The sequence below is a fragment of the Promicromonospora iranensis genome (genome assembly GCF_028994805.1).
Taxonomy (GTDB): Bacteria; Actinomycetota; Actinomycetes; order Actinomycetales; family Cellulomonadaceae; genus Promicromonospora; species Promicromonospora iranensis.
In genome coordinates, this window is record NZ_JAJQQP010000015.1 from 1 (window position 1) to 110369 (window position 110369).

A 110369-nucleotide genomic window follows, 5' to 3' on the forward strand; every position below is an offset into this window, starting at 1 on the left:
CGGTCCAGGACCGCTACCGCCTCGACGTGGTGCGTGTGCGGGAACGAGTATCCAGAGCCGCGATGCAGGTCAGAGCGCTGCATCGCCAGCGCCCTCGCCATCGTGCGTCGCTCGTGCGTCACCAGGCTCACCAAGCCGGGCCCACGCGTCGGTCACGGCGTCGTGCCGGTCGGGCGCGAGGTGCGCGTATACCTCGGTCGTCTGGATGCTCGCGTGCCCGAGCTGCCTTTTGACCTCGTACAGCGGCACGCCGTCCTGGACGAGCCAGGACGCGCACGTGTGCCTGCACGTGTGCGGGGTGCCGTGGTCGATGCCGGCGGCCTCCAGGGCGACGTCCCAGGTGTGGTTGCGCCAGTTCGAGCCGGACAGGTTCCTACCCCCGCGGCGGGTGACGACGATGCGTGCGTCGCGTTCACGGTCGGCCAGGAGCGCGGACATGTGGTTGAGGAGCCACTGCGGGGCGGGCAGCTCGCGGAGCGACGCGGACGTCTTCGGATAGGGCTTGTCCTTGCCGGCCTGGGTGAGAACGTGCGTCACCGAGACTCGGCGGCGCAGCCAGTCGACGTCGGCACCCGTGAGCGCGGCAGCCTCGCCCCAGCGCAGGCCGAGCCAGCACATGAGCTCGGTCATGACGGCCGCGGACTCCCACTTCCGTCGGCGCATCTCAGCCAGGATCTTGTCGACCTCTTCGCGTGTGAACCAGTCGACCAGATCCTCCGGGTCGGCGGGCGGCTCGACCTTTCGCGCGACGTTGGCGTCGATCAGGTTGTTGTCGGCGGCGGCCTCGAGGCAGGCCTTGAGGTAGTTGAGCGCACGGCGGATTGCCGCCCGACCCCGGGCCTTCGTCACGGCCTCGTCCTTGGCCTCCGCCGCCTTGGCCTGCGCCTCTGCGACTTTGGCGCGTTTGGCGACCCACAGCTCGACGTCCAGCTTCGTAATGTCGGCCAGTAGTTTGTCACCCAGGTGGTCACGCAGGTGCAGCCGCCAGGAACCCTCGTCGGCGCGGGCGGTCTCAGCCTCGACAACGCGCGACTCTTTCCACCGCTCCTGCCACTGGGCGAGAGTGAGTGACTCGCGCTTGCGTGGGTCCTTCCAGATACCGGCCGCGATCTCGGCCTCGGTCCGGACCGCCCACTCCTTGACCACTGTCTTGAGTGGGTTCGTGCGGGGTATCCGGCCGCTTGGGGTTCGGACGGTTGCCTGCCAGTTGCCCGACGGCAACTTGCGGTAGTACGCCATGCCCTACCTCCTTGTTACTGCCTTGCGGCCCGGTATGCCGTCGCTGCGGCCTCGAGCACCCGGGCCGCGCTGTCCGCCGGCAGTAGCTCCCTTAGCTCGCGCCAGAGCTCCATGCCGGGGTAGCCGGCCAGGCACTGCGCCAGCGCCACGCGCGGCGTGCGGGTCGGTAGCGGCGGACGCGTCACGGTCCCCAGCGGGATCGTCCAGGAGTCCGGCTGTTCAACGTCAGCAAGCGCTTTCACTGAGTGGCCCCCCTTGGCCTAGCTGTTCGGGCCGCAACTGTAAGCACTCAAGATGCATACCAAGGCATCCATTTCGGGTGATTACCGGGTGATCCGCACTCACATTTCACAATGCGAAGCAGGCCGACCGATTGCGTCCCATATGTCAAGAACCGGCACTTTGCTCCGGGGTTGAATTCCCACGCCTCTCCCGCATCTCCGCCCCCCGAGTGAGCTCCGTGACGTCCAGACCGAGTGCATCGGCAATGTCCACCAGGGTCCCGAACGGGATCTCCTTCGCGCCCTTCTCGTAGTTGTGCACCGTATTCCGGTGAATGCCCACGGCCGCGCCGAGCGCGTCGAGGGACAGGCCGGCGGCGTTGCGCTCGGCCTTGATGGTCTTCCCCAGCGCCTCTACTGCGGCCTGACGACGGCCCTTGGTGTTCTCCACGTTCGCGGACGGTACCTCGATCGAGTGCATTTGTCACTCGTTCGAGTACTACTGACCCCACCGACACGCCACGCTGCGCGCACCTTGCACTCGCATGAGTGAAAATCGCTGCCTATCGGTTGACGTCGTCTCGCCAGACGACTACCTTCGCGGCATGACCTTCACTCATATGAGTGCATCCCGCACAAGAACGAGTGCAACACGCGGGCTGTCGAGTGCACTGCGAGACCTCCGCCAGGCGCGGGGACTCACGGTGTACGCCGTCTGCAAGCAGACCGGGATCTCACGGTCGGTGCTGGAGGCGGCCGAGGTCGACGCCGACGGCACGAAGTACGGGGTCCTCGTAGTCCTGGCCGAGTTCTACGGCCTGCCTGAGACCACGGACCTCATCGCACTCGGCAACAGTCGCGGCTCCGCTGCCGCCGCCTGACCCCACGCATACGAACGGCCCCACCTCGCCAGACCGGAATGCACCCGGTGTGGAGCGACGAGGTAGGGCCGCCGACACCAGAAGGGTACCGAATGTCCTCCAAGAACTGGCTCACCAGCTCCCTCGTTGAGGGTGGCCACACCGAGCCCGACAGCCTGCTCGACGCCGCCGACCGTGCGAACGACCCTCTGTACAAGCAGGCCGAGACCAACGACCTGCCCAACCTCCCCCAGCGCATCAAGGGCGCGACCCTGCTCAAGCCCGGCGAGCAGTACCTCCTCGACGGCACGCTGCTCGTCGAGGTCACCGTCGTCAGCGCCACCGAGGTCGAGTACCGCGCCGTCAACGACGCGGACGCCATCGCCCTCGGTTGGGGCAAGACCAGCGGCGGCTACGAGGCGATCAGCGACATCGACGACTTCCTGCCTCGTGCCGAAGCGGTCGACGCCCCGGTGCCCTACCTGCCGCCGGTCTCGCTGGACGACTCGCACGCAGCGCCGTCGGACGACGCCGCCCCGACAGCCCTCGGCGACACCCTTCGCAGGCTCGCTGACATGGCCGACGCCGGAACCATCCGGGGTCGCGACCACCAGCTCGACATTCACTTCGACGACGAGGGCGAGGTGCGCGCCCTCGCTGCGCTGCTCGGCGCCGACGTGGACGAGTACCAGTCGCACACAGACACCGTGCAGGTTTCGTTCCGCTCCCGACTCGACGGCGTCCGCGTCGTCGCCATGACCCGCACCGACCGGCCCTGGGTCGAGGTGACCCGGTGATCGCCCGCCACGCCCGCCCCAAGGGCCAGCCGCGCCGCTCCTGGGCGCCGCTCGACCCCGACTTCCCCCGCACGCTCCCCGAGTTCGTGCGGGATCCCCTGCCGCTGTCCGAGGCGGAGGTGCAGGCGCTCCGCGATCAGTTCGGTGACGAAGCAGCTCGCGCCGCGGCTCGGCCGCCTCGGTCGCCTGGCGGTGTCCCGATGAAGACCGCCGCCATTGCGATCCTCGCCGCCGCCGTGGCCCTCGTCGTCGGCGCCGCATCCGGCTCGCTCTCCGCGAGCGAGCCCGTCGCACGCACGCCGCACGTCTGCCTGACCGCGCTGACCCGGGCAGCCGACATGGACGAGCTGCAGGGCGAGCTGCTGCACCAGGTCCGCCTGCGCGGAGACGCGCTCGGCAAGGACGACTACCAGGAGCTCGACGCCGAGGTCGTCCGGGTCCTGGACGAGATGGAGCCCGCCGAGGCCTCCTACGCCAGCGCCGAGGCCCAGTGCCGGGGGCTCGCGTGATCGCCGCCTGGGGCCCGGCCGCCCTCGCGCTGGTCGTCGTCGCCCTGCTCGTCGCCGTCCTGCGCCGTCTCACCGCGGACGACCGCCACTACGCCCGCACCACGAAGGGACGCAGCTCATGACCAAGCCCGCCACCGCCGCTGTGCTCGAGCGCTACGTGACCGTCGCCGACGTCGCCGAGGCCCTCGGCTGCTCCGACGACCACGTCCGCGGCCTGCTCGCCGACGGCGCCCTGCCGTACATCGACATCTCGCGCCGGGGTGCGAAGACGCGCCGCCCGAAGATCCGCGTGCCCATCGCGGCCGTCGAGCGGTACGCCGAGAAGCAGCTCCGGCAGGGCGCCGCGTGAGCACCGCCCACATCCCCTCGGCCGTCGCCACCCCGACCGACCTGCACCCCGTCGCGGACCGCCCGGGAACGACGGTCCGCTACGCCATCGACGAGCACCGGACGCCGTGCCTGCGCGCCGTGCTCAACCACCCCGCCGAGACCGTCGTCCGGCGACCCCGATTCGTGAAGGAAGTCAGCGCATGAGCAACGAGAACGTCCCCGTCCTCCTGACGGGACCCATGTGCATGGCAATGCCCGTCGGCACCGCAGTCGAACTTGCGGAACCCCGGCACGGCGTGTGGCACGCCAAGACGAGCGAACTCACGTGGGCCTTCTTCTGGCGCGAACGCCCGACCCCGGAGCAGATCTGGCAGGCGGTGGATGAGCGGACGAACAACCTCTCCCCGTACCCGTCCGGCATGGCGTACGTCTATGAGCCGCCCGCGAAGCCCGACGCCACCCCCGCCCCGCTCGACCCGTCGAAGGTCAAGGCGGGCGACACGGTGACGGTCGAGGTGATCCGCCTGCACGGTCCCCGGTACAGCCTGAGCGGCGAGGTCTACCGCGTGGACACGAGCGGCCCGCTGTGGGTCGGCCCGGTCTGCATCACGGCTCCCGACGAGGACATCGTGCGCGTCCGCCTCACCGACCACCAGCCCGCACCCGAGCCGGAGCCGGAGTGGGCTCTGGACACGCTCGCGGACATCACCAACGGCAGCACCTCGGTTCGGGCCATCCGCGTGGAGACGCCCGACGGGAACGTGTGGCAGACCATCCCGCACAGCTCGTGGTGGTCCGACGCCAACGTCACCGACGTCCGCCCGCTCGTCGTGATCGACCCAGCGGACGAGAAGTTCGACCAGGACTCCCTGGCCGAGGTCGCCCGCACGGCCTACAGCAGCGCGCACGACGTCGTCGAGTGGGAGACCGTCGCCAACGCGATCCGCGCCCACCTCGGGATCGAGGTGTCCCGATGAACACCCAGATCGGGTACGCGCCGCCGAACGCCGAGGTCGAGCACCCCACCCTGGGTGACCTGATCCGCGCCGTCGAGAAGCTGAGCCGCGAGGCCTTCAACGGCACCGAGGCCACGTTCCGCAAGTCCGCTCTGGCTGCTGCCAGCATCGGCGAGCACCTGGAGCACATGACCGGGTACGTCGACGCCGGCGAGGTCTACGAGACCGCGCCGGCCACCGCCTACGACCGCGCCCTGGGCGACCTGTTCGAGATCGCCCAGCACGACATCCGGCAGGGCAACGCCTCGACCGCGCTGACCGTCGCCGTGCGCAACGTGAGCGAGGCGAGCCGGTGAGCACCAAGACCAAGGCCGCGCCCAAGATGAAGCGGACCCGCACCGACTACACGGTCTGCGTGTGCAAGGACGACCAGCACGCCGTCGTCCACCACCGCACGCCCGCCCGGCCGGTCAAGCCGACGGCCGCCGTCGTCGACCGGTACTTCGGGCACGTCATCGAGCACACCATCGCGTGGACGCCGTGGAAGGCCTCGTCATGAGCGCGCCGAAGAGGATCCAGCTCCGCCGCACCGCTGGGTGGCGCAAGCCTGAGGGTGCCGTGTCCGTCGCGCGGCCGACGAAGTGGGGAAACCCGTTCCGCGTCGCGCCCGTGCACGCCGGCGGGCCGTTCGACGTCGTACTCGGCGAGGACGGGTTCGTCGCGCAGTCCACCGGGCTCGCTGTCGCCCGCGAGATCGCCGTCGAGCACTTCCGCCGAGGCATCCACCCGGCCGCACCCAAGGACAGCCTGCCGGACTACCCGCTGTACGCGGACATCGAGCGCGAGCTCCGTGGCCGAGACCTCGCGTGCTGGTGCCCGCTCGACCAGCAGTGCCACGCGGACGTGCTGCTGGAGATCGCGAACGGGGCCGCGTCATGAGCGCCTGGTGGGAGGGCCCTCTCGCGGCCTTCGACACGGAGACCACGGGGGTCGACGTCGAGCAGGACCGCATCGTCACGGCCGCGCTCGACGTGTACGACGCCGCCGGCACGCAGCTGGAGAACCTCGGCCTGCTGATCGACCCCGGCGTCGAGATCCCGGCCGAGGCTGAGGCTAAGCACGGCATCAGCACTGAGCGGGCGCGCGCCGACGGCATCGACCCCGTCACCGGGCTGTCCATGCTGCTCGCGGCGATCGAGGACGTCTGGGAGCGGGGCATCCCGATCGTCGCCTACAACGCCGCCTTCGACCTCACGATCGCGGACCGCGAGTTCCGGCGCCACCTCGGCACGCCCCTGGTCCTGGCCGGCCCCGTCATCGACCCCATGGTCATCGACAAGCAGGTCGACCGGTTCGTGAAGGGCTCCGGGCAGCGCCAGCTCGGGCCGACGTGCGCGCGGTACGGCGTCGAGCTGGAGAACTGGCACACGGCCGACGCCGATGCGTACGCCGCGCAGGCCGTGGCCCGCGCGATGGGTCAGAAGCACGACGCCCAGATGCCGAGCACGCTCCAGGACCTCTGGCGCTGGCAGCGCGGTCTCCGTCGCGACCAGGCGGCCGACCTGCAGGGCTACTTCGCCCGAGTGGGGAAGGCGAACGACGACGGCTCGCCGATCGTCATCGACGGCCAGTGGCCGATGCAGGCGTGGACGGGCGGTGCGGCGGCATGAGCACCGACGACCACCGCGCCGCGGGCTGGACGGACGAGGCCCTGGACCGGCTGCGTGACGCCCTCAAGGCCATGCCCGCAGAGAAGAACGAGCAGGCCAACCCGAGCAAGGAGGAGCCCCGTGGCTGACGAACCGTCACGTGACGACGTGCTCACCGACCAGGAGCAGATCCGTCGCACCACCGTCTTCGCGCGCAACGCAGCCGACCCCGGCTTCTGGTGCGCGGTCTGCGAGACGGAGCTCACCGCCGACCAGCTCGGCCGGGGTGCGCGCTACTGCTCCACCGCGTGCCGCAAGCGCGCGTCACGTGACCGACAGGGAGAGACGGCATGAGCACCGAGACAATCACCGCCCCGCGCCTCGCACTCGACGTCCCGGAGAACGAGTACCACTCCGGCCCCGAACTGAGCCACAGCGGCGCCAAGACCCTCCTGCGGTCGCCGGCGAAGTACGACTACGACCGCACACACCCGGTGCACAAGGACGTGTTCGACGTCGGCACCGCGGCGCACGCGCTCGTGCTCGGCACTCCGCTGGAGATCGTCATCGTGGACGCCAATGACTGGCGGACGGCGGACGCCAAGAAGGCGAAGGCCGCGGCGCACGCCGCCGGGCAGACGCCGCTGCTCCGCGACACGTGGGCCGAGATCCAGGAGATGCGTGAGGCGCTGCTCAAGCACCGCACCGCACGCTCGCTCCTGGAGCGGGAGGGCCACTCGGAGGCGTCCGTCTACTGGACCGACCTGGATACGGACGTCCCGTGCCGGTGCCGGTTCGATCGACTCACCACGAACGGCGGCCGTGCGCTCGGCATCGACTACAAGTCGACCACCGACGCCAGCCCGCGCGGGTTCGCCAAGTCGGTCGCCTCGTTCGAGTACGTCCAGCAGGACCCCTGGTACCTCGACGGCCTGATCGCCCTGGGCTACGAGGATCCGTCGTTCCTGTTCATCGCCCAGGAGAAGTCGGCCCCGTACCTGCCTGCCGTGTACGAGCTCCGGCCGGGTGACCGCGAGATCGGCCGGCAGAAGAACGCCCTCGCCCGCCAGATGTGGCGCGACTGCACCGAGGCCGACGTCTGGCCCGCCTACTCCGAGGACGTCCAGTTCCTCGACCTGCCCCGCTGGTACGGCTTCCAGCACGAGATGGAGACAGCATGAGCAACACCGTCATCGCCCTGCCCGGCGCCCGCCAGGTCGCCCCGACCGGGATGGCCACCTCGCAGGCCACCGTCGTCGAGCAGTCCCGCGCCGTCGCCGAGGTCCAGGCCGCCGTCGTCGTCGCGCAGTCCAACCCCCGCGACGTCGACCGCGCCATCGCCGACATGAGGGACACGTGCGGGCGGCTCCCCGTCGCGAACCGCGCCTTCTACGCGGTCCCGAACCGCGGGTCGGGCCTCAGCGTCCACTTGATGCGGGAGCTCGCCAGGATCTGGGGCAACACCGACCACGGCGTGCGCGAACTGCGCCGCGACGACGACGCCGGCGTGTCCGAGGTCCAGGCATGGGCCTGGGACCAGCAGACCAACACCCGCTCGACCCGCTCGTTCATCCAGCCGCACCAGCGGATGAAGGGCAAGGAGCGGCAGAACCTCGTCGACCTCAACGACATCTACCTCACGAACCAGAACACCGGCGCGCGGGCCGTGCGCGAGTGCATCTCCAGCGTGCTGCCGGACTGGTTCATCGCCGAGGCCCAGGCGGTCTGCGAGGCCACCCTGCAGAACGGCGAGGGCAAGAGCGTCGAGGAGCGGTCCCGCGAGGCGGCCACCGCGTTCGCGAACCACGGCGTGACCCGCGCCCAGCTCGAGGACTACGTCAAGGCGAAGTACGGGAAGTGGACGCCGGCCATGCTGGCGGACCTCCAGCGCGTGTACGTGTCGATCACGCAGGACGGCATCGCGGCAACGGAGTTCTTCACCGCGGCGCCCGTTCGCGTCGAGCCCGAGAAGCACGGCGCTCCACAGACTCCGCAGGGCGCGGCTCCCTCCGGCACCACCCAGGGCGTGGCAGCGCCCGGTGCCACCGAGGTCGAGGGCCAGGACGCTCAGACGTCCGACGCACCGCGCCCTGCGGACACCACCCCGCCGGAGCCCCACGCCGCCCCCGACGCCGCCACGGCGCGGCAGGTGGCCGCCATCAACATCGCGCTCAACGCCCGCGGCGTCGGGAACAAGGGCACGGGCGACCAGCGGCGTGACGCCAAGCTCGCGTGGCTGACCGAGGCCACCGGACGGCGGATCGAGTCGTCGAAGTACCTGACGAAGGCCGAGGCGGGCACCCTGCTCGACCACTTCGCCGCCGAGGATGCGGCCAAGCCGAACGCGCTCCCCGCCGAGCCCGAGCCCTTCCCGAACGACTGACCCACCCCGCCGGGCGCTCCACCACGGGGCGCCCGGCACCACCCCAGAAGGAGGACGCCTTGAGCAACCTCACCATGACCGACCTGTTCTGCGGCGCCGGTGGCAGCTCGACGGGTGCCGTCTCCGTCCCCGGTGTCTCGGTCCGCCTCGCCGCGAACCACTGGGACCGTGCGATCGAGACGCACAACCAGAACCACCCCGACGTCGACCACCTCCAGGCCGACATCAGCAACACCGACCCCCGGTTCGTGCCCCGCACCGACCTGCTGTGGGCGTCCCCGGAGTGCACGAACCACTCCCGCGCCAAGGGCCGCAAGCTGCCCGCCCAGCCCGACCTGTTCGGCGACGTCCTGCCCGACGCCGCGGCCGACCGGTCACGGGCCACGATGTGGGACGTCGTGCGCTTCACCGAGGCACACGACTACCGCGCGGTCCTCGTGGAGAACGTCGTCGAGGTCGTCGACTGGGCGTCGCCCACCGGGATCCGCGGCGGCCTGTTCCAGGCGTGGCTCGCCGCCATGCAGTCCATGGGCTACCGCCACCGCATCATCAGCCTGAACAGCATGCACGCCCAGGCGAACGGGCTGCCCGCCCCGCAGTCACGTGACCGTGTCTACATCGCGTTCACGAAGGTCGGCGAGCGGGCGCCCGACTTCGAGCGGATGCAGCGCCCCCGGGCGTACTGCCCCGGCTGCGACACCGTCGTGGACGCCATGCAGTGGTGGAAGAAGGGCGACGGCCAGTCCCGGCCAGGCCGCTACCGGTCCCAGTACCTCTACCGGTGCCCGAACGTGAAGTGCCGCAACCAGGTCGTCGAACCCGCGTGGCTCCCGGCCAGCTCCATCATCGACTGGTCCAACCCCGGCACCCGCCTGGGCGACCGCGACAAGCCGCTGGCCGAGAAGACCATGCGGCGGATCCAGGTCGGCATCGAGCGGTACTGGACCCCGGTGCATGTCGAGCACGGTGGCAACCAGTACGACGCCGCCGACCCCAAGCACCCCGGGTTCGGCGACCCCGCCTCCTACTACCGGGCGTGGCCCGCCGACGAGCCGCTGAGGACCATGCACACCCGCGAGTCGAAGGCCCTGGCCTGGCACCCGCTGGCTGTGCCCGTCGAAGGTCGGGAGGGCAAGGTGGCGACGCTGACCGACCGGGCGATGCGGGCGCAGACGACGCGCAACGAGACGGGCCTGGCGTTCCCGCCGTTCCTCACGCAGTTCCGTGAGCGGGTGCGTGACCTCGACCCGACCCGTGGCCCGCTGCCCACGGTCGTCGCGGACGGTGCCAACCATGGCCTCGTCCACCCGCCGTTCATCGCGGAGCTGCGCGGCGGGGGCTCCACCGCGCGCTCGGCGTCGGATCCGATCAGCACCGTCACGGCGTCGGGCAACCACCACGCCCTGATCCACCGGAACAACCGCGGCGGCGCGGAGATGACCACGCCCGACCACGAGCCCGTGCGCACCATCACCACCGCGGGCCACCAGAGCGTGCTCCAGGCCGACCAGCCGACGCTCAACCTCGACGACGTCCGGTTCCGCATGCTCGAGCCCGACGAGATCAAGCAGGCCATGGCGTTCCCCGCCGACTACGCCATGGCGGGCAACCGTCGCGAGCAGGTCAAGCTCGCCGGCAACGCGGTCACCCCGCCCGCTGCGCGCGACCTCGTGGCCGCCGTCGTCCAGGCGATCACCGGAGAAGGGATCGCGGCATGAACGCCCCGCCGCCGAAGGACATGGACGACAAGGACGCCCGGTCCAACGCCGCCATCGCACGAGACATCGCGCAGAAGGCCGAGCTCGCCCGCCGTAGCGTCGCCCGCGCCCACCCCGACGACCCGAAGACCGGCAAGGGCATCTGGGACACGCTCGGGATCGGGAAGAAGAAGTGACGGGCAGCATGGACTACGAGCTCCACTACGCGTGGCCGATCACCGAGGCCGGTCTCGACATGACGCTCGATGCGCTGATCGTCGAAGCCATGGAGCCGGGTGGCGCGCTCGACGAGGCACTGTTCGACCAGCACGTCGACCTCGCGGGCTCGACGCGCTGGCGGATCGACTCCGAGCGGCCGGACGGGCCCGCCCTCGTGCTCGAGGTGGCCGTCCAGCTGTGGAGCACCCTGCGCGACCCGGCGCCGCTCGGGCACCCGATGGTGCAGGCCGATGCCGCATGACGACGCTCCACCTCGTGCACTCGCGCGAGCACGACCTCCCGCCGCTCTGGGACGGCCGCCGCGTCGACTGGTCTGCGTGGGAGACGGTCGGCCACACCTCGCTCGTCTTCCACGCACCCGCCGACGAGTTCGCCTGCACCGGCTGCGGGTGGATCGCGGACAGCGAGCTGCGCGCCGTCGGGCGCGTGCACCCCGAGCCTGGGGCCACGTTCGTCGTGCACCGAGACGTGCCCAGCAAGCGCGTCCCGGGCAGCACGTGGGGCCGCAAGGCCGAGGTGCCTGCCTGGCCCATCGCCCGCCTGAGCGTCCTGCGATGCACCGGCTGCGGGCTCGACGAGGTCACCGACATGGAGACGGGCGAGGTATGGGACCTCGACCCGTCCGACTACACCGACGCCGGCTCGTGGCCGGAGCCGGAGCAAGGGGCGTTGTTCTGATGGGCGCACGCAATGTGTCCGCCGCCTTCGCGATGTGGGCCCACCTCGACCACGCCCCGTTCCGCGTGCTGGTCGGGATGGCGCTCCAGTCGCTCGACCAGCCGTCGGCGGAGGGTCGACCGGCGCGCGTCTACTTCGGCGGCGAGGACGCGCTCGTGGAGCTGCTGGGCCGGTCGCGCTCAGCGGCGTACAAGGCGCTCGGCGCGCTCCGGAAGGCCGGTGCCATCGAGGTGATGGACGTCGGCCGGAAGGGTCACCGGGCTGTGTACAAGCTCGCGCTCGACCCCCTGAACGCCGCTCACAGTGTCGCGGTAACCGAGACGTCAAAGGGTCGCGGTAACCGAGACGGAAAGGGTCGCGGTAACCGAGACCGAAGGGTCGCGGTTAACGAGACCCCTAGGAGTACTGAGGAGGGGACGGACGAATCACGACCAGGAGAAACATCCCCTCCTGCTGTCACCTCACCAGGCCCCGACGGGCCTGTGGATAACTCCGGCGACGAGCAGATCGACACCGAGACCGCCAACCGCCGCCTCGTCCACCGCCACGGCCTCGAGCACGCCATGCGCCTCCTCGACGAGCACGCCGCCACCCACCCCGACTGCGACGCCCCGGCCGCCCACCTGCTCCAGGCCCGCACGCTGACCGTGATTCCAGGAGGCAAGACCGCATGAGCACCACCACCGCGGCCCCCGAGACCCTGCCCGACGTCGACCTCGACGCCGTCGTTCCGTGCCAGTTCCAGGAGACGTGGGACGACTGCACACGCGAGGCGACCCTCCGTGGGCGCAAGGACTGCTGCCCGACGCCGTACCTGGCCTGCCGGTCGTGCGCCGCCATGATGACCGCCCTCCTGACGCAGTGGTGGCAGGAGACCTACGGCACCGCCGCCCCATGCGCATGCGGGGGACGGACGACGGCGATCACCTGGAGCTCGCTGTGACCTTCACCGCCCGCTACCCCGGCCGCTGCGCCTCCTGCCACTGCCAGATCGTCCCCGGCGACGAGGTCGGCTACACGCAGGACGACGAGCTCGTCCACGCCGACTGCTACGAGCCCGACACCGAGCCCGAGCCCGGCCCGCCGCCCACCTGCCCGACCTGCTGGCTCACCCCGCCCTGCGAGCACACGGAGGAACCGTGACCGACTCCCCTGCCGAGCCACCGCCGTGGGTCATGGGCCCACCGCCCGGGTACGACCCGCCCCCGCTCGACCAGCTGCGCGACCCGTCCATCCAGGAGCGCATCAACGCCGAGGGCGCCGCCCTGGTCCGCGACGTCATCGCCACCATCCCCCGACGGTCGACTGAGCCCGCCGACCACTGCCCGACCCACCCCGACCAGCCCGGCGGCAAGACCGGCGCCGGCGACCCGTTCTGCGGCGACTGCCGCAGGGCCCAGCGAGAGGAACACCGATGAGCACCAAGCCCGAGCCGCTCCGCCTCGGAGAAGAGCGCGTCCAGGACGGCGAGGCCACATGCCAGTTCGGCCTGACCGTGCCCGAGTGCGACAAGCCCGCCACGCGGCACTTCATGTGGCTCAACGACAAGAGCACCAGCGCAGCGTGCGACGAGCACGCCGCCCTCATCCACTCGCGCGACACGAGCGAGACGCCGTACGACGAGCACACGCACGGTCCCGACTGCGGGATGCCCGGAGCGCTGTGGCACCACCCATACGAGGACGAGGCCGAGGGCTACTGCTTCTTCCCCGCGGTCGACGACGCGTCGCTGCTCGTCGAGGAGCCCATCGCCGCCGGAGCCACATCGTGAACGCCCCCGTGCCCGACCCGGCCCTGATCGCCTGCCACATCGACGAGTCCGCCGGCATGGACCCGGCGGTGCCCGGGAACGCCACCCGCTGCCCCCGCTGCGAGCACCCGCACGGCACCTGCTGCCACACCGCGCCCCCGATCGTCGTCGGCGACGTGATCGACGAGGCCACGATGAACACGGGCCGCGCGGTCCGCATGGGCGAGCTGCGCTCGAACAGCCGCCTCCGGGACCCCGACGGCGACACGTGGGTCAAGACCCGGCGCCGTGACGGGGCCTGGGAGTGCCTGCGCGGCGGCGACATCGCGCTGCTGCACCAGATCGCCTGGCCGGTCGTCGTCGAGCACGTCGCGGGGCGGAAGTGAGCGCCCCCTACTACGAGGACGACAGCGTCACCCTGCACCATGGCGACTGCCTCGACGTCCTCCGCGAGCTCCCCGACGCGTCCGTCGACGCCGTCGTCACAGACCCGCCGTACGCGCTCGAGTTCATGGGCAAGACCTGGGACGGCTGGTCCACCCCGGCCGCGTTTCAGGAGTGGTGCGGCCTCTGGGCGGCCGAGTGCCTGCGGGTGCTCAAGCCGGGCGGCCACATGCTCGCGTTCGGCGGATCCCGTACCTGGCACCGGCTCGCGTCGGCCGTCGAGGACGCCGGGTTCGAGATCCGCGACAGCATCGCGTGGCTGTACGGGTCCGGGTTCCCGAAGTCGCTCGACGTCTCCAAGGCGATCGACAAGGCGGCCGGGGCTGAACGGGAGGTAATCGGGATCAACGAGGACTATCTGCGCCGGAAGCCGAACGGCATGAAAACGCCGGGTGCTAGCGCCTACAGCTACAGCGTCAATGACCTCCCGACCAATGCGGACATCACTGCGCCCGCCACCGACGCCGCCCATCAATGGCAGGGCTGGGGTACCACACTCAAGCCCGCGTTCGAGCCGATCGTCCTCGGCCGCAAGCCGCTCGACGGCACCGTCGCGGCAAACGTTCTCGCGCACGGCACCGGGGCGCTGAACATCGACGGATGTCGGGTGGGGACCGAGTTAATTACCCAGCACGGGCGGGGGGAAAGCAGTAACGCCAGCATGTCCGGCCGCAACTATGCGGAGCCCGCTGGTAGGTCGTGGGAGGGCCGCTGGCCGGCCAACGTCGTGCTCGACGACACCCAGGCGGCCGAGCTCGACCGGCAGGCGCCCGACGCGGGTGCGCAGCGGCCCGTCCGCGGCGTCGAACCGTCTGCGCCGACTGACTCCATCTACGGCTCGCGCAACCGGGTGCAGGGCCCGTTCCACGGCGACAAGGGCGGCGCGTCGCGGTTCTTCCCCACGTTCCGCTACGAGGCCAAGGCGCCGACGTCCGAGCGGCCCCGCGTCGGGGAGGTGGCGCACCCGACGGTCAAGCCGCTCGACCTGATGCGGTGGCTCGTGCGCCTCGTCACCCCACCGGGCGGCGTCGTGCTGGAACCGTTCGCGGGCTCGGGCACCACCGCGGAGGCGTGCGTGCTCGAGGGGTTCCGGTGCATCGCGATCGAGCGCGAGGCCGACTACCTGCCCCTGATCGTGTCGCGGCTGAGCAAGCCGTTGCAGCTCGGGCTGGAGCTGGGCGCATGACCACCTGCAGCCCCGAGCCCGTCTGGACCGCCGCCCACCTCTGGGCATGCGCCTGCGGGCACGTCTACGACCACTCCGGCCGCCGAACCATCGACGTCCAGCACGCCGAGCACCTCGAGCGCACCGAGCACGACCGGGTGCACATGTTCGGGTCGCATGAGACCACCTGTCACCGGTGCGCCATCCCAGGCCTCGCCACCCCCACGGAAGGACCGACGACGTGAGCACCGACATCACCTGGGCCTCGACCTGGAAGTGCCCCGACTGCGGCACCACCAAGCCCATCGCGCCCGGTGAGAACACGAAGCCCATCAGCGACGCCCACGAGTGCGACAGCACGACGCTCGCCATCCACCAGGCGGGGCTCGCGGGATGGGTCGACGGGTACCGGTTCGCGCTGGAGCACCTGGACGAGCCGATGGTGGTCGCTGACCGGGCCGAGTTCGGGACCGGGTGGGCCGGGATGGTCGGGGCTGGGGCCGTTGTGATCGAGAGCGAGGAGCCGTCATGAGCCGACGCCGTAGCCGAGCGGTCGCCCCGCTGCTCGCCCGCGCGCACGAGGACGCCGCACAGCACCTCGCCGACCACACCCTGCGAGACGACCTCCTCGCCGTCGCCGACCTCTGGCCCGACGTCGCCGCACGCCGCGTCAACGGCTCCGGCGGCGCGCTGACGGGCATGCCGTCCTCCGGGAGCGACGTTCACCGCATGCCGGTCAACCTCGGCGCCGCGGACGTGTGCACCGACATCGACCGCGAGTTCACGCACCTCGTGCTCGTGCTCGCCATGGAGCACCACGTCCACCTCGGCGCCCGCACACCCGCCGGCCGCCTTCGCCAGGCCGCCTACGAGGTGTGGCGCCTCGACCCCCACGAGCGCCTCGACCTGCGCGACACGGCCGCGACCCTCCGGGACCGCTGCGAGGGCGTCCTGGGCACCACCGTGCGATCCGACTGGCTCGGCCCGTGCCCCACACCGGGCTGCGTCGAGGACGTCCGGCTCGCCCAAGGCCGCGGAACCCGCACCTGCCCCGGCTGCGGTGCCGAGCACACCCGCGGCGAGCAGGAGCTGTACATCCGGGAGTGCCTGGAGGGCCGGCTGATGACCCTGTCCGAGCTCACGAGCGCGCTCGTCGTGTCCGGCATGCCCACGCCGTACGACACCATCCGCTCCTGGGCACGCTGGGGCCGGCTTGTCGAGCACACCGAGCTGGACTGGACCATCTGGCCCGGCATCCCGTTCATCCCCCCGCCCGGCAATCCCACCGGGCTGTACCCGTACGTCGGTGGCCTCGACCTCGCGCTCAAGCGCTGGCACCGGGCCGCACGAGTGGAAGGATCGGCAGCATGAGCCCACACGAGTACCTGACGGCGCGGTACGACGAGGAGGAGACCGCGGCGCGGGCGGCCGACATCGTGGAGGGCGACCCGACGTGGACGGTTCACGGCCCGGTCGCCCTGTCCAGCCCGCGTGCGTTCCGTGTCCGTTCGAGCCGGGATATGGTGCCGGTCGCGCTCGTGCAGGACGTCGACGACGAGAGCGGCCCGACCGCGATCCTTGACGCCGAGGCCGCCGCCACGCATATCGCGCTCCACGACCCAGCCCGCGTCCTCGCCGACGTCGCGGCCAAGCGGGCGATCCTGGAGCATCACCGGCCGGCCACGGCGGAGGACACCCACGAGATCGGCGCCCACCCCATCAACGATGGTCGGTGCTCGTCGTGCGTCGCGCTTCACGACGAGCGAGGCTACTGCGAGCAGCTGGAGTACCCGTGCCCGACGATTCTCGCCATGCTGCAGCCGTACGCCGACCGCGACGACTTCGACCCGGACTGGAAGATCTCCAGCCCGCAAGGTGCGCACCCGCATTTGTAGAGCGGGTGCGTAGACGCTCACAAGCCGCCCGGTTGCTGGACTGACGGCCCGAGAGTGTGACGCAGAGCGCACCTGGTGAGCGCGTGGGTGATTGCGCGGCCCACGCTCTACCGGTTAGGTTGTGCTCTGCTGGATTATTTCCCGCGCAAGGCCCGGAGGACGTAACCGTTCCCGGGCCTTTCGCATGCCCGGATGGAGGCGAGGTGGTCCCCCATGGCCGCCGGCCCATACACCCCCGACGAGGACGCGACGCTCCGGCGCCTCATCCCCCAGGGCATCTCCCAGTCGGAGATCGGCAGGCAGATCGGCCGCACCCGCGGCTCCGTCGCCAACCGCGCGGCGAAACTCGGACTCCGGTCCGACCGCACCGACACCGTGCGGGCCACCGAGGCGAAGGTCATCGACGCGAAAGCCCGGCGGGCCAAGCTGGAACTCGCGCTCCTCGAGGACGCCGAGGAGATGCGACGGCGCATGTTCGCGCCGACCACGGTGTACAACTTCGGCGGCAAGGACAACACGTACAACGAGCGCGAGGTCGACGAGCCGCCGCACGCCGACAAGCTCAAGCTCATGCAGGCCGCCGGCATCGCCATCGACCGCTCGCTCAAGATCGCTGAGCACGACTCCGACACCGGCGTCGTCGAGGCCGTCGGCGCGCTCGACCAGATCGCCGACGCAATGGCCGAGGTCGCCAAGACCCTGCCCGACATGGGGCCCGACCAGTGACCGCCACCGCGGCGATCTCCACCGCTCTCGTGGCCGCCATCCTCGCCGGGTTCTCCCCGCGCCAGGTCTGGTCCATCGTGCGGGCCACAGCGCGCGTGAACGTGTGGGTCGGTGCCATCCGGTCGGGCAAGACCATCGCGTCGCTCCTGGCCTGGCTGCTGTTCGTCCGCTCGGCACCCACGACCGGCGCGCTCGTCGTCGTCGGACGGACCAGGGAGAGTGTGGCGCGAAACGTCTTCGTGCCGCTCCAGGACCGCGCCATCTTCGGCAGGTTCGCCCAGTTCGTCAGCTACACGCCCGGCGCACCCACCGGCACCATCCTCGGCCGCACCGTCCACGTGCTCGGCGCCTCCGACGCCCGCGCCGAGATGGTCCTGCGAGGCCTCACCGTCGCCGGCGCGTACGTCGACGAGTCCACGCTGGTCGCCGAGGCGTTCTGGACGCAGCTGCTCGGCCGCATGTCGGTCCCCGGCGCGAAGCTGTTCGCCACCACGAACCCCGACGGCCCCAGCCACTGGTTCAAGCGGCAGGTCATCGACCGCGCCGCCGACCTCGGCTACAAGGTCTTCCGCTTCACGCTCGTCGACAACATCCACCTCGCCGCCGAGTACGTCGCCCAGATCTCCCGCGAGTACGTCGGACTCTGGTACCGCCGCTTCATCCTCGGCGAGTGGGTCCAGGCCGCCGGCGCCGTCTACGAGTCCTGGGACGAGGCGCGGCACATCATGCCGGCCGACGACATCCCGACCATGGACCGCGTGCTGTCGTTCGGTGCCGACTACGGCACCGTGCACGCCACCCGCGGCTACCTCCTCGGCATCGGGCCCGACACCCGCCCGGGGCACGACGGCGAGCACCGCCTGTACGTCCTGGACGAGTGGGCACCCGGCTCCATGACCATCGGCGAGCACTCCGCCGACCTGCAGCGCTGGCTCGCCGCCCGCCCCGCCTGGGCGCCCGAGTGGATCGCCTACGACCATGCGAGCGCGACGTTCGGCCTGCAGCTGTTCCACGACGGCCACAGCCGCGTCATGAAGGCGCACAAGGCCGTCCTGCCCGGCATCCGCACCGTCGCCGCCCTGCTCGCCGTCGACAAGCTCGTCGTGTCCGACCGGTGCAAGAACCTGATCGAACGCCTGCCCGGCTACGTCTGGGACGAGAAGGCCACCAAGCGCGGCGAGACCGCGCCCGTCAAGGCCGACGACGACGAGGCCGACGCACTGCGCTACGCCGTCTACACGCCCCGCCAGTCCTGGCGCGGCCTCATCCCGCTCGCCCCCGCCCTCGACACCGCGCCCGGCGCCGGAGAGGAGTAACCCATGCCCCTCCCCCAGCCGAACCAGGTATGGCCGCCGAAGGCCCTGACCGCGATCCGCCCGAAGCTCGAAGAGTGGGACGCCTGGTACCAGGGCGACCCCGGCACGCTCACCAGGGTCTACACGGGCCGCGACGGCTCGGCGTCACCGAAGGTCCGGCCGTCCCAGAACGCCGGCGGCGTCGTCGGCGCCCTGTCCCGCTTCTGGTGGGGCCGGCCCGTCAAGGACCTGACCCAGCAGCGCCGCGCGCAGATCCACCTGCCGATCGCCGCTGACCTGGCCCGCGTCTCGGCCGACCTGCTGTACTCCGAGCCGCCCCGCCTGACCATCGGCGACGAGGGCGCCAAGCCCGGCCAGGGCAAGGTCAAGAAGTCCACGCCGACGCAGGACCGCCTCCTCGAGTACGTCGACGACGGCTTCCACGAGGTGCTGGCCACCGGCGCCGAGGTCGGTGCCGCACTCGGCGGGCGCTACCACCGCGTCACCTGGGACCAGGACATCCTCCAGCGCCCGTTCCTGACGACCGTGGACGCCGACGCCGCCTGGCCCGAGTTCCGCTGGGGCCGCCTGGTCGGCGTGACCTTCTGGCACGTCGTCGCCGACGACGGAAAGACCGTCCGCCGCCACCTCGAGCGGCACGAGCTCGACGGGCAGGGCATCGGCATCACGCTGCACGGCCTGTACGAGGGCACGACGGACAACCTCGGCCGGCTCATCCCCCTCGACAAAGACGACGCCACGAAGCCCCTGGCCCAGCTGGTGGACGGCGACGGCGCGATCGTCGCTGGGCGCACTCCGGGCCTGGCCGTGGCGTACACCCCCAACCAGACGCCGAGCCGCGTGTGGCGTTCCGACCCCATCGGCAAGAACCTCGGCCGGTCCGACTACGACCAGTGCGAACCGTTCTTCGACGCCGCCGACGAGGCGTACAGCTCGCTGATGCGGGACGTGCGGCTCGCCAAGGCCCGCATCATCGTCCCGTCGTACATGCTCGACAGCAACGGCGTCGGCCGCGGCACCTCGTTCGACGGCGACCGCGAGGTCTACGAGGGTGTGAATGTCCCGCCGTCCGAAGAGGGCAGCCGGGCCGAGATCACGCCGCAGCAGTTCGACATCCGCGTCGAGGAGCACCTGGCCGTCATCGACGACCAGGTCCAGCGCATCATCTCCACCGCCGGCTACTCCGCCCAGACCCTGTCCGACGGGTTCGAGGGCGGCGGCACGATGACCGCGACCGAGGTGCAGGCGCGCGAGCGTCGCTCGTACCTCACCCGGGACCGCAAGATCCGGCACGAGCGGCCCGCGCTGCTCCACCTGGTGCGCAAGATGCTCGACGTGGACACCGCGGTGTTCAGCACGCCCGAGCTCGACGGCACCGAGCTGCGCGCCTCGTTCGCCGACACCGTGCAGGACTCGGCACTCGTGATGGCGCAGACCGTGCAGGCCCTGGAGACCGCGCGGGCCGCATCGACCGAGACCAAGGTCCGGATGATGCACCCCGACTGGGAGCCCGAGATGGTCAAGGCCGAGGTTGCCCTGATCCTCAGCGAGACCGGCGCCCCGCTCGCCGACCCGTTCGCCATCGGGCAGCAGGAGGAGCCCGAGCCGACACCCGAGGGGTAGCCCATGGCCCAGTGGATCCCCGACGACCGTGACGGCCTCGACCGGCTCGTCGCCGAGCTCGTCGAGCTGTTCTCGTCCGCCGAGCGTCGCCTGGTCGCCGCCGTCGCGCTCCAGGTCCGGGCTGGGATCGAGGCGGGCGAAGACAGCCCGCAGCGCATCCTGAACCTCGGCGGCCTGTCCGTCGAGGCGACGCGCATCGCGCGCTGGCTACGGCAGACGTCCCCCGAGGTGCTCGACCGGGTGCTGGCCACGGCCCAGGCCCGGGGCGTCACCGCGGCGATGGCCGAGCTGTCCGCCGTCGTCGGCACCACAGGGACCACAACGGCCGCCGCTGTGGCTCCCTCGACGTCCGTGGTGGCCGCCTCGGCCCTGTCTGGCGCGGGCGCGGCCATCGCGATCCGCGCCGACCTCACCAACAGCCTCGACGACGTCGTGCGCCGCGTCCTTCGGTTCCCCGACGACGTCTACCGCCGCGCAGTGGCCCAGTTCGCCACCGACGTCCCCCTGGGTCTCGGCACGACCCGCACCGCCCAGCAGGGCGCGTGGGGACGGCTGCTCGCCCAGGGCGTCACCGGGTTCGTCGACAAGGCGGGCCGCCGCTGGAACCTCGCCAGCTACGTCGAGATGGCCACCCGCTCGGCCACCCGGCGGGCGTACGACGACACGAAGATCGCGACGATGCAGGACCACGGCATCCCGCTGGTGTCCATCGTCGTCGGCTCCGGGGCGTGCGAGCGCTGCGCCCGCTGGTCCGGGAAGATCCTGCGCACCGACGGCGGCCCGACCGGCCGCGTCCGCTTCCCCCGGGCGAACGGCGACGGCGAGATCACGGTGAACGTGGCCGCGACGCTCGACCAGGCCAAGCGCGCCGGCTGGCGGCACCCGAACTGCCGCTGCTCCACCGTGGCGTACCTACCGGGGCTGTCGGTCATCCAGGACGTCACGCACTACGACCCCGACGCCGAGGCGGCACGGCAGAAGCTGCGCCACCTCGAGCGCGAGACCCGCAAGGCCAAGATCGAGGTCATGGCCGCCGTCGGCGACGCCGAGAAGAAGGCCGCGAACGCCCGCGTGCGCGCCTACCAGGCCAAGATCCGCGACCACGTCGCCGAGACCGGGCTCATCCGCCAGAGGAACCGCGAACAGATCGACCTCGGCAACGTCGCGTAGGTCAGTCCTTCTGGCCGTCCTTCACCTCGGCCTTGATCCACTGCCCCGGTGCGTGGATCGCGATGTTCCGCCAGATGGTGTCGATGCGCTGCTGGACGAGCAGGTGCCCGCTGTCCACCTGGAGACGTTCGCCGTTCTCGTAGGTCGCTTCCTTGCCCGGCGCTGTGCCGACCACTACCGACATGGTCTGCCCCTTTCATCTCCCCGTCCGCCTGGTGCGTGCGGGTGTTGCCGTCGAACGTACGGCGAATCACCGACATCGACCCGCCCAGGAGGCGTCACATGTCCCGTTTCACCCACCTGCCGATCCTGCCCACCCCTGGTCTGACCGACCCCCGCTTCACGCGGCTCCGGTTCATGACCGCGGACGCCGGAGCGGCTGGAACAGCCGGGGCGTCCGACGCCTCGGCAACCGACGCCGCGTCCGCAGTCGACTCGGACGCGACGGGCACCACCGACACCACCGACGCCGGAACTGGCGACGACGCAGGGTCCCAGGCGGACCAGGGCGACGACGCCAACAGCCCGTGGAACGACCCCGCCAAGGCCAAGGCCGAGATCGAGCGCCTGCGCCGTGAGAACGGAGCCGACCGCACCAACGCGAAGCAGACCGCCGCCCAGGAGGCACGGGACGCGCTCGCGCAGGACATCGGCAAGGCCCTCGGCCTCGTCAAGGACGACGCTCCGACCGACCCCGCAGTGCTCGCCACCAAGGCCCAGGAGGCCACGGAGGCAGCGCGTGCCGCACAGGTCGAGCTCGCCGTGTTCAAGGCCGCGCAGACCGCCGGGGCAAACCCGGTCGCCCTGCTGGACCGCAACAGCTTCACCAAGGCCATCGCCGGGCTGGACCCGACGGCGGCCGACTTCGACACCAAGGTCGCCGCAGCCATCACGGCCGCCACGACCGCAGACCCCACGCTCCGAGCCCAGGCGGCCGGGGCAAGCAGCGTCGACCACGCCGGCGGGTCCGGCGAGAAGACGGTCCGCACCCCCAAGTCGCTCACCGACGCCGTCGCATCCCGCTACGGCACGGCATAACCCCCACCAGGAGCACTCATGCCCGTCACCCTTGCCCAGGCGCAGCAGAACGCTGCCGACGACGTCGACGTCTCCGTCATCGACGAGTTCCGCACCAACGAGATCATGGATCTCCTGACGTTCGACGACGTGGTCAACCCCGTCGGCGGCGGCGGGACGCTGACCTACGGCTACCGGCGTCTCGCGTCGCTCGGCACCGCCGGGTTCCGCGCGATCAACGCCGAGTACCCCCCGTCCGAGGTCACCACGACCAAGCACGCCGTGGACCTCAAGCCCCTCGGCGGTGCGTTCCAGATCGACCGCGTGCTGGGCCGCGTCGGCCCTGCCGCGTCCGGCGAGGTCTCGCTGCAGATGTCGAACAAGATCCGCGCCACGCAGGCCGAGTTCGGCTACGCCGTGATCCACGGCGACAGCGCGGCCGACGAGGACAGCTTCGACGGCCTGTCGAAGGCCCTGGCGGGCTCCGACACCGAGGTCACCACGACCATCGACTGGTCGGCCACGATGGACGAGGCCAACTCGTTCGCCGTGCTCGACGCCCTCGACGAGCTGCTCGCGCTGCTCGACGGCACCCCCGGCGGCATCCTCACCAACAAGACGGCCATCGCCAAGATCCGCTCGGCGGCCCGCCGCACCTCGATGTACACGCGCGAGCCCGGCCCGCGCGAGACGTACACCGAGTCCTACGGTGGGGCCCGGCTCATCGACGCCGGCAAGCGCGCCGGCACCAACGCGGACGTCATCCCGATCCGCACCGGCGGCCTCGTCGAGATGTACGCGGTGCGGTTCGACCTGGACGGCTTCCACGGCGTGTCCATGGCCGGCGCCCCGCTGGTGCAGACATGGCTGCCCGACTTCTCCGAGGCCGGCGCCGTCAAGACCGGTGAGGTCGAGATGGGCCCGGTCGCCGTCGCGCTCAAGAAGACCAAGGCCGCGGCTGTGGCACGGTCGGTGAAGGTCCGCGCGGCGTAATCGCAGTACACGGCCGCATTCCTATAGAATTCGGGTATGCAGCGACTGTGCTCGATTGAAGGCTGTGACCGTCCCCACCTCGCCCGCGGTTGGTGCGCCACGCACTACCAGCGCTGGCGCACCACGGGCGAGGTGGGGGCAGGGCCCCTGCGTGTCATCCGATACGTCGAAGGGGCGAGGGAGAAGCCGTGCTCGAAGTGCGGCGTGACCAAGCCCCTGGACGACTTCTGGACCGAGCCGCGCAAACGAGACGGACGGCACTCCGCTTGCAAGGAGTGCATGCACGTCCAGCAGCGCGACCGCACCCTGCGACGCAAGTACGGGATCGGCTCCGCCGAGTACGACGCTCTCGTCGAGGCCCAGCAAGGCCGATGCGGCGTATGCGGGGAGCCGGACGCCCGACGCCCTCTCGTCGTCGACCACTGCCACCGCTCAGGCCAGGTCCGGGCGCTGCTCTGCGACCGATGCAACCGGCTGCTCGGCGTGGCAGACGACGACATCGCGCTCCTTGAGCACGCGATTCAGTTCCTACACAAACACCGGGGGCCAACCGCTCCCAAGTGAGGATCACTCTCATGTCCACGAAGATCACCAGCCCCGTCAAGGGCTACAGCGAGCGAACCGTGTTCGGCCCGACGGCGCTCCAGTTCAACGACGGCGTCGCCGAGAGCGACGAGCCGCTGTCCGAGGGCCTCAAGGCGTACCTCGAGGGCCGCGGCTACACGGTGGAGACGACGGTCGAGCACGATGGACCGTTCAACCCCGCCAAGCACTCCGTCGCCGACGTCCGGGCCTACCTGGACGGCCTCGACAGCAGCGACCCGGACGCGCACGACGCCGAGGTTCGCCGCATCTTCGAGGCGGAGACGGCTGGCAAGAACCGGTCGACGCTCCTCGAGTCCATCGCCGGCACCCCGGCCGACCCGCCCGCCGGCACCCCGCCCACGGGCGACCAGGGCGATGGCAACCAGGGCGACAGCGGCCAGCAGAAGGGCGGTGACGACCAGTGACGCTCGACCCTCGCACCGTGACCGACGAGCAGGTCGGCACCAAGCTGCGTGACGCCGCGGTCGACCCCCGGGCCGACGACTTCCTGCCGCCCACGAACGCGGGCGAGCCGGGCGAGCTCGGCAACCCGCACGGCCCGACCGTGATCTCCCCCGAGATCCACGGCTCGCAGGGCATGCACCCGATCACCCCGGGCGACGTGTCCGGCACGGCCGCTACGCAGGAGGCGGCGGAGACGTCGCACATGATGGCGTTCCAGGGCGAGATCGCGTCCCTGGCCGTCACCCCGGCCGCGGCCTCGGTCGTGGCCGGCGCCACCGAGCAGCTGACGGCCACCGCCACGCTGCTCGACACCACGACCACCCAGGTCGTCACCGGCGACACGGAGTGGACGACGTCGGACGCCGCGGTCGCGACCGTGGACGCGGCAGGCCTCGTGACCGCCGTGGCCGCTGGCTCGGCGACCATCACCGGCGCCTACCGCGGCGAGACCGACACCGCAGCCATCACCGTCACGGCTGCCTGAGACCGCGCGGGCGGACTTCCCTCCGCCCGCGCCCAGCTTGGTGGGCGGGCGTCAACGCGCGCCGGCAAACCCACGTGAAACTCGCGCGAAGGTGTGGGCAGGGGCTTTCTCTAGCCGGTCTTTCGGGCCCTGCGACGACCCCTCCTGCGCCCGCCCACCAATACCCCGGAGGTGCCCATGGTCCTCGTCTACGCCGCCGAGGCCGACCTGGCCGAGGCCCCCTGGTCGATCAGTCCCGCGCCGGCCAACGCCGGGAAGCTGCTGCTCCACGCCTCGCTGCTCGTGGCCAAGGAGACCCGTAGCGCCCTGTACGCCACGGACACCGAGGGGTACCCGAGCAACACGGTGGTCCGTGCCGCATTCCGCGACGCGACGTGCGCCCAGGTCGACGCCTGGGTCGCCGCCGGGATCGACCCGACCGCCGCCGGCGCCGGACAGTCCGGTGTCGTCGCGGCCAAGAAGTACGGGCCGCGCGACGTGCAGTACGCGACGTACGAGCGCGACGCCAAGCAGCGCGGCTACCTCACCACCCACCTCGCCGACACGGCCGTGCAGATCCTGGCCGCCCTCGGCCTGTGCAAGTCCGTGGCGGCGCAGGGATGAGCATCTTCGCCGAGTGGGAGAACCAGGCGGTCACGATCCGCGCCCTGACGGGCTCGGGCGGCATGGGCAACGTCTACGCCCCGGCCGTCGAGGTGGGGGCCCTGGTGGACGAGTCCTCGCGACTCGTGCGCGGGCCCGACGGCGCCGAGGTCGTGTCCACCGCGACCGTCTACTGCCCGGTCGGCACCGTCGCGCCGCCCGGCTCGCTCGTGCAACTGCCCGGCGAGGACGTCGAGCGGCAGGTCATCACCAGGAGCCAGCCGAAGACCGGCGACCCCGACCTGGACGGCGTGGATCTCGCACTCGAGTAGGAGGCCGCCATGGTCATGTCTGCTGCCGAGATGAAGAGGCTCGCCCGCGAGGCCATGGCCGAGGGCCTGACCCTGCAGGCCGAGCGGCACCGCGCCGTCGCGACACCCAAGACGCCGAAGGAGTACGGCGACCTGCGCAGCGCGCACACCGTCGACCCGGCCACCCCGGACGACCTGCTGGCGACGGTCACCAACGACCTGCCGTACGCCGCCAAGCAACACGAGGACCTGACGCTGCGGCACGACGACGGGCAGGCCAAGTTCTTCGAGCTGGCGTCCGCGGAGATCGAGGGCGAGGCCCAGGAGATCATGGCGGCCGCCATCCGCCGCCGGCTGGGCTAGTCCTCGCGGCGCTGCGCCGGCTGCCGCAGGTACTTTACGGCCGCGGCGACGAACACCGCCAGCACGCCCAGGAACAGCAGGAACACGGGCGTGGTCCACCCGACGGCGAGCAGCACGTCCTCGGACACGATCATCGCCGCCACGAGCAGCACCCAGGCGGCGACAGGGCCCCAGATGGCCCACCTCTTCCAGTTCTTCATGTCCGCATGGTCGCGCGCCCGCACGCACGGCGCCAGGAATTCGGGGGGTGATCCGTGAAGGACTCCGAGCTGATCGTGGCGCTGGCGCAGATTCTCGACGCAGCCGACGTCGGCGTGTGGAACCCCGCCGGGACTGTCGGCGCCAACGACGTGGCCATCTTCTACGGCCAGCTGGGCACCACCCCGAACCAGGCCGTGGGCATCACCCGCTACGGCGGCACCGGCGCCCTGACGAACGACAGCCACCGCGGCGCCCGCCTGGTCCAGGTCCGGGTGCGCGGCAAGCCGGACGACACCAAGTCGGCCGACGACCTCGCCGACGCGGTGGACGCCGTGCTGGCCCGCATGCCCCGCACGCAGGGGCTCTCGTCCGAGTGGGCATCCGGCCCGCTTCCTCTCGGCGCAGATGGCAACCGCCGCACCGAGCTGACCCTGAACTATCTCGTCACCCCGGAGGGCTGACCCATGTACGACTCCACACTCCCCGACACCGCCGAGTACGCCCGCCGGTACGAGCACCTGATCGACATCTGGGGCGCGAACCTGACGACACCGGCGTTCATCACGATCCGCCGCGCCGACCAGGTGGTGAAGACCTTCACGCCGGTCCTGGACAACGCCCAGACGAACGACGACCTCGGCTCGACGAACCAGGACGTCTCGGCGTGGAACTGGACCCTGGCGTTCCGGGTCATCCCCGCGCGCGTCAAGGCCACCCAGGAGCTGGTGGACGAGTACGAGATCCTCGACGCCGCCGTCGGCGACGCTGTCGGCACGGACGCCGTCGTGCGGGTGCGGTTCTACCACGCTCCGAAGGAGGGCACGGTGGGCGACCCCCGGGGCGCCTGGGAGGGTCTGGCCACCGTGGCCATCGCCCCCGTCGACGACGGCCAGACGGAGCGCTGGGCCGTCACCCTGACCGGCAAGGGCCCAGCCACGCGCCTGGCCGGCAACCCGTTCGTCGGCCGGGTTCCCGCCTGATGGAGCTCTCCGGCCTGACCGAGTTTCTCGGTGCCGTCGAGGCCAAGGACTCGATCACGCTGCCGTGGCGCGGGGAGAAGTACGTCATCCCCGCGCCTGGGCCCGCGCGGCGTCTGCGGTGCGCGGGCCTCCTGGCCGCGCTCGGCAGGCCCGACGGTGCCGAGCGGGAGGCAGCTGTCGCGGATGCGATCGGCGACGAGGCGCAGGACGTCCTGATATTCGGCGAGGACGTCGCGGCCCGCATGGAGGCCGACGACGTGCCGATCCCCGTGCGCTCCCACCTGGCCACCGTCGCGCTGGTGGCGTGGGTGCAGGGCGAGGCGGCGGCACAGCGGTACATCGACGCCGCGGCAGCCGGTGAGAAGGGCCCAAAAGCGAAGGCGCCCTCGAAAGCGCCGAGGACTGGGACGAGGTCGGACGCGGCAAGTACGACGAAGAGACCGGCCTCTACGAGTGGTACGAGGCCCCGCCGGAGCGCGTCGCCCAAGCCGGCGGCAAAGGCCCCGGACGCGCCGTCGACTGGTGGGACATCCTCACCCGCTGGCCCCTCGTCGTAGCCGACCTCGCGGCGATCTACCGACTGATGCCCGCGCAGATTTTCGACCAGCCATGGCCGTCGCTGCGCGGACTGATCTTCCGCCTCCTCGCCGAGCCGGACTCACGCCTGCGCAAGGCCCTCGGGGGGTGACCGCATGTCGCTAGTCGTCTCCGTCCTGGAGTCGCAGTTCACCGGTGACCCGAAGGGCTTCGACCAGGTCGCCGACCACGTCGAGACCCGCAGCAAGCAGCTGGAGAACGCCAAGCCGAAGGTCCAGGTCGACGGCGACGTCCAGGACGTGCTGGCCAAGATGGGCCAGGTCGACGACGAGGGCAACAAGCTCGCGACGCGCGACTATGACCCGAAGATCGACGCCGACATCACCAAGGCCGAGGGCAAGGTCGGCGACATCTCGCGCGAGCTCGAGGTGCTCGAGCGCCTGGAGACCTCGCCCGAGGTCGACGCCGACATCGCCAAGGCGGAGGCCAAGCTCGGCACCGCGCAGCAGCGCCTGCGCGCGCTGGAGGGTCTGCGCGCCGAGATGGTGGTGGACGCCGACACGGCGCCCGCCGAGCAGGCGCTGGACGACGTGGCCAACAAGGCCGCCGACGCCGGCGCCGACGGCGGTGGCCGGTCGGGCAAGAACATGGCCGATGGGATCGTGGCCGCGCTGGTCAGCATCCCGATCGCGGGTGCCCTGGTCGCCATCGCGAAGGCCGCCGGGGACGCCGTCGTGCAGGGCTTTCAGGAGGGCCTGGCCGTCGAGGTGCGGGCGGACCGGCTCGCCGCCACGACCGGCCTGGACGAGGCCACTGTCGGGCGCCTGGGGCAAGCGGCGGGTGAGGCGTACGCCCAAAATTGGGGCGAGTCCATCGAGGCCAACATGGACACGGCACGCGCCGCGATCCAGTCCGGCCTCCTGGACCCGCAGGCGACCGAGCGAGACGCGCAGGCGATCATCGAGTCCCTGTCTGGCGTGTCCGACATCCTGGGCGAGGAAATCCCGCGCGTCACCCGGTCGGCGCAGCAGCTCCTGCGCACGGGCCTCGCGAAGGACGCCGAGCAGGCATTCGACATCATCGTCAAGGGCCAGCAGGCCGGTCTGAACGTGTCCGAGGACTGGCTCGACACGCTCGACGAGTACTCCATCCAGTGGCAGAAGCTCGGCCTCGAGGGCGGTGACGTGCTCGGCCTCCTGTCGCAGGGCGTGCAGGCCGGCGCCCGCGACACCGACATCGCAGCGGACGCCTTCAAGGAGTTTGCGATCCGCGCGGTCGACGGGTCGGACCTCACGAAGGAGGGCTTCGACGCGATCGGCCTGTCCGCCGCGGACATGTCCAGCGCGATCGGCAAGGGCGGGAAGACTGCCCGCGACGCACTGGACCTGACGCTCGATGGGCTACGTGCCATCGAGGACCCGGTCAAGCGGGACGCCGCGGCGGTGGCTCTGTTCGGCACCCAGGCCGAGGACCTGGGCGCCGCACTGTTCGCGATGGACCTGGACACTGCCGCCAAGGGGTTCGAGGACCTGGACGGAGCGGCAGCCAACGCCCTGAGCACCCTCGGTGGCAACACGGCGGGCACGATCGCCATGGCCCAACGCAATATCGAGGTCGCCGCCGACGGCATCAAGGGCGCCCTGGCGAATGCGTTCGCGCCACAGATCGAGGGGTTCGCGACCTTCGTGTCGGAGAACCGCGAAGCCGTCGTCACGTTCCTGTTCGACGCAGCCAACGGGGCGATCGACTTCGGTCGCGCGATCGTCGAGGGGACGGCCGCAGGCACGGAGGCGCTCGGCGACTTCGGCGGGTCGCTCGTCCCCCTGATCGACGGGCTGGCCGACATGGCCGTCGCCGTCGACAAGGCGCTGCCCGGCGACCAGGAATCCAAGGCTTTCCGGGAATGGGCGGACGGCGCCGTCGAGAACCTCTGGAAGTTCGACAAGGGCACCGAGGTGTCGGCAGAGGCGATCCGCAAGAACCTCATCGAGAACGGGCTCGACCCTGCCCAGGACAAGCTGAACGACCTGGGCTCGGGCCTGATCGATAACGCCGCTCTGTCGGACGCCACGAACCGGCTGGCCGGCGAGATCTCCGGCGTCGGGTACGCGGCCGACGGCTCGCAGCTGCAGGTCAAGCTGCTCAACGGCCAGTTCGACACGACCACCAGGGCGGGCAAGCGCCTGGATGGCCAGGTCCGGGCGGTGCGCGACGGCCTCTACGAGCAGGTGTCCGCGGCGGCCGCAGCCGGCGAGGGCCAGAAGGAGCTGCGCGGGCGCGTGGCGTCCGCCCGGGCGGCGTTCGTGGACCAGATGACGGCCATGGGTCTGACCGGCGCCGAGGCGAACCGCCTGGCCGACAAGTACGGGCTCATCCCGGAGAAGGTCCTGACCGAGGCCAACCTCCAGGACAACGCCTCCGCCAAGGCGCGGGGGATCAAGGGTGAGATCGACGCCATCCCGTCGCAGAAGACCGTCACGATCACCTCGATCCTCGAGGTCATCGGGGAGGGGCCGTCGCAGTACGTGACGAAGCGCGCGTCGGGCGGCCCTGTCGGTCCTGAGTACGGCACGGTCCTCGTCGGCGAGGAGGGGCCGGAGCTGGTCCGGTTCGCGCAGGCCGGGACGGTCGTGCCGGCCGCGCAGACGGCGGCGCTCATGTCGTCGGGCGGGAACGCCACGCCGTCGTCGAGGACCTACAACGCGAACGTCTACAACTACGGCGGCGACGCCGCGGTCCGGTCGGTCACGCGCGCCCAGCGCCGCGCCGAGCTGCTCGAGCTGTGGAACTAGGAGGTCTCGCGTGAACCCCTACGTTCTGGCTTCGGTTCGGCCGCCGGTCGTCACCCCGGTGCGTACGCCTGACGTGATCATGTGGCTGGAGTCGCTGGACGGGTCGCAACGTGTCGACCTGTCCAGCGGCCCGGTCCGCTGGCGAGCGGATGCCACAGGCCTCGGCGTGCCACCGGTGGAGGTGCTCACCGGCACCTCGCCCGGCATGGCCGGCGCCACCGTCGAGGACGTCTACACCACGGAGCGCGACGTGCTCCTGCCCGTGACCGTCGGCGGCCGCAACTGGGTCGAGACCTGGGGCGCGATCGAGCGGCTGCGCGAGATCACCGACCCCACCAACGGTGTCGGCCCTGACGGGAACTTCCGCCTGGTGGCCGCTTCCCCGAACGGCACGCGACACCTGGACCTGACCTATCGCGGCGGGCTCGAGGATGACGGGCAGCCATCGCAGGTGCGGCAGAACCGGGTCCTGGACCTGGTGGCCGTGATGCCGTTCGCCCAGGAGCCCACCGAGGAGGACGCCGAGTTCCGGCTGATCTCCACACCGCGCCCGTTCCTGTCGGCGAGCACGGGCACGAGCCGCCCCTGGGGCACGCTCGCGATCACCGCGTCCGGGCGCCTCAACGGTGCCACGCCCGTCGACCTCCTGTCCGCGGTCCCCCTGTTCCCCACGCTGGAGATCGTCGGACCTGGCACCTCGGTGCTGCTGGTCGGGTCCAACGGCCTGCGCATCGAGGTGCCTCTCGGCCTGGCTTCGGACGAGACCATGCGCATCGTCACCGACCCGCGCCGGCCGAGCATCCGCGTGAACGGGGTACTCGCTGCCGGCCGCGTGGCCCTCGGTTCCCGCTACGAACCGTTCGGCAAAGGCACGACCACGATCACGGCGACGATCCCCGGTGCCACCGCGGCGACTCGGCTGCGCATGACGTGGCGCGGACTGCACAGGGGGCTCTGGTGACCTGGCGCATCACGCCCCGCGACGCCGACCTCGGCCGCACGCACGCTCAGCTCGCGGGCTGGACCGAGCTCGAGCTCGTCGAGCGGTACAACCAGCCGTGCACCTGGGTGCTGGAGGGCCCCTCGTCCGTGCTCCGCGTGTTCACCGCGGGTACCGGCTGCATCCTGCACGACGGCGACTACCAGGTCGCCTCCGGGCAGGCCCGCCTCTTCGACCGCCGCACCGAGTACGCCGGCAACCGGCTCCAGGACACGATGACGGTCGGGTTCGTCGAGGACACGCGCGACCTGTGGACGCGGCTGTGCTACCCGGACCCGGCCCACCCCCTGACCTCGACGCCGAGCACGTTCGCCACCGCGTACGACACGCGCACGGACTCCCGCGAGGACCTGATCCTGGGCTACACCGCGGACAACCTCGGCCCGGACGCCCTCGTGGCCTCCCGGCGCCTCGCACAGCTCGTCCTGCCGGTGTCCCTGGGGCGCGGCGGGACGACGACGCGCAAGGCCCGCATGGAGAAGCTGGGCGACCTCGTGGCCGGTCTGGGCGAGGGCTGGGGCCGGGTGCGCATCGTGCACGACGAGGCGACCGGCACGCCGCGGCTCCTGATGAAGATCGACACTGTCCAGGACCTGTCAGCCGACGTCGTCTTCGGGTCCCCCGGGGTCGCCCGCGCGGCCGGCTACTTCAAGAGATGGGGCTACACGCTCGCGGACCCCGAGATGACCGACGCGATCGGCTTCGACGCGAACGAGAAGGTCGCGCGCCAGGCCACGCGCGTGAGCTCGGCCGCCGCGATCTCGCTGTGGAAGCGCCGCACCGAGGTGCTGGTCGACCAGAGCGAGACCGACGACACCGCCCAGATCCTCGACGCCCTCAACGAGAAGCTCGCCGAGGGCGCGACTCCGACGTCGGTGGAGTTCACCGTCTCGGCCGGCGGGGACCTGCGCTACCGCCGCGACTACAACGTCGGCTCCCGCGTCGGCGTCGAGATCCCCGACCTGCCCCACGAGGTCTCGGACAACACGATCCGCGAGGTCATCACGAAGGTGCGCCGCGGCGAGTCGGGCAAGCCGTCGCTGGTCATCGGCACACCAGGCGCGGAGCGGCGCTCGAACAAGGGCGCCGCGCGCCTGAACAAGGCGCTTCTGCGCATCGCGAAGATGGAAAGGAGCCGCTGATGGCCGAGGTACAGGTGTCCGGTCCGAAGATCGACCTGGACTACACGTCCGACGAGTTCCAGATCGGGCACGCGGACGACGCGGGGATCGTCAACGACTACGACGGGTCCGCGTTCCGGCTCGTGCTGCCCTCTTCGGGCACCGAGGCGCTGATCGGGTCCACGACCCAGGACTCGGTCGCCATGGTCGGCGGTTACCCGATCTTCATCGGCGAGGACACGTTCCAGAGCGTCGACATCCCGGTCTCGTCGAACTCCGCCGTCGGGCGCACCGACCTGATCGTGTGCCGGTACAGCGCCGCGTGGCTCGTGGGTGAGCCGGGCCCGGTGCGGATCCACCGGATCGGCGGCGTCGAGGGGTCGGGGAAGGCTCCGTCCCTGGTCAACGACGCCTATGGCGGCACGAAGGATCTCGTGCTGTTCGAGATCAACCGGAAGCAGGGCCAGCAGCCCACGCTCGTCGCGGACCGTCGCATCCGGGTCGGTCGCCACCTCTACGTCCGCGCCGCCGGCACCCTGCCGAACGCGCCACTGGGCTACACCGCCACGAAGGACGGTGTGGAGTGGTCCCGCGAGATCGGCAGCGACTCCTCGCCCACCTGGGTGGAGAAGTCTCGGCCGCCGACCGTGCTCACGAGCACCGACGCCACGCAGGAAGCGGGCGACAACTGGCAGCGCCAGTCCGGGTGTCGGATGGAACGCGACGGAAGCGACCGGGACTTCATCGGGATCGCCCGCCGCGCCAACAGCGACTTCACCTCCGGATCCAACGGCGCGCTTGGCGGCCTGCGGATCATGCGCCTGCACCCTGCGGACCGACCGAGCCGGGTCGTGCCCGCCGCTGCCACGATCCGTAGCCGCTTCGGTCAGCCGTACCACGCCGGCGTCGAGATCGACCCGGATGGCTGGGTCTACCTCTGGTCCACCGCGCCGACGGTACACATCGGCCCGGTGACCGGGACCCCGGGCCCGGACGACACCTTCCGCGTCCACGCCCACTACACCGTCTAAGGGGGACCTGATGCTGCCATACCGCATTGACCAGGCCCAGGTCAAAGACATCGCCACCGGCAATCTCCGGCCCGAGCTCGTCGGGCATGAACTCCAGATCGTCGTCCGCGACACCACGACGCCGTTCCCGATCTACGACGAGACCGAAGCCGTGATTCCGGACTCGATCGTGATCGTGACCCCGAACATCGCCACGCCCACCGTGTGGATCGACACCGATACGCCGGCCGACCTGTACCTCGACTGGTACGACATCAGCTCGGGCACCAGGGGCCCGGTCAACTTCGAGGCCGTCCTGCGGGACAGTGCGCAGAATGCCGCCACCTCTGCCGAGGCCTCCGCCACCAGCGCATCCACATCCGCCGCAGCATCCACGGCCGCAGCGTCCGACGTCGGCGCGCTGCGTCAGTGGGTCGACCTGGGCATCACGACGCGGAACTGCGTGCCGGACCCGCGCGCGACGACTGGCGCGTTCTGGATGAGGGCTACTGGCGGCGCGGCCACGGAGACGATGGTCACGGGCGCGACGGATGGCCCGGTCCTGCCGGACGGGACGCGGGTCACGACGTACGCGCGCTACGTGATCGAGTCGGTCAGTACCGGAAACGTGACGTTCGGTACCGCGAACTTCACGGTCCCTCTGGTCCTCTCCGGCAAGTCCGTCGCCCTCGCGATCTACGTCCGCTCCTCAGCGGCCGTCCCTAGCATCAGCGTCCGCAAGGATTCGTACCTCGACGGCGTGGCTGCCGGTGGTGCGCAAGGCGCTCTGTCGTCCTCGCTCGCGGCGAACGCCTGGGAGCGGAGGTCTGGGGTCGTCACGAACCACGCAGACTTCAACGAGATCCGCGTCGCCGCGCAGTTCCCGGCAGGCAGCCAGTCGGTCGGACAGGTCATCGACGTGACGTGCGCTCTGGTCTCCATCGACCAGGCCGCGGTCCCCGACCACTTCGACGGCGACTCGCCCAGCACCACCTACGTGGGCAACCGCTGGGTGGGCACCCCGAACGCGTCTGTCTCCGAGCACATCGAGATGAAGTTCGTCCGCTCGGTGAACGGGGAGGGGCCCGACGCCAGCGGCAACGTCGTCATCCCCACCAGTGGCACGGGCGTCTCCAAGCACGGCGACCTCTCCGGCCTCGGCAACGATGACCACCCGCAGTACCTCACCCAGGCGCGCGGCGATATGCGGTACTACCAGCGTGCGGCCGTGGACACGGCCATCGCGACGTCGGCGGCCTCGACCCTGCAGAAGGCCCGCGACCGGGCTGGGCACTACGGTGCTCAGCCGATCTCGTCCATCACCGGGCTCCAGGCCGAGCTGGACGAACTCGCGAACGGCGGGGGCGGCGGCAACATTCTGCTGCTGAACGAGACGGACCCCGTGCCCGTCTCCACCCCCGCGTGGACGCTCGTCGCCCGGTCGGCTGGCACCCCGCCGCCTGAGCCGGTCACCGCCGCCCAGGTGGTCACGAGCACGATGACATCGGCACGCGGCGAGGGCGGCACCGCGGCCCTTGCCGTGCCCGCCGGGACTGTGGTCGGAGACCTGCTGGTGGCGGTCGTCACCACGTCCATCACGGGCGGCGCGATCACACCGCCGGCGGGCTGGGTGACGCTCCAGCGCCTGTCCACGTTCGGGGACTACCGGGCCACGGGCATCTACGGGTTCCCGGTCACCGGCACCGTCCCGACCGAGGCGCAGCTGTTCCCGATCACGAACGGCCGGTACGTCAGCGCGATGTTCCGGGTGACCAGCGCGGACCTGGCGACTCCCGTGCTCGTGAACGGCACGGACTGCACCCGCAACGGGTCGGACATGATCGTCCCCGCCCTGCCCGGGTCGGCCGGCGCCCTGGTGCTGTCGGTCACGAACCTGAACGGGCCGACGCCGAACGCGCTCATCCCGGTCAACGTGGGCACCCTGACCAAGATCTTCGAGCAGGGCAACGTGGACGGCACCGACGCAACACGCACGACGCTGACCCTGGCCATGGTCACGACGACCACGGACCTCGCGCAGCACCTCGTGACCGCCGCGTCCTCGGTCGCGTCCGGCGCGTCGCAGGTGGTCGCAATCAGGACGGCGACATGAGCCTGACGATCTGGGACGGAACCAACGAGCTGCCCACGACCACGGCCGTGTGGAACGGGGCGGAGGAGCTGCCCACGACCGCGACGGCTGTGGTCCCGGGCGGGGCGCGGTCGGTAGCGGACCTCCTGACCATCCCGGGGTTCATGCTCGCTCAGCGGGCGGGGTACAAGGACTGGGCGGAGATGACCCTGCGCGGTGCGACCGAGTGCGCGCTCCGCAACGTGCCCGCGCTGGAGTTCTCGTTCCGGCGCACGCTCGACGGCGTGTGGTTCGGCATGCACGACGAGACGATGCTGCGCACCTCGGGCGTCGACATCAACCCGAACACCCTCACGTGGGAGCAGGTCAAGGCCTACCCGAACAAGGCACCGGCGGGCGGCGACGCCGGCTTCGGGGACCAGCCGTACTTCCGGCTCGAGGAGCTCCTGCCGCCATACGCCGAGTCGCACGTCATCTTCACGGACCCGAAGTGGGGCGTCGGCAACCCCGCGATCCTGAACGAGTTCTTCGACCTGGTCCTCCAGTACGTCCCTCGTGAGCGTCTGGTCGCGAAGTGGGCCGTGACGGGCTCCATGGTGGCGAACGCGGCCACCCTCCGGGGCATCGCCTCGTGGGGAACCCTCCACGGCGACGACGTGACGAACGGGAGCCTGGCCAACCACGGCTCGGCGTGGTCGATGCTCGGCCTCTCGTACGCCGCCAGCCAGGCGGACTGGGACACCGTGCTCGCGTACGGCAAGCCCGTCCTGGGCCGCGAGGTCGCCACCGCAGAGCAGCGCACCACCGCGCTGTCGAAGGGCGCCGTGGGCATCTCCTGCTCCGGCGTGCGCGCCATCCAAGGCTCACCGGTCATCTGACCCTCACCACCACAGGGAGCCACGTGGACATCCTGAGCCTGGTGCCCGCGGGCAGCACCGGCATCACACTGCTCGCCGTCATCGTCTACTTCATGCGGCAGAACCATCTCGACCGCAAGCAGTACCGCGACGACGTCGCCGCGATCGAGGCCCGGCACATGACGGAGCTGGCGGCGATGGAGACCCGGCACACGACCGAGATGCAGACGGTCAGCGCCAAGCTGACGAGGCTCGAAGAGTCGAACGCGAGGGTCCTGGGTGAGCTCGAGGCGGAGCGCAAGCTGCGGTGGGCAGCCGAGGAGGACCGTGAGAAGTTCCGGCGGCAGGCACAGGAGGCTCGCAGTGAGTGAGACCCAGCGCGTGAACGAAGTCCTGCGGGTCAAGTCCCGCCGATTCTGGGCCACCGTCGCGATTGTCGCGCTCCTGGCCGCGTCCCTGGTGGTCAACCTCGGCCTGTGGTGGGGAGCGCAGCAGCGCGCCGACATCGCAGAGCAGTCGGCCGTGTCCCTGGCGCAGCAGGTCCAGGAGCGGTGCGAGTCCGGCGGTTCGCTCGACGTCGGGGACCACGACCTCTGCAAGGAGGCTGACGAGGTTGTCGAAGAGGGCGCGCCGCAGGTCGGCCCCGCTGGGGCTCAGGGCCCGCCCGGAGTCCCAGGTGAGCGCGGCCCGGCCGGCGTACGGGGCCCGCAGGGGCGCACGGGACCGCCAGGCGAGACCGGCCCGCGCGGACCTGACGGCGAGCCGGGTCCACGCGGACCCGAGGGCATCGCCGGTCCGGCGGGTGAACCTGGCATGGATGGCGCCACCGGGCCCGGTGGTCCGCCTGGCCCGCCTGGCGCACAGGGGCCTGCAGGTCCGCCGGGACCCACCGGTCCTCCTGGTGCCGACTCCACCACCCCCGGCCCTCGGGGCGCGCGCGGGCCTCAGGGCACCGCGCGGCCCGGCACCTACACCTGCCCCGACGGCGAGTACGTCGGCGGCTTCACCGTGGCGGACGACGGCGCCGTGACCCTGGCATGCCGGAGCCTGACGCCCCCGCCCGTGATCGATCCGCCGACCCCCGAGCCCCCGACGCCTGGAGACTGACATGGCGACCTACGCCGGCAAGACCTACACGAACGGCAACGTCCCGGCCTCGATCCTGGCCCCGCTCGACGGCGACAACTACGGCAACGCCGTGCTCCGCCTCGACGCCGCCGAGTCGTATAACCGCGCGCGCGCCGAGGTGAAGGCGAAGACCGGGGTCGTGCTCACGGTCCGGGGGTGGAACCGGTCCTACGCCGAACAGGTCACGTTCTACCTCCAGCGTCACCGCCGAGCCGGCGCGGGCGACCGCGTGTGCTGCTACTGGAACGGCGTGCCGTACGTCTTCACCGGCACCGCGCACGCCGCGCCGCCCGGCACCTCGAACCACGGCTGGGGCCTCGCGGTCGACGTCGTGGACTTCGGCGGTGTCGGCAACTTCAGCCACCCCCGCCGCGTCGCGTCCATCGCGATCCTCAAGAAGCACGGCTGGACCGACGACGAGGGCCGCGGCTCGATCCGCGAACCCTGGCACCTGGTCTACAACCCCGCCAAGGACACCCAGAAGAACGCCACCCCCACCCTCATTCCCGCCAGCACTGGAGGATTCATGGCCGACCTGACCGAGAAGCAGCAGAGGCAGATGTTCCACAACGTCAACCAGACCGAGGAGGTCGTCCGGCGCCTGGAGGAGGACATGGAGGCCCGCCGCGAGGCTGACCTGAAGCACCAGCGCGCCTCCGCCGCCCGCGAGCGACTCCTGGTCGAGGGCATGAAGACCCTGGCCGGATCTGTCGGCGTCGACCCCAAGACGATCGAGCGCCTCCTGGCGGACGCGTTCAAGAACATCACCATCACCCTGAGCACGGAGGCCTGACCCATGACCACCCCCGCCACCACGCAGCAGCAGCATCCTCTGCGCGCCGCGGTCCGCACGTTCGTCCAGGTCTGGCTCCCTGGCCTGCTCGTGGCCCTGCTCGTCGTCCCGGAGGTCGTCGGCATCATCATGGAGGAGTCGGGCGACGCGCTTCCCGATAACCTCCGCCTGGTCCTGGCCGGCATCGCCACCGCGGCCGCTGTCGTGTCCGCGATCCTGGCGCGCATCATGGCGATCCCCGCGGTGGACCGTCTGCTCGAGCGGGTGCTGTCCCTCGGCTCCGCGCCGACGTACGAGCAGGGCTACCCGATGCCCACCTACAACTCCGGCGACGTCGTCGAGCTGGTCAACGGCACGGAGGTCACCGTCGGCGCGATCATCATGAACCCCGGTGCCCGCATGGCCTCGTACCAGGTGTTCAGCCGGACCGGCCACCAGGACGAGGTCCGCGAGTCGGAGATCGTGCGGAGGCTCTGACTGTCAGACCCCCGCAGTAGGCTGCGCACGACCACATCCCAGTAGTCGAAGAGACCCCCACCGCCTCGCGCGGTGGGGGTCTTTTGCTGTGCCCGCCTTCGAACACACGTTGCATAATGAGGATGTGACCGGCCGCGCCTTCCGTGACTCCAGCCTGGACAGCTGGGACGCTCACCGCGACCAGTGGCAGGAGATCCTCAACTCGTTCGAGATCCCGCCGCGCGGCCGCCAGCGCGACTGCCGCATCCCGGTCCCGGTTACCGCCCGGCTCGTGTGGGAGAGCGACGGTCTGGAGCTGCTCGACACGACGGCGTACGCCTGGTTCGGCCGGCTCGTGCTCGTCGAGGTGCTCGACCACCGGCTGACCATCCACGGCGCGTGGATCCACGCGTCCGACGTCCGCCGGCGCTAGCCGAGCAGCGAGAGCAGGGCCTCCGCGGCGCCGTCGTCGTCGATGGTGCCGGCCTCCCGGTCGGCCACGGCCCGGACGTGCGCGGGCGCGTGACCCATGGCGATGGACTGGGTGGCCCACCGCAGCATCTCCAGGTCGTTCTCGCCGTCGCCGATGGCCCCTGTCGCGCGGTACTCGATGCCGAGGTGGCGACGCACCTTGTCCAGCGCGGTCGCCTTCGACAGGGCCGGCGGGGTGACGTCGAGCCAGTCGGGCCGCGTCTCGATCACCGTCAGGCTCATGGCGCGCAGGATCGGTGCGAGCCCGAAGGCGGCCGGGCCGTAGAGGGCGAGCCGCGGCGTCGCATCCGCCCACAGTTCCTCGAGCGTGTCGACGCTGTGCTGCTCGCCGTTCAGCTCACCGTCGGGGAACTGGATGTTCACGCGGTACCCGACGCCGACGAGCTCCGCCGCGACCCGGATGCCAGGCATCGCCTCCACGGCCACGCGGACCGCGGCCTCGGGCTCGACCTCATGCAGGTCGGTGACCCTGTACTCACGCCCCGTCACGTGCGCCGTGACCGCGCCGTTGCTGGCCACCACCCACACATCGTCCAGGCCGAGCACGTCGACGGCGTCCAGCGCGCCGACCAGGGACCGGCCGGTCGCCAGAACGATGTGGTGCCCGGCCGCGCGGACCCGCTCGACCGCAGCACGGACGGCCACGGTGGGCGGATGCCCGGTGTCCAGGAGGGTGCCGTCGATGTCGCAGGCGACGAGGGCCGGCGCCGTGAGTTCCGTGGGCCGCGCGGTCCGCTGCGGCGTCGCTGAGGTCATGCTGTGGAGATTATTGACACCGAACCGATCGAGGGCGGATCTTTCGAAAACTTTCTCTACTGGCCCTTATCTTTCCGATTCACGCGCCGTTCGACCGCCCGCACGGCCCGCGTCAGGTGCGCCCGCGCCTTGCGGTCGTAGTCGGCATCGAGCGAGAGCGTCTCGAAGACCTTGAGGTAGAGCGCGATCTCCTGCGACTGTGTCAGGTCGAGCTGCGCGGAGAAGGTTTCGACCGCGACGAGGCGCTCGTCCATCACCCAGAACGCGTGCTCGGGCGCCACCGTGAAGGTCGTCTCGAACGGGATGATGCCCAGCCGCACGTTCGGGAGCATCGACAGCGATACCAGGCGGTCGAGCTGGACGAGCATGGCCTCCGGCGGGCACAGCCCGTTCATCAGGGCCGACTCGGTCAGCACGAAGTAGAACCGTCGGACCGGCTGGTACAGGATCGCCTGCCGAGCCATCCGTGCCGCGATCGCTTCCTCCAGGTCCGTGCGCGCCCAGTTCCGGGCCCCCTGCTCCAGGCGCGTGCGTGCGTAGTCGGGGGTCTGCAGCAGGCCGGGGACCATGGTGGGCTGGAAACACCGGAAGACCTGCGTGCGGGCCTCGTCCTTCGCGACCACGTTCTGGGCCGCGGCGAGGCCGGCGCGGAGCACGCGCTGCCACTCCCGGTGCCGCTCCTCCAGGGTGTGCAACGTGTCGAGCAGGTCGTCCACGACGTCGGCAGCGCCGGTGACCCGACACCAGGAGCGGACATCGCCGTCGGTCGGGGTCTGGCGTCCGTTCTCGATCTTCGACACCTTCGACGGCGGCCACGAGAACGCGTCGGCGAGCTGCTGACCGGTGAGGCCAGCAGCTCGCCGAAGCTGCCGCAGACGCGCGCCGAGCTCGTTGCGCGCCGCCCTGATGTCAGGGCTGTTCGATGTGCTGCTTGGCAAAGTCGTCCCTCGGGATGGCGTGATGCCAGGCGGCGTCACGCCAGTAGTTGTGCTCGACCACCACGGCCGGGTCGTCGATCAGTTCCGCACCGAGGAACCGGTCGTCGTCCGCGAAGTGCATCTTCGCGACCGTCTTCGAGTCAAGGAGCCAGAAGTCGTCGTCCGGCAGCCCGTCAGCCTGATCACGAGGCAGGTAGCGGATGTCGTCACCCGCCCGGTTGGTCACCTCGGCCTCGAGCAGGCCCCACTCGTTGTACGTGCTCAGGGGCAGCGACACGACGCGGACGCGGTGGAACCGCACGCCCTCGTCCGTCACCTTGCGCACATGCGTCAGCCAGTCCGACGTCCGCTCCCGGTCGATCCAGCCCTCGTCGATGTACCGCTGCAGGTCCGCCTTCTCGCTCGGCTCGTTGTACGCCTCGCGCACCTCCAGCCGGAACGCCGTGTGCTCGATGTCGTAGAAGAGCCGGCCGAACTCCGGCCCGGGCTGGATCAGCTCGGCCGTCACTCCTGCTCTCCGTACCGCCGGACCCACATCTTGATGACGTCCTCCGGGATCTCGATCAGCGCCTCGTGGTCGGGCACGTCGCCGACGTCGGCAAGCACCTGCGGGTCGGTGACCTTCCAGCCCTGGGCGATGTAGGTCTTGCGGTCGGTGCGGTCGGTCGCGAACAGCGTCGGTGACTGGTTGTCGCGGGATTCGGGATCCTTGCCGAGGAAAGTTGCGCGCATGTCTGGTCCCTTTCTCGAACGGATGAGGTCCAGCCATCGTCGATGCGGTACCGGTCGGCGTCAAGGGCGCAGTGTGAAGCGGGCCACACGCACGCACGGCCCGACGTCCAGGCGGGCGTCGGGCCGTGCGTCATATGTGCGTCACCAGCGTCAGGTCGGTACGGATTCCTCCGGTCCCCTGCGGTTGGACGCTCGCGGCATCCATCACGCCGAGCGATGCGTTTTCGCAGGTCAGCGACCCGTTACGGCTCCTGCCGGTCTCCTGCGGTTCCTCGGTCCAGGACCGCTACCGCCTCGACGTGGTGCGTGTGCGGGAACAGGTCGAACCCGCGCACCCCCGAGAGCGTGTAGCCGTGCGCGGCCAGGTAGCCGACGTCGCGCGCGAGCGCCGCCGGGTCGCACGCCACGTACACGATGCGACGCGGGGCGCGGGCGGCGATCGCGTCGACCACGGCCCGGCCGGCGCCCGACCGCGGCGGGTCCAGCACCACGACGTCGGCCGTCGGCACGGCGTCCGACCCGAGCACCTGGTCCACGGCGCCGACCTCGAGCGTCACCTGCGGAGACGCGTGGGCGTTGCGGCGGGCGTCCTTCGCCGCCTGCTCGTCCCCCTCGACGGCGACCACCCGGCCCTCGGGCCCGACGGCGTCCGCGAGCGGCAGCGTGAACAGCCCGGCGCCGGAGTACAGGTCCAGGACGGTGGCCCCGGCCAGCTCGCCGGACGCCTCCAGCACGGCGCGCGTCAGCACGGACGGCGCCTCGCGGTGCACCTGCCAGAAGCCGCCGGCGGCCACGCGGTAGCGGTGCGCGCCCCACGGCCCGGCCACGAACTCGCTCACGGAGCGGCGGGCGTTGGGCCGGGTGTCGGGCTTCCCGCGGCGCCACGGCTCGCCGTCGACCAGCAGCACCGGCTCGCCCTCGGACGGCGCCACCAGGGTCAGCTGTGCGCCCGGCGCCCAGGTGCGGGTGAACACGTCCTCGGCCACGGCGAACGCCGCGACCTCCGCGGTGCCGAGCGGCATCTTCTTCAGCGCCACGGCGTCGTGCGAGCGGTGCTTGCGCATGCCGGCGTGCCCGGCGGCGTCGGCCACCAGGTCGATCCGGGTGCGGTAGTGCAGGCCGCGGCGCTCGTCGTCGCCGGGCGCGGCCTCGACGGTGACCTCCCGGGCCAGCCACTCCGGGTCGATGCGGGCAAGGCGCTGCAGCTGCTCGACGAGCACGTCGGTCTTCCAGCGCCGCTGGGCGGGGAGCGAGACGTGCGAGAGCTCCCCACCGCCCACGCCGTCGGCTCCCGCGGCGGGCCAGGCGGGCTCGACGCGGTCGGGCGAGGCCTGCAGCACCTCGACGGCGTCGGCGCGCCAGAAGCTGGAGCCACCCTCGGTGACGCGGGCGCGGACCCGTTCGCCCGGCAGGGTGTGCCGCACGAAGACGACGCGACCGTCGAGGCGGGCCACGCAGTGGCCGCCGTGCGCGACGGGACCGACCTCCAGCTCGACCTCGGTGCCCACCTCGGGTGCGGGCACGTCGCTGACGCGACGGCCGCGGTCCGGCCGCGGGGAGCGCTGCGGACGGCGGCGCGGGCGGCCGCCCGTCTCGGGGTCGGCGGGCGCGGAACGACGGTCGGGGTTGCTGGGCATGCCCCCAGTATCCCCTGCCTAGATCCGCCTGCCGTGCATGAACGTGTCGTCCTCGAGGCCGGTGTGGCCGCGCGACGAGGCGAGCTGCCACGGCACCGACGCCACGACGACCCCGGGCGTGAACAGCAGGCTGCCCTTGAGGCGCAGCGCCGACTGGTTGTGCAGCAGCTGCTCCCACCAGTGGCCCACCACGTACTCGGGGATGTAGACGATCACGAGGTCGCGCGGCGACTCGCGGCGCACCGACCGCACGTACTTGAGCACGGGCCGGGTGATCTCACGGTAGGGCGAGTCGAGGATGCGCAGGGGAACGGGCAGGTCAAGGGTCTCCCACTCGGCGACGAGCCCGTCGATGTCCTCCCGGTCCACGCCCACCGTGACGGCCTCGATCACGTTGGGCCGTGCGGCCCGCGCGTAGGCCAGGGCCCGCATGGTCGGCTTGTGCACCTTGGAGACCAGCACGACGGCGTGCACCCGGCTGGGCAGCGCGCGGGCCGCGGAGATGTCGTCGAGCGCGAGCTCCTCGCGCACGCGGTCGTAGTGCTTGCGGATCCCCCGCATGAGGACGAACAGCACACCCATCGCCAGGAGCGTGATCCAGGCGCCGTGGGTGAACTTGGTCACCAGCACGATGATCAGGACGGTCCCGGTGAACCCGAAGCCGATGCCGTTGACCACCCGCGAGCGCTTCATGCGGCTGCGCACCGTCGGGTTCGGCTCGGTGCGCAGCTCCCGGGTCCAGTGCCGCAGCATGCCGAGCTGGGACAGGGTGAACGAGACGAAGACGCCCACGATGTAGAGCTGGATCAGCCGCGTCGTGGAGGCGTCGAACGCGACGATCAGCACGATCGCCGCGATGGCGAGCGTGACGATGCCGTTGGAGAACGCGAGGCGGTCGCCCCGGGTGTGCAGCTGGCGCGGCAGGTACCCGTCGCGGCCCAGGATCGAGCCCAGCACGGGGAACCCGTTGAACGCGGTGTTGGCGGCGAGCACCAGGATCAGGCCCGTGACGGCGGACACCGCGTAGAAGGCCGGCGGGAAGCCGGAGAACACCGCCTCGGCGAGCTGGCCGATCACGGGGATCTGCACGTAGTCCGTCGAGACCGGCTCTCCGTTCACCTGCAGCTGGCTGTGCGGGTCCTCGGCGAAGCGGACGCCGGTGGCCTGGGCCAGGAGCAGGATCGAGATGATCATCGTCGAGGAGATGGTGCCGAGCAGCAGCAGCGTCGTCGCGGCGTTGCGCGACTTGGGCTTGCGGAACGCCGGCACGCCGTTGCTGATCGCCTCGACGCCGGTCAGGGCGGCGCAGCCGGAGGCGAACGCGCGGGCCAGGAGGAACGCGCCGCCGATACCGACCAGCCCCTGGTCGAACGCGGCCTCCCCCACGAGCTCGTACCCGGAGCTCGCGGCCTGCGGCAGGTTCCCGGCGAAGTAGCGGACGGCGCCGGTGACGACCAGCGCCCCGATGATCGCCATGTAGCAGTAGGTCGGTACCGCGAACGCCGTACCGGACTCCCGGACACCGCGCAGGTTGATCAGGGTGAGCACGGAGACCGCCACCACTGCCGCGACGACCTCGTGGTCCCGCAGCCCCGGGACGGCCGCCGACGCGTAGTGGGCCGCGGCCGAGATGGACACGGCGACCGTGAGCACGTAGTCGACGAGCAGGGCGGACGCGACGCCGATGCCCGCCGTCCGGCCGAGGTTGGTGGTGGCTACCTCGTAGTCGCCGCCGCCGGACGGGTAGGCCCGCACGTTCTGCCGGTAGGACGCGACCACGATGAGGAGCACGACGACCACGACGAGGCCGACCCACGGCGAGAACGCCAGGGCGGCGACGCCGGCCAGCGAGAGGGTCAGGAGGATCTCGTCCGGAGCGTAGGCCACGGACGACAGGGCGTCCGAGGCGAACACCGGCAGGGCGACCCGTTTGGGCAGCAGCGTGCGCCCCAGGCTCTCGCTACGTTTGGGGCGGCCGACCAGTAGTCGCTTGGCCGCATCGACGATGTCCGACACGTTGGAAGACTCTATGCCTGCCGATGGCCCGGAGCGCACCGGAGGGCCGCGGCGCGGTAGCGTTCCGTTCGTGCACTTCGTGATCATGGGCTGCGGCCGTGTGGGCTCCAGCCTCGCCCAGGAGATCGAGGGCCGCGGACACTCCGTCGCCGTCATCGATCAGAACCCGGACGCGTTCCGGCGCCTGCCCTCGGACTTCTCGGGCAAGAAGGTGACCGGCGTGGGCTTCGACCGGGACACGCTCGTCCAGGCGGGGATCGAGGACACCTACGCGTTCGCCGCGGTGTCCGACGGCGACAACTCGAACATCCTGTCCGCCCGGGTGGTCCGCGAGACCTATGGCGTCGACAACGTGGTGGCCCGCATCTACGACCCGCACCGCGCGGAGATCTACCAGCGGCTGGGCATCCCCACGGTCGCCACCGTGCGCTGGACCGCCGACCAGGTGCTGCGCCGGATGCTGCCGATGGGCTCCACCGACGAGTACCTCGACCCCTCGGGCACCGTCCGGCTGGCGCAGATCGACTACCACCGGCGCTGGGTCGGCCGGCCCGTGCTCCACATCGAGGCCGCGACCGGCGCGCGGGTCGCCTTCGTGACCCGGTACACCATCGCGGTCCTGCCCACGCCCGACATCGTGCTCCAGGAGAACGACGTGCTGCACCTCCTCATGACGACGGACGCCTCCGCCGACGTCGAGCGGATCCTCACCGCCGCGCCGACCACCGAGGAGGACTGATGCGCGTCGTCATCGCGGGGGCCGGGTCCGTGGGCCGCTCGATCGCCCGGGAGCTGCTGAGCCACGAGCACGAGGTCACCCTGATCGACAAGAACGCCTCGGCCATGCGGGTCTCGCAGGTCCCCGAGGCGGAGTGGGTGCTCGCCGACGCGTGCGAGCTCCCCGCCCTCGAGGCCTCCGAGATGGAGCAGGCCGACGTCGTGGTGGGCGCCACCGGCGACGACAAGGTCAACCTGGTGTTCTCCCTGCTCGGCAAGACCGAGTTCGGGGTGCCGCGCACCGTCGCCCGGGTGAACAACCCGAAGAACGAGTGGATGTTCGACCAGTCGTGGGGCGTGGACGTGGCAGTCTCGACGCCGCGCATCATGACCGCGATGGTCGAGGAGGCGGTCGCCGTGGGCGACCTGGTGCGCATCTTCAGCTTCCGCCAGTCGCGCGCCGACCTGCTCGAGCTCACGCTGCCCGCCGACTCCCGTGTCGCCGGGACGCGCGTGGGCCGGGTCGTGTGGCCGGCCGACGTCACGCTCGCGACGATCGTGCGCGACGGCCGGCCGCTCGTGCCCAGCCCGGACGACACCCTGGAGGCCGGCGACGAGCTGCTGCTGGTCGCCGGCGCGGACGCCGACACCGACACCCTGCAGAAGCTCCTGGTGCCGAAGGACGAGGGCTAGGCCGGAGACTGCACCTTCGGCCGGCGCACGACGTACCAGGTCAGGTACAGGACCAGCGCCCACAGCGGCACGCCGAGCAGCAGGTGGAACGTGCCGAGCCACGCGATGTCGCCCGCGAAGTACAGCGGCGTCTTGACTGCCAGGCGCAGGGCGAACAGGCCCACCCAGAGCCAGGTGGCGATGGCGTAGGTACGCATCTTGGCCGGGTCGTCGCGCCAGGCGGTCAGGGCGGCGAACGGCGAGGGCTCGTCGTCACGCTTCGCTTCCTCGTCGGCGCTGCGGCCGGCCTGGGCCTTCACGGTCTCCGGCGTCAGACCGGCGCGCAGCGCCTCCACCACGTAGCCGACGGCGGGGCGGCGGATCAGGATGCTGCCGAGCAGCACCACGAGGTAGCCGGCGTTGACCAGCAGACCGCCCGCGTAGTAGTTCTCCGCCTCGCCGGACGTCCAGGCCCACACCACGCCGATCGCGATGCCGAGCAGGCCGCCCAGCGCCTGCGTGACGGGTGTGCGCTGCACCAGCCGCGCCACCACCAGCACCAGGGCGGACACGACCGACGCGACGAGCGGGATCACCAGGTTGGGGGTGGAGATCACGAACGCGACCACGAACACCAGGCCGGGGAGCACCGCCTCCACCAGGCCACGCACGCCGCCGATCGCCTGCGCCGCGGAGAACTCCTCGCCGGCGAGGGCACGCACGCCGCGCGCCGGTGCCTGCGCAGGGGCCTGGTCGGGCTGCTGCTCGGGCTGCGGGGACACGTCAGGACGTGCGGGTTCGCTCATGGGGCTCATTGTGCCGTGCTCACCGGGGTGCTGACCCACCCGTCACTCGCCGGGCCGGGGCCGGAGCTCGTACCGCGGGTTGAACATGGTGCGGCGCCCGTCGACGTCGCACACCATGCCCTCGACGCGGATGCGGCGGCCGGGCTCGACGCCGTCGATCGTCCGACGGCCGAGCCAGACGAGGTCCAGGGCGCCGGAGCCGTCGAACAGCTCCGCCTCCACGGTGGGCACGCCCTCCCGGGGCCGCAGCACCACCGAGCGCAGCACGCCGGCCACCTTGCCGCGGGACCGGACCGGTACCGACGCGACGGCCATGCAGCCCACGTTCCGGGAGGCGTCGGCGCGTTCCTCGGTGTCCCGGACCTCCTCGTCGGACGCCAGCGACTCCGCGATGCGGGACGCGAGGCTCGAGCGCAGCGACATCAGTGGTTCACCTCGTCAGCCGATCTGAGTGATCTCGGGGCCGCGGCGCAGAGGATCGATGTCGGACATCTGCGGTACGGCGCCCTCCGGCCCGGCAGCAGCCGCTGCCGGCTGTGCACCATCCTTGCGCGCCGACTTCGGCAGCGCCAGGGGCAGCAGGTCACGGGGCGGGCGCGGGCTCTGGTCGCGCACCACGACGATGTTCGCGAACACGGACTCCAGCGCCTTGGCCGCCTCGGCGTCGAGGGCCGCCTTGCCCGCGAGCACCCCACGGATGAACCAGCGAGGACCGTCCACACCGACGAACCGCGCCGGACGCTGGCCGGCCTGCCCGTCCGGGCCCTTCACCGGCATGCGGACCAGCAGCTCGCGACCGAACACGCCGGGCACGTCGTCGACGATCCCGCCCTGCCCGCTCACGGACTGCGCGATCTCGTGCCGGATCTCGTCCCAGATGCCCTCGCTGCGTGGCGCGGCGAAGGCCTGGATCTGGAGGTTCGACCCCTCCAGCGCAGCCGTCACCCCCGTCACCTTCTGCGTCTTCTTGTCGATCTCCATGCGGAGCTCGAGACCTGGCATCACCGGCAGCCAGATGGCACCGAGGTCGACGCGGGGACCCATCTCCTCCACCTGCGACCGGTCGAAGGGTCCGTGGGGCCGCTTCTGCTGCTCGGCCTCCACCGACGCCCACTCGACCGGTGCGGGCTCATTCGCCGTGCCTCGTCGGCTGAACAGACCCACAGCCACGCTCCTTCGTAGTTCGTCGTCCTGCGTGCGCACACGAATACAGCGCACAGCAGCGTTATCCACTCGTTACTTACAGACTAGACCCGTCCGAGGTGGTGCCGGTACGGAAGTCGGGACCGCTGGGCGCCGGGCAATCAGCGGCCCGCGAAACCGCCGCTTGAGCCGAAGCCGCCGTCGCCACGGTGCGAACCGGGCAGGGTCTCCGCGGGGAGGAACCGGGCCCGCTCCACCTTCTGGATCACGAGCTGCGCCACCCGGTCGCCACGAGCCAGCTTCACGGCCTCGGTGACGTCGGTGTTGAGCAGCGTGACCTTGATCTCGCCGCGGTAGCCGGCATCGACGGTGCCCGGCGCGTTCACGATGGTGACCCCGTGCTTCGCGGCCAGCCCCGACCGGGGGTGCACGAACGCCGCGTAGCCGTCCGGCAGCGCTATCGAGACCCCCGTGGGCACCACCACCCTGCCCTGCGGCGGGATCTCGACGTCGACCGTGGTCACCAGGTCGGCGCCGGCGTCACCGGGGTGCGCGTAGGAGGGGACGGGAACGTCGTCGAGGAGGCGGATGAGCACGTCTACCGTGCTGCCGTCGTCCGTTGGCACAGGGGTGGGCACGCCGGAAGAGTACGCCACCTCGGCCCGCGCCGCCGCAAGAGTGACCGGCCGTGCGTCCCCGCAGCGCTCAGGGCTGGGATGATGTCCTCATGACGGCGACCACCCTCACCTTCCACGAGCGTCTTCTGCCCGGTCCCGGTGGCTGGCTCGGCACGGTCGGTCTGGGCGCCATCGCGGCGATCGCGCTGTGGCCGCTGCACACGACGGCGGCGGTCGTCGTCGGGCTGCTGGTGTGCGTGGGGTCCGCGGCGGCCCTGGCCGTCACCTCCCCCGTGGTGGAGGTGTCCGACGGCGTCCTGCGGGCCGGCAGCGCCCGGATCCCGGTCACCCTGCTCGGCCCCGCCGAGGCCCTGGACGTCGCCGCCATGCGGCACGAGCTGGGCCCCGGCCTCGACGGGCGGGCGTACGTCTGTCTGCGCGCGTGGGCCCGGACCGGCGTGCGGGTCACCCTCGACGACCCGGCGGACCCGACCCCCTACTGGCTCGTCTCCACGCGCCGGCCGCAGCTGCTGGTGGAGGCGCTGCGAGGTTGAGACACGGCGGCTGACCCCGGGCACGACGAAGGCTGCCACGCATCGCATGACAGCCCGGTCGTGTCGTCAGTGCCGAACGCCTGGTGGATCAGGCGGCGCACTCCGTGCAGATCATCTGGCCGGCCTTCTCGTAGGCCAGCTGGCTGCGGTGGTGCACGAGGAAGCAGCTGGAGCACGTGAACTCGTCGGCCTGTCGCGGCAGCACGCGGACCGCGAGCTCCTCGCCGGACAGATCGGCGCCCGGGAGCTCAAAGCCCTCCGCAGCCTCGGTCTCGTCCTCGTCCACAACGCCCGAGGACTTGTCAGATCGACGCGCCTGCAGCTCCTGGATCGAGTCCTGCTCGACATCCTCATCGGTCTTGCGCGGGGCGTCGTAGTCAGTCGCCATGTGGTGTTCTCCGTCGGTAGGTGGTCGCGCCGGAAGGTTTCGGGTCATCCGGGGATTCGACGCCGCCCCGGCCGGGTCACCGCACGCGCCGTCGAACGGCGTCCGTTGCGGGTGTACGCGCTGATAATGCACACGGCCCCGGTTTTGTTCCCGAGTCGGCCCACGGATTGTGCACCATTTCTGTCAGGCGCGCTACATCTGCGGGTGTAACCCAGGTCACGTATGCTCTGACCTGCGTCAACGCATGGTTATTTGGCTTTCGACGGCGTTCGACAGTGACTTCTCTCGCCGTAGCGTGTCAGAAAAAAAGATCACCCGATCTCGGGTGATCTCGCCCCGTCCGCATCTGCCGCCTCGAGGATCTCGGACAGCTGCGCGACGAGCTCCGGCGGGCCCGCCACGGTCATCGCGTTGCCGGCCGGACCGCCGCGGAGACCCGTCACGACGGCGCCCGCCTCCGTGGCCACGACCGCCCCCGCCGCCATGTCCCACGGGTTGAGCCCGCGCTCGTAGTACAGGTCGATCGAGCCGTCCGCGAGGAGGCACAGGTCGATGGCGGCCGAGCCGAGCCGCCGGATGTCCCGGATCTTCGGCAGGACCTGGGTCAGCACCTGGGCCTGGTGGGCACGGCGGGCGGCGTCGTACCCGAAGCCGGTGCCGACCAGCGAGGTGCCGAGGGACGCGGCGGCGCCCACGCGGACGGGTACGCCGTCACGGGTGGCGCCCTCGCCGAGCCCGGCCGACCAGGTGCGGCCGTCGGCCACGCTGTGCACGCACCCGGCCAGGACCGTCCACGAGGCCGGCTCCGGCGGCCCTGCCACCACCGCCACCGACACGGCCCAGGAGGCCACCCCGTAGAGGTAGTTCACCGTGCCGTCGATCGGGTCGAGCACCCAGGTGAGGCCGCTCGTGCCGGCGACGTCGTCGCCCTCCTCGCCCAGGATCGCGTCGTCGGGCCGCTCGGCGGCGATCATCTCGCGCAGCAGCTCCTCGGAGGCGCGGTCCATGACCGTCACGGGGTCCACCTCGCTCGACTTGGTGGCAGCGACCACCACCCGATCCGGTCTACCCTCACGGACCAGGGCACCGGCGGCTGTCGCGAGGCGAACGGCGAGGTCGCGGAGGGCGGTGACGGTGACGCCGTCAGGCAGCTCGGGCAGTGCGGGTGAGATCACGCACCCATCCTGCCGCACGCACCAGCGGCCGACTATCCGGCGGCACACCGACGCGCCTGCAGCGCTGGGAAGCCCCGCGGTGGCAGGCTCGGGCCACAGGACTACCCCGGGAGGACTGGCATGGACGAGCTGGAGCTGGTACGGCTGCACGAGGACGGTGAACGACTCGTCCTTGCTGCGCGCGACGGCGCCCAGAGCACCCTGCCCATCACCGATGCCCTGCGTGCCGCGATCCGCGGCGACCGTCCGCGCATGGAGTCGATCCGAGCCCAGGAGGCGTCGGCGCTGCGTCCGCGCGAGATCCAGGCGCGCCTGCGTGCCGGCGAGACCTGCGAACAGCTCGCCGAGGCCTCCGGACTGCCGATCGAGCACGTGCGGCGCTTCGAGTACCCGGTGATCTCCGAGCGCGAGCACGCGATCGCGCGGGTGCGCGCCAAGGCGGTCCTGACCGACGACGACCACGGCACCACGCTCGGCGAGCTCGCGGAAGAGCGGCTCCGCTCGCGCGGCGTACAGCCCGACGAGGCCCGCTGGTCCGCCACGCGTGAGGGCAACCACCCGTGGCTGGTGCAGGTCGAGTTCGAGGCTGCCGAGCGGCCCCGCGTGGCGCGCTGGACCTTGGAGCCGCGCGGCGGCTTCGTGACGGCGCTCGACGACGAGGCACGCTGGCTCGGCCTCCCGGACGACGACGGCGGTCCGGCCATCGCCGGGGTGTCGGCCCTGCCGCCGCACCGGAGCAACCAGCCCTCGTCGGCCCGGTCGGCGCCGCCCGAGCAGGACGACACCGACCTGCTGCTCGACAACCTGTCGGAGCGGCGGGGGCACCGACCTGCCCGTCGGCAGAGCCCCGACAACGACCTGCCGGACATGATGGAGCTCGACCTGGACGGCTCGGACGGCTCGGACGGTCCCGACGGTTCACCGGCCGAGGAGCCCGAGCAGGCCCCTGAGCCCACGGCCTCCGTCGTCGACATCGGCGCACGGCGGGGCGGGTCCCGCCCGCGGATGCCCTCCGTCACGGTGCCGGACTCCCCCGCCGACCTCGAGTGGGACGGGCCGAGCCAGTGGGAGATCACGGCCCCGCCGGCCGGCTCGGAGCAGCAGCCCGACCCCGGCTCGGCCGCCGAGGCCTCGCCCGCCGACCACCCCGCGCCCCAGCCCGAGCCGGAGAAGGTGCCGGAGAAGCCGCCTGCCGAGCCCGCGCCGCCCAAACGCCCGGCCGCGAAGCGCGGCCGCAAGTCGCGCGCGCAGGTGCCGAGCTGGGACGAGATCGTGTTCGGCTCGCGTCCCGAGGTCTAGCTCAGGCCCAGAGCGACTCGTCCGCCGAGCGCCGGCGGGCGGTCAGCGCCGTCATGCGGCGCATGTGGTGGCGGCGGCACAGCACCTCGTAGGCGACGTCGGCCGCCTCGAACGGGCCGACGTCGCCGATCACCACCTGCTCACCCTCGGTGACCATGACACCGTCGACGGTGCGCGCGTTGTGCGTGGCACGCGCACCGCACCAGCACAGCGACTGCACCTGGAGCACGTCGATCCGGTCGGCGAGCTCGATCAGCCGGGCCGAGCCGGGGAACAGCCGGGTGCGGAAGTCGGTGGTGATGCCGAACGCGAAGATGTCGATCTCCATCTCGTCGACGAGCCGGGCGAGCTGCTCCACCTGCTCGGGCGAGTAGAACTGCGCCTCGTCGCACACGAGGTAGTCGACCGCCTCGCCGCCCGCACGCCGGGCGCTGATCTCCGCCCAGAAGTCGGTGTCGTCGGTGACCTCGTGGGCGGCCACCTCCAGGCCCAGCCGGCTGGAGACCCTGGCCTCCCCCGCCCGGTCCCCACGGCTGAAGATCAGCCCCTCGCGCCCGCGAGCGCGATAGTTGTGGTCGGTCTGGAGGGCGAGGGTGGACTTCCCGGAGTCCATGGTCCCGGAGAAGAAGACGAGCTCTGCCACGGAAGGCTCCTCAGTCTCTACGTGTGTCGCACGAGTCTGCGGTCTCGCTGCGGGCGCGTGCCTCGTTCCTCGGCCCACACCCTTCGCTGCACCTCCGGCTCATGCGACGGCGGTCAGCAGGGGGACGAGCATCTCGTGCGGGGTCAGGGACCCGTGCACGCCCGGCAGGCCGCGCGCGGCCGCCGAGTGCACCCGCGAGTCGACGACGGTGGCCGCGCCGGTCATCGCGACCACCACGTCGCCGACCGCCGGGAGCACGTGCTCGGCGACGGGCCCGAACCAGCCGCCCACGACCGCGTCGTCCCGGAGCACGACGACGGCGTGCTCGCCGAGCCGCTCGGCCCATCGCCGCGCGACGTCGGCCGGGTCGGTGTCCTCGTCCGTGTAGATGTGCAGGGCACGGGGCTCTCCCCCGACCATCGCGACACCGGGCTTGAGGGCCGGGTCGGAGGCGACGTCCCACTGGGTGGCCAGGTCGGCGCGGATCTGGCCGTGGTCGGCGGTGATCACCACGAGGGTGCCGCGCGGGACGCTCCGCAGCAGCCGGCGCAGCTCCTGGTCGGTGGACTCCAGCGCGTCGCCCCACTGCCACGAGTCCCAGCCGTAGCCGTGCCCCGTCTTGTCGACGTCGCCCTGGTACAGGTAGACGAGCCGCTGCGCCTCGCCCGGCTGCCGCAGCGCCGTCACCGTGGCGTCGACCCGCTGCTCGAACGTCTCGGCCGCGACGTAGGCGGGGCCGCGCAGCGCGGCCTGCGTCATGCCGGACCCGGCGAACTTGCCCGGGCCGGGCGCCGTGACCCGCGTGCCCGCGGCGGCCAGCGTCTCGAAGACGGTGGGCTCACGTTGCAGGTCGGCGGGGTCGCCGAGCTCACGCCACTGCACCAGCGACGCCAGCCGACCGTTCGCCGGGTTGCGCTGGGTGTAGCCGAGCATCCCCGTGCGGCCGGGGGCGGTGCCCGTGCCGAAGATGCTCAGGCCCGCCGCCGTCGTGGACGGGAAGCTCGAGGTGAGCGTGGCGGCCTGCTCGTCCCGCTCGCGCAGGAGACCTCGCAGGAACGGGGCGTGGCCGCCGCGCTCGGCCAGGTTGCGGATGCCGAGCCCGTCGACCAGGACGACGACCACGCGGTCGGCGTCGGGCAGGCCGAGGGCCGTGCGGCAGCCGGCGGCGGTGAGGCCGGTCGCGGTGGTCAGGTCGTGGCCCAGCGCGCCGGCGGCGGCGGGCATCACCGCCGCGAGGCTGGTGGTGTCGTAGGACGGCGCGACCAGGCCGTCGGGCAGGTGCGGTGCGGTCACTTCGGCGCGGACGTCGCCCGGGACAGGGCGCGCGCGAAGTCGACGGCTGCGCGGACCGCGGCGTCGCCCTCGGCCTCGCTGGAGACCCGTACCACCACGTCGTCGGGCGTGACCTGGCCCGTCAGGCCGTGGTCGGCGGTGCAGTTCGGGTCGACGCACGTGGCCGGCTCCAGGTCGACACGGGACACGGCGCCCCAGCCGATCGCCAGGGTGACCTCACGCGTCGCCGCCCGCTTCGGGTACCGTTCCGGGTCCGCGATCACGTGCGTGAGCGCCACCGAGCGGATCTCCCGGACCGGTACGACCTCCGTGGTGGCCGACGCCGACCCGGGCCGCGCCGGGTCCTCCCCCGCGTGGTCGTCCACGTGCGCGGTGACCAGGCGGGTAGGCGTCAGCACCAGGACGGTGAGGTGCCTGCGCACCTCCGAGTCGAAGGTGGTCTCGGCCTGCACCAGGTGGGCCACCACCGCCTCGTCGGCCAGCGCCACGTCGAGCACGTCCGCGACGAGCTCCGGGTAGTAGCCGGCCCGGTGCAGATGGGCGGTCAGGTCGTCACGGGCATCGGTAGGGGCATGGGGCACGGTGGGCATCATCCCATCCGGGCCGCGGTCAGGTCCACACGCGCTACGTCACCCTGCGCCACGTCCCCCCGCGCCACGCCGGTCGTTAGCCTTGGTCCCGTGGACCAGCCAGGAGGGGCCGACCGACGGGTGGGCACGGTGCGCCTGCCGTACTCGACGGAGTACCCGGTCGAGTGGGAGGCCGACGTGGTGCTGCGCGACGGCTCCACGACGCACGTCCGTCCCATCCGCCCCGAGGACTCGGACGCGCTCCAGCGCTTCCAGATGGCCCAGTCGGAGCGCTCGACGTACCTCCGGTTCTTCGCCGCGCTGCAGCGCATCCCCGAGCGCATGCTCACCCAGCTCGTCACGGTGGACCACGTGCGCAGGGCGGCGCTGGTCGCGGTCCGGCCCGGTACGGGCGGCGAGGACATCGTCGGCGTCGCGCGCTACGACGTCGTCGACGACCAGCCCGGGCGCCGCACCGCCGAGGTCGCGTTCAACATCGCCGACGCGCTCCAGGGCCAGGGCCTCGGGTCCGTGCTGCTGGAGCACATCGCGGCCGCGGCGCGCGAGCGGGGCGTGCACCGGTTCGTCGCGGAGGTGCTGCCCCAGAACCGGGCGATGCTCGGCGTGTTCCGGGAGGCCGGCTACGCCGTCGAGCAGCACCTGGACGACGGCGTCGTCACCGTCTCGGTCGATCTCGACCCGACCGACCGGTCCCGTGAGGTCATGGCCGACCGTGAGCACCGCACCGAGGCCCGCTCCATGCAGGGGCTGCTGTCGGCCCGGCGGGTGCTCCTGGTCGGCCCCGCGCAGGGCGGCACCGTCGACGAGCTGCTCGCCGACCGTGTCCGCGAGGCCCACGCCGCCGACCCGGGCGACACCGAGCTGCTGGTGCTCGGCGACGACGTGACCTGGGCGGACCTCGGCGGTGGAGGGCCGGGCGGGGCACAGGGCGGGGCGCCAGGTGGGGAAGGAACCGTGGACCTCGCGGTCGTCGCCGCGCCGCCGGACGAGGTGATCGAGACCGTCCGGCGTCTGCGCGGCACGGGCGCGCGGGGCGTCGTCGTGCTGTCGGCGGGGTGGGCGGAGGCAGGGCCGGACGGCGTCGCACGCCGCCGCGAGCTGCTCCGCACCGCGCACACCGAGGGCATGCGGGTGGTCGGCCCGGCCAGCTACGGCCTGCTCACGAACGTGCCGGGCGCGAACCTGCGCGCGAGCCTCGCGCTCACGGCTCCCCGGCCCGGCCGCGTCGGCCTGTTCAGCCAGAGCTCGCCGGTGGCCGTCACCGCCGCCGAGACCGTCAAGCGCCGCGGGCTCGGGCTGTCGACGCTGGTCTCGGCGGGGCACCGGGCGGACGTCTCGGGCAACGACGTCATGCAGTACTGGCAGGACGACCCGCACACGGACGTCGTCTGCCTGTACCTCGAGACGCTCGGCAACCCGCGCAAGTTCTCGCGGATCGCCCGGCGCCTGGCGCAGGTCAAGCCCGTGGTGGTGGTCGTGGCGGGCCGGCACGGGAGCGTCGTGCCGCCCGGGCACACGGTCCGGGCCACGCGGGCCCCGCGGCGGATGCTCGACGAGGTGCTGCGGCAGTCCGGCGTGATCCGCGCCGAGAACACGCACCAGCTCATGGACGTCGCGCAGGTCCTGGCGCACCAGCCGCTCCCGACCGGCGGCCGGGTGGGGATCCTCGCGAGCTCGCCGTCGCTGGCGGCGCTCGTGGCCGACGCGGTGGCCGCGGCGGGCCTGACCGTCGTCGGGCCACCGGAGCCGCTGTCCGCCGGGGCGCCCGACGACGAGATCGCCGCCGCCGTCGACGCGCTCTACGCGCCGGGTGCGTGCGACGCCGTCGTCGTCGTGTCGGTGCCCGTGGTGCTGCCGCGCACCGACGCGATCGCCCGTGCCGTGGCCGCGGCTGCCGCCCGGACCGGCCGCACCACCGTCGTCAGCGCGCTGGGCCTGCACGGCATGCCCGACGAGCTGGCGTCCGGCGACGTGCGCATCCCCGCGTTCTCGACCCCCGAGGACGCCGTCTGGGCGCTCGGCGAGGTGGTGCGCTACGCGCAGTGGCGCACCCAGGACCACGGCACGCCGGTCCGCCCGACGCTGCGGGAGGGGCTGTCCGACGGCGCTGCACGGGCCGAGGCGCGCACGCTCGTGGAGTCCCTGCTGGTCCAGGAGCCCGACGGCGCCGTCCTCGACCCTGCGGCGGCCGCCGACCTGCTGGCCTGCTACGGCCTGACCCTGTGGAGCTCCCGGACCGTGCGCACCGCGGACGAGGCGGTGGCCGCCGCCGAGGAGCTGGGCTGGCCGGTGGCGCTCAAGATCGCGGCACCCGCCCTGCGGCACCGGGCCGACCTGGGCGGCGTGCGCCTCGACATCGCCGACGCCGAGGACCTGCGCGAGGACGCCGAGCGGATGCTCGCGGCCGCGGCGTCCCTGCTGCCGGCGCCCGACCCGGTGCTGGAGGTGCAGGCGATGGCGCCCACCGGCGTGGCGTGCGTGGTGCGGTCGGTCGAGGACGAGCTGTTCGGTCCCGTGGTCTCGTTCGGGCTGGCGGGCGACGCCGTCGACCTGCTCGACGACGTCACGCACGGCGTGCCGCCCCTGACCGACGTCGACGTGGCCCGCATGGTGCGCGGCGTCCGGGCGGCCCCGCGGCTCTTCGGCTACCAGGGCGCGCCCGCCGCCGACGTCGCGGCGCTGGAGGACGTGCTGGCACGGGTGTCGGTCATGGCCGAGGACCTGCCGGAGCTGGCCTCGCTGGAGCTGTATCCCGTGGCGGTCGCGGAGCGCGGGGCGGCGGTGCTGCACGCGACGGTCCGGCTGCGGCCGGCGGAGCGCCGGACGGACGCGCCGCGGCGGGCGTTGCCGGGTTAGTGGCCGGGTCAGGTGGCCGGGTCAGGTGGCCGCGTCCGGCTACCTGATCAGGACCATGCCCACGAGCAGCATGACCGCGAAGCCGACGAGCACCACGCGCTGCCGGCGGTTCGGGCCCGAGGCGGTCAGGATCGCGGCGACGGCCGGCCCCGCGGCGAGGAGGAGCCACGCGCCGAGGGCCGGGGCCACGTTCGCCGACACCGCGGCCACCGCGACCACCACCAGGCCGTGGACCACGCCGAGCCCCACCCGCATCGACACGACGACGTGCAGCACGGCGGCGAACACCGCCAGGCCGGCCCACATGGTGATGCCCTCCTCGAGGCAGCCCCACTCCTGCTGCGCGCACTCCCAGGACTGCATCCACCAGGTCACGAGCGCGCCCAGCACCATGACGGGCACCACGCTGAGCCCGACGACGCCGTAGGCGAGCCCGATGCGTACCAGCCATGCCGGCAGGGTGGTTGACCTGCTGAGCAATGGCATTTCGGGCATACCCGAATAGTGCCAGGTGGGCCGCGAAAGGTCACATGACTCGGCCCGTGACCTCGCGCGTTGTTCGAGTGCCCGGTCGTGCGCGGCGCCAGCGAGGTGCCACCGGAGTGTCGGCGGCGCGGGGTACGGTTTGCCTGTCCGAAACCACCCCAGATTCCAGGAGCCCCACGAACCATGGCGCGCAAGCCGTCGCAGCCGCTCGACGAGAGCGAGATCCACGAGAAGGTCGTGGACATCGACGTCGCCTCGGAGATGGAGGCCTCGTTCCTCGAGTACGCCTACTCCGTCATCTACTCACGGGCTCTTCCGGACGCGCGCGACGGCCTCAAGCCCGTCCAGCGCCGCATCCTCTACATGATGTCGGACATGGGGCTGCGTCCCGACCGCGCCCACGTGAAGTCGTCGCGCGTCGTCGGCGAGGTGATGGGAAAGCTCCACCCGCACGGTGACGCCCCCATCTACGACGCCCTCGTGCGGCTCGCGCAGAGCTTCTCGCTGCGGCTGCCGCTCGTGGACGGGCACGGCAACTTCGGTTCGCTCGACGACGGCCCCGCGGCGCCCCGGTACACGGAGGCGCGCCTGGCGGCGTCGTCGATGGCGATGACCACGGGTCTGGACGAGAACGTCGTCGACTTCGTGCCGAACTACGACAACAAGCTCACCCAGCCCGAGGTGCTGCCCGCGGCCCTCCCGAACCTGCTGGTCAACGGCGCGTCCGGCATCGCGGTCGGCATGGCCACGAACATGGCTCCGCACAACCTCGTCGAGGTCGTCTCCGCGGCGCAGCACCTGATCAAGAACCCCGAGGCCACGCTCGAGGACCTGCAGCGGTTCGTGCCCGGACCCGACCTGCCCACGGGCGGCAAGATCGTGGGCCTGGAGGGCGTGCGCGACGCGTACCGCACCGGTCGCGGCAGCTTCCGCACGCGGGCCACGGCGCGGATCGAGAACGTCACGCCGCGCCGCAAGGGCATCGTCGTCACCGAGCTCCCCTACCTCGTGGGCCCGGAGAAGGTGATCGAGAAGATCGCCGACGGCGTCAAGGCCAAGCGCATCCAGGGCGTCACGAACGTGCAGGACCTCACCGACCGCACGCACGGGATGCGCCTGGTGATCGAGGTCAAGACCGGCTTCGACCCCGACGCCGTGCTGGAGCAGCTGTACCGGGTGACGCCGCTCGAGGACTCGTTCGGCATCAACAACGTTGCCCTCGTCAACGGCCAGCCGCGCACCCTCGGCCTCGTCGAGATGCTGCGGGTCTGGGTGGACCACCGCATCTCGGTCGTCCGCCGCCGGTCGCAGCACCGCCTGGACAAGCGCCTCGAGCGCCTGCACCTGGTCGACGGGCTGCTCGTCGCGATCGTCGACATCGACGAGGTCATCCAGATCATCCGGTCGTCCGACGACGCCGGCATCGCCCGCGACCGCCTGCGCGAGATCTTCGACCTCTCCGAGCCGCAGGCGTCCTACATCCTGGACCTCCAGCTGCGGCGCCTCACCAAGTTCTCCCGCATCGAGCTGGAGAAGGAGGCCGAGGAGCTGCGCCGCGAGATCGCCGAGCTGGAGCAGATCCTCGGCGACGAGAAGCTGTTGCGCCGCATCGTCAGCACCGAGATGGGGGAGGTGGCCAAGACGTACGGCACGCCGCGCCGCACCGTGCTGCTCGACTCCGCGGGCGGGTCCGTCGGCTCGGTGGCGGTCGCCCCGGCGAACGGGCGCAAGAAGACCGTCGAGCCCATCGACCTGCAGATCAAGGACCTCCCGACCCGCGTGGTGCTATCCGCGACGGGCCTGCTGGCCCGCCTGCCGGACGACGTCCCGGTGTCGCGCGAGGGCAACCGCGCGGCGCACGACGCCCTGCGGGGCGACGCCGCCGCGACCACCCGGGGCCAGGTCGGCCTCGTGACGTCGGCCGGCCGCATGCTGCGCATCTCCGTGCTGGACCTGCCCTCGCTGCCGCCGACCGACGGCGCGCCGTCGCTGTCGGGCGGCATCCCGGTGAGCGAGCTCGTGGAGCTGCAGCCCGGCGAGACCGTGCGGACGGTGACCGGCCTGGGCCCGGACGCGCCGACCATCGCCGTCGGCACGGAGCAGGGCATCGTCAAGCGCATCGCGCCGTCGGACGCCCCTGCCAAGGGTGACGAATGGCCGGTGATCGGGCTCAAGGAGGGCGACACGGTGGTCGGTGCCGCCGTGGTGTCCGACGACGACGAGCTGGTCTTCGTCGCCGACGACTCGTCGCTGCTGCACTTCCCGGCCTCCACCGTACGGCCGCAGGGCCGCGCGGCGGGCGGCATGACGGGCATCAAGCTCGGCCCGGACCGGAAGGTGGTGTTCTTCGGAGCGGTTCCGTCCGGGGTCGACGCCACGGTGGTGACCATCGCCGGGACGGGAGACGCACTGCCGGGGATCGAGCCCGGCGCCGGCAAGGTGACGCCGTTCTCGGTGTACCCGGGCAAGGGCCGCGCGACGGGTGGTGTGCGGTCGCAGCGGCTGCTCAAGGGCGAGGACGGGCTCATCCTGGCCTGGGTGGGTGCCGCTCCCCCGCGTGCGCTCGGCGCCGGCGGCCAGCCGGTCGAGCTGCCCGAGGTGGACGAGCGGCGTGACGGTTCCGGAACCCCGATCGCGGTGCCGGTCGCGATGATCGGCTGACCCGGCGGAACCAGTTCTGCCGAGGCTGTCGATTCTGGCGTCGCTCGCCCGTCCAAGGCGTGTCAACATTCCAGAGACGAGGAGCGCGACATGACTGACAGCTGGGTTTTCCTGATCCGCGAGACCGACTGGGACTCGGACGCCTACCTCCCGGAGAACCTGCAGGACCAGAACCAGCAGGACTTCTCCGAGGACATGGCGACCCACCAGCGCTTCAGCGAGGCGGTGGCCGCGATGGGCGTCAGGATCACCGAGAGCAACGCCCTGCAGAACGCCAAGTACGGCGGGTGGGTGGTGCCGGGCAGGGACGGCGCCGAACCTGTCTACACCGACGCACCGTTCACGGACACCAACGAAGTGATCACCGGCTACTACATCGTCGAGTGCGACGAGGCCACGGCACGCAAGATCGCTGCGCTCGTGCCCAGCGGCAACGTGGTCGAGTGGCGCAAGGTCATGACTTTCGGTTCCTGAGTGCCGATCGACCCCGCGGCGTTCCGCACCGCCTGGCCCCAGGTGGTGCGGTCGCTCGCCGTGACCACGCGCAGCCTGGACAGCGGTGAGGAGTACGCCGCCGAGGCGTTCGCGCGCGCCGCGGCCCAGCCCGACGGCGCTATCGACGACCTGGTCGGCTGGTGCGTCCAGGTCGGGCGCCGCACGTGGCTCGACGCTGTACGCCACCAGGCGGTGTTCGCGCGGCTCCAGCCCCAGATCGCTCGCTCGGAGGTGGCTGCCGTGGACGTGCCGACCGAGCCGGGCGCGCCCGGCGGCGCGCTCGACGACCGGCTCGCGCTGCTCTTCGTCGCGTGCGACGACGCCCTCGCCCCTGGCGCGCAGCTGGTCCTCGCCATGCGGGTGGTCTGCGGTCTCACGATCCGGCAGATCGCGGCCCACCTCGGCATCGCGGAGGCGACCGCTGCCGCGCGGCTCACCCGGGCCAAGACGGCGCTGGCGCGGGCCCGCGGCGAGTTCGCGGTGCCCGACGGCGCCGCACGCGACGCGCGGCTGCCCGTCGTGCTCGCGTGCGTCGCGGGCCTGTTCACCGTGGGGCAACGGGACGTGCTCGAGCCCGTCGACGCCACGCAGGACCCTGCCCGTGACGCGCTGACGCTCGCCGAGGCGCTCGTCGCGGAGTACCCGGACGATCCCGAGGTGCTCGGCCTGCGCGCCGTGTGCCGCCTCGGCCTGGCGCGCCGCCCCGGCCGCGTGCGCGACGGCGTCGCGCTCACCCTCGACGAGGTGGACCGGTCGGCGTGGGACCAGCGGCTGCTGTCGGCCGGCCTGGACGACGCCACGGCAGCGATCACCGGCGGTGCGAGTACCGCCGGAGCACACACCGGGAATCCCGGCCGCTTCACCCTGGAGGCTGCCATCTCCGGGGTGCACGCCGCGGCGCGTGATGCCGCGGACACCGACTGGAACCGCCTGGCCCAGCTCTACGACGCGCTGCTGCACGTCTGGCCGTCCCCGGCGACCCGCGTCGCGCGCCTCGTCGTGCTCGGCCGGCTCGCTCTGCGAGCGAATTCTGGTGACGGTGGGGGTGACGGTGTGGGTGACGCCAGGAACCCGGGACCGATCGAGCGCGAGCTCGAGGAGCTGGTCGCCGACGGGCCGCCGTACGCCGCCCGGGACGCCAGCCTCGCCCTGGCCGACCTCGCCCGGCAGACCGGCCGGACCGACGAGGCGGCAGCCCGCTACCGTGAGCTGCTGGACGTGATTCCGGCCGGCCCGCTGCGCGAGTTCTGCCGCAGGCACGCCGGGTAGGTGTCTGGCGTCGGTCCCTGACTGCAGGACGAGTTCGGTCCGTTGCACGACCGGCACGCTGAGATCGGTCCTTTGCTCTGAGATCGGTCAGTTGACTGACCGATCTCAGAGCAACTGACCGAAGTCGCTGAGTTCGGTCCGTTGCACGGAACCTGCGCGGGGCGCTCGACCAGACCCCTGCCCGCATTTCCCTCGGGCACTGTATTTCCCTCGGGCACTGTCAGTGTCCGGTGGTTGACTCCCTCCCATGAACGACGACTCGACCTACGAGTTCTCCAGCGATCCCGACCGCATCGACGCCACACGCGTGCACGAGCTGGTGTCCCGGCACACCTACTGGGCCAAGGACCGCCCGCGCGAGGTGATGGACGCCGCGATCGCGGGTTCCCGGCCCTATGGCGTCTTCCGCCGCGACACGGGTGAGCAGGTAGCGTTCGCGCGGGTCGTGACGGACGGCGCGACGTTCGCCTGGCTCGCCGACGTCATCGTCGATCCTGCGATGCGCGGCCAGGGCATCGGCAAGCTTCTGGTCGGCGGCGTCGTCGAGGACATCGAGCCGCTCGGGCTGCGCCGTACGCTCCTCGCCACCGCCGACGCGCACGGCCTCTACGAGCAGTTCGGCTGGGCGCCGGTCGATGATGGGTACACGTGGATGGAACGCCGAGGTCCGGGAGCCCGCCCCAAGGAGGCAGTCGCATGAGCATGTCCGTCGAGATCGGTGACCTGACCCGCGTGGAGGTCGACGCGGTGGTCAACGCCGCGAACTCCATGCTCCTCGGTGGCGGCGGGGTCGACGGCGCCATCCATGCCGCAGCCGGCCCGCGCCTGCTCGAAGCGTGCCGGCGCCTGCGGAACACCACCCACCGGGACGGCCTCGAGGTCGGCGACGCCGTCGCCACACCGGCGTTCGACCTGCCGGCCTCCTGGGTGATCCACACCGTCGGGCCGAACCTGCACCGTGGACAGGACGATCCCGCCCGGCTGGCATCGTGCTTCGCCCGGTCGCTCGACGTCGCCGCCGAGCTGGACGTGCGGTCGATCGCCTTCCCGGCCGTGAGCGCGGGTGCCTACGGCTGGCCGATCACGGATGTCGCCCGTATCGCCGTCATGACCTCTCGTGGCTGGCTCGCCGAGCATCCGGAGGCCAGCCCGCAGGACGTGCGGTTCGTGGTTCTCGACGAGCGGGCGCGCGACGTGTTCGACGCGGCGCTGGGCATGGCCTGACGGTCGAACGCGCTCGCCGGCCGCTCACCCGCCCACGGCCAGCGCTCAGAGCTCCTTGCCGTACCAGTGCTCCGCGTACTGAGCGCGCGTGTAGGGCTCGATCTCGGAGTAGCCGAGGCGCTGGTAGAGCGCTCGCGCTGCGACGAAGTCGGACCGGGTCTCCAGGACCATGCGGGTCGCCCCGAGGCGCCGGGCCTGCTCCTCGGCCGCCTGGACGAGGACGGCCGCGCCGCCGGTGCCCCGGAACTCCGGGCGCAGGAAGACGCGCTTCAGCTCGGCCCGTCCGTCGTCGAGCAGGCGGACGCCGGCCATGCCCGCCGCCGCACCGTCGCGCCGGGCGATGACCAACGCGCCGCGGGGCGGCACGAGCTCGGTGCCCGGGTCGGCGGCGATCTCCCGTTCCAGCTCCTCCGGGTCGGTGCGGCGGTTCTCCGTCAGGAGGTACCAGCTGTCGCTCATGTGCGTGTAGCACTCGCGCCAGAGGGCGCCGGCGTCGGGCGAGTCGAACCGTTCGGGTGCGACGGTCCAGGTGTCGTTCACGGTGGTCACCGTCGCTGTTCTACGCGGCGCCGTCAGCGACGTCCAGCGCATTGCGCCGTCCGGGCCACGGGCGTCGGCCGACCGGGCGTCCGTCAGGTCGGTCGCGCCCGGGGCGAGACGAGCCCGGACTGGTAGGCGAGCACGACGAGCTGGGCGCGGTCGCGGGCGTGCAGCTTGGTCATCGCGCGGCTCACGTGAGTCTTCGCCGTGGTCGGGCTGAGCACCATGCGCTCGGCGATCTCGTCGTTGCTGAGCCCGTGCGCGACCAGCGCCACCACCTCGCGCTCCCGGTGGGTGAGGAGGTCGAGGTCGGGCGAGGAGAGCAGGTCCGGCGGCCGCGCCACGAACTCGCTGATCAGCTGCCGGGTGACCGACGGCGACAGCAGGGCGTCCCCCCGCTTGACCACCCGCAGCGCCTGCAGGAGGCTCGCCGGGTCGGTGTCCTTGAGCAGGAACCCCGCGGCGCCCGCGCGCAGGGCGCGGAACACGTGCTCGTCCAGGCCGTAGTTGGTCAGCATCACCACCCGCACGTCGCACAGCCGGTCGTCCTGGACGATGCGGCGCGTCGCCTCGATGCCGTCCAGCACCGGCATCTGCACGTCCATCAGCACGATGTCGGGCCGGTGCTCGACAGCTGCCGCGACCCCCTCGTCACCGTCTCCCGCCTCGGCCAGGACGCTGAGGCCGGCCTCGCTGTCCAGCAGCGCGCGGATCCCCGAGCGGATCAGGTGCTGGTCGTCCACGATGACCACCGAGATCACGGGCGGTCCCCACCCGACGGCCCGGCGTGCGCCCCGTCCGACGGCACCGTCGGCAGCTCGGCCACCACCGAGAACCCCTTCGTCGGCCCAGGGCCCGCGTTCAGGAGTCCGCCCAGGGCGGCGACCCGCTCCCGCATGCCGATCAGCCCGTGGCCCGGCACCGGCGCGGTCCGGGGCGCGAAACCGTCGTCGTCGACCTGCACGGTCAGCCGGCCGACGCCGTAGGTGAGCCGGACCGTCGCCGTCGCCTCGCCGGCATGCCTGCTGACGTTGGTCAGCGACTCCTGGACCACGCGGTAGGCCGCCTGGTCGACGTCGGCGGGGAGCGGCCGGACCGCCCCCTCGACGCCGACCGTGATCGGCAGACCGGACGATCGCGCGCGGTCGACCAGCGCGGGCAGCCGGTCGAGGCCCGCGCCGCCACCATCGTCGTCGCGCCGCAGGGTGTCCAGGGTCGACCGGAGCTCCCGCGCCGCGTCGGTGCTGGCCTCCTGGATGGCGAGCAGCGCGGCGGCGGGCTCCTCCCCGCGCTTGCGGGCAAGGTGCGCCGCCACGCCCACCTGCACGTTGATCACCGAGATGCTGTGCGTCAGCGAGTCGTGCAGCTCGCGCGCGATGTACAGGCGCTCCTCGACGGCCCGCCGGCGGGCGGCCTCCTCACGGGTGCGCTCCGCGTCGTCCGCCCGCTGCTCGACGGCGCGCACGTGCGCCTGCCACAGCACGAACGTGACTGTCGCGACGGCCGCGGTCGCGAACCAGCCCGCTGCGTAGAACCGGCGCCAGCCCTGATCAGTCCGCATGGTCGCCGAGCCTATGGCGGGACGGCCGTCGTACGCATCCCCCGGTGGGAGTACTCCGGCGCTACTCCCTGGGAAGCAGCCCGGACGCCGCCCTGCGCCCGGTCGCGTAGCCGCAGGAGTCGCCCGCGGGACGACGAAAAACCCGCGTGTCCGGCGAAGGATCGGGCACTACCGAACCGACCACCACCTGGCCGACCACCGCCTGGCCGACCACCGCCTGGCCGACCACCACCGAACGACTACCGAGGAGTGACCGGTGACCCATCAGCCCCTGAGGAATGCGCCGAACGAGTCGCGCGAGCCCGGCCTGTCCGCCCTGGACGGCGACGTCCTGCTGCCCGGCGACGACGAGTACGCCGCCGCGGCGTCCACCTTCTTCGCGAGCGGGAAGCCCGCGCTCGTGGTCCGGCCGCGCGGCGCGGCAGGCGTCGCGGCCGCCGTCCGGCACGCGCGACGGGAGAGCCTCGCCCTCGCCGTCCGGTCCGGGGGCCACGGCCTCCTGGGCTCCGCCACGAACGACGACGGTCTGGTCCTGGACCTGGCTCACCTGGACTCGGTCGAGCTCGCCGGCCCCGATGTCTCCGCCGACCCCACGTCCACCAGCCCCACGAGCACCGGCAGCACGGGAAACCGCCTCGTCCGCATCGGCGCCGGCGCCACCTGGGGCAAGGTCATGCGCACCCTCGACCCGCACGGCCTCGGCCTCACCGCCGGCGACACGGCGGGGGTCGGGGTCGGCGGGCTGACGCTCGGCGGCGGGATCGGCTGGCTGGTCCGCAGGCACGGCCTCGCGATCGACCACCTCGTGGCGGCCCATGTGGTCACCGCCGACGGCCGCCTGCTGAAGGCCTCGGCGGACCACCACGCCGACCTGTTCTGGGCGATCCGCGGCGGCGGCGGCAACTTCGGCGTGGTCGTCGGCTTCGACTTCGTCGCCGGACCGGTGCCGCTGGTGCACTTCGGCACCCTCACCTACCGGCCTGACGACCCAGCGCGCCTCGTCACGGCCTGGCGCGACCACATGCGCACCGCTCCCGAGTCCCTGACCAGCACCCTCGCGCTGGTCCCGCCGATGTTCGGCGGCTCGGCGAAGGCCACCGTGACGCTCTGCTACACGGACGACGCCGCCGGCCCGCTACGCGCGATCGGCCCGCTGCGGGCCATCGGCGAGGTGCTGGACGACGACGTCCGCGTGGTCCGGTACGCCGACGTCCTCGCGGACGCGCACCGGCCGCCGGGCGGGCGCCTGCTGTCCCGCAACACGCTCGTGCCCACCCTGGACGACGCCGTCATCGACGCCGCCGTGGCCGCCTATCGGAGCGGCAGCTCGACGGTGCTGCGGAGCCTCGGCGGCGCGTTCGGGCGGGTGCCCGCCGACGCCACCGCGTTCGCGCACCGCGACGCCGAGGCGATGATCATCTGCGCCGCCTTCCTCCCCGGGGACGCCACGGCGGCCGGCGCCGATGCGGACGACGACACCGTGCCACCCGGGTGGGCCGACGTCGCCCGGCACGGGACCGGCGTCTACCTCAACTTCCAGAGCTCGGACACGCCCGCCGACGTCGCGACCGCCTACCCGCCACGGACCCACGCCCGCCTCGCGGCGATCAAGCGCAGGTACGACCCCACGAACGTCTTCGGCCGCGGCCACAACATCGCGCCGGCGGAAGGGGCGGACCAGTGACCTACGCGTTCGAGGCCGAGGGCCTGGTGAAGCGCTACGGGCGCACGACGGCGCTCGCCGGGATCGACCTGCGCGCGCGCCGCGGGACGGTGCTGGGCGTGCTGGGGCCGAACGGCGCCGGCAAGACGACGGCGATCCAGATCCTGGCGACCCTGCTCACGCCAGATGCGGGCCGTGCCACGGTGGGCGGGCTCGACGTCGTGCGTGACGCCGCGCGGGTGCGCCGCCTGATCGGGCTCACCGGCCAGTACGCCACCGTCGACGAGGACCTCACCGGCGCCGAGAACCTGGTGCTCCTCGGCCGCCTGCTGGACCTGCCGCGCGCCGCCGCCCGGGCCCGCGCCACCGAGCTCCTGACCCAGGTCGGCCTGACCGACGCCGGCGGCCTGCGCGTCTCCGCCTACTCCGGGGGCATGCGGCGCCGACTCGACCTCGCCGCCGGCCTCATCGGCAGGCCCGAGATCGTGTTCCTCGACGAGCCGACCACCGGCCTCGACCCCGGCAAGCGGGAGGACCTGTGGTCCACGATCCGCTCCCTGGCGGACGAGGGCGCCACCGTGCTGCTCACCACCCAGTACCTCGAGGAGGCCGACGCCCTGGCCGACAAGATCACCGTGATCGACCACGGCAGGGTCATCGCGCACGACACCCCGGCCGGCCTCAAGCAGCTGGTGGGCGGCCGGACCGTCGTCGTGCGCCCGACCGACCCGGACCGGCTCGGTGCCGCCGCACGGGTCGTCGAGCGCGTCACCGGGCGGCCGGTCGAGCACCGGCACGGCGGCGCCCTGACCACACCGGTCGACACCGCGCGGGCCTTCACCGACATCGTGGGCGCCCTGGGCTCGGCCGGGATCGACGTCGCCGAGCTCGCGCTCCGGCTCCCCAGCCTCGACGAGGCGTTCCGCGGCCTGACCGGTGTGCCCGGCCCGGCCAGCCTGACCGCCGCGGCACGCACCACCACGCGCACCACCACGCGCACCGCCACGACGAGGGAGTCCGCATGACCGAGACCATCACCCGCCCGGCCGGCGTCCGCCTTCCCGGCAGCCCGCGAGAGCCGCGGCCGTGGCCACTGCTCCGGCACGGCTGGGCGCTCGCCGGGCGCAGCCTCACCAAGACCCGGCGCAACCCCGGCATGCTCCTGGAGGCGCTGATCATGCCGGTCATCTTCCTGCTGATGTTCGTCTACCTCTTCGGTGGCGCCGTCAGCGGCTCGTCCCGGGAGTACCTCCAGTACGTCTTCCCGGGCGTGCTGGTGCTCACCACGATCTTGACCGGGCAGGTGTCGACCGGGGTCAGCATCGTCGTCGACATGAAGAAGGGCGTCTTCGACAGGTTCCGCAGCATGCCGATCGCCCGCTCCGCGCCGCTCCTGGGCTCGGTGCTGGCCGATACCGTCCGCTACCCGCTCGCGGTCGCGATGCTGTTCGGGCTCGCCCACCTGCTCGGCTTCCGGGTCGAGACGGACCTGGCGTCCGCGCTGGCCGCGGTCGCGCTCACGATCGGGTTCGGCTTCGCGCTCAGCTGGCTCACGGTGCTGGTGGCCGTGCTGCTCCGGGACGAGAACATGGTCAGCTGGGTCGCGTTCCTCGTGCCGTTCCCCCTCGTCTTCGGCACCAGCATGGCGGCGCCCGCCGAGACGATGCCCGACTGGCTGCAGGCCTGGGCCGAGGTCAACCCGGTGAGCCACGCGATCGACGCGAGCCGCGGGCTGCTGCTCGGCGGCCCCGTCACCGAGCCGGTGACGATGACCCTGCTGTGGGGCGGTGCCGCCCTCGTGGTCCTCGCCCCGCTGGCCGCATGGGCCTACCGGCGCCGCATGTGAACCAGCAGGTGACTCAGCAGGTGACTCAGCAGGTGACCCAGCACCTGGGTCAGCTCGTGAGCAGCTTGCGCAGCTCCGCCGGCGTCGCGGCGATCGCCACGGCGCCGGCGGCCTCCAGCTCGCCGGGCGCCGCGTAGCCCCAGGTCACGCCGACGGTCGGGACGCCGTGGTGGGCCGCGGCGTGCACGTCGTGCTCGCGGTCGCCCACCATGACGATCTGTCCGACGTCGGCTCCGAGGGCCAGCGCGTGCGCTACCGCACGCTCGACGACGACCTCCTTGCCCTCCACCAGACCGGCCGCCTCACCGGCGGCGCCGTGGACGCCGTCCAGCCCGCCCTCCAGGTACTGGTCGAGCCCGAAGTGCTCCACGATCTGCCGTGCGTAGTGCTCGGGCTTGGCCGTGGCGACCAGGAGCGTCACCCCTGCCGCGCGCAGCTCCGCCAGCGCCTCCGGGAACCCGGGAACCACGGAGTTGTCGAACATGCCGTGCACCTCGAAGTCGCGGCGGTAGGCGGCGATCGCGAGGGCGGCGTCGGCGTCCGACAGGCCGATCCCGGTCATGCTCGCGCCCAGCGGCGGCCCGACGAAGGTCCGCAGGACGGTGTCGGTGGGGACGTCGAACCCTGCGTCGGCGAACCCGACACGCAGCGAGGCGATGATGCCGGGGGCCGAGTCGGTGAGGGTGCCGTCGAGGTCGAGCAGGACGTGCGTGATGCGGCGGGGCAGCGAGAGAGTCACCCGCCGAGCGTGCCACAGGTTCAGTGGTCGCCCTGGTGCCCGTCCGGGCCGTAGCCACCGGGGGCGCCTGCCTCTTGCCCTGGCTCGGCCACGACGAACTGGCCCATCATGCCGCCGTCCTCGTGCTTCAGCATGTGGCAGTGGTACATGTACGGCATATCCGGGTCGGTGTAGTCCTCGAACCGCATGAGGAGCCGGTAGTCGCGGCCGGACTCGAGGTAGACGGTGTCCTTGGGGCCTGCGAGCTCGGGCGGCGGCGGCTCACCGTCGATGCTCAGCACGCGGAACTGCACGTCGTGCACGTGGAAGGTGTGGGGGATCTGGACGGTGCTGCGCACCTCCCACACCTCGGTGCTGCCCACTTCGGCCACCTCGTCGATGCGGCCCATGTCCATCTTCTTGCCGTTGATGCTGTTCTCGTCGAGCTCGAACCGGCGGGTCTCGGTCGCGTCGGCCTCGCGCACCTCGTCGGCCCGGTCATGCTGCGACTCCTCCCACGCGGGTTCGGGCGAGGGTGCGAGCTCGTCGGCGGCCCGCAGCTCGAGCACGTCGAACGCGTCGTTGGCGCCCATCGCGAACGGCGCCGCGACGCTGCCGAGGTCGGGTTCGGCCGAGTGCAGCCGGGTGGTCTCCCCCGGTTCCATCGTGACGACGACATCGGCGCGCTCACCGGGAGCGAGCCGGATGTCGTCGAGCCGGAGCGGGGCCTCGAGCAGGCCGCCGTCGGTGGCCACGAGATCCATCTGCCGGTCCTCGAACCCGAGCTGGTAGGTGCGCGCCGTCGACCCGTTGAGCAGGCGCAGCCGCACCCGTTCGGTGGTGACGTCCTGGTAGGCGCCCACCGTGCCGTTGGTCATGACGACGTTGCCGAGGATGCCGGGCTCACCGCCGTCGTCGGTCAGGTCGAGCTGCCCGTTCTGGTCCAGGACCTTGTCCTGCACGACGACGGGGATGTCGTCGACGCCGTAGGTGTCGGGCAGCGTGGCGGCGCGCGAGGCGTCGTCGTCCAGGAGGAACATCCCGGCGAGGCCGCGGTAGACGTGCTCCTCCGTGGTGCCGTGCGGGTGCGGGTGGTACCAGAGGGTGGCGGCGGGCTGGTCGATCTCCCAGGTGGGGCGCCACGTGTCGCCGGGGCCGAACTCCTGGTGCGGTCCGCCGTCCATCGCGGCAGGCAGGTGCATGCCGTGCCAGTGCACGCTGGTGGGCTGGTCGAGGTTGTTGGTGACCTCGACGGCGACCCGCTCGCCGCGTTCGGCGCGCAACGTCGGTCCGAGGTAGGAGCCGTCGTAACCCCAGGTGCGGGTCTCGACGCCGGGCCGGAACTCAGTGGTGCCCTCCTGCGCGACGAGGGAGAAGACGCGCGTGCCGTCCACCATCCGCGAGGGTGCCAGCGGCGGGATCGCGAGCTCATTCGTGAACTCGGCCTCGTCGACCGAGGTGACCGATCCGGGGATGGCACTGCAGCCCGCGAGCACGAGCGACGCCGCGAGCGAGGCGGCGACGGGGGCGGCGAGGGTGCGCCTCATCGGTCCGCCCCGCGATCTGCTCCGCGCAGCTGCTGCACGCCGGCCGCGGCCAGGCCGGCGAGCGCGCCCCAGAGCGCGTTCATGAGGAGCTCCGGGATGACGGTCCATGCCGCCCCGCTGGGACCGCCGAAGCCGCCGAGTGCGGGCACGAGCAGCCCGATCAGCATCACGACGAGCCCGTAGGCCACGCCAGTCAGGGTGAGGGTGACTACTGGCCGAGGTACCCGGCCGAGACCGACCACCGCGATCCAGACGGCGGCGGTGATACCGATGATGGTCAAGGCCCTGGGCGCGCCGGTGCCGAAGAGTCCGGTGAGGCCGGTCAGCGGCCAGAGCAGGGCCATGGCGGAGAGCCCGGCGACGACCGCCCACGGGATCGTCGGCCCGGGGGACGAGTTCTGGGCTGGAGGCTGTGGTGATGTCATACCTCGACGGTGCCCGTTGGTCGCCATCCGCACATCGGCCCGGAATCGTCTCCTGGTGTCGCCTCCAGGCGACACCGACCCTGATGCCCTGTGGCCGGGCCCTCCGTAGGGTGGCAGTGTGTCCCAGCGCCGTGTCTCCGAGCAGAGTGCCGCACCGCGCACCGTCGACCCCCGTGTGACCGACGTCGTCCTGGCCCTGGCCATGGCGCTGGTGGTCGCTCTTGTCATCGCCGTGGACACCGACGCCGTGCAGCGCACCGGCGCGGGCGCGTACCTGTTCGCCGCCGCGTTCGGGGCGCTGGTCCTGTTCCGGCGGACGGCGCCGCGCACCGTGCTGGTCGTCACCGTGCTGGCGGTGTTCGCCTACTACGCGCTCGGGTTCGCGCCCATCGGAATGGCCCTGCCCGCGGTGGCGGCGCTGTACTCGGCGGCGGAGATGCGGCACACCGGGTGGGCGGTCGGCGCGGGTGTCACGCTGGTCGCCGTCTCCACGTACTTCCGCGTGACCGGCAACGACACCGAGGACCAGCTGACGCCGTACGACCTGGTCACGAACCTGGCACTGGTCGCGGCGGCGATAGCGCTCGGAGTCGCCGTCCGGCTGACGCACCAGGTGCGGGCGCACGAGGCGTGGGCCGCCGAGCAGCGGCTGCAGGCGGAGCGCCTGCGCATCGCACGCGACCTGCACGACGTCGTGGGCCACAACCTGTCGGTGATCGCCCTGCACTCCGGTGTCGCCGCGGAGGCCGTGGGCCGGGACGACGACGCGGCCCGCGGCGCGCTGGAGCACGTGCGCGAGGCGACGTCGGGCACGTTGCGCGAGCTGCGCTCCACCGTGCGGGTGCTGCGCGGGCCCGTGGGCGGCGCCGTGGCGCCCACCGGTCTGGCGGGGGTCGACGCGCTGGCCCGGCCCGCACGGGCGGCCGGGATCACCGTCGACGTCGACCTCGACGTGCCGGACGGCGCCCTGGACGGCGCCATCGACGCGGCCGCCTACCGGGTGGTGCAGGAGTCCCTGACCAACGTGCTGCGGCATGCGGCAGCCACGCGCGTCGCGGTCCGCGCCCGGGTCGACGGCGGTCGCCTCGTGCTCCGGGTATCCGACGACGGCCGGGGCGCCGGGCCGGTCCTCGTGCCCGGCTCGGGCGTCTCGGGGATGCGCGAGCGCGTCGCCGTGCTCGGCGGCAGCCTCGCGGCCCACGACGCGCCCGACGGCGGGTTCGTCGTGGCCGCCGACCTGCCCCTGCGACTGGAGACGTGAGGCCCATGATCCGCATCGTGCTGGTGGACGACCAGGAGCTCGTGCGCGCCGGGCTGCGGGCGCTGGCCGAGAGCGAGGGCGACCTCGCCGTCGTCGGAGAGGCCGACGACGGGCGCGCCGGAGTGGCGCGCGTGCGGGAGCTGCGGCCCGACGTGGTGCTCATGGACATCCGGATGCCGCGCCTGGACGGTCTGGCCGCCACCCGGGAGATCGTCGCCGACCCCGCGCTCGCCGACGTGCGCGTACTGATCCTGACCACGTTCGACGAGGACGAGCACGTGTTCGAGGCCATCCGCTCCGGTGCCGCGGGCTATCTGCTCAAGGACGTCGCGCCGGCCGAGCTGCGCCGTGCCGTCCGCCTGGTCGCGGGCGGCGAGGCGCTGCTCGACCCGGGCGTGACGGCCACCGTGCTGCGCGCCGTCGCCGAGAACCCGGCGCCCCGGTCCGACGACCACCGGCTCGCAGGGCTCACCGAGCGCGAGCGCGAGGTGCTGCAGCAGCTGGGCAGAGGCCTGACGAACGACGAGATCGCCGGCGAGCTCTACCTCAGCCCGGCCACCGCACGCACCTACGTGAGCCGGCTGCTCGCCAAGCTCGGCGCGCGGGACCGTGCTGCGCTGGTGATCCTCGCCTACGAGACAGGGCTCGTCCGGCCGTGAGCCGGACGAGCCCTGGGCCCTCGCCCTGGCGGGTCAGAGCTCCTTGAGGCGCGGCAGCACGTCCTCGCTGAACTGGGTGAGGAACCGCTCCTGGTCCTGGCCGGGGCCGTGCACCACGAGGTGGTTCAGACCGGCGTCGACGTAGGGCTTGATCATCTCGACGGCCTGCTCCGGGTCGGACGCGACGATCCAGCGCTTCGCGACCTGCTCGATCGGCAGCTCGTCGGCGAGCTGCTCCATCTCGGTGGCCGAGGTGACGCTGTGCTTCTGCTCCGGCGTGAGCGAGAGCGGCGCCCAGAACCGGGTGTTCTCCAGGGCCGTGGCGGCGTCGCGGTCGTAGGAGATCTTGATCTCGATCATCTTGTCGATGCCGTCCGCGGAGCGCTCCGCCTTGGCAGCACCCTCGGCGACGGCGGGCAGGAGCTTCTCCGTGTAGAGGTCCATGCCCTTGCCGGAGGTGCAGATGAAGCCGTCGCCGGCGCGGCCGGCGTACTTCGCGACGAGCGGGCCGCCCGCGGCGACGTAGACCGGCACCGGGTTCTCGGGCCGGTCGTAGATCTGGGCTCCGACGAGCTCGTAGTAGTCGCCCTTGAAGTCGACGCTGTCCTCGGTCCAGAGGGCTCGCATGAGCTGCACGGCCTCGCGCAGCCGCGCGAACCGCTCCTTGAACTCGGGCCACTCACGGCCCGAGACGGCGATCTCGTTCAGGGCCTCGCCCGTCCCGACGCCGAGGATCACACGGTTCTCGGTCAGCAGGGCGAGGCTCGCGAAGGTCTGCGCGATCACGGCGGGGTTGTAGCGGAACGTCGGGGTCAGCACGCTCGTGCCGAGCTGGATCCGCGAGGTGCGCTCCCCCGCTGCACCCAGCCAGGCGAGGGCCGACGGCGCATGGCCGCCCTCGTGGCGCCACGGCAGGAAGTGGTCGGAGACCATGGCGCTGTCCAGTCCCACCTCCTCCGCGCGTACTGCGAGCTCAACCAGCTCGCGCGGCCCGAACTGCTCGGCGGACGCCTTGTACCCAATCTTCAGAGTCACATCTGTGACCCTACGCTCGATCGCGCAGTGCCTGCAGCACCCGGCTCGGTGACGGGCGTCCCACGTGGCCCTCGAGCCAGGTCCCCGTCTCCACCAGGCGCGGCATCGACACCCCCGTGTCGATCCCGAGCCCGTCGAGCATCCAGAGCAGGTCCTCGGTGGCGAGGTTGCCCGTCGCTGACCCCGCGTACGGGCACCCGCCGAGACCGCCCGCCGACGTGTCGAACGTCGTGACCCCGTGCCGGAGCGCGGCGGCGACGTTGCCGAGCGCCTGCCCGTAGGTGTCGTGGGCGTGCAGCGCGAGGACGTCGTCCGGCAGGCCGGCGTCGTTCAGCGCGTCCAGGAGCGCCACCACGTGTCCCGGCGTCCCGACCCCGATGGTGTCGCCGAGCGAGAGCTGCTCCGCCCCGAGGTCCATGAGCCGCTTGCCCGCCGCGACCACCTGGTCCAACGGCACGTCGCCCTCCCACGGGTCGCCGAAGCACATCGACACGTACGCCCGCACCCGCATCCCTGCCGCGCGGGCCCGCGTCGTGACCGGCTCGAACATCGCCCACTGCTCGTCCAGGGAACGGTTCAGGTTGCGGCGAGCGAAGGTGTCGGTGGCGCTGGCGAAGACCGCGATGTGCCGCAGCCCCAGGTCGTCGGCCCGTTCGAGGCCCCGCTCGTTCGGCACGAGCACCGGCAGGTCGCGGGCCCGGTCCCCGAGCCGGTCCACCAGCGCGGCGAGCACCTCCTCGGCGTCGGCGAGCTGGGGCACCCAGCGCGGGTGCACCAGGCTCGTGGCCTCGACGTAGGGCAGGCCCGCGTCGAGCAGCCGCTCGACCAGGTCCACCTTGACCGCAGTCGGGATGATCGCCTTCTCGTTCTGCAGACCGTCGCGCGGGCCGACCTCGTAGATCGTCACCCGGTCCGGCAGGCTCGGGTCGGGCACCACCTGGGGGTGGCGGAGCTGCTCAGCCATCTGTCGCCTCCTGCTCGTCCGCCGGTCCCACCCCGAAGAGCACCTGCCGCGCCGCCACCTGGTCGCCCGCCGCGGCGCGGACCCGCACCACGCCGTCCGCCGGCGCGAGGAGCGCCACCTCCATCTTCATGGCCTCCAGCACGCCGAGCGGCTGCCCAGCGGTCACCGGGTCGCCGTCGGACACCTCGACGCGGGCGAGCGTGCCCGGCATCGCGGCGAGGACCACGCCGTCGGACACCTCGGCCGCCCCGAGGCCGGAGGCGCCCGGCCGGACGAACCGGAACGTGTGCCCGCGGGTGCTCACCTCCACCGCCCGGGGGCCGACGTCCACCGCGAACCGCGCGGTGCTGCCGTCCAGCTCCAGCAGCAGGTCCCCCGCCACTCCGTGCACGTCCCCGAGCACGTCTCCCGGCGCGTCCCCGCCCACGACCCGGCACGACGTCGGCGGCCCGCCCTCGCGGCGCACCTCGCCCCGGGCGACGCTCACCCGGAGCACCGCGTCGTCCAGCTCGACCCACGTGTCGGCGGGCGGCCCGCCGAGGCGCCACCCGTCGCCGCCGTCGGCCGTGGCCGCCGCCGCGACGGTCCAGGCCGCCGCCACCATCGCCGGGCGCGGGTCCGGGGCGGGCAACGGATGGGTGTCCAGCCACGCCGTGTGCACCTCCCCGTCGCGGAACGCGTCGGAGTCGGCAAGCGCCCGCACGAACCCGGTGTTGGTGACCAGGCCGCCGATCGCCGTCGCGTCGAGGGCGTCGACGAGGCCGCGCCGGGCGGTCTCCCGGTCGGCGCCGCGCGCGATGACCTTGCCGACCATGGGGTCGTAGGCGGCGGGGACCACCGTGCCGTCCTCGAGGCCGGCCTCGACGCGCACGCTGTGCCCGCCGGTCGAGGCACCGCCGTCCGACGCCCCGCCGGTCGGGGCACCGCCGGTCGAGGTCCCCGGCCACCGCACCCGCGTCGCCGTCCCGGCCTGCGGCAGGAACCCGCCGAACGCGTCCTCGGCGTAGATCCGCGCCTCGATCGCGTGGCCGTGCACCGCGACGTCGTCCTGGGTGAAGCCCAGCTCCTCGCCCGCCGCGACGCGGAGCTGCTGCGCGACGAGGTCGATGCGGTCGCCGCGCACGGTGACCACCTCTTCGGTGACGGGGTGCTCGACCTGGAGGCGGGTGTTCATCTCGAGGAACCAGGCGTCTGCGTCGCTCGGGCCGGTCGGGCCCCCGACCTCCACCAGGAACTCCGCCGTCCCGACGCCGGTGTACCCGGCCTCGCGGGCGAGACGGACCGCCCAGGTGTGCAGTGCGTCGCGCAGGGCCGGGTCGAGGTCGGGCGCCGGCGCCTCCTCCAGGACCTTCTGGTGGCGGCGCTGGGCGGAGCAGTCGCGCTCGTGGAGGTGCAGCACGTTGCCGTGCTCGTCGGCGAGGATCTGCACCTCGACGTGCCTGCCCCGCTCGATGTAGCGCTCCAGCAGCAGGGCGTCGTCACCGAACGCGGCGGCGGCCTCACGGCCCGCGGCGGCGATCGCGGGACCGAGCTCGTCCTGCTCACGCACGATGCGCATGCCCTTGCCGCCACCGCCCGCGGCGGCCTTGACGAGGAGCGGGAAGGGAAGGTTGCCCTGAGCGGCGAACCTCCCACCGCGGACGTCGCCGAGCGACCGCAGCACGGGGACACCCGCCTTCTCGGCGATCTTCCGGGCCGTGTCCTTGCGGCCCATGGCGTCCATGGCCTCGGGCGAAGGCCCCACCCAGGTCAGTCCGGCGCCGGCGACGGCGCGCGCGAAGTCCGCCTGCTCGGACAAGAACCCGTAGCCGGGGTGGACGGCGTCGGCGCCGGTCTCCTTGGCGGCCGCGAGCAGCGCGGGGATCGACAGGTAGGACTCGGCCGCCGGCGTCGGCCCGATGCGCACGGCGACGTCGGCGGCGCGGGTGTGCAGGGCGCCGCGGTCGGCGTCGGAGTAGACGGCGACGGTGCGTAGACCGAGGCGGCGGGCGGTGCGGATGATCCGCAGGGCGATCTCGCCACGGTTGGCGATGAGGAGGGTGTGGATCGGTGCAGGCATGTCGGTCACATCCGGAAGATGCCGTAGGACGGCTCGGTGATCGGGGCGTTGGCCGCCGCGGCGAGGCCGAGGGCCAGGACGCGGCGGGTGTCGGCGGGGTCGATCACGCCGTCGTCCCAGAGACGGGCGGTGGCGTAGTAGGGGTTGCCCTGGTTCTCGTACTGGGCGCGGATCGGGTCCTTGAAGGCCTCGACGTCCTCGGGTGCCAGGTCACGCTGCACGGTCGCCAGGACCGATGCCGCCTGCTCACCGCCCATGACCGAGATGCGGGCGCCGGGCCACATCCAGAGGAACCGGGGGTCGTAGGCACGGCCGCTCATGCCATAGTTCCCGGCGCCGAACGAGCCGCCGAGCACCACCGTGAACCGTGGCACCGAGGTGCAGGCCACGGCGGTGACCAGCTTGGCGCCGTCCTTGGCGATGCCGCGGTGCTCGTACTCCTTGCCGACCATGAAGCCCGCGATGTTCTGCAGGAACACGAGCGGGATGCGCCGCTGGTCGCACAGCTGGACGAAGTGGGCGCCCTTGAGCGCCGACTCGGAGAACAGGATGCCGTTGTTCGCGACGATGCCCACCTGGTAGCCGTCGATGCGGGCGAAGGCGCAGACCAGCGTCTCGCCGTACCGCGCCTTGAACTCGGTCAGCTGGGAGCCGTCGACGATGCGCCGGATCACGTCGCGCACGTCGTAGGGGGTGCGAGGGTCGGCGGGGACGTCGTACAGCCCGTCGGGATCGAGCTCCGGTTCCTCGGGCACCACCCGGTCCAGGCTGGGCACGCCGGCCCGGGTGGTGGCGATGATCTCGCGGACGATACGCAGCGCGTGCGCGTCGTCGTCGGCCAGATGGTCCGCGACGCCCGACGTGGTGGTGTGCACCAGGCCGCCGCCGAGCTCCTCCGCCGTCACGACCTCTCCCGTGGCGGCCTGCACCAGAGGGGGGCCGCCGAGGAAGATCGTGCCCTCGTCGCGCACGATGACCGCCTCGTCGCTCATCGCGGGGACGTACGCGCCGCCCGCGGTGCAGGATCCCATGACGGAGGCGACCTGCGGGATGCCCCGGGCGGACAGGTTCGCCTGGTTGTAGAAGATGCGCCCGAAGTGCTCGCGGTCCGGGAACACCTCGTCCTGCATGGGCAGGTACGCGCCGCCGGAGTCCACGAGATAGATGCACGGCAGGTGGTTCTCGGCGGCGACCTGCTGCGCGCGCAGGTGCTTCTTGACCGTCATCGGATAGTAGGTGCCGCCCTTGACCGTCGCGTCATTCGCGACGATCACGCACTCACGCCCGGCGACCCGGCCGATGCCGGTGACGATCCCGGCGCTGGGCACCGCCCACTCGCCCCCGTACATGTCGTACGCCGCCAGGGCGCCGATCTCCAGGAACGCGCTGCCCGGGTCGAGCAACCGGTCCACCCGGTCGCGCGCGAGCAGCTTGCCGCGAGCCGTGTGCTTCTCGCGTGCCGCGGGCGACCCGCCCTCGCGCACACGCGCCAGCCGTTCGCGCAGCTGCTCCGTGAGGGTGCGCAGATCCGTTCCAACACCAGTGTTGATGGCCACGTGTCGCAGCATAGTCGGCCGGTTAATGATCGTTAACCCCTGGGCGGATGGCGAGGCCTGGGTTGTGGCGTGGGGTGGGGGGCGGTGACGGCAGCGCGACCGGCTTGATAGCCGGGATCGAAGGGGCCAAAAGTTATCCACAGATTCGATCTTGGGCATGCGATGCGTACGAGCGTTCGACATAATAGATGCAGCGAGGACGTGAGAACTAGAGGCGGCGAGGGGGGTGGGGTCCGGTGGAGCAGTCGACGTCGACGGATGGTGTTCCCGGCCCTGCCCTGCCCCCGGGCGAGTCGATCGAGGAGACGCTGGCCCGGTTCGAGAATGTGATGGACGAGCTCGCGGTCCTGACCGATCCGGAGGTGTTGGACGGGTGGGACGCCCCGACCATGGGCCGGCTGATGGAGGCACACACCCGGATCCGTGCACTGACCGGCCGCCTCGACGGCGTGCGATACACCCTGCTGTCCCGGATCGAAGCGGACGGGTCCTGGCGCTCGGGCGGGATGGCCCGCGCGTTCACCACCTGGCTGCGGATCCGAGAAGGCATCTCGGCGACGACAGCGGGTAAGGACATGACGATGGCCCGCCGCCTGGCAACGGCGCTGCCTGGGACGCGGGAGCGGCTGGTCGACGGCACCCTCGGGATCGACCATGCCCGTGTGATGACCAAGGTCGCACCGACCAGCGAGACCCGCACGGATGCGTTGGCGTGGCTGATCGACACCCGCACGGGTGAGCGGACGACCCCGGAGGCGTTCGTGCAGACCGTGCCCGTGGACTTTCCTGACCCGGCCCAGGACCCGGACGGGGAGCACACCCGTCAGCTCATCACGCGAGTGTTGGAGGACGCGGTCACCGAGGGCGCCTTGGTCACGGGTGAGGGTCTGGTCCTGCGGGAGGCGGGTTCGTTGAACGCGGACCAGTTCCGGATCGTGGCACGCCGGTTCGCGACGATCACCGACCCCGACACCGACGACACCGACGACGACAAGGCAGCCCTGGGCGAGTTCCTCGACCTGGCCAAAACCTTCGGCGGCTACCACCTCGCAGGCTTCCTGACCGACGAACACGGCCTCCTGGTCACCGCAGCGATCAACGCGATCATCGGCGCCCCCTCAGCGGAAGACACCCGCACCTCGACACAACGCCGCGCACAGGGCCTGGCCGACGTCGCCCGGATCGTCCTGGACACCAACCAGGCCTCCCCGGGTGCGGCGATCCCACCCCACCTGAACGTCACGGTGTCCTGGACCGAGCTGATCGCCCAGGCCACCCGCACCCGCGAAGGCCTCTGCCTGACCTGCGGACAAACCGCACCAGGCCGCACGACGGGCACAGGAGCACCGAGCACGGGCTCGCGCACGGACATAGGTGCAGGTGCAACGGGCACGAGCACGGGTCTGGCTCCGACAAACGCAGACCCGCCAGCCGCAGGCACAGCAACTAGAGGCCCAGCAACTGGAGGCCCAGCGGGCGCCCTGACGGTGTCCGGACTGCTGTCCGGTGGTGGCCCCGTGTTCACCGAGACCGGTGACCGCGCACCACGAGCACTGCTGCGCCGTCTGGCCTGCGACAGTGCGGTCACTCGGGTCGTGTTCGGACCCGACGGCGCCGTCCTGGACGTCGGCCGGGCACAGCGGACGGTGAGCGGGCAGATGCGGCGAGCGGTGATCGCCAGAGACCGCCACTGCGTCTTCCCCGGATGCGACCAGCCACCATCACGGTGCGAGGTCCACCACGCGATCACTCACTGGGCCCACGGCGGAAACACCTCCGTGTCCAACAGTGCGTTGTTGTGCTGGTACCACCACCAGCTCGTCGACACCCAAGGCATCACCATGCACTGGACCGGCAAACCCACCGACACGGGCACCACCACGGGCGGCACCGTCCCGGGTGCCCTGATCGAGACCGGGTGGGCCTTCACCGACGCCCGCGGACACCGCATCACCCTGCCCGAACCCATCGAAGCCCCACCCCAAGCCGAAGCCGCCTGACCCGCCCAGCTCACCTCGCCGCCAGGAGCGTCCGACAGACCCGGCGGGCCCGGGCCGGCCGGGCGGGCGGGGACGAAACCGATCGGGGTGAGCAGCTCGTCGTCGACGATCGCGTTGTACAGGCCCGTGCAGCCCTCGTCGAAGACGTAGAGGATCGCTTTGTCGTGCAGAAGCTGGACGGCGAGCGCCCACGCGAGCTCGGCCTGCGGCCCGGCCGGCAGGGCGGGCGAGTCGGTCACGTGCGAGACGTCGCGCTCTATGGGGTGGAGCATCAGCGGAAGCTGCGGCGGTAGTCGCCCGGCGCGACGCCGCACACCTGCCGGAAGGTGTCGTAGAAGCTGCTCTGCGCGGTGAACCCTGCCGCGTGCGCGATCTCAGCGGTGGTGCGGTCCGACGTGATGAGCAGCCGCTGTGCCTCCGCCACCCGGCAGCGTGCGATGTACGTGCCGACGGTGGTGCCGACCACCCGCTTGAAGAGCGTCATCGCGTGGCTCGGGCTCAGGTGGACGGCCCGGGCCACGTCGGACGCGGTGATCGGCGAGCGGTAGTGCTCCGCCACGAACTGCGCCATCTCCGCGGCGCGCCCGGCTGCGCCGGACTGCGGCGCCGACACGGGCTCCGCCGTCGGACCCCGGCCCCGGCCCGGGCCCCGGCCGCGGTCCGAGCCGTCCTGGGCGACGCCCGCCAGGACCCTGCGCACGAACGCCTGGGCCTCCAGCATGACCACCGTGCTGTGGCCGCCGTCCAGCACGTCGTGGTGCCAGCTCGTGAAGAGGGCCGCGACGTCGCGCACCAGGGCGGTGGCCGGCACGACGACGAGCCACGCACGCAGCAGCACCGCCACCTGCTCGGCGGGCAGCGTCCAGCTCAGCACCTCCGTGAGCGGGATGTGCACCCACGACACGTCGGTAGGCGTAGCGCCCGGGTCCACGAGCTGGTGCGGCGTGCCACCCCAGAACAGCGCCACCTCCCCCGCCTCGACCCGCAGGTACGAGCCGCCGAAGAGGTAGTCGAGCCGCCCTGCGTGCACGAGGTTGAGCTCCAGGTCGTCGTGCCGGTGCGGCCGCCGCATCACCGGCGGCGCACCCTGGCGCACCCACAGAGCAGGTTCGGCCAGCTCCACCTCGTCGTCCGCGAGCGCCATGGGCGGGAGCATAGGGGCTGCCCACGACGACGGCGCTCTCTGGCCGCGTCGGGGCGTAAAGTTTTCGCTGGCCGACGGAAGGACAGGTGGCGCCGCATGGCGGGCAGAGGTAGGCCGCGGGAGTTCGACGTCGACGAGGCACTCGACGCCGCCATCCAGGTCTTCTGGCGACAGGGGTACGAGGGGACCACCCTCGACGACCTGACCACAGCGATGGGCATCGGCCGCCCGAGCCTCTATGCCGCGTTCGGCGACAAGGAAGCGACGTTCAAGGCGGCCGTGACGCGGTACGCGCAGGTCGACATGCGCTATGTCGAGACGGCGCTGGCCGAGCCCACGGCGTTCTCCGTGGCCACGCACTACCTCCACGGCAACATTCGCACCATCACCAACCCGGCCCGGCCGCCCGGCTGTCTGACCGTGCAGGGTGGGGTCTCCGGCTCACGGGCCGACCAGCCGATCGTCGAGTTCCTCAGGTCGGTCCGGGTCGACGTCGAGGCGCGCCTCGCGGCACGCTTCGAGCAAGCCGTCACGGACGGCGATCTCCCGACGACCGCGGACCCGGATGACCTGGCAAGGTACCTGCTGACGGTCACCAGCGGCCAGGCCATCCAGGCCGGCAACGGCGCGACTCGTGCTCAGCTGTCTCGCATCGCCGAGCACGCCCTGGCGGCTTTCCGGCCGTTCGCCTAGCCGCCCTCGGTGCGCGGCACACGCAGCTGTGCCTGGACGGCCTGGGCGTCGATGAGGTAGTTCATCTCGTAGAAGCGCCCGTCGCGGACCTTGTGGAAGGAGTACTCGGCGAACTCCAGCGTGGCACCGGTGGGAGCCACCCCGAGCCACTCCTTGGTGTGGGTGCCCTTGTTGTAGAGGCGGGCGGCGACGCGGTCCCCGTCGATGGCGACGTCCTGGACGCGCCAGGTGAAGTCCGGCACGGAGTCACCGTGCCCCCTCAGCTCGGCGAGGATGTGGTCTCGCGTGACCGGCTTGCCGTTCTCGACCAGCTCGTCGTGGACGAACTCGGTCGCGCGGTCGAAGTCGTGCGCGTTGAGCGCTTCGATGTAGCGCTCGAAGACCTCGCGCACCTCGGACTCGGACGTGGCCATGGTGGCCTCCTTCTCTCCCAGGTCGGGATCGTGTACCGCGATCGTGATGGGCCGCGACGTCCTCCCCGGACTCGCCGTGGCGGCCGTCGCTGTGGCTGCAACCTTGACCCGCCTCTTTATATTCCAGCCAGTACAGAAATCGTCCACGCTGTGCGACACGGACGCACGATCGAAGGATCCCGGACAGTCGGGGCACGCAGCCGGAGGTGCCACCATCTTTCTCGGGCCTAACTTCGCAGCATGGCTCATTCCCCGAAGATCACGATCATCGGCGCGGGCGGTTTCGTCTTCCCGTTCCGCCTCGTCGGCGACCTGCTCAGCTTTCCGGCCCTGCGGGGTGCGACGCTCAGCCTGATGGACCTGGACGCGGGACGTCTGGACCGGGTGGCGACGGCCACCCGAGAGCTGGTGGCGCACCATGGCCTGCCGACGGTGGTGGAGCAGACGACGGACCGGCGCGAGGCGTTGCGGGACGCGGACTTCGTCATCATCACGTTCCAGGTGGGTGGTGTGGAGTCGTACCGGCACGACGTCGAGATCCCGCGGCGGTACGGCGTCGACCAGACGGTGGGCGACACGGTCGGTCCGGGTGGTGTGTTCCGGTTCCTGCGCTCGGTGCGGGCCTACCAGGACATCGCCGCCGATGCGCTGAAGCTGTGCCCGGACGCGCAGTTCATCAACTATGCGAACCCGATGGCGATGGCGACGGCCTACCTGAACGCGCTGGGGCTGCGCACCGTGGGCCTGTGCCACAGCGTCCAGGGCACCACGCGGATGCTGGCGCGGACGCTGGGTGTGCCGTACGACGAGGTGTCGTACCGCTGTGCGGGCATCAACCATCAGGCGTGGGTGCTGGAGTTCCGGCACGGCCAGGAGGACCTGTACCCGCGGCTGCGCGAGGTCATGACGGAGCGGCACCGGCGGGGCCGTGCCGCGGCGGACCTGGTGCCGGACGGCGGGGACCACTCCGAGGAGGCGCTGGCGGCCAGCAACTACGAGGGTGGCAACGAGCAGGTCCGCACCACGCTGATGAACCACTTCGGCTACTTCGAGACGGAGTCGAGCCATCACGCGTCGGAGTACGTGCCGTACTTCCGCAAGGACGCCGAGACGGTCCTGGAGTACATCCCGGAGCGGTGGGACTACTACGAGATCTGCGCGGCGCACGACGAGCAGGGCGACGTCGACGAGCAGCTGGAGCGGCTCAGGGCGGACCTGAGCCCGTCGGTCGAGTACGGGGCGTCCATCGTGAACGCGGTGGTGACCGGCGTGCCTGCGGTGGTGTACGGGAACGTGCCGAACGCGGGCCGGGTGATCACGAACCTGCCGGACGACGCGTGCGTGGAGGTGGCGTGCCTGGTCGACGCGAACGGTGTGCAGCCGACGAGCGTCGGGGACCTGCCGCCACAGCTCGCGGCGATCAACCGCACGAACGTGAACGTCCAGACGCTCGCGGTGCGCGCGGCGCTGACCGGTGACGTCGAGCACGTGCACCACGCGGTGGCCATGGACCCGCTGACCTCGGCGCACTGCACGCTGGAGCAGATCCGCGCGATGACCGACGAGCTGCTCGCCGCGCACGCCGCGCTGCTGCCGGACGCGCTCCTGTCGGGCACCTCGCGGCCGGCGCTGGTGGGCTGAGCGTCCGCAGTGCCCCGGGCGACGGAGCCCGGGGCCGGTCCGGGCCGACCGCTGTCCTGCCGAGCGCCGGCATCAGATAGCCGGAGCCGGACAGCGGCACGAAGATCCTCGTGCAGATCTGCCGGCGGGCTGTCCAGCTCGCGGTTTCCGGCCCGTACGCCGGGGCCCCGCTCCTAGACTGCCTTCGTGACCCCGCGCCGGCAGCAGATCCTGAGCACGGCAGCCGACCTGTTCGCCGCCCGTGGTTTCCACGGCGTCTCCATGGGAGACATCGGCGCCGCCGTCGGCGTCTCCGGCCCCGCCCTGTACAAGCACTTCGCGGGCAAGGAGGACATCCTCGGGCAGTGCCTGCTGCACGCCTCCGACCAGCTCCTCGCGGGGGCACGCGAGCTGCTGTCCGACGGCGGTGCGGGCTCCGCCGTCGGACCGCCGGCCGCGGCCGGCCAACCAGCCGCGGCCGGTCAATCAGCCGCGGCCGGTCAATCAGCCACAGCCGCGCTGGAGGCGCTGATCGCCCGGCACGCCGACTTCGCGCTCGACAACCCGGCCCTGATCGTCGTGCAGGAGCGGGAGTGGAGCGCGCTCGGCGCGGACGCTCAGGCGCAGGTCCGCAAGCGCCAGCTGGCCTATGTCGACGTGTGGTGCGACGCGCTGCGTCCGCTGCGCCCCGACCTCGGCCCGGCCGAGGCGCGGGCCGCCGTGCAGGCCGCCTTCGGTCTGCTCAACTCGACGCCCCACAGCGCACGCATCAGCCGGGGCGCCATGCGCTCCCTGCTGACCCGCATGGCGTGCGCGGCCCTGCTCTCCGACCGTTGAGTGCTGGATATTCGCCCCTTCGAAGCGCTCAGGAGCGCAAATATCCAGCACTCAACGGTTCCGTCAGCGGGTCACTCGACCGGGAGGCCCAGACCCCTCGCGATGAGCATCCGCTGGAGCTCGGAGGTGCCCTCGCCGATCTCCAGCACCTTGGCGTCACGGTAGAAGCGGGCGATGGGCCCGTCCTCCATGACGCCGTAGCCACCGAACACCTGCGCGGCGATGCGCGTGGCGGTGACGGCGGACTCCGTGGCGTAGAGCTTGGCGACCGACGACGCCCTGCGGAACTCGTCGAGCGGCGCGCCCTCGTCCTTCATCGCGGCGGCCCGGTAGGTGAGCGCCCGGCTGGCCTGGAGCATCACCTCGAGGTCCGCGACCTGGAAGGCGACGCCCTGCTTGCGGCCGATCGGCCCGCCGAACGTGGGGCGCACAGCGGCGTGCTCCACGGCCAGGTCGCGCATCGCCTGGATGCAGCCGGTGGCGAGCGCCGCGACGGCGACCCGGCCGGTGTTGAGGCAGATCATGAGCTGCTTGAAGCCGTTGCCCCGCTGGCCCAGCAGGTTCGCCTCGGGGACGCGGACGTCCTCGAACCGCAGCGCGTGGGTGTCCACGGCGCGCCAGCTCATCTTGTCGTGCAGGGGCTCGACGATGAACCCCGGCGTGCCGGTCGGCACGACGATGGCGCTGAGCTCGGGCCGGCCGTCCGACAGGGTGCCGGTGCGCGCCGCGACGGTGCAGACGCTGGTGATCGGCGTTCCCGAGTTGGTGATGAACTGCTTGGCACCGTTGATGACCCACTGCCCGTCGACGAGCTCGGCGGTGGTCGACATGGCGTTGGCGTCGCTGCCCGCGCCCGGCTCGGTGAGGCCGAACGCGCCGAGGGTGCGGCCGGCGACGAGGTCGGGCAGCCAGGTGTCCTTCTGCTCGTCGGTTCCGTAGGCCAGCAGGGTGCCGACCCCGAGGCCGACGCCGGCCCCGAGCGTGATGCCGACGGACTGGTCCACGCGGCCGATCTCCTCGACGGCGATGCTGAGCCCGGTGAGCCCGAGGTCGGACCCTCCGTATTCCTCCGGGGCAGTCAGGCCGAACAGGCCCAGCTCCCCCATCTGGTGCACCAGCTCGACGGGCAGGCGGCTTTCCCTGTCCCATCGGCCGATGTGGGGCGCGATCTCGCGGTCGGCGAAGTCCCGTACCGCGTCCCGGAGCTTGGTGTGCTCCGGGTTCTCTGGTGGATGCATGTTGCGCATGTCACTGAGGTTAACCACCATTAACCCCGACGCGCTAGATGCGCGCCGGACCGCGCTCACCGGTCGAGCGTGCGAGGCCCTGCCAGGAGGACATACCGATGCCCAGCCAGAACCAGGTCGTGTACGAGGTCGTCGAGCTCGACGGCCCCGACGGGTCGTCCGTGCCGTACGCCCGGATCACCCTCGACGCGCCCGAGCGGCGCAATGCCCTCTCGGCGGCCCTGCTCGACCAGCTCCGGGCCGCGCTGGACCGCGCGGCGATCGGCGACGTCCACGCGGTGGTGCTGGGCGCGAGCGGCTCCGCGTTCTGCTCGGGGGCGGACCTCACCGAGGCCCTGCGCGACGGCATGACCGACTCCGCGCGCCGGCTCGCCGAGGTGCTGCGCACGGTGCTCGCGCTGCCCAAGCCCGTCGTGGCGCGGGTGCACGGGCCGGTCCGCGCGGGCGGGATCGGCCTGGTGGCGGCGTGCGACGTCGCGATCAGCTCCGACGAGGTCACCTACGCCTTCACGGAGGCCCGCCTCGCGCTCGCGCCCGCCGTCATCTCCCTGACGGTGCTGCCGCGGATGACGCCGCGGGCGGCGTCGCGCACCTTCCTCACCGGGGCGCCGTTCACCGCCGCCGAGGCCGCCGCCTGGGGGCTGGTGACGCAGGCCGTCCCGCCCGGTGACCTCGACCGGGCGGTCGACGCCGTCCTCACCGAGCTGGCCGCAGGCGACCCGCAGGGGCTGAGGGCGACCAAGGAGCTGCTCAACGCCGACGTCCTGACCCGGTTCGACGCCCGGGTCGACGAGGCCGTGACCGGCTCCGCCGAGCTGTTCGGCTCCGAGCGCGCACGGGCTGCGATGGAGCGGCTGCTGCGGCGCTGAGCGGTTCCGAGCCACCTGCCCGAACGGCCGGTCCGAACTGCCCGTCGGTGCCGCCTGTCGGAGCCGCCGCGCGCTCCCCGATGCGGCGGGAGCGTGCGAACGGTGTTGGATGGGTGGGTGGTCACCCGAGTCTCGTCCCGAAACACCCGCTTCCAGCAGCTGCAGACGCTGCTCACCAACCGCAACAAGCGGCACCGCGCCGCCGAGTTCGTGGTGCAGGGCGTGCGGCCCATCACCATGGCGGTCGAGCACGGCTGGCAGGTCCGCGCCCTCGTGTTCGACGCCGAGCGCCGGCTCTCGCAGTGGGCGAGGGACCTGCTCGCGGCCCATCCGCACGTCGAGCACGTCAAGATGTCGCCCGACCTGCTGGCGGAGCTCGCCGAGAAGGACGAGGCCGAGCTGCTGGCCGTGGTCGCGATGCGGCCGGACGAGCTGGACCGTATCGAGGCGGGCCCGGACTTCCTCGGGGTGGTGTTCGACCGCCCCACCCAGCCGGGCAACATCGGCGCGGTCATCCGGTCCGCCGACGCGTTCGGCGCCGACGGCGTGATCACGACCGGGCACGCCGCCGACGCCTACGATCCCAAGGCCGTGCGCGCCACGACCGGCTCGTTCTTCGCGACGCCCGTGGTGCGGGCGCCCTCGTCGGCGGAGGTCATGACGTGGGTCGAGGAGCACCGCGCCGCCGGGCTCCCCCTCGTGGTCGTCGCGACGGACGAGCACGGCGACGCCGACGTCTCCGCGTTCGACCTGACCCAGCCGGTCCTGCTCCTGGTCGGCAGCGAGACCGCCGGGCTGACCCGCGCGTGGCTCGACGCCGCGGACGTCACGCTGAGCATCCCGATGACGGGCTCGGCCAGCTCGCTCAACGCGGCGAACGCGGCGACGGTCGTGCTCTACGAGGCCCGCCGCCAACGCCTGGCGAAGTAGAACCAGGGCGAAAGCGGGGCGGGCTCAGGGCGTCAGAGCTCGATCGAGAACATGCGGGAGCCCGACGTCTTGACGTAGCCCAGGCTCGCGTACAGGCCGTGGGCGCCGCTGGGGTTCGCGGTGTCGACGTCGAGCGCCGCTCGCTCCATGCCGTCCGCGGCGAACGCCCGCATGCCCGCGGCGAGGGCCGCCAGTGCGACCTTGCGGCCCCGGTACGCGCGGCGGGCGCCGAGGATGTCCGTGTACCCGAACGAGTAGCCGCGCACCGCGAAGTCCTCGGTGTACCGGGCGGCGAGCTCGTAGCCGGCCACGAGCGGCTCGCCGGCGCGGAGCGCGGCGGCCGTGTCGGGGTCGGTGTCGGGCGAGGCGAGCAGCGCGTCGACGTCGGGCGCCTCGTCGACGACCAGGAACGACCACTCGGGCGCGAAGCCGGCGCGCTGCGCCCACTGCTCGCGGGTCTGCGGCTGGCTGCCCCAGTGGTCGCGGAACGCGTCGTTGTGCGCCAGGCGGGTGGCCTCGTCCAGGTCCTTGGACCACGGCACGAGTCGCAGCGAGCCGGACAGCGCGACGTCGGGCACGGGCGTGGCGTCCGGCCCGGTGAGCGGGCGCGCCAGGTCGGAGTAGTAGCGGCGTACGCCGAAGCCGGCCCGCTCGTAGAGCCGGTGCTTGGAGGCGGGCCCGTCGTCCTCGGCGAACACGCCGATCCGCGCGGGCACGTCCTTGCCCGACGCCGCCAGCATCTGCCGGGCGCGGCCGGTCTCCCAGGCCAGGAGCTCGCGGCCGATGCCCTCGCCGCGGCGGTCGGGGTGCACACCGCCCCAGCAGAACGCGCGGACCTCCGTCACGTCGCCCGGCGGGCGCTCGACCTGGGCCCAGGCGACGAGCTCGCCGTCGGCCCCCGAGCCGGTCGAGAGGGCGAACCCGAGCAGGGAGTCGGCGGCCATGTCGCGCCAGGCGCCCTCGAAGATCTCCTCGATCTCCTCGAGGGTCTCGACGTAGGGCTCGGCGTCGGCCCGGGCGATGAGGTTCCGCAGCGCGAGCCACGTGGGCGCGTCCTCGCGGGTGGCGGCGCGCCAGGTCAGGCCGCCGGCAGTGGGCGGCGTCAGGGTCGCCGGCGGCGCTGCGCGCTCGGCGATCGGGGCAAGCGTGCTGGTCATGGCGGTCATGGCGGTCCTCAGAGCTCGATCGTGTACTGGGTGGAGCCGTCGCTCTTGGTGTAGCCCAGCCGGGTGTACAGGGCGGGCGCCCCGGTCGGGTTGTCCGTGTCGACGTCGAGCTCGGCGCGCTGCATGCCGTCGGCGGCGTAGACGTTCATCGCGTGCGTGAGCAGGGCCGCGGCGATGCGGCGTCCGCGGTACGCGCGGCGCACGCCGAGCAGGCCGGTGTAGCCCGCGGTGTACCCCTGCGACTCCCAGTCGTGCTCGTACCGCTCCCCCCGGTGCAGCCCGACGACGTACGGCGTGCCCGGCGGCACCGTGGTGTCCCCCGGCTGCTCGTGCTCGGAGCCCGCGTAACGCACCGACTCGTCGATCACGACGAACGACCACCGCGGTTCGAACGCGCTGCGGTACGCGCGCCACGACTCGGTCGTGCGCGGCTGGCTGCCCCAGTGGTCCCGGAAGGCGTCGTTGCGGGCGAGCCGGGTCGCGTCCTCCAGGGCGTCGGTCCACGGCACGAGTCGCAGCGGTGGCTCCAGGCCGATCGCGGGCACCGGCGCGCTCAGGTCGCGCAGCAGGTTGGCGTAGTACCGGATCGGCTCGAACCCCGCGGCGCGCAGCAGGTCGTGGCGCTCGGCCGGGTCGGTGTCGCCGATGTGCGCGGAGATCCGGCCGGGCAGGCCGAGCAGCTGCGGGTCGCCGCCCAGCTCCGCGAGCGCCTGGCGAGCGCGCCCGGTCGCCCAGGCGAGCAGCTCGGTGCCGATGCCCTGGCCGCGGTAGTCGGGGTGCACTCCCCCGGTCACGGACACCCGCAGCAGGCTGACGCCGGTGGTGGGGTACCGCTCGATCCAGGCGTGCGCCCGCAGCACGCCGTCGGCGTCGAGGCCTACCAGGGTGTCGGCGGCGACGTCGAACACGGGGGCGCCGAACAGCTCGTCGATCTCGGCGGGCGCCGTGAACCAGTCGCGGCCGTCGGCCTCCTCGACCGTGCGCATCAGCGCGGCCAGTGCGGGGACGTCCTCGCGGGCCCAGGGGCGCCAGAGCAGGGCACCCGCGGTCGGCACGGACAGGGTCCGGGGCGCTGCGGCGCGATCGGTGATCGAGTCGGGCTGGGGCACGGCGGACAGACCGGGCGCAGGCGTGGGCATACGGCCACGCTAGGCGACCGCGCCGCCCGGGGCACGGGATTTTGCATGTGGCCGGAGGGCGCGGCCGGGTCACGCGGCAGGCTCACGCAGCACGGTTCAGCGCAGCATGATCACGAGCTGGGTCAGCAGGGGCGCCACGAGAAGGGCGGGCAGCAGGTCACCGACCGGGATCTGCTTGATGTGCAGCAACCGCAGGCCGATGCCCACCAGCATGAGGCCGCCCGTCGCCGTCAGGGCGGCGATGTGGGCGTCGGGCAGCACCGACCCGAGCAGCACGCCGGCCAGCGTCACCAGCCCCTGGACGACGCCTACCGACACCGCGGACAGCAGCACCCCGACACCGAACGAGGACGCGAACGCGAGCGCCGCGAAGCCGTCGAGCACGGACTTCAGCAGAAGCTGGTCGATGCCGCGGCCGAGGCCGTCGGACAGCGATCCGAGGATGGCGAGCGGCCCGACGCAGAACAGCAGCGACGCGGTGAGCCAGCCTTCGATGAAGCGCTCGCGCGCCGTGTGGTCCTGGCCGTTGTCGGCGGCGGCGTCGGGCACAGGACGTCGGGAGGTGCGCGTGCCGCGGGAGCGCCGGGCCAGCCAGCCCTGGATGGTGCCCGCCAGCGCTTCGAGGCGTGTCTCGATCCGGAGCAGCGATCCCGCGATGCCGCCGATCAGCAGCGAGCCGAGCACGATCAGCACGGGAGCGCCGCTGCCCGTGGCCGCGACGAAGGCGGCGTCGGTGACCGCCATCGCCGACAGCGCGGCGACGAGCAGGGTCACCAGGCCGAGGATGTCGGTGACCACCGCGTGGGTGCGCTGGGGCAGCCGGTGGCCGACGGCCATGCCGAGGAGCGACCCGACGACGATCGTCCCGACGTTGATCAGGGTGCCCAGGCCGGGGAGGTCGACGTCCACCGCGCGAGCCTAACCGTCGCCCCGGTGCACCGAAGGATCAGTGCACCGAGAAGCCGCCGTCGACGAACAGCGAGTGGCCCGTGACGTACCCCGACGCGCCGCTCGCGAGGAAGACGGCGGCGCCCGCGAAGTCCTCGGGCACACCGTTGCGGCCCACCGTGGTGCGGGCGGCGAGCGCCGTCACCTTCTCGACGTCGTCCTGGAGTCGCTGGTTGAGGGGCGTGAGGACGAACCCCGGAACGAGCGTGTTGGCGGTGACGCCGCGGCTGGACCAGGCCTCGGACTGGGAGCGCGCGAGGGATTCGAGGCCACCCTTGGAGACGCCGTAGGCGCCGCTGTCGACGAACGAGCGGTGGGCCTGCTGGGAGGAGATGTGGATGAGCCGGCCGAAGCCGCGCTCCGCCATGCCGGGCGCGAACCGCTGGCCGAGCAGGAAGGGGGCTTCGAGGTTGACGGTCATGGTGACGTCCCAGATCGCCTCGTCGACCTCGCCCAGGTGGGGACGCAGGTTGATGCCCGCGCTGTTGACGATGATGTCGGGCTGACCTGCTGCGGCGGCGATGCCGTCGGCGGCGGTGCGGATGCCGTCGCGGGTGGAGAGGTCCGCGACCAGCGGCTCGACGGAGCAGCCGCGCTCGCGCAGGCCGGCGGCGACGTCGTCGAGCCGGTCTGCGCCGCGTGCCACGAGCACGGTGTGCGCCCCGGCCTGCGCCAGCGCCTCGGCGATGGCCCGCCCGATGCCGGAGCTGCCGCCGGTCACGACGGCGGTGCGGCCCTCGAGCGAGAACAGGGAGGCCAGGTAGTCGCGCGGTGTCATGCGGGGACGATACCGAGCACCGGGCACGCGCCGCGCCGTCGTCGGGTGGGGGCTTACGCTGCCGGGGTGACCGCTCTTCCCTCCGCCCTGCCCGCTCTTGGTGAACGTTCCGCCGCCCTGCTGGAGGCCATGCGCACGCGCGTGGTCGTGGCCGACGGCGCCATGGGCACGATGATCCAGGCGGCGAACCCGACCCTGGAGGACTACGAGGGCCTGGAGGGCTGCAACGAGATCCTCACGGTCTCGCGCCCGGACATCATCGCGGGGGTCCACGACGGGTTCCTCGAGGTCGGCGTGGACGCCATCGAGTCGAACACGTTCGGCACCAACTGGTCGAACCTGTCGGACTACGGCATCGACGACCGCATCCGCGAGCTGGCCCGCAAGGGTGCGGCGCTCGCCCGCGAGCGTGCCGACGTGTACTCGACGCCGGAGCGGCCGCGCTGGGTGCTGGGCTCGATGGGGCCGGGCACGAAGCTGCCGTCACTGGGGCACACCACGTACGCGCACCTGCGGGACACGTTCGCGGAGCAGGCGGCGGGACTGATCGAGGGTGGCGCGGACGCGCTGCTGATCGAGACCAGCCAGGACCTGCTGCAGGCCAAGGCCGCGGTGACGGGCTGCCGGCAGGCGATGGCCCCGGTGGAGGAAGGCGGGGTCGGGCAGCGAGTCGCGATCATCGTGTCGGTGACCGTGGAGACCACGGGGACCATGCTGATGGGCTCGGAGATCGGCGCGGCCCTGGTGGCGCTGCAGGCGCTGGGCATCGACGCGATCGGCATGAACTGCGCCACGGGTCCGGAGCAGATGAGCGAGCACCTGCGGCACCTGTCGCAGCACGCGGAGATCCCGGTGGCGTGCATGCCGAACGCGGGCCTGCCGGTGCTGGGGCCGAACGGCGCCTCCTACCCGCTCACCCCGGAGGAGCTCGCCGCGGCGCACACGCAGTTCGCGCGCGAGTTCGGCCTGGGCCTGGTGGGCGGCTGCTGCGGCACGACGCCGGAGCACATGCGGCTGGTGGTCGAGGCCGTCGGCGGGGCGCCCGTGGCCACGCGCGAGCCGGTGCGGGAGAACGCCGTCGCCTCGCTGTACTCCGCGACGGACCTGCGCCAGGAGACGAGCTTTCTCGCGATCGGCGAGCGCACCAACGCCAACGGCTCCAAGGCGTTCCGTGAGGCGATGCTGGAGAGCCGCTGGGACGACGTCGTCGACATCGCCCGCGCGCAGACGCGTGACGGGGCGCACCTGCTGGACGTGTGCGTGGACTACGTGGGGCGCGACGGCGTCGAGGACGTGCGGGCCGTGGTCTCGCGGCTGGCCTCCGCGTCGACGCTGCCGCTGGTGATCGACTCCACGGAGCCCGCGGTGATCCGCGCGGGCCTGGAGCTGCTGGGTGGGCGCGGCGTCGTCAACTCGGTGAACTTCGAGGACGGCGACGGGCCGACGTCGCGGTTCGGACGGATCATGCCGGCAGTGATGGAGCACGGCGCCGCCGTCGTCGCGCTGACCATCGACGAGGAGGGCCAGGCCCGCACGGCCGACCACAAGGTCGCCATCGCGAGCCGCCTGATCGACACCCTGGTGAACGACTGGGGCATGCGGGTGGACGACATCATCGTCGACGCCCTGACGTTCCCCATCGCGACCGGCCAGGAGGAGACGCGGCGGGACGCGATCGAGACCATCGAGGCGATCCGCGAGATCACGCGCAAGTACCCCGGCGTGCACACCACGCTCGGCGTCTCGAACGTGTCGTTCGGCCTCAACCCGGCGGCGCGCGCGGTGCTGAACTCGGTGTTCCTGCACGAGGCGACGGCGGCGGGGCTGGACTCGGCGATCGTGCACGCGGCAAAGATCCTGCCGCTGGCCTCGATCCCGGACGAGCAGCGCCAGACCGCGCTGGACCTCGTGTGGGACAAGCGCGAGTGGGACGCCGACGGCAACCTCACGTACGACCCGCTGTCCAAGCTGCTCGACCTGTTCGAGGGGGTGGACGCCGGGGCGATCCGCGATGCGCGCGCTGCGGAACTGGCGGGGCTGCCCGTGGGCGAACGGCTCGCGCGGCGCATCATCGACGGCGCGCGCAAGGGCCTGGAGCCGGACCTCGAGGAGGCGCTCGGCGACGGTATGAAGGCGCTGGACATCGTCAACGACCACCTGCTGGAAGGCATGAAGGTGGTGGGCGAGCTGTTCGGCAAGGGCGAGATGCAGCTGCCGTTCGTGCTGCAGTCGGCGGAGGTGATGAAGGCCGCCGTCGCACTGCTGGAGCCGCACATGGAGAAGGTCGAGGGCGACCAGACCAAGGGCACGATCGTGCTGGCGACGGTGCGCGGCGACGTGCACGACATCGGCAAGAACCTCGTGGACATCATCCTCACGAACAACGGCTACAAGGTCGTGAACATCGGCATCAAGCAGCCGGTGAGCGCCATGATCGACGCCGCGATCGAGCACGACGCCGACGTCATCGGCATGTCGGGGCTGCTGGTGAAGTCGACGGTGGTGATGAAGGAGAACCTGGAGGAGCTGGCCTCCCGCGGGTACGACAAGCGGTGGCCGGTGCTGCTGGGCGGGGCCGCGCTGACGCGGACGTACGTGGAGGACGACCTGGCGGGCCAGTTCCCCGGCGTCGTGCGGTACGCGAAGGACGCCTTCGAGGGACTGCGGCTGATGGAGCCGCTGGTGCGGGTCGCGCGCGGGGCCTCCCCCGACGACGTCGGGCTGCCGGCGCTGAAGAAGCGGCGGCACGCGGTGGTGACGGTGACGCAAACGGCGGAGGAGGACCTACCGGAGCGGTCGGACGTCGCCGCCGACAACCCCGTGCCGGACCCGCCGTTCTGGGGCACTCGGATCGTCAAGGGCGTGCAGCTCTCCGAGTACGCCGCGTTCCTGGACGAGCGGGCGACGTTCATGGGCCAGTGGGGACTCAAGCCGGGGCGGTCCTCGGACGGCGCGTCGTACGAAGAGCTGGTCGAGACCGAGGGCCGGCCACGGCTCGCGGAGTGGATGGACCGCATCCTGACCGACCAGATCATGGACCCGACGGTGGTCTACGGGTACTTCCCGGTGTGGTCGGAGGGGAACTCCGTGGTGGTGGCTCATCACGGTGAGCTCAGCGGGATCGGGGCGCCCGACGGCGGGTCCGGTGGTGCTGTCGGGTCTGAGCGGCTGCGGTTCCACTTCCCGCGGCAGCGTCGGGACCGGCACCTGTGTCTTGCTGACTTCGTGCGGCCGCGGTCGTGGGTCGAGGAGACCGGGCGGTTCGATGTGCTGCCGGTGCAGCTCGTGACCGTCGGGGACGCTGTCTCCGCGCACACCGCGAAGCTGTTCGAGGCGAACAAGTACCGGGAGTACATGGAGCTGCACGGGCTGTCCGTGCAGCTGACCGAGGCACTGGCCGAGTTCTGGCATGCGCGGGTGCGGTCGGAGCTCGGGTTCGCCTCGGAGGAACCCGCCACCGTGGAGGGGATGTTCAAGCTGGAGTACCGCGGGGCACGGATGTCGCTCGGATACCCGGCGTGCCCCGACATGGAGGACCGGCACAAGGTGGTGGAGCTGCTGCGGCCTGAGCGGGTCGGGGTGACTCTGTCGGACGAGCTGCAGCTGCATCCGGAGCAGTCGACGGACGCGTTTGTGTTCCACCACCCGGAGGCGAAGTACTTCTCCGTGTAGCAATTCGGGACCTCAGGGCTGACGCAAGTGGACGCGGTCCGGTTTCATCCGAAAACCACCCAAGGTGTCGTGACGGTGTCGACCATCTACCGTGTGGTCATGAGCGACGATTCAGTCGGGACTCGCGGAGCAACTGGCGGCACACCATCCACTGCAGCGATTGCTGTTGCGGGGTTCTTGATACTGATCGTCTCCGAGGCGCTGATTGGCCAGCTTGTTCAGACGGCGGTTCTGCGCTGGTTGCCGCAGCTTCTAGCAGCGATCATTCTGCTGGCGACGGTATGGCTCTACTGGCGCGGCGGACGCTTTAACCGCAATGAGCTGACCAAGGCAGCACGCTGGGAACGCATCGCCGCCCGGAGTGGTTCGGCACTACTAACCCTGGTTTACCTAGCGCTGACCATCTCGGTGCAGACGAGCGGTTTCTGGCCGACACTCGCCACCGCAGCCAGTCTCAGTGGAGGTGCCGCACTGGCGCTCCGGGAGGTTCTGTCACCCCGCCCTGCCATCGGCACAACTGTTGTCGCGCTTGCGATTCTGTTGTTCGGTGTCGCGGCTCTGCAAGTTGGGTTCGCTGCCTTCCAGTTTGAGTGGGTCCTCGGAATCTCTCTGCTGATACTGGCGGCCACATTCCTTCTACTAGCCATGAGGCTTCTCAACGGCCGCTCAGCCCTCAGCGGATACGCACTGATCTTGGGCGGCTTGTCCTGCTTTTCATTCGGCATGACTGAACTGTTTAGCGGATCGACGCTGAGTACTGGGATCTTCTTATTCGGTCTCGCCATAATCGGACTGGGCATTGCCGTCATGCGGGACGATCCAGTCCTGGCCTCAATCGCCTGTATGGCCTGTGGCGCTGTCCTGCTGCTCGCGGCCGTCACGGGCCCGCGCGAAGGGCCCATCTGGCCTCGGGTAACAGTCCTGCTGTTGGGCATCGCCTTCTTGCTGGCGAGCCTCGCTGTCCTGCGCAGCAAGTCGATTTTCGGGAGGACTAACTCGACCCTGGCGGCCATTGCCATCCTGCTGCCATGTGTTGGCGGCATACAACTCGGCTTCGCGGTTCTGCAAGGGGGGCTGACCATATTTGGAATCACATTGCTGGCGCTATGCATCGCCGCCTTTGTGCTCAGCACCAGCGCGCTCTGGCCAACGGGTTCATTTCGCCGGCGGTGGGTCCACCTGCGCAACTACCTGACGGAACGGCCCGGAATCTCACCGCCTGTGGGCATGCACAAGGGTCGATAGCATCACCCGATGGATTCCATGACAGTGACGACACCTGACGGCGCGCGACTCCATGTAGGAGTCTGCGGCACCGGGCCGGGCGTCGTCGTGCTGTCGGGCGGACCGGGCGCCGTCCACTACCTGGAGTCCGACGAGCTGGCTCCGCAAGGCTTCCGGGCGTGGTTCCCGGAACCTCGCGGCGTCGGCCGGTCGGGAGGTGGGCCACACACGATGGCGCAGGCCGTGGCCGATCTCGAGGAGGTGCGCAGAGCAGCCGGCGTCGAGCGGTGGACCGTACTCGGCCATTCCTGGGGCAGCGACCTCGCCGTCCGCTATGCGCTCGACCGTCCGGAGCCGGTGGTCCAGGTCGTCGGGATCGCCGGGCACGGGCTGCACAAGGACCGCTCCTGGTCCGCGGAGTACGAGGCGGGAAAGACCGCGGATCCAGGCCCCGACATCGCCTGGTCGCCCGAGGTCCACGCCGCGCTCCAGGAGTCGTTCCTCGACTGGATCCACGAGCCCGGCCTGTGGCGCAGCCTCGCCGACTCGCGGGTGCCGATGGCCTTCCTGGCCGCGGGCGTGGACATCCGCCCGTCGTGGCCGCTGGCGCAGCTGGGCGAGCTCGTCCCGGGCGGCCGCTTCGAGACGGTTCCTGACGTCCCGCACGACTTCTGGCACACCGACCCAAAGCTGTGGGGCGTGGTAGTCACCGCAGCCTGCCGCCCATCCTGACCGGCTGACTGCAAATCGACAGCGCTTGGACGTACCTCCAGACCGGCAGCGATCCTGAGGTGGTGATCAACCTGCTCGAGGCCGAGCGGTTTGCTCCTCGGACCGTGCACCACAGCACGAGTGTCCGTGGCCTGGTGGCCCAGATACTCGACCGTCGAAGCGGACTCGCACGACGTGTCGGCGTCGCCGCATGAGCACCCAGAGCATCTACGTCATCGCTTCAGCCGCCCCGCCGGTCCAGCACATCAAGCACCTCCTCGACGTGCTCGACGACACCGGATGGCAACCGTGTCTGATCCTCACGCCGACCGCAGCGACATGGGTCGACGTCGATGACTTAGCCGCTCGCGTGGACGGACTCCTGCGGGTGCAGCCCCGGACCCCGCAAGATCCTGACCCTCTGCCTCGTGCCGACGTCGTGCTCGCGGCGCCCCTGACCTTCAACACCCTCAACAAGTGGGCGAGCGGAATCAGCGACACCCTCGCCCTCGGACTGCTGAACGAGGCCATCGGCCTCGACCTACCGGTGTTGGCGGCGCCCGTGATCAAGGCCGTTCTGCGAACACACCCTGCGTACCCGGCAAGCATCGCAACACTTCAACGTGCCGGTGTGCACCTGATGGACCCGGACAGGGTGACGATTCGTCGCGACGACGGCACCGTCACCGCCGACTGGAGTGCCATCGCGCAGCGCCTGGACCAACTCGCTCCTCCGAAGCCGTAGTGGGCGAGTGGCCGACATATCGGGGCTACGAGGCAGCAACCAAGCGGCGCGTGAATCCGACGTCCACGAGTCTGTCGTACGCGGCCCGCACCACTGCAGGAACCTGAACCGGTACCGCAAACCCGGCCTCGGCGTACACCCATAGGCGCTGCGTATCCCCGACGAGCATGTTCAGCACTCGGTCCGGATCAGCGATGGACTCGATGTATTCCTCCAGCCCCAGCCAACGCACCGAACACACCAGGTCGAGCGATGGCCAGACCTTCCGGGCAGTCGCCCACGCGCGTCGTTGCTGGTACGGCTTACTGATGATCGTCGCCGATGACACTTCCATGTCCTGCGCTGCCAGCAGGTCCCGCGTGAACCTGAAGTTCTCACTGGTATTGGTCGCCCTCGGCTCGACGATGATCGCCTGGTGCGGGACGCCGAGCTCCCTGGCTCGATCGGCGAAGTGGACCGCCTCACCCCGAGGGAACCGCTCAACCGTCGTAGGTGCATTCGCTCCCGTGAAGACCACGACAGGGAAGCGCCCCTTCTGGTACAGATCCGCAGCGCGTTCCGCCACGCCGATGTCGTGACTACCCAGGCCGATCCCGATATCGGTCGCTCGACCTTCGTCAGGCATCTGATGAAAGTCCCAGAGGACCTGAGCGTCCTGCATCACACCTGCGGAAAGCATGACCGCCAGTTTGGCATGGAACATCCCGCGCTGTGTTCGCGTGCGGTCCACCCGTCGCTCGACGGCATTCTGGACAGCATCTCCGGCATTCTGACGTCGTGCCTGCCATCCTGCCCCGACCGTCACTACGCTGGTGATGCACTGCACGCACGGATGCGCGCATTAGCACCACCGCGAGACAGCCGGCGAAGGGGAAGCCGTGGCCAACGGGCATTTGCGCCGACGCCGAGAGGCGATCATGTCGCCGTCGCGCAGCGGTCTGCCTATGACCCGTGCCGAGCTGGCCGCCGCGGTCAACCAGTACGTTTGGAAGACGACGGGCATGCACTGCCATCTCGACGCTGACACCCTCGCTCGCTACGAGCGCGGACAGATCCGCTGGCCGGGCGCGACGTACCGCGACGGCTTACGCGCTGTCCTCGGCGTCGAGACGGACGCCGATCTCGGGTTCTTCCCAACGCGTCGGGGCAAGACCGTCGGCCCGACTAGTCAAGCACTTGCCCGCCAAACAGTTGCTTCCGATGAGTTGACCGATCCCGTGAATCGACGCCAGTTTCTGCAAACGCTGACGGCCGCAGGCATGAGTGCGTCCCTGGATGGCTTCGCGCGGGAGCTCGATCTACTCACGCCCGCTCGGGTAGTGACTGAGGCAGATATCGCTCGGCTGAGATCGGCCGGCGAATTCTTCACGTCGTGGGCCCACGTCCATGGCGGACAGGAGATTGGGCAGGCGGTCTCAGCCGAGATGTCCCGCGCCGTTGACCTCCTCAATACTTCATGTCCGCCCCGTCTCAAGCCCAAATTGCTCACGGCCGTCGGGCAGCTCGGTGTGGCCACCGGGTCGCTGCTCTTTGATGCGCACCAGCACCCACTGTCCGAAAGGATCTTGGCGTTTGCGACGGCCTGTGCGGAAGAGGGCAACGACTGGAAGCTGCGCGCAAAGGCCCTCTCGTGGCGGGCACGCCAGGCGGTCTGGGTCGGCGATGTGGATGGAGGCCTGACGTTCGCACAGCTGGGTCTCGTGCGCCCTGACCGCCTGACGCCGACCGAGCGGGCGATGCTGCATACCGCAGTGGCTCGCGCCCACGGTCGGCTCGGTGACATACCGGCCACGCTCCGTGCAATTGGTGACGCAGACGACGCGTTCGCCGAGGCCGACCCTGCGAACGACGTCCCATGGATGGCGTACTACGACCACGCCCAGCACTCTGGCGACACCGGCCATGCTCTCTACGAGTTGGCGGTCCACGGTGTGCACATCGACGAAGCAAGCGGTCGACTCGCGACCGCGGTCGCCAACCACCCCGACATCTACATCCGGTCACGTTCGTTCTCAGGGTTCAAGCTCGCGGCGCTCACCATGCACTCCGGTGACCCGCACGAAGCAGTCCAGGTTGCCCAGAATGCAGTTCGTGACGCGGCAGGCGTGCGATCGCAGCGCGTGCGGCGTACCGCTCTGGAGATCGTCGCGCCAGCTGGACGCCACCGCACGAACGAAAGTGTCGCTCCGCTGCTGGCCGACCTGAGAACCGTCGGTACCGCCGCATGACGACGGCTCGCCAGATGCTCGATGCTGCCTGCGCGCAGGTCGGGCTATCGTCCGCCGACGCCGTGCTCCTTCGTCAGGGCGAGAACCAGGTCTACCGCCTGCCAGGCAGAGTCGTAGTCCGCATCAACAAACCCGGCCAGGAGAGCGTCGCCATCCGCGAGGTCTTTCTCGGCCGTTGGCTCAACAACAACGGTTTGCGCGCGGTCCATCCGCTCACTGTCACGCAACCCGTCGTCGTCGCCGGTCACCCCGTGACCTTTTGGCATGAGCTACCGCCACAGCAACCGGGCACGCCCCGACAGGTGGCGAAGGTCCTCAAACGTCTCCACGCACTGCCTGTCCCCGACGAGCTCAAGGAACACAAGGTCGCGCCGTTCGTCCGCCTCAACGAGCGAATCACCGCCGCACAGTGGCTCTCCGACGACGACAGCAACTGGCTGCGCGATCGCCTTATGGACCTCCAGACTCGCTGGGACGACCGTCCGGCAGGGCTGCCCGAAGCCGTGATCCACGGCGACGCATGGGCTGGCAACATCGTCGATGTCGAGGGACAGGGCGTCACGCTGATGGACCTTGAGCGCTGCTCTGTCGGGCCGCCCGAGTGGGACCTGACTTCTACCGCCTGTCGGCTGACCAGCTACAGCACCCTGACGGCCGCAGAATATGCCCAGTATTGCGACGCTTACGGCGCGGACGTCACCCGATGGGCTGGGTTCGAACTTTTCCGCGACATCCGTGAGCTGCGGGTCACGTGCTTCGCGGCATACGTCGCCCAGTCACGTTCCGAGCTCCGCGACAACACATACGACCGCGTGAAGAGCCTGCGCGGCCGCAATGGCCCGCGACCCTGGAAGTGGCAGCCGATCGCCTGACGCAGATTGCTGGTCCGGCGTTTTTCTGAATGCCGTCAATGATCTCCCTGAATGCCCTCCTGCTTTGACCCTGGCGGATCAAGAGTTGTAGACAGCACATTTGCGGGTGGAGGAGAACGCCAGAGCACCGTCAGGGGATGCAGAGTTGATGACGACTGAGCAGAAGACACGGACTACGACACAGCGCCTGGTCGCGCTCGACATCGACGGGACCCTCATCGGGCAGGACCGCAGGATTCCGCCCGGAACCGTCGCAGCTTTGGATCTGGTCCGGGCAGCAGGCCATCACGTCGTCCTCGCGACCGGCAGGTCCCTTATCGGCCTCGGACCGATCGCCACCAGGCTGGGCCTGGTCCAGGGATACGCGGTCTGCTCCAACGGGGCCGTGACGATCCGCCTCGATCCCACCACCCCGACGGGCTACGCGGTAGTCGCCTCCAAGCAGTTCGATCCAAGCCCGGCGATCCACCAAGCCCTGAGGATCGCACCGGACGTAAGAGTCGCCGTCGAGGAAATCGGCTGGGGCTGGCGCGTCAACACCGCGTTCGATCCAGGCCACCTCAACGGACCGCAGATGAAGGTGCCGCTCTCAGACCTCGTTGCCGCACCTGCGTCGCGCGTCGCGCTCCACTCCCCCGGCATCGGTCACCACCGCGACACCGTGAGCGCCACCGGAGTCACAGCTACTCCCGCCGGCCCAGACTGGCTGGACCTCACCGCTCCGGGAACCAGCAAGGCCGCAGCACTGGAAGCGATCCGCACACACCTGAACGTCCCGGCAGAACAGACGGTCGCCGTCGGCGACGGGATCAACGACCTCGAGCTGCTCGCCTGGGCCGCACGATCCGTCGCGATGGGCAACGCCCCCGCCGTCGTGCAAGCCGCAGCAGACGAGGTCACCGGGACCATCGAGCAGAGCGGCGCGGTCGCCGTCCTGCGCTCCCTGCTGCCGCCCGCCGTCGACGTCGGCTCCCTGTCACCGCTGGCAGCCCAGCTCGCGACCGCCGTCGCCACCGCACACAGGACCGCGGCGATCGTGCGGGTCTGGCACGGGACCGGGACCGGACTCTCCCGCTGCGAGATTTGGACGCTGCGTGAGGGCGCCTGGGTTCGGCACGCCCCGGTCCCCGCCGGAACAGGTGTCACGATGCGCGCGATCGAGAGGGCCGCGCGAGAAGCCGGACTCACATATCCACGAGGCGATGAAGGACGCCGTCGCGCCCACTGGCGCGCCTCGGTCCTCCACGACGGCCTGGCTGGGTTCGACCTGCCTCTGGCAGTCACCTGACGCCCGCACGCTCGACGCCGGACCGACTTCGTCCAACCCGTCGCCTGGGGACCAAGTACTTCTCCGTGTGACCTCTGGGGTGGTGGGCCCGCCGAGCATGGCAGCACGTCCGGGCGCCGGCGTCACGGCTTAAACGATTCGGACCTGCGTCAGCCACGGACCTGAGTGAGCCCGCGACGCTACGTTGGGCCGGTCCCATCCCAGCCGCGGCCGGCGCCGACGTCTGTCCGCGAGGTGACCGGAGGTTCAGCGTTGAGCCCTTCTGCCCGAGCACGTGACCCTCGCCCGGCCGCGCCGGGCTCGACCGCACAACACAGGCCGGCCCGTGCCACGCCGGCGGCCGCACGCAGGCTGCTCGCGGGGCTGGCGACCCTCGCCGTGACCGGCCTCGGCGTGCCGCTCGCGACGACCGCCGCGGCCGAGCCCGTGCCGATCACCGACCCGGCCGTCGACCTGGTCGACGCCGAGGCGACCGCCGAGACCCGAAGCCTCTTCGCATACCTGCGCGACGTGCGCGGCCAGGGCATTCTGTTCGGCCACCAGCACACGACCGACGTGGGCGAGACCTTCACCACGCGTGACGGCGTCTCGTCGGACGTGCTGGCCGCGACGGGTGACCACCCGGCGGTCTTCGGCTTCGACACCCTCGTCATCGAGGGCAACGTCCCGCCCGGCGTCTACGGCGGGCCTCGCGAGGAGAACGCCCTGCTCCTGGCACAGGGCATCCGAGAGGCGCACGACCTCGGCGGCATCAGCACCCTGGCGATGCACATGGAGAACGTGGTCACGGGCGGCGACTTCTACGACACCTCGGGCGACACGCTGCGCGCCGTCCTCCCCGGCGGCACCCACAACGCCGAGTTGCGCGCGTACCTCGACCTCGTAGCACTGGCGGCTGACAACGCGCGCGACGCCGACGGGAACCGCATCCCGATCGTTTTCCGGCCCTGGCACGAGAACACCGGCTCGTGGTTCTGGTGGGGCGCCGCCTTCGGCACGCCCGGCGAGTTCAAGGAGCTCTTCCGGTTCACCGTGGAGTACCTGCGCGACGTCAAGGGCGTCGACAACCTGCTCTACTCCTGGTCGCCCAACGGCACCTTCGGCGGCGACGCGGAGACATACCTGCGCACCTACCCGGGAGACGACTTCGTCGACGTGCTCGGCTACGACTACTACGACGACTCGGGCGCGTCGCCGGCCCGCCTCGCCACCGTCGTGGCGGACCTCGGCATGATCGCCGACCTCGCCGACGAGCGCAGCAAGGTCAGCGCCTTCACCGAGACCGGCCCGACGGGTGGCATGAAGCCCGACGGCGAGAACCTCAACACCTCCTGGTTCACCGACCTGCTGGCGGCGATCGAGGCCGACCCGCGAGCCTCCCGGAGCGCGTGGATGCTCACGTGGGCCAACTTCGGCGGGTCGAACGCGCCGTGGACGCCCACCGAGGGCGAGATGCTGCCCGACTTCCAGGCGTTCCACGCCGACCCGTACACGTACTTCGCGGACGAGGTGGAGGGTGCCTTCGACGCCGTCACCGAGCCCGTGGCCGCGGCTCCGGTGGCGCACCTCGCGTCGCCGTCGGACGGCTCGCGCGTGGCGTCCGGGCCGACGACGCTGCGCGCCACGATCTCCGGCATCGACGTCGAGCGCGCCTCCGTGACCGTGGGCGGCGCCGTGGGCGAGATCGAGCTCACCCCGCCCGCCGCGGGCGAGCTGTGGTGGACCGGCGAGTGGGCGATCCCCGCCGACGAGCTCGGCAACTCGACCCGCGCCCTCACCCTCCGTGTCGTCACAGCGGAGGGCGAGGTGACGGTGCCGTCGGCGGTGGTGCTCGGCCCCGAGCCCGTCTTCCCGCCCGGCGTGATGGACGACTTCGAGGGCTACGGCGACGACACCGCGCTGCGCGCCGAGTACGTGCAGTACAACGCCAACACCATCACGCTCGAGCGGGCGGCCGAGGGCGGCTCCGTCGGGTCGGGCGACAACGCGATGCGCCTCACCTACGACTTCGCGAACCAGTCGTACACCGGTGTGGGTCGCCAGGTCGGCGCCGACTGGTCGGGCAACTGGGACTTCTCGCTCTGGGTGGACCCGGACGCGTCGGGCAACAAGCTCGTGCTCCAGCTCGTCGCGGGCGGTGTCTCGTACGAGGCGTATCCCTCGCTCGCGGGCGACGCCCCGTACGTGGCGACCATCCCGTTCGCGGACTGGCGCCCGGCGCCCTGGGACACCGGCAACGCCGATCGTCGGATCACGCAGAAGGACCTCGAGAACGTCAGCCAGTTCAACGTGTACGTCAACGCCGCCGACGACGGTGCGTCCTCCGGCGCGATCGTCGTCGACGACCTGAAGGCCGTGCTCGGCACCGCGCCGCCGCCCGTCTTCCGCGACACGCCGCGCACGATGGCCGAGTACGAGGCGATCGAGTGGCTCGCCGAGGAGGGTCTCGCCGAGGCCGTGCGCTGGGGCGACCGCGGCGGCCGCTTCTACCCGACCCGCGCCGTGAAGGCGGGCGAGCTCGCTGCCCTCCTACGGGCGTACGACCCGGAGGGCGACGTCACCACCCCGGCCGCGCCCCGCGCCGGGGCCACCAAGCTGGCCGTCGCCGAGGCGTTCTGGCGCCTCTACGGCTCGCCCGCCACGGACGTCACCACGGTGTACAGCGACGTCCCGGCCGCCTCCGCCGAGGCCGTCGCGTGGGCGGTGGAGACCGGGGTCGTGCCGGCGCCGTCGTCGACGTCGTTCGGGGTGGGCCACACCGTGAAGCGGTCCGCGCTCACTGCGATGCTGTTCCGGTTCGACGCGCTGCCGTCGCCGCTTCAGCCGGTCGTGATCGCCGACTTCGAGGCGGGAGATCAGGGCTGGGCCGTGCCCAGCTGGTCGAACGGGACGGCGGCCGCGTCCGGCGGCATCCTGACGGTCGAGGCCGGGACCGACGGCGCCTGGTTGTCCGGGCCCGGCGGGATCGACCTCACCGGCCGCACCGAGCTCCGGCTCGACGTGGCAGGGACCACCGGCTTCGACACCAAGGTGGCGCTCCAGCTCGGTCCCGACTGGACCTGGTGCGAGACGGGCCAGGCCGGCTGGGTGCAGGTGCCCGGGGAGGTGGTGGTCGACCTGACCACGCTGACCCAGGAGTGCCAGGCGCTCGTCGGCACGGTCCAGGGCGTCAACGTGTTCCTGAACGGGGGAACGCACCAGCTGGATGCGATCAGCGTGCACTGAGCTCCTGTCCTTGAGCGAGCCCGGCAAGCACACCGACGGCACGGGCCCGGCGAGCAAGGCTGCTCGCCGGGCGTGTCGTGTGGATCGAGTCGCTCAACTCCACCGCTGGGCATCGAGCGACGAGGTCAGGGCATCGGGGGCGAACTGCACAACGATCCAGTTCGAGCGGCGCGCGCCGGGCAGCGCGCTCACGGCCTTCTCGGCATCGTCCTGGTCTGCGAACATCAAGACAGTCGAGGTCTCGGATCGCACCGCCCACCGGCAGAGTAGATCCTTGTTGCGGACGGGGGCCCAAGTGGCTGTGGTTCCAACACAGCCGCCGAACCAACATCGTGACAGCCTTGGCTTCCTGGTCGGAGTCCTCGCGCTGACCGGGAAACTGACATAGCGACCAGATGCCCGGCCTATCCGCCTAGCTTCGAGCTTGCTCTCCAGCGCAACGAGCGTCGCCGCACCGCAACTCAGGACATCACCCGCGCCTCGGGTGGCAGAGCATCCTCGATGGAGGTTCGGACGAACTGCACCAGCGAGTGCTCGGGCCCGATGGTGATGCGCTTGGACACCTTGTACGCCGGGAACGCGCCGAGCTCTGCACTCTGGACAACGGCGGTACGCCGTTCGCGGTCGTACGCCCAGAACGCCGTTCTGCCGTGACGGACGATCACCTCGCCGACGTAGGCCCCCATGCTCAAGCCGAATCGTTCGTCGACGGCGGCAGCGGACGCCGCGTCCACCATCTCGTCGACCAGAACCTCAAGAGTCACTATCGACTCGACCGCGTTCCGAGCTCCGCGACAACGCATACGACCGCGTGAAGAGCCTGCGCGGCCGCAATGGCCCGCGGCCCTGGACGTGGCGGCCAATCAGCTGACGCAGATTGCCAGACCGGGACCGGACTCTCCCGCTGCGAGATCTGGACGCTGCGCGAGAGCGTCTGGGTTCGGCACGCCCCGGTCCCCGCCGGAACTGGCGTGACGATGCGCGCGATCGAGACGGCCGCCAGAGAAGCCGGGCTCACCTATCCACGAGGCGATGAAGGACGCCGCCGCGCCCACTGGCGTGCCTCGGTCCTCCACGACGGCCCCGCTGGGTTCGACCTGCCTCTGGCACTCACCTGACGCCGCATGCTCGCTGTCTGACCGACGACGTGCAGTGCCGAAGGAAATCCCGCTGCTGATTGGCCGACCACTCTTCCCAGGTCGCCCAGTCGTCGCTCACCGGTCCGCGGCGGCGGCAATCCACTCGGGCGCAAGAACCGACCACACCTGCTTGTCGTAGCGCACGCCCTGGTACGGCCATGCCTCGCGGCGCACCCCCTCGAGCGTCATGCCGAGCCGTCGAGCCACCGCTGCGCTGCGGTCGTTGTCGGCCCGGCAGATCCATTCGGCGCGGTGCAGGCCGCGGCCAGTCAGTGCCCAGTCGAGCAGCATGCCGGACGCCGCTGTGATCAGTCCGTGGCCCTCGGCCGAGGGCTCGAGCCAACAGCCGATCTCGCACACGCCTGTGGCGGCGTCGAAGGCGTTGAACATGACCCCGCCGACCAGTGTCCCGTCGCGCCAGATGCCGAACATGCGGGCGCCGTCGGCGGCGGCTCGTTCGGCGTATCGCGCGAGCGTGGCCCGCGCGCCGTCGACGTCGTCCGTGACGAAGGTGGGCCCCACCCAGGGACGGATGTGCTCGCGGGCCCGGTCGAGGTGCTCGGCGAACTCGTCGGCGTGCCAGACCTCCAGCGGTGCGAGCTGCGCCCCGTCGGACAACGACAGCGTGAACATGCGGTCTCCATTCGCATAACAGTTGTTACGGCAATGTACCGTGAGTGCATGCCACGCTCCAAGGGCGATCACGAGGCCCGCCGACACGACGTCTCAGCGGCCGTGTGGCAAGTCATGGCCACCCGCGGCTTCGCAGGCCT

General features: G+C 71.5%; 127 protein-coding genes (1 of these 127 running past the window's edge). 86 read left to right on the top strand and 41 right to left on the bottom strand.

Annotation, left to right across the window (positions count from 1 at the left end; all coding sequences use genetic code 11):
• Positions 1 to 69: 69 nt before the first annotated feature.
• Together LUM46_RS22290 and LUM46_RS22295 are read right to left on the bottom strand one after the other, a co-directional pair.
• A complete protein-coding gene (locus tag LUM46_RS22290; protein WP_274997167.1) occupies positions 70 to 1239 on the bottom strand; it encodes a tyrosine-type recombinase/integrase in 1170 nt (389 codons plus the stop codon).
• Positions 1240 to 1626: 387 nt separating this feature from the next.
• Positions 1627 to 1911, bottom strand: a complete 285-nt coding sequence (locus tag LUM46_RS22295; protein WP_274997170.1) for a helix-turn-helix domain-containing protein — start codon at positions 1909 to 1911, stop codon at positions 1627 to 1629.
• Positions 1912 to 2080: 169 nt separating this feature from the next.
• Between LUM46_RS22295 and LUM46_RS22300 the strand changes: the two genes are divergently transcribed.
• From LUM46_RS22300 to LUM46_RS22465, 34 genes are all read left to right on the top strand, one after another.
• Complete coding sequence (locus tag LUM46_RS22300) at positions 2081 to 2341, top strand: helix-turn-helix domain-containing protein (protein ID WP_274997425.1); 261 nt, start codon at positions 2081 to 2083, stop codon at positions 2339 to 2341.
• 92 nt (positions 2342 to 2433) lie between these two features.
• Positions 2434 to 3117 (top strand): hypothetical protein, encoded by a 684-nt coding sequence (locus LUM46_RS22305; RefSeq protein WP_274997172.1) that lies wholly within the window; start codon positions 2434 to 2436, stop codon positions 3115 to 3117.
• A complete protein-coding gene (locus tag LUM46_RS22310; protein WP_274997174.1) occupies positions 3114 to 3626 on the top strand; it encodes a hypothetical protein in 513 nt (170 codons plus the stop codon). The genes LUM46_RS22305 and LUM46_RS22310 overlap by 4 nt, the downstream gene beginning before the upstream one ends.
• Entirely contained in the window at positions 3623 to 3748 is a 126-nt protein-coding gene (locus tag LUM46_RS22315; protein WP_274997176.1) for a hypothetical protein, read from the top strand. Before LUM46_RS22310 ends, LUM46_RS22315 begins: the two co-directional genes overlap by 4 nt.
• Positions 3745 to 3975, top strand: a complete 231-nt coding sequence (locus LUM46_RS22320) for a helix-turn-helix domain-containing protein (protein WP_274997178.1) — start codon at positions 3745 to 3747, stop codon at positions 3973 to 3975. The genes LUM46_RS22315 and LUM46_RS22320 overlap by 4 nt, the downstream gene beginning before the upstream one ends.
• A complete protein-coding gene (locus LUM46_RS22325; protein WP_274997180.1) occupies positions 3972 to 4160 on the top strand; it encodes a hypothetical protein in 189 nt (62 codons plus the stop codon). The genes LUM46_RS22320 and LUM46_RS22325 overlap by 4 nt, the downstream gene beginning before the upstream one ends.
• Positions 4157 to 4933, top strand: a complete 777-nt coding sequence (locus LUM46_RS22330; protein ID WP_274997182.1) for a hypothetical protein — start codon at positions 4157 to 4159, stop codon at positions 4931 to 4933. Before LUM46_RS22325 ends, LUM46_RS22330 begins: the two co-directional genes overlap by 4 nt.
• Entirely contained in the window at positions 4930 to 5268 is a 339-nt protein-coding gene (locus LUM46_RS22335) for a hypothetical protein (protein WP_274997185.1), read from the top strand. The genes LUM46_RS22330 and LUM46_RS22335 overlap by 4 nt, the downstream gene beginning before the upstream one ends.
• Entirely contained in the window at positions 5265 to 5471 is a 207-nt protein-coding gene (locus LUM46_RS22340) for a hypothetical protein (RefSeq protein WP_274997187.1), read from the top strand. The genes LUM46_RS22335 and LUM46_RS22340 overlap by 4 nt, the downstream gene beginning before the upstream one ends.
• On the top strand, positions 5468 to 5851 hold the full coding sequence (locus LUM46_RS22345) for a DUF4326 domain-containing protein (protein WP_274997189.1): 384 nt from the start codon (positions 5468 to 5470) through the stop codon (positions 5849 to 5851). Before LUM46_RS22340 ends, LUM46_RS22345 begins: the two co-directional genes overlap by 4 nt.
• Positions 5848 to 6582 carry an exonuclease domain-containing protein gene (locus LUM46_RS22350; RefSeq protein WP_274997191.1) on the top strand — a complete coding sequence of 245 codons (735 nt, stop codon included), beginning with the start codon at positions 5848 to 5850 and terminating at the stop codon, positions 6580 to 6582. The genes LUM46_RS22345 and LUM46_RS22350 overlap by 4 nt, the downstream gene beginning before the upstream one ends.
• Positions 6579 to 6710, top strand: a complete 132-nt coding sequence (locus LUM46_RS22355; RefSeq protein ID WP_274997194.1) for a hypothetical protein — start codon at positions 6579 to 6581, stop codon at positions 6708 to 6710. The genes LUM46_RS22350 and LUM46_RS22355 overlap by 4 nt, the downstream gene beginning before the upstream one ends.
• The gene (locus tag LUM46_RS22360) at positions 6703 to 6915 is read left to right on the top strand and encodes a hypothetical protein (RefSeq protein WP_274997196.1); all 213 of its coding nucleotides are present in this window, start codon (positions 6703 to 6705) and stop codon (positions 6913 to 6915) included. Before LUM46_RS22355 ends, LUM46_RS22360 begins: the two co-directional genes overlap by 8 nt.
• Entirely contained in the window at positions 6912 to 7742 is an 831-nt protein-coding gene (locus tag LUM46_RS22365) for a PD-(D/E)XK nuclease-like domain-containing protein (RefSeq protein WP_274997198.1), read from the top strand. The genes LUM46_RS22360 and LUM46_RS22365 overlap by 4 nt, the downstream gene beginning before the upstream one ends.
• Positions 7739 to 8944, top strand: a complete 1206-nt coding sequence (locus LUM46_RS22370; RefSeq protein ID WP_274997200.1) for a hypothetical protein — start codon at positions 7739 to 7741, stop codon at positions 8942 to 8944. Before LUM46_RS22365 ends, LUM46_RS22370 begins: the two co-directional genes overlap by 4 nt.
• Before the next feature lie 59 nt (positions 8945 to 9003).
• Positions 9004 to 10662, top strand: a complete 1659-nt coding sequence (locus tag LUM46_RS22375) for a DNA cytosine methyltransferase (protein WP_274997202.1) — start codon at positions 9004 to 9006, stop codon at positions 10660 to 10662.
• Entirely contained in the window at positions 10659 to 10838 is a 180-nt protein-coding gene (locus LUM46_RS22380; RefSeq protein ID WP_274997205.1) for a hypothetical protein, read from the top strand. Before LUM46_RS22375 ends, LUM46_RS22380 begins: the two co-directional genes overlap by 4 nt.
• Before the next feature lie 8 nt (positions 10839 to 10846).
• Positions 10847 to 11122: a hypothetical protein gene (locus tag LUM46_RS22385; protein WP_274997208.1), complete on the top strand. Its 276-nt coding sequence runs from the start codon at positions 10847 to 10849 to the stop codon at positions 11120 to 11122.
• Entirely contained in the window at positions 11119 to 11559 is a 441-nt protein-coding gene (locus LUM46_RS22390; protein WP_274997210.1) for a hypothetical protein, read from the top strand. The genes LUM46_RS22385 and LUM46_RS22390 overlap by 4 nt, the downstream gene beginning before the upstream one ends.
• Positions 11560 to 11573: 14 nt before the next feature.
• Positions 11574 to 12233 carry a helix-turn-helix domain-containing protein gene (locus tag LUM46_RS22395; protein ID WP_274997213.1) on the top strand — a complete coding sequence of 220 codons (660 nt, stop codon included), beginning with the start codon at positions 11574 to 11576 and terminating at the stop codon, positions 12231 to 12233.
• Positions 12230 to 12502 (top strand): hypothetical protein, encoded by a 273-nt coding sequence (locus LUM46_RS22400; protein ID WP_274997214.1) that lies wholly within the window; start codon positions 12230 to 12232, stop codon positions 12500 to 12502. The genes LUM46_RS22395 and LUM46_RS22400 overlap by 4 nt, the downstream gene beginning before the upstream one ends.
• Positions 12499 to 12702: a hypothetical protein gene (locus LUM46_RS22405; RefSeq protein WP_274997217.1), complete on the top strand. Its 204-nt coding sequence runs from the start codon at positions 12499 to 12501 to the stop codon at positions 12700 to 12702. Before LUM46_RS22400 ends, LUM46_RS22405 begins: the two co-directional genes overlap by 4 nt.
• The gene (locus LUM46_RS22410) at positions 12699 to 12977 is read left to right on the top strand and encodes a hypothetical protein (protein ID WP_274997219.1); all 279 of its coding nucleotides are present in this window, start codon (positions 12699 to 12701) and stop codon (positions 12975 to 12977) included. Before LUM46_RS22405 ends, LUM46_RS22410 begins: the two co-directional genes overlap by 4 nt.
• Positions 12974 to 13330, top strand: coding sequence for a hypothetical protein (locus LUM46_RS22415; protein ID WP_274997220.1), 357 nt, complete (start codon positions 12974 to 12976; stop codon positions 13328 to 13330). Before LUM46_RS22410 ends, LUM46_RS22415 begins: the two co-directional genes overlap by 4 nt.
• On the top strand, positions 13327 to 13695 hold the full coding sequence (locus LUM46_RS22420) for a hypothetical protein (RefSeq protein ID WP_274997222.1): 369 nt from the start codon (positions 13327 to 13329) through the stop codon (positions 13693 to 13695). Before LUM46_RS22415 ends, LUM46_RS22420 begins: the two co-directional genes overlap by 4 nt.
• On the top strand, positions 13692 to 14939 hold the full coding sequence (locus LUM46_RS22425) for a DNA-methyltransferase (protein WP_274997225.1): 1248 nt from the start codon (positions 13692 to 13694) through the stop codon (positions 14937 to 14939). The genes LUM46_RS22420 and LUM46_RS22425 overlap by 4 nt, the downstream gene beginning before the upstream one ends.
• Positions 14936 to 15163 carry a hypothetical protein gene (locus LUM46_RS22430; RefSeq protein WP_274997228.1) on the top strand — a complete coding sequence of 76 codons (228 nt, stop codon included), beginning with the start codon at positions 14936 to 14938 and terminating at the stop codon, positions 15161 to 15163. Before LUM46_RS22425 ends, LUM46_RS22430 begins: the two co-directional genes overlap by 4 nt.
• Positions 15160 to 15450 carry a hypothetical protein gene (locus tag LUM46_RS22435; RefSeq protein WP_274997231.1) on the top strand — a complete coding sequence of 97 codons (291 nt, stop codon included), beginning with the start codon at positions 15160 to 15162 and terminating at the stop codon, positions 15448 to 15450. The genes LUM46_RS22430 and LUM46_RS22435 overlap by 4 nt, the downstream gene beginning before the upstream one ends.
• Positions 15447 to 16289: a hypothetical protein gene (locus tag LUM46_RS22440; RefSeq protein WP_274997233.1), complete on the top strand. Its 843-nt coding sequence runs from the start codon at positions 15447 to 15449 to the stop codon at positions 16287 to 16289. The genes LUM46_RS22435 and LUM46_RS22440 overlap by 4 nt, the downstream gene beginning before the upstream one ends.
• A complete protein-coding gene (locus LUM46_RS22445; RefSeq protein WP_274997236.1) occupies positions 16286 to 16813 on the top strand; it encodes a DUF6221 family protein in 528 nt (175 codons plus the stop codon). The genes LUM46_RS22440 and LUM46_RS22445 overlap by 4 nt, the downstream gene beginning before the upstream one ends.
• A 213-nt stretch (positions 16814 to 17026) precedes the next feature.
• Positions 17027 to 17539 carry a GcrA family cell cycle regulator gene (locus LUM46_RS22450; RefSeq protein ID WP_274997238.1) on the top strand — a complete coding sequence of 171 codons (513 nt, stop codon included), beginning with the start codon at positions 17027 to 17029 and terminating at the stop codon, positions 17537 to 17539.
• Entirely contained in the window at positions 17536 to 18855 is a 1320-nt protein-coding gene (locus LUM46_RS22455; protein ID WP_274997240.1) for a PBSX family phage terminase large subunit, read from the top strand. Before LUM46_RS22450 ends, LUM46_RS22455 begins: the two co-directional genes overlap by 4 nt.
• A gap of 3 nt (positions 18856 to 18858) precedes the next feature.
• Positions 18859 to 20478, top strand: coding sequence for a phage portal protein (locus LUM46_RS22460; RefSeq protein WP_274997241.1), 1620 nt, complete (start codon positions 18859 to 18861; stop codon positions 20476 to 20478).
• 3 nt (positions 20479 to 20481) lie between these two features.
• On the top strand, positions 20482 to 21648 hold the full coding sequence (locus LUM46_RS22465) for a phage minor capsid protein (RefSeq protein WP_274997243.1): 1167 nt from the start codon (positions 20482 to 20484) through the stop codon (positions 21646 to 21648).
• Between the two features lies 1 nt (position 21649).
• On the opposite strand, the gene LUM46_RS22470 is transcribed toward LUM46_RS22465, so the two are convergent.
• Entirely contained in the window at positions 21650 to 21832 is a 183-nt protein-coding gene (locus LUM46_RS22470) for a hypothetical protein (protein ID WP_274997244.1), read from the bottom strand.
• 98 nt (positions 21833 to 21930) lie between these two features.
• On the opposite strand from LUM46_RS22470, the gene LUM46_RS22475 reads away from it, so the two are divergent.
• The 8 genes from LUM46_RS22475 (at position 21931) to LUM46_RS22510 (ending at position 26448) form a co-directional block, all read left to right on the top strand.
• A complete protein-coding gene (locus LUM46_RS22475) occupies positions 21931 to 22686 on the top strand; it encodes a hypothetical protein (RefSeq protein ID WP_274997245.1) in 756 nt (251 codons plus the stop codon).
• An 18-nt stretch (positions 22687 to 22704) separates the two neighbouring features.
• Entirely contained in the window at positions 22705 to 23658 is a 954-nt protein-coding gene (locus LUM46_RS22480) for a major capsid protein (protein WP_274997246.1), read from the top strand.
• Between the two features lie 204 nt (positions 23659 to 23862).
• The gene (locus LUM46_RS22485; RefSeq protein WP_274997249.1) at positions 23863 to 24222 is read left to right on the top strand and encodes an endonuclease VII domain-containing protein; all 360 of its coding nucleotides are present in this window, start codon (positions 23863 to 23865) and stop codon (positions 24220 to 24222) included.
• An 11-nt stretch (positions 24223 to 24233) separates the two neighbouring features.
• The gene (locus LUM46_RS22490; RefSeq protein WP_274997251.1) at positions 24234 to 24668 is read left to right on the top strand and encodes a hypothetical protein; all 435 of its coding nucleotides are present in this window, start codon (positions 24234 to 24236) and stop codon (positions 24666 to 24668) included.
• 17 nt (positions 24669 to 24685) lie between these two features.
• Complete coding sequence (locus LUM46_RS22495) at positions 24686 to 25192, top strand: Ig-like domain-containing protein (RefSeq protein WP_274997253.1); 507 nt, start codon at positions 24686 to 24688, stop codon at positions 25190 to 25192.
• Positions 25193 to 25369: 177 nt separating this feature from the next.
• Positions 25370 to 25795 carry a hypothetical protein gene (locus LUM46_RS22500; protein ID WP_274997255.1) on the top strand — a complete coding sequence of 142 codons (426 nt, stop codon included), beginning with the start codon at positions 25370 to 25372 and terminating at the stop codon, positions 25793 to 25795.
• Entirely contained in the window at positions 25792 to 26106 is a 315-nt protein-coding gene (locus tag LUM46_RS22505) for a hypothetical protein (RefSeq protein ID WP_274997256.1), read from the top strand. The genes LUM46_RS22500 and LUM46_RS22505 overlap by 4 nt, the downstream gene beginning before the upstream one ends.
• A 9-nt stretch (positions 26107 to 26115) precedes the next feature.
• A complete protein-coding gene (locus LUM46_RS22510) occupies positions 26116 to 26448 on the top strand; it encodes a hypothetical protein (protein ID WP_274997257.1) in 333 nt (110 codons plus the stop codon).
• Here LUM46_RS22510 and LUM46_RS22515 read toward each other — a convergent pair.
• Entirely contained in the window at positions 26445 to 26648 is a 204-nt protein-coding gene (locus LUM46_RS22515) for a hypothetical protein (RefSeq protein ID WP_274997258.1), read from the bottom strand. The genes LUM46_RS22510 and LUM46_RS22515 overlap by 4 nt on opposite strands.
• Positions 26649 to 26702: 54 nt before the next feature.
• On the opposite strand from LUM46_RS22515, the gene LUM46_RS22520 reads away from it, so the two are divergent.
• The 14 genes from LUM46_RS22520 (at position 26703) to LUM46_RS22585 (ending at position 39848) form a co-directional block, all read left to right on the top strand.
• Entirely contained in the window at positions 26703 to 27110 is a 408-nt protein-coding gene (locus tag LUM46_RS22520; protein ID WP_274997259.1) for a phage tail terminator protein, read from the top strand.
• Positions 27111 to 27113: 3 nt separating this feature from the next.
• Entirely contained in the window at positions 27114 to 27629 is a 516-nt protein-coding gene (locus LUM46_RS22525) for a hypothetical protein (protein ID WP_274997261.1), read from the top strand.
• On the top strand, positions 27629 to 28186 hold the full coding sequence (locus LUM46_RS22530; RefSeq protein WP_274997262.1) for a DUF7426 family protein: 558 nt from the start codon (positions 27629 to 27631) through the stop codon (positions 28184 to 28186). Before LUM46_RS22525 ends, LUM46_RS22530 begins: the two co-directional genes overlap by 1 nt.
• Positions 28187 to 28321: 135 nt before the next feature.
• Positions 28322 to 30958 carry a phage tail tape measure protein gene (locus tag LUM46_RS22535; protein WP_274997263.1) on the top strand — a complete coding sequence of 879 codons (2637 nt, stop codon included), beginning with the start codon at positions 28322 to 28324 and terminating at the stop codon, positions 30956 to 30958.
• A 10-nt stretch (positions 30959 to 30968) separates the two neighbouring features.
• Entirely contained in the window at positions 30969 to 31919 is a 951-nt protein-coding gene (locus LUM46_RS22540) for a hypothetical protein (protein WP_274997264.1), read from the top strand.
• Positions 31916 to 33100 carry a Gp37-like protein gene (locus LUM46_RS22545; RefSeq protein WP_274997265.1) on the top strand — a complete coding sequence of 395 codons (1185 nt, stop codon included), beginning with the start codon at positions 31916 to 31918 and terminating at the stop codon, positions 33098 to 33100. Before LUM46_RS22540 ends, LUM46_RS22545 begins: the two co-directional genes overlap by 4 nt.
• Positions 33100 to 34110 carry a hypothetical protein gene (locus LUM46_RS22550; RefSeq protein ID WP_274997266.1) on the top strand — a complete coding sequence of 337 codons (1011 nt, stop codon included), beginning with the start codon at positions 33100 to 33102 and terminating at the stop codon, positions 34108 to 34110. The genes LUM46_RS22545 and LUM46_RS22550 overlap by 1 nt, the downstream gene beginning before the upstream one ends.
• Before the next feature lie 10 nt (positions 34111 to 34120).
• A complete protein-coding gene (locus tag LUM46_RS22555) occupies positions 34121 to 36202 on the top strand; it encodes a hypothetical protein (protein ID WP_274997267.1) in 2082 nt (693 codons plus the stop codon).
• The gene (locus LUM46_RS22560; protein ID WP_274997268.1) at positions 36199 to 37059 is read left to right on the top strand and encodes a PI-PLC domain-containing protein; all 861 of its coding nucleotides are present in this window, start codon (positions 36199 to 36201) and stop codon (positions 37057 to 37059) included. Before LUM46_RS22555 ends, LUM46_RS22560 begins: the two co-directional genes overlap by 4 nt.
• Positions 37060 to 37082: 23 nt before the next feature.
• Positions 37083 to 37409, top strand: a complete 327-nt coding sequence (locus LUM46_RS22565; protein ID WP_274997269.1) for a hypothetical protein — start codon at positions 37083 to 37085, stop codon at positions 37407 to 37409.
• Positions 37402 to 38145 carry a collagen-like domain-containing protein gene (locus tag LUM46_RS22570; protein ID WP_274997271.1) on the top strand — a complete coding sequence of 248 codons (744 nt, stop codon included), beginning with the start codon at positions 37402 to 37404 and terminating at the stop codon, positions 38143 to 38145. Before LUM46_RS22565 ends, LUM46_RS22570 begins: the two co-directional genes overlap by 8 nt.
• A 1-nt stretch (position 38146) precedes the next feature.
• The gene (locus LUM46_RS22575; RefSeq protein WP_274997273.1) at positions 38147 to 38959 is read left to right on the top strand and encodes a M15 family metallopeptidase; all 813 of its coding nucleotides are present in this window, start codon (positions 38147 to 38149) and stop codon (positions 38957 to 38959) included.
• Between the two features lie 3 nt (positions 38960 to 38962).
• Positions 38963 to 39436 (top strand): hypothetical protein, encoded by a 474-nt coding sequence (locus LUM46_RS22580; RefSeq protein ID WP_274997274.1) that lies wholly within the window; start codon positions 38963 to 38965, stop codon positions 39434 to 39436.
• A 124-nt stretch (positions 39437 to 39560) separates the two neighbouring features.
• Positions 39561 to 39848 (top strand): hypothetical protein, encoded by a 288-nt coding sequence (locus tag LUM46_RS22585; RefSeq protein ID WP_274997275.1) that lies wholly within the window; start codon positions 39561 to 39563, stop codon positions 39846 to 39848.
• On the opposite strand, the gene LUM46_RS22590 is transcribed toward LUM46_RS22585, so the two are convergent.
• The 6 genes from LUM46_RS22590 to LUM46_RS22615 form a co-directional block, all read right to left on the bottom strand.
• The gene (locus LUM46_RS22590; RefSeq protein WP_274997276.1) at positions 39845 to 40663 is read right to left on the bottom strand and encodes an HAD family hydrolase; all 819 of its coding nucleotides are present in this window, start codon (positions 40661 to 40663) and stop codon (positions 39845 to 39847) included. The genes LUM46_RS22585 and LUM46_RS22590 overlap by 4 nt on opposite strands.
• Before the next feature lie 56 nt (positions 40664 to 40719).
• Positions 40720 to 41601, bottom strand: coding sequence for a helix-turn-helix domain-containing protein (locus tag LUM46_RS22595; RefSeq protein ID WP_274997277.1), 882 nt, complete (start codon positions 41599 to 41601; stop codon positions 40720 to 40722).
• Positions 41573 to 42109: a DUF6879 family protein gene (locus LUM46_RS22600; RefSeq protein ID WP_274997279.1), complete on the bottom strand. Its 537-nt coding sequence runs from the start codon at positions 42107 to 42109 to the stop codon at positions 41573 to 41575. Before LUM46_RS22600 ends, LUM46_RS22595 begins: the two co-directional genes overlap by 29 nt.
• Positions 42106 to 42333, bottom strand: coding sequence for a hypothetical protein (locus LUM46_RS22605; protein ID WP_274997280.1), 228 nt, complete (start codon positions 42331 to 42333; stop codon positions 42106 to 42108). Before LUM46_RS22605 ends, LUM46_RS22600 begins: the two co-directional genes overlap by 4 nt.
• A gap of 242 nt (positions 42334 to 42575) precedes the next feature.
• Positions 42576 to 43970: a class I SAM-dependent RNA methyltransferase gene (locus tag LUM46_RS22610; RefSeq protein ID WP_274997281.1), complete on the bottom strand. Its 1395-nt coding sequence runs from the start codon at positions 43968 to 43970 to the stop codon at positions 42576 to 42578.
• 18 nt (positions 43971 to 43988) lie between these two features.
• Entirely contained in the window at positions 43989 to 45986 is a 1998-nt protein-coding gene (locus LUM46_RS22615; protein WP_274997282.1) for an APC family permease, read from the bottom strand.
• A gap of 85 nt (positions 45987 to 46071) precedes the next feature.
• On the opposite strand from LUM46_RS22615, the gene LUM46_RS22620 reads away from it, so the two are divergent.
• Together LUM46_RS22620 and LUM46_RS22625 are read left to right on the top strand one after the other, a co-directional pair.
• Entirely contained in the window at positions 46072 to 46725 is a 654-nt protein-coding gene (locus LUM46_RS22620) for a potassium channel family protein (RefSeq protein WP_274997426.1), read from the top strand.
• Complete coding sequence (locus LUM46_RS22625; protein ID WP_274997283.1) at positions 46725 to 47396, top strand: potassium channel family protein; 672 nt, start codon at positions 46725 to 46727, stop codon at positions 47394 to 47396. Before LUM46_RS22620 ends, LUM46_RS22625 begins: the two co-directional genes overlap by 1 nt.
• Here LUM46_RS22625 and LUM46_RS22630 read toward each other — a convergent pair.
• The 4 genes from LUM46_RS22630 to dut form a co-directional block, all read right to left on the bottom strand.
• A complete protein-coding gene (locus tag LUM46_RS22630; RefSeq protein ID WP_274997284.1) occupies positions 47393 to 48181 on the bottom strand; it encodes a DUF3159 domain-containing protein in 789 nt (262 codons plus the stop codon). The genes LUM46_RS22625 and LUM46_RS22630 overlap by 4 nt on opposite strands.
• A 42-nt stretch (positions 48182 to 48223) precedes the next feature.
• The gene (locus tag LUM46_RS22635; protein ID WP_274997285.1) at positions 48224 to 48604 is read right to left on the bottom strand and encodes an OB-fold nucleic acid binding domain-containing protein; all 381 of its coding nucleotides are present in this window, start codon (positions 48602 to 48604) and stop codon (positions 48224 to 48226) included.
• A 15-nt stretch (positions 48605 to 48619) separates the two neighbouring features.
• Positions 48620 to 49345 carry a DUF3710 domain-containing protein gene (locus tag LUM46_RS22640; protein ID WP_274997286.1) on the bottom strand — a complete coding sequence of 242 codons (726 nt, stop codon included), beginning with the start codon at positions 49343 to 49345 and terminating at the stop codon, positions 48620 to 48622.
• A gap of 140 nt (positions 49346 to 49485) precedes the next feature.
• Positions 49486 to 49962: a dUTP diphosphatase gene (dut, locus tag LUM46_RS22645; protein ID WP_274997287.1), complete on the bottom strand. Its 477-nt coding sequence runs from the start codon at positions 49960 to 49962 to the stop codon at positions 49486 to 49488.
• A gap of 89 nt (positions 49963 to 50051) precedes the next feature.
• Between dut and LUM46_RS22650 the strand changes: the two genes are divergently transcribed.
• Entirely contained in the window at positions 50052 to 50495 is a 444-nt protein-coding gene (locus tag LUM46_RS22650; RefSeq protein WP_274997288.1) for a DUF3093 domain-containing protein, read from the top strand.
• A gap of 88 nt (positions 50496 to 50583) precedes the next feature.
• On the opposite strand, the gene LUM46_RS22655 is transcribed toward LUM46_RS22650, so the two are convergent.
• Both LUM46_RS22655 and LUM46_RS22660 read right to left on the bottom strand, forming a co-directional pair.
• Complete coding sequence (locus tag LUM46_RS22655) at positions 50584 to 50883, bottom strand: DUF4193 domain-containing protein (protein WP_116675819.1); 300 nt, start codon at positions 50881 to 50883, stop codon at positions 50584 to 50586.
• A gap of 311 nt (positions 50884 to 51194) precedes the next feature.
• On the bottom strand, positions 51195 to 52058 hold the full coding sequence (locus LUM46_RS22660; RefSeq protein ID WP_274997289.1) for an inositol monophosphatase family protein: 864 nt from the start codon (positions 52056 to 52058) through the stop codon (positions 51195 to 51197).
• Between the two features lie 120 nt (positions 52059 to 52178).
• On the opposite strand from LUM46_RS22660, the gene sepH reads away from it, so the two are divergent.
• The gene (sepH, locus tag LUM46_RS22665) at positions 52179 to 53357 is read left to right on the top strand and encodes a septation protein SepH (RefSeq protein ID WP_274997290.1); all 1179 of its coding nucleotides are present in this window, start codon (positions 52179 to 52181) and stop codon (positions 53355 to 53357) included.
• Between the two features lies 1 nt (position 53358).
• On the opposite strand, the gene LUM46_RS22670 is transcribed toward sepH, so the two are convergent.
• The 3 genes from LUM46_RS22670 to LUM46_RS22680 form a co-directional block, all read right to left on the bottom strand.
• Complete coding sequence (locus LUM46_RS22670; RefSeq protein WP_274997291.1) at positions 53359 to 54000, bottom strand: thymidine kinase; 642 nt, start codon at positions 53998 to 54000, stop codon at positions 53359 to 53361.
• Between the two features lie 99 nt (positions 54001 to 54099).
• Positions 54100 to 55293, bottom strand: coding sequence for an alkaline phosphatase family protein (locus tag LUM46_RS22675; RefSeq protein ID WP_274997292.1), 1194 nt, complete (start codon positions 55291 to 55293; stop codon positions 54100 to 54102).
• The gene (locus LUM46_RS22680; protein WP_274997293.1) at positions 55290 to 55874 is read right to left on the bottom strand and encodes a DUF5998 family protein; all 585 of its coding nucleotides are present in this window, start codon (positions 55872 to 55874) and stop codon (positions 55290 to 55292) included. Before LUM46_RS22680 ends, LUM46_RS22675 begins: the two co-directional genes overlap by 4 nt.
• A 99-nt stretch (positions 55875 to 55973) precedes the next feature.
• On the opposite strand from LUM46_RS22680, the gene LUM46_RS22685 reads away from it, so the two are divergent.
• Positions 55974 to 58739 carry a GNAT family N-acetyltransferase gene (locus tag LUM46_RS22685; RefSeq protein ID WP_374726981.1) on the top strand — a complete coding sequence of 922 codons (2766 nt, stop codon included), beginning with the start codon at positions 55974 to 55976 and terminating at the stop codon, positions 58737 to 58739.
• Between the two features lie 39 nt (positions 58740 to 58778).
• Here the strand turns inward: LUM46_RS22685 and LUM46_RS22690 are convergent, their stop codons facing one another.
• A complete protein-coding gene (locus LUM46_RS22690; RefSeq protein ID WP_274997295.1) occupies positions 58779 to 59234 on the bottom strand; it encodes a hypothetical protein in 456 nt (151 codons plus the stop codon).
• A gap of 174 nt (positions 59235 to 59408) precedes the next feature.
• Between LUM46_RS22690 and LUM46_RS22695 the strand changes: the two genes are divergently transcribed.
• The 5 genes from LUM46_RS22695 to LUM46_RS22715 all read left to right on the top strand — a co-directional run bounded on the left by LUM46_RS22695 (position 59409) and on the right by LUM46_RS22715 (position 64874).
• The gene (locus LUM46_RS22695) at positions 59409 to 61886 is read left to right on the top strand and encodes a DNA gyrase/topoisomerase IV subunit A (protein WP_274997297.1); all 2478 of its coding nucleotides are present in this window, start codon (positions 59409 to 59411) and stop codon (positions 61884 to 61886) included.
• Positions 61887 to 61976: 90 nt separating this feature from the next.
• A complete protein-coding gene (locus LUM46_RS22700) occupies positions 61977 to 62360 on the top strand; it encodes a YciI family protein (protein WP_274997298.1) in 384 nt (127 codons plus the stop codon).
• Positions 62361 to 63650, top strand: coding sequence for a DUF6596 domain-containing protein (locus tag LUM46_RS22705; protein ID WP_274997299.1), 1290 nt, complete (start codon positions 62361 to 62363; stop codon positions 63648 to 63650).
• Between the two features lie 247 nt (positions 63651 to 63897).
• Positions 63898 to 64350 (top strand): GNAT family N-acetyltransferase, encoded by a 453-nt coding sequence (locus LUM46_RS22710; RefSeq protein WP_274997300.1) that lies wholly within the window; start codon positions 63898 to 63900, stop codon positions 64348 to 64350.
• Positions 64347 to 64874 carry an O-acetyl-ADP-ribose deacetylase gene (locus LUM46_RS22715; protein ID WP_274997301.1) on the top strand — a complete coding sequence of 176 codons (528 nt, stop codon included), beginning with the start codon at positions 64347 to 64349 and terminating at the stop codon, positions 64872 to 64874. Before LUM46_RS22710 ends, LUM46_RS22715 begins: the two co-directional genes overlap by 4 nt.
• 45 nt (positions 64875 to 64919) lie before the next feature.
• Here LUM46_RS22715 and LUM46_RS22720 read toward each other — a convergent pair whose 3' ends face one another.
• The 3 genes from LUM46_RS22720 to LUM46_RS22730 form a co-directional block, all read right to left on the bottom strand.
• Positions 64920 to 65423: a GNAT family N-acetyltransferase gene (locus LUM46_RS22720; RefSeq protein WP_274997302.1), complete on the bottom strand. Its 504-nt coding sequence runs from the start codon at positions 65421 to 65423 to the stop codon at positions 64920 to 64922.
• 83 nt (positions 65424 to 65506) lie between these two features.
• Complete coding sequence (locus LUM46_RS22725) at positions 65507 to 66175, bottom strand: response regulator (protein ID WP_274997304.1); 669 nt, start codon at positions 66173 to 66175, stop codon at positions 65507 to 65509.
• The gene (locus LUM46_RS22730; protein WP_274997306.1) at positions 66172 to 66975 is read right to left on the bottom strand and encodes a sensor histidine kinase; all 804 of its coding nucleotides are present in this window, start codon (positions 66973 to 66975) and stop codon (positions 66172 to 66174) included. Before LUM46_RS22730 ends, LUM46_RS22725 begins: the two co-directional genes overlap by 4 nt.
• A gap of 256 nt (positions 66976 to 67231) precedes the next feature.
• On the opposite strand from LUM46_RS22730, the gene LUM46_RS22735 reads away from it, so the two are divergent.
• The 3 genes from LUM46_RS22735 to LUM46_RS22745 are packed head-to-tail and all read left to right on the top strand — an operon-like array spanning position 67232 to position 70484.
• A complete protein-coding gene (locus tag LUM46_RS22735; RefSeq protein WP_274997308.1) occupies positions 67232 to 68659 on the top strand; it encodes an FAD-binding oxidoreductase in 1428 nt (475 codons plus the stop codon).
• The gene (locus LUM46_RS22740) at positions 68656 to 69663 is read left to right on the top strand and encodes an ATP-binding cassette domain-containing protein (protein ID WP_274997309.1); all 1008 of its coding nucleotides are present in this window, start codon (positions 68656 to 68658) and stop codon (positions 69661 to 69663) included. Before LUM46_RS22735 ends, LUM46_RS22740 begins: the two co-directional genes overlap by 4 nt.
• Positions 69660 to 70484 (top strand): ABC transporter permease, encoded by an 825-nt coding sequence (locus tag LUM46_RS22745; protein WP_274997310.1) that lies wholly within the window; start codon positions 69660 to 69662, stop codon positions 70482 to 70484. Before LUM46_RS22740 ends, LUM46_RS22745 begins: the two co-directional genes overlap by 4 nt.
• A 49-nt stretch (positions 70485 to 70533) precedes the next feature.
• Here LUM46_RS22745 and LUM46_RS22750 read toward each other — a convergent pair whose 3' ends face one another.
• Genes LUM46_RS22750 through LUM46_RS22760 form a run of 3 tightly spaced genes read right to left on the bottom strand, consistent with a single transcriptional unit; the run spans position 70534 to position 73174 of the window.
• Entirely contained in the window at positions 70534 to 71223 is a 690-nt protein-coding gene (locus LUM46_RS22750) for an HAD hydrolase-like protein (protein ID WP_274997311.1), read from the bottom strand.
• Between the two features lie 20 nt (positions 71224 to 71243).
• On the bottom strand, positions 71244 to 72749 hold the full coding sequence (locus LUM46_RS22755; protein ID WP_274997312.1) for a multicopper oxidase family protein: 1506 nt from the start codon (positions 72747 to 72749) through the stop codon (positions 71244 to 71246).
• The gene (locus tag LUM46_RS22760; RefSeq protein WP_274997313.1) at positions 72746 to 73174 is read right to left on the bottom strand and encodes a hypothetical protein; all 429 of its coding nucleotides are present in this window, start codon (positions 73172 to 73174) and stop codon (positions 72746 to 72748) included. Before LUM46_RS22760 ends, LUM46_RS22755 begins: the two co-directional genes overlap by 4 nt.
• Before the next feature lie 118 nt (positions 73175 to 73292).
• Between LUM46_RS22760 and LUM46_RS22765 the strand changes: the two genes are divergently transcribed.
• Complete coding sequence (locus LUM46_RS22765) at positions 73293 to 74435, top strand: sensor histidine kinase (protein WP_274997314.1); 1143 nt, start codon at positions 73293 to 73295, stop codon at positions 74433 to 74435.
• Between the two features lie 5 nt (positions 74436 to 74440).
• Positions 74441 to 75094, top strand: a complete 654-nt coding sequence (locus LUM46_RS22770) for a response regulator transcription factor (protein WP_274997315.1) — start codon at positions 74441 to 74443, stop codon at positions 75092 to 75094.
• Between the two features lie 33 nt (positions 75095 to 75127).
• Here the strand turns inward: LUM46_RS22770 and fgd are convergent, their stop codons facing one another.
• From fgd to LUM46_RS22790, 4 genes are read right to left on the bottom strand one after another with little or no spacing between them, the layout of a single operon-like run.
• Entirely contained in the window at positions 75128 to 76129 is a 1002-nt protein-coding gene (gene fgd, locus LUM46_RS22775; protein ID WP_274997316.1) for a glucose-6-phosphate dehydrogenase (coenzyme-F420), read from the bottom strand.
• A 10-nt stretch (positions 76130 to 76139) separates the two neighbouring features.
• Positions 76140 to 77093 carry a hydroxymethylglutaryl-CoA lyase gene (locus LUM46_RS22780; protein ID WP_274997317.1) on the bottom strand — a complete coding sequence of 318 codons (954 nt, stop codon included), beginning with the start codon at positions 77091 to 77093 and terminating at the stop codon, positions 76140 to 76142.
• Positions 77086 to 79152: an ATP-binding protein gene (locus LUM46_RS22785; protein ID WP_274997319.1), complete on the bottom strand. Its 2067-nt coding sequence runs from the start codon at positions 79150 to 79152 to the stop codon at positions 77086 to 77088. The genes LUM46_RS22780 and LUM46_RS22785 overlap by 8 nt, the downstream gene beginning before the upstream one ends.
• A 5-nt stretch (positions 79153 to 79157) precedes the next feature.
• Positions 79158 to 80708: a carboxyl transferase domain-containing protein gene (locus LUM46_RS22790; RefSeq protein WP_374726980.1), complete on the bottom strand. Its 1551-nt coding sequence runs from the start codon at positions 80706 to 80708 to the stop codon at positions 79158 to 79160.
• A 236-nt stretch (positions 80709 to 80944) separates the two neighbouring features.
• Between LUM46_RS22790 and LUM46_RS22795 the strand changes: the two genes are divergently transcribed.
• Positions 80945 to 82708: an HNH endonuclease signature motif containing protein gene (locus LUM46_RS22795; protein WP_274997322.1), complete on the top strand. Its 1764-nt coding sequence runs from the start codon at positions 80945 to 80947 to the stop codon at positions 82706 to 82708.
• A gap of 271 nt (positions 82709 to 82979) precedes the next feature.
• Here the strand turns inward: LUM46_RS22795 and LUM46_RS22800 are convergent, their stop codons facing one another.
• Positions 82980 to 83852, bottom strand: a complete 873-nt coding sequence (locus LUM46_RS22800) for a helix-turn-helix domain-containing protein (protein ID WP_274997323.1) — start codon at positions 83850 to 83852, stop codon at positions 82980 to 82982.
• Positions 83853 to 83948: 96 nt separating this feature from the next.
• On the opposite strand from LUM46_RS22800, the gene LUM46_RS22805 reads away from it, so the two are divergent.
• Positions 83949 to 84545, top strand: a complete 597-nt coding sequence (locus LUM46_RS22805; RefSeq protein WP_274997324.1) for a TetR/AcrR family transcriptional regulator — start codon at positions 83949 to 83951, stop codon at positions 84543 to 84545.
• Here LUM46_RS22805 and LUM46_RS22810 read toward each other — a convergent pair.
• Positions 84542 to 84958, bottom strand: a complete 417-nt coding sequence (locus tag LUM46_RS22810) for an ester cyclase (protein WP_274997325.1) — start codon at positions 84956 to 84958, stop codon at positions 84542 to 84544. The genes LUM46_RS22805 and LUM46_RS22810 overlap by 4 nt on opposite strands.
• Before the next feature lie 240 nt (positions 84959 to 85198).
• Between LUM46_RS22810 and melA the strand changes: the two genes are divergently transcribed.
• A complete protein-coding gene (melA, locus tag LUM46_RS22815) occupies positions 85199 to 86599 on the top strand; it encodes an alpha-galactosidase (protein WP_274997326.1) in 1401 nt (466 codons plus the stop codon).
• A gap of 186 nt (positions 86600 to 86785) precedes the next feature.
• Positions 86786 to 87415: a TetR/AcrR family transcriptional regulator gene (locus LUM46_RS22820; RefSeq protein ID WP_274997327.1), complete on the top strand. Its 630-nt coding sequence runs from the start codon at positions 86786 to 86788 to the stop codon at positions 87413 to 87415.
• 71 nt (positions 87416 to 87486) lie between these two features.
• Here LUM46_RS22820 and LUM46_RS22825 read toward each other — a convergent pair whose 3' ends face one another.
• Positions 87487 to 88662, bottom strand: coding sequence for an acyl-CoA dehydrogenase family protein (locus tag LUM46_RS22825; RefSeq protein ID WP_274997329.1), 1176 nt, complete (start codon positions 88660 to 88662; stop codon positions 87487 to 87489).
• A gap of 98 nt (positions 88663 to 88760) precedes the next feature.
• Between LUM46_RS22825 and LUM46_RS22830 the strand changes: the two genes are divergently transcribed.
• Together LUM46_RS22830 and LUM46_RS22835 are read left to right on the top strand one after the other, a co-directional pair.
• Entirely contained in the window at positions 88761 to 89531 is a 771-nt protein-coding gene (locus LUM46_RS22830; protein WP_274997330.1) for an enoyl-CoA hydratase-related protein, read from the top strand.
• Positions 89532 to 89648: 117 nt separating this feature from the next.
• Positions 89649 to 90461: a TrmH family RNA methyltransferase gene (locus tag LUM46_RS22835; RefSeq protein ID WP_274997331.1), complete on the top strand. Its 813-nt coding sequence runs from the start codon at positions 89649 to 89651 to the stop codon at positions 90459 to 90461.
• Positions 90462 to 90493: 32 nt separating this feature from the next.
• Here the strand turns inward: LUM46_RS22835 and LUM46_RS22840 are convergent, their stop codons facing one another.
• The 4 genes from LUM46_RS22840 to LUM46_RS22855 all read right to left on the bottom strand — a co-directional run bounded on the left by LUM46_RS22840 (position 90494) and on the right by LUM46_RS22855 (position 94492).
• Positions 90494 to 91627 carry a GNAT family N-acetyltransferase gene (locus tag LUM46_RS22840; RefSeq protein ID WP_310243128.1) on the bottom strand — a complete coding sequence of 378 codons (1134 nt, stop codon included), beginning with the start codon at positions 91625 to 91627 and terminating at the stop codon, positions 90494 to 90496.
• Between the two features lie 8 nt (positions 91628 to 91635).
• Positions 91636 to 92766, bottom strand: a complete 1131-nt coding sequence (locus tag LUM46_RS22845; RefSeq protein ID WP_274997332.1) for a GNAT family N-acetyltransferase — start codon at positions 92764 to 92766, stop codon at positions 91636 to 91638.
• Positions 92767 to 92862: 96 nt separating this feature from the next.
• Entirely contained in the window at positions 92863 to 93675 is an 813-nt protein-coding gene (locus tag LUM46_RS22850; protein ID WP_274997334.1) for a DUF554 domain-containing protein, read from the bottom strand.
• Between the two features lie 37 nt (positions 93676 to 93712).
• Positions 93713 to 94492, bottom strand: a complete 780-nt coding sequence (locus LUM46_RS22855; protein ID WP_274997336.1) for an SDR family NAD(P)-dependent oxidoreductase — start codon at positions 94490 to 94492, stop codon at positions 93713 to 93715.
• A 129-nt stretch (positions 94493 to 94621) separates the two neighbouring features.
• Here LUM46_RS22855 and metH point away from each other — a divergent pair, with 129 nt between their 5' ends.
• The 4 genes from metH to LUM46_RS22875 all read left to right on the top strand — a co-directional run bounded on the left by metH (position 94622) and on the right by LUM46_RS22875 (position 100844).
• Positions 94622 to 98164 (top strand): methionine synthase, encoded by a 3543-nt coding sequence (gene metH / locus LUM46_RS22860; RefSeq protein ID WP_274997429.1) that lies wholly within the window; start codon positions 94622 to 94624, stop codon positions 98162 to 98164.
• A gap of 99 nt (positions 98165 to 98263) precedes the next feature.
• Positions 98264 to 99409: a hypothetical protein gene (locus tag LUM46_RS22865; protein WP_274997338.1), complete on the top strand. Its 1146-nt coding sequence runs from the start codon at positions 98264 to 98266 to the stop codon at positions 99407 to 99409.
• 9 nt (positions 99410 to 99418) lie between these two features.
• The gene (locus LUM46_RS22870; RefSeq protein WP_274997340.1) at positions 99419 to 100120 is read left to right on the top strand and encodes an alpha/beta fold hydrolase; all 702 of its coding nucleotides are present in this window, start codon (positions 99419 to 99421) and stop codon (positions 100118 to 100120) included.
• A gap of 190 nt (positions 100121 to 100310) precedes the next feature.
• The gene (locus LUM46_RS22875) at positions 100311 to 100844 is read left to right on the top strand and encodes a flavoprotein (protein ID WP_274997341.1); all 534 of its coding nucleotides are present in this window, start codon (positions 100311 to 100313) and stop codon (positions 100842 to 100844) included.
• Between the two features lie 25 nt (positions 100845 to 100869).
• Here LUM46_RS22875 and LUM46_RS22880 read toward each other — a convergent pair whose 3' ends face one another.
• Complete coding sequence (locus LUM46_RS22880; protein WP_274997343.1) at positions 100870 to 101670, bottom strand: YdcF family protein; 801 nt, start codon at positions 101668 to 101670, stop codon at positions 100870 to 100872.
• A 52-nt stretch (positions 101671 to 101722) separates the two neighbouring features.
• Between LUM46_RS22880 and LUM46_RS22885 the strand changes: the two genes are divergently transcribed.
• The 4 genes from LUM46_RS22885 (at position 101723) to LUM46_RS22900 (ending at position 108457) form a co-directional block, all read left to right on the top strand.
• The gene (locus LUM46_RS22885) at positions 101723 to 103072 is read left to right on the top strand and encodes an NsdA family TPR-like regulatory protein (protein WP_274997344.1); all 1350 of its coding nucleotides are present in this window, start codon (positions 101723 to 101725) and stop codon (positions 103070 to 103072) included.
• Positions 103069 to 103944, top strand: a complete 876-nt coding sequence (locus LUM46_RS22890; RefSeq protein WP_274997345.1) for an aminoglycoside phosphotransferase family protein — start codon at positions 103069 to 103071, stop codon at positions 103942 to 103944. Before LUM46_RS22885 ends, LUM46_RS22890 begins: the two co-directional genes overlap by 4 nt.
• Before the next feature lie 148 nt (positions 103945 to 104092).
• Positions 104093 to 105232 carry an HAD family hydrolase gene (locus LUM46_RS22895; RefSeq protein WP_274997346.1) on the top strand — a complete coding sequence of 380 codons (1140 nt, stop codon included), beginning with the start codon at positions 104093 to 104095 and terminating at the stop codon, positions 105230 to 105232.
• Positions 105233 to 105484: 252 nt separating this feature from the next.
• Positions 105485 to 108457 (top strand): glycosyl hydrolase, encoded by a 2973-nt coding sequence (locus LUM46_RS22900; protein ID WP_274997347.1) that lies wholly within the window; start codon positions 105485 to 105487, stop codon positions 108455 to 108457.
• Positions 108458 to 108550: 93 nt separating this feature from the next.
• On the opposite strand, the gene LUM46_RS22905 is transcribed toward LUM46_RS22900, so the two are convergent.
• The 3 genes from LUM46_RS22905 to LUM46_RS22915 all read right to left on the bottom strand — a co-directional run bounded on the left by LUM46_RS22905 (position 108551) and on the right by LUM46_RS22915 (position 110229).
• Positions 108551 to 108682 carry a hypothetical protein gene (locus LUM46_RS22905; protein ID WP_274997348.1) on the bottom strand — a complete coding sequence of 44 codons (132 nt, stop codon included), beginning with the start codon at positions 108680 to 108682 and terminating at the stop codon, positions 108551 to 108553.
• Positions 108683 to 108918: 236 nt separating this feature from the next.
• Positions 108919 to 109221: a hypothetical protein gene (locus tag LUM46_RS22910; RefSeq protein WP_274997349.1), complete on the bottom strand. Its 303-nt coding sequence runs from the start codon at positions 109219 to 109221 to the stop codon at positions 108919 to 108921.
• A 450-nt stretch (positions 109222 to 109671) separates the two neighbouring features.
• Entirely contained in the window at positions 109672 to 110229 is a 558-nt protein-coding gene (locus tag LUM46_RS22915) for a GNAT family N-acetyltransferase (RefSeq protein WP_274997350.1), read from the bottom strand.
• A 48-nt stretch (positions 110230 to 110277) separates the two neighbouring features.
• Between LUM46_RS22915 and LUM46_RS22920 the strand changes: the two genes are divergently transcribed.
• On the top strand, positions 110278 to 110369 hold the start of the coding sequence (locus LUM46_RS22920; protein ID WP_274997351.1) for a TetR/AcrR family transcriptional regulator. Its footprint extends 529 nt past the window's final position; only the first 92 of its 621 coding nucleotides appear in the window; its start codon is at positions 110278 to 110280; its stop codon lies off the right edge, out of view.

What these genes read in the sequence shown, in the direction of transcription:
- LUM46_RS22290 (WP_274997167.1), bottom strand. Translation starts at nt 1,239, where the DNA reads ATGGCGTACTACCGCAAGTTGCCGTCGGGCAACTGGCAGGCAACCGTC.
- LUM46_RS22300 (WP_274997425.1), top strand. Translation starts at nt 2,081, where the DNA reads ATGAGTGCATCCCGCACAAGAACGAGTGCAACACGCGGGCTGTCGAGT.
- LUM46_RS22305 (WP_274997172.1), top strand. Translation starts at nt 2,434, where the DNA reads ATGTCCTCCAAGAACTGGCTCACCAGCTCCCTCGTTGAGGGTGGCCAC.
- LUM46_RS22320 (WP_274997178.1), top strand. Translation starts at nt 3,745, where the DNA reads ATGACCAAGCCCGCCACCGCCGCTGTGCTCGAGCGCTACGTGACCGTC.
- LUM46_RS22330 (WP_274997182.1), top strand. Translation starts at nt 4,157, where the DNA reads ATGAGCAACGAGAACGTCCCCGTCCTCCTGACGGGACCCATGTGCATG.
- LUM46_RS22335 (WP_274997185.1), top strand. Translation starts at nt 4,930, where the DNA reads ATGAACACCCAGATCGGGTACGCGCCGCCGAACGCCGAGGTCGAGCAC.
- LUM46_RS22345 (WP_274997189.1), top strand. Translation starts at nt 5,468, where the DNA reads ATGAGCGCGCCGAAGAGGATCCAGCTCCGCCGCACCGCTGGGTGGCGC.
- LUM46_RS22350 (WP_274997191.1), top strand. Translation starts at nt 5,848, where the DNA reads ATGAGCGCCTGGTGGGAGGGCCCTCTCGCGGCCTTCGACACGGAGACC.
- LUM46_RS22355 (WP_274997194.1), top strand. Translation starts at nt 6,579, where the DNA reads ATGAGCACCGACGACCACCGCGCCGCGGGCTGGACGGACGAGGCCCTG.
- LUM46_RS22365 (WP_274997198.1), top strand. Translation starts at nt 6,912, where the DNA reads ATGAGCACCGAGACAATCACCGCCCCGCGCCTCGCACTCGACGTCCCG.
- LUM46_RS22370 (WP_274997200.1), top strand. Translation starts at nt 7,739, where the DNA reads ATGAGCAACACCGTCATCGCCCTGCCCGGCGCCCGCCAGGTCGCCCCG.
- LUM46_RS22380 (WP_274997205.1), top strand. Translation starts at nt 10,659, where the DNA reads ATGAACGCCCCGCCGCCGAAGGACATGGACGACAAGGACGCCCGGTCC.
- LUM46_RS22385 (WP_274997208.1), top strand. Translation starts at nt 10,847, where the DNA reads ATGGACTACGAGCTCCACTACGCGTGGCCGATCACCGAGGCCGGTCTC.
- LUM46_RS22390 (WP_274997210.1), top strand. Translation starts at nt 11,119, where the DNA reads ATGACGACGCTCCACCTCGTGCACTCGCGCGAGCACGACCTCCCGCCG.
- LUM46_RS22400 (WP_274997214.1), top strand. Translation starts at nt 12,230, where the DNA reads ATGAGCACCACCACCGCGGCCCCCGAGACCCTGCCCGACGTCGACCTC.
- LUM46_RS22415 (WP_274997220.1), top strand. Translation starts at nt 12,974, where the DNA reads ATGAGCACCAAGCCCGAGCCGCTCCGCCTCGGAGAAGAGCGCGTCCAG.
- LUM46_RS22430 (WP_274997228.1), top strand. Translation starts at nt 14,936, where the DNA reads ATGACCACCTGCAGCCCCGAGCCCGTCTGGACCGCCGCCCACCTCTGG.
- LUM46_RS22440 (WP_274997233.1), top strand. Translation starts at nt 15,447, where the DNA reads ATGAGCCGACGCCGTAGCCGAGCGGTCGCCCCGCTGCTCGCCCGCGCG.
- LUM46_RS22445 (WP_274997236.1), top strand. Translation starts at nt 16,286, where the DNA reads ATGAGCCCACACGAGTACCTGACGGCGCGGTACGACGAGGAGGAGACC.
- LUM46_RS22450 (WP_274997238.1), top strand. Translation starts at nt 17,027, where the DNA reads ATGGCCGCCGGCCCATACACCCCCGACGAGGACGCGACGCTCCGGCGC.
- LUM46_RS22460 (WP_274997241.1), top strand. Translation starts at nt 18,859, where the DNA reads ATGCCCCTCCCCCAGCCGAACCAGGTATGGCCGCCGAAGGCCCTGACC.
- LUM46_RS22465 (WP_274997243.1), top strand. Translation starts at nt 20,482, where the DNA reads ATGGCCCAGTGGATCCCCGACGACCGTGACGGCCTCGACCGGCTCGTC.
- LUM46_RS22470 (WP_274997244.1), bottom strand. Translation starts at nt 21,832, where the DNA reads ATGTCGGTAGTGGTCGGCACAGCGCCGGGCAAGGAAGCGACCTACGAG.
- LUM46_RS22475 (WP_274997245.1), top strand. Translation starts at nt 21,931, where the DNA reads ATGTCCCGTTTCACCCACCTGCCGATCCTGCCCACCCCTGGTCTGACC.
- LUM46_RS22480 (WP_274997246.1), top strand. Translation starts at nt 22,705, where the DNA reads ATGCCCGTCACCCTTGCCCAGGCGCAGCAGAACGCTGCCGACGACGTC.
- LUM46_RS22490 (WP_274997251.1), top strand. Translation starts at nt 24,234, where the DNA reads ATGTCCACGAAGATCACCAGCCCCGTCAAGGGCTACAGCGAGCGAACC.
- LUM46_RS22500 (WP_274997255.1), top strand. Translation starts at nt 25,370, where the DNA reads ATGGTCCTCGTCTACGCCGCCGAGGCCGACCTGGCCGAGGCCCCCTGG.
- LUM46_RS22505 (WP_274997256.1), top strand. Translation starts at nt 25,792, where the DNA reads ATGAGCATCTTCGCCGAGTGGGAGAACCAGGCGGTCACGATCCGCGCC.
- LUM46_RS22510 (WP_274997257.1), top strand. Translation starts at nt 26,116, where the DNA reads ATGGTCATGTCTGCTGCCGAGATGAAGAGGCTCGCCCGCGAGGCCATG.
- LUM46_RS22515 (WP_274997258.1), bottom strand. Translation starts at nt 26,648, where the DNA reads ATGAAGAACTGGAAGAGGTGGGCCATCTGGGGCCCTGTCGCCGCCTGG.
- LUM46_RS22525 (WP_274997261.1), top strand. Translation starts at nt 27,114, where the DNA reads ATGTACGACTCCACACTCCCCGACACCGCCGAGTACGCCCGCCGGTAC.
- LUM46_RS22530 (WP_274997262.1), top strand. Translation starts at nt 27,629, where the DNA reads ATGGAGCTCTCCGGCCTGACCGAGTTTCTCGGTGCCGTCGAGGCCAAG.
- LUM46_RS22535 (WP_274997263.1), top strand. Translation starts at nt 28,322, where the DNA reads ATGTCGCTAGTCGTCTCCGTCCTGGAGTCGCAGTTCACCGGTGACCCG.
- LUM46_RS22550 (WP_274997266.1), top strand. Translation starts at nt 33,100, where the DNA reads ATGGCCGAGGTACAGGTGTCCGGTCCGAAGATCGACCTGGACTACACG.
- LUM46_RS22555 (WP_274997267.1), top strand. Translation starts at nt 34,121, where the DNA reads ATGCTGCCATACCGCATTGACCAGGCCCAGGTCAAAGACATCGCCACC.
- LUM46_RS22560 (WP_274997268.1), top strand. Translation starts at nt 36,199, where the DNA reads ATGAGCCTGACGATCTGGGACGGAACCAACGAGCTGCCCACGACCACG.
- LUM46_RS22575 (WP_274997273.1), top strand. Translation starts at nt 38,147, where the DNA reads ATGGCGACCTACGCCGGCAAGACCTACACGAACGGCAACGTCCCGGCC.
- LUM46_RS22580 (WP_274997274.1), top strand. Translation starts at nt 38,963, where the DNA reads ATGACCACCCCCGCCACCACGCAGCAGCAGCATCCTCTGCGCGCCGCG.
- LUM46_RS22590 (WP_274997276.1), bottom strand. Translation starts at nt 40,663, where the DNA reads ATGACCTCAGCGACGCCGCAGCGGACCGCGCGGCCCACGGAACTCACG.
- LUM46_RS22605 (WP_274997280.1), bottom strand. Translation starts at nt 42,333, where the DNA reads ATGCGCGCAACTTTCCTCGGCAAGGATCCCGAATCCCGCGACAACCAG.
- LUM46_RS22610 (WP_274997281.1), bottom strand. Translation starts at nt 43,970, where the DNA reads ATGCCCAGCAACCCCGACCGTCGTTCCGCGCCCGCCGACCCCGAGACG.
- LUM46_RS22620 (WP_274997426.1), top strand. Translation starts at nt 46,072, where the DNA reads ATGGGCTGCGGCCGTGTGGGCTCCAGCCTCGCCCAGGAGATCGAGGGC.
- LUM46_RS22625 (WP_274997283.1), top strand. Translation starts at nt 46,725, where the DNA reads ATGCGCGTCGTCATCGCGGGGGCCGGGTCCGTGGGCCGCTCGATCGCC.
- LUM46_RS22630 (WP_274997284.1), bottom strand. Translation starts at nt 48,181, where the DNA reads ATGAGCGAACCCGCACGTCCTGACGTGTCCCCGCAGCCCGAGCAGCAG.
- LUM46_RS22635 (WP_274997285.1), bottom strand. Translation starts at nt 48,604, where the DNA reads ATGTCGCTGCGCTCGAGCCTCGCGTCCCGCATCGCGGAGTCGCTGGCG.
- LUM46_RS22650 (WP_274997288.1), top strand. Translation starts at nt 50,052, where the DNA reads ATGACGGCGACCACCCTCACCTTCCACGAGCGTCTTCTGCCCGGTCCC.
- LUM46_RS22655 (WP_116675819.1), bottom strand. Translation starts at nt 50,883, where the DNA reads ATGGCGACTGACTACGACGCCCCGCGCAAGACCGATGAGGATGTCGAG.
- sepH (WP_274997290.1), top strand. Translation starts at nt 52,179, where the DNA reads ATGGACGAGCTGGAGCTGGTACGGCTGCACGAGGACGGTGAACGACTC.
- LUM46_RS22690 (WP_274997295.1), bottom strand. Translation starts at nt 59,234, where the DNA reads ATGCCCGAAATGCCATTGCTCAGCAGGTCAACCACCCTGCCGGCATGG.
- LUM46_RS22695 (WP_274997297.1), top strand. Translation starts at nt 59,409, where the DNA reads ATGGCGCGCAAGCCGTCGCAGCCGCTCGACGAGAGCGAGATCCACGAG.
- LUM46_RS22700 (WP_274997298.1), top strand. Translation starts at nt 61,977, where the DNA reads ATGACTGACAGCTGGGTTTTCCTGATCCGCGAGACCGACTGGGACTCG.
- LUM46_RS22710 (WP_274997300.1), top strand. Translation starts at nt 63,898, where the DNA reads ATGAACGACGACTCGACCTACGAGTTCTCCAGCGATCCCGACCGCATC.
- LUM46_RS22715 (WP_274997301.1), top strand. Translation starts at nt 64,347, where the DNA reads ATGAGCATGTCCGTCGAGATCGGTGACCTGACCCGCGTGGAGGTCGAC.
- LUM46_RS22730 (WP_274997306.1), bottom strand. Translation starts at nt 66,975, where the DNA reads ATGCGGACTGATCAGGGCTGGCGCCGGTTCTACGCAGCGGGCTGGTTC.
- LUM46_RS22745 (WP_274997310.1), top strand. Translation starts at nt 69,660, where the DNA reads ATGACCGAGACCATCACCCGCCCGGCCGGCGTCCGCCTTCCCGGCAGC.
- LUM46_RS22755 (WP_274997312.1), bottom strand. Translation starts at nt 72,749, where the DNA reads ATGAGGCGCACCCTCGCCGCCCCCGTCGCCGCCTCGCTCGCGGCGTCG.
- LUM46_RS22760 (WP_274997313.1), bottom strand. Translation starts at nt 73,174, where the DNA reads ATGACATCACCACAGCCTCCAGCCCAGAACTCGTCCCCCGGGCCGACG.
- LUM46_RS22770 (WP_274997315.1), top strand. Translation starts at nt 74,441, where the DNA reads ATGATCCGCATCGTGCTGGTGGACGACCAGGAGCTCGTGCGCGCCGGG.
- LUM46_RS22780 (WP_274997317.1), bottom strand. Translation starts at nt 77,093, where the DNA reads ATGGCTGAGCAGCTCCGCCACCCCCAGGTGGTGCCCGACCCGAGCCTG.
- LUM46_RS22785 (WP_274997319.1), bottom strand. Translation starts at nt 79,152, where the DNA reads ATGCCTGCACCGATCCACACCCTCCTCATCGCCAACCGTGGCGAGATC.
- LUM46_RS22800 (WP_274997323.1), bottom strand. Translation starts at nt 83,852, where the DNA reads ATGGCGCTCGCGGACGACGAGGTGGAGCTGGCCGAACCTGCTCTGTGG.
- LUM46_RS22805 (WP_274997324.1), top strand. Translation starts at nt 83,949, where the DNA reads ATGGCGGGCAGAGGTAGGCCGCGGGAGTTCGACGTCGACGAGGCACTC.
- LUM46_RS22810 (WP_274997325.1), bottom strand. Translation starts at nt 84,958, where the DNA reads ATGGCCACGTCCGAGTCCGAGGTGCGCGAGGTCTTCGAGCGCTACATC.
- melA (WP_274997326.1), top strand. Translation starts at nt 85,199, where the DNA reads ATGGCTCATTCCCCGAAGATCACGATCATCGGCGCGGGCGGTTTCGTC.
- LUM46_RS22825 (WP_274997329.1), bottom strand. Translation starts at nt 88,662, where the DNA reads ATGCGCAACATGCATCCACCAGAGAACCCGGAGCACACCAAGCTCCGG.
- LUM46_RS22830 (WP_274997330.1), top strand. Translation starts at nt 88,761, where the DNA reads ATGCCCAGCCAGAACCAGGTCGTGTACGAGGTCGTCGAGCTCGACGGC.
- LUM46_RS22840 (WP_310243128.1), bottom strand. Translation starts at nt 91,627, where the DNA reads ATGACCGCCATGACCAGCACGCTTGCCCCGATCGCCGAGCGCGCAGCG.
- LUM46_RS22845 (WP_274997332.1), bottom strand. Translation starts at nt 92,766, where the DNA reads ATGCCCACGCCTGCGCCCGGTCTGTCCGCCGTGCCCCAGCCCGACTCG.
- LUM46_RS22855 (WP_274997336.1), bottom strand. Translation starts at nt 94,492, where the DNA reads ATGACACCGCGCGACTACCTGGCCTCCCTGTTCTCGCTCGAGGGCCGC.
- metH (WP_274997429.1), top strand. Translation starts at nt 94,622, where the DNA reads ATGCGCACGCGCGTGGTCGTGGCCGACGGCGCCATGGGCACGATGATC.
- LUM46_RS22865 (WP_274997338.1), top strand. Translation starts at nt 98,264, where the DNA reads ATGAGCGACGATTCAGTCGGGACTCGCGGAGCAACTGGCGGCACACCA.
- LUM46_RS22870 (WP_274997340.1), top strand. Translation starts at nt 99,419, where the DNA reads ATGGATTCCATGACAGTGACGACACCTGACGGCGCGCGACTCCATGTA.
- LUM46_RS22875 (WP_274997341.1), top strand. Translation starts at nt 100,311, where the DNA reads ATGAGCACCCAGAGCATCTACGTCATCGCTTCAGCCGCCCCGCCGGTC.
- LUM46_RS22890 (WP_274997345.1), top strand. Translation starts at nt 103,069, where the DNA reads ATGACGACGGCTCGCCAGATGCTCGATGCTGCCTGCGCGCAGGTCGGG.
- LUM46_RS22895 (WP_274997346.1), top strand. Translation starts at nt 104,093, where the DNA reads ATGACGACTGAGCAGAAGACACGGACTACGACACAGCGCCTGGTCGCG.
- LUM46_RS22905 (WP_274997348.1), bottom strand. Translation starts at nt 108,682, where the DNA reads ATGTTCGCAGACCAGGACGATGCCGAGAAGGCCGTGAGCGCGCTGCCC.
- LUM46_RS22915 (WP_274997350.1), bottom strand. Translation starts at nt 110,229, where the DNA reads ATGTTCACGCTGTCGTTGTCCGACGGGGCGCAGCTCGCACCGCTGGAG.